At 41.7% G+C, this 115,343-nt stretch carries 92 protein-coding genes, 12 tRNA genes, 2 other RNA genes and 8 pseudogenes (1 of these 114 running past the window's edge); 82 read left to right on the top strand and 32 right to left on the bottom strand.

Going from position 1 to position 115,343, the window contains the following annotated elements:
* Positions 1 to 237: 237 nt before the first annotated feature.
* The 13 genes and pseudogenes from AACQ83_RS02265 to der all read left to right on the top strand — a co-directional run.
* Positions 238 to 621, top strand: a pseudogene (locus tag AACQ83_RS02265) (IS30 family transposase); the annotation flags it as partial.
* A gap of 658 nt (positions 622 to 1,279) precedes the next feature.
* On the top strand, positions 1,280 to 2,080 hold the full coding sequence (locus tag AACQ83_RS02270) for an MBL fold metallo-hydrolase (protein WP_112876252.1): 801 nt from the start codon (positions 1,280 to 1,282) through the stop codon (positions 2,078 to 2,080).
* An 873-nt stretch (positions 2,081 to 2,953) separates the two neighbouring features.
* Positions 2,954 to 7,984, top strand: coding sequence for an alpha-2-macroglobulin family protein (locus AACQ83_RS02275; RefSeq protein ID WP_112876251.1), 5,031 nt, complete (start codon positions 2,954 to 2,956; stop codon positions 7,982 to 7,984).
* Between the two features lie 56 nt (positions 7,985 to 8,040).
* Positions 8,041 to 10,362, top strand: a complete 2,322-nt coding sequence (gene pbpC, locus AACQ83_RS02280; protein WP_112876250.1) for a peptidoglycan glycosyltransferase PbpC — start codon at positions 8,041 to 8,043, stop codon at positions 10,360 to 10,362.
* Positions 10,363 to 10,580: 218 nt separating this feature from the next.
* Positions 10,581 to 11,006, top strand: a complete 426-nt coding sequence (gene ndk, locus AACQ83_RS02285) for a nucleoside-diphosphate kinase (RefSeq protein ID WP_112876258.1) — start codon at positions 10,581 to 10,583, stop codon at positions 11,004 to 11,006.
* Between the two features lie 181 nt (positions 11,007 to 11,187).
* Entirely contained in the window at positions 11,188 to 12,366 is a 1,179-nt protein-coding gene (locus AACQ83_RS02290; protein ID WP_112876249.1) for a bifunctional tRNA (adenosine(37)-C2)-methyltransferase TrmG/ribosomal RNA large subunit methyltransferase RlmN, read from the top strand.
* Positions 12,367 to 12,458: 92 nt separating this feature from the next.
* On the top strand, positions 12,459 to 12,872 hold the full coding sequence (locus tag AACQ83_RS02295) for a tetratricopeptide repeat protein (protein WP_240000678.1): 414 nt from the start codon (positions 12,459 to 12,461) through the stop codon (positions 12,870 to 12,872).
* A 121-nt stretch (positions 12,873 to 12,993) separates the two neighbouring features.
* Positions 12,994 to 14,028, top strand: a complete 1,035-nt coding sequence (gene rodZ / locus AACQ83_RS02300; protein ID WP_112876247.1) for a cytoskeleton protein RodZ — start codon at positions 12,994 to 12,996, stop codon at positions 14,026 to 14,028.
* Positions 14,029 to 14,102: 74 nt separating this feature from the next.
* Positions 14,103 to 15,224: a flavodoxin-dependent (E)-4-hydroxy-3-methylbut-2-enyl-diphosphate synthase gene (ispG, locus tag AACQ83_RS02305; RefSeq protein ID WP_112876246.1), complete on the top strand. Its 1,122-nt coding sequence runs from the start codon at positions 14,103 to 14,105 to the stop codon at positions 15,222 to 15,224.
* A gap of 245 nt (positions 15,225 to 15,469) precedes the next feature.
* Positions 15,470 to 16,747 carry a histidine--tRNA ligase gene (hisS, locus tag AACQ83_RS02310; protein ID WP_112876245.1) on the top strand — a complete coding sequence of 426 codons (1,278 nt, stop codon included), beginning with the start codon at positions 15,470 to 15,472 and terminating at the stop codon, positions 16,745 to 16,747.
* Between the two features lie 11 nt (positions 16,748 to 16,758).
* Complete coding sequence (locus AACQ83_RS02315; protein ID WP_112876244.1) at positions 16,759 to 17,379, top strand: YfgM family protein; 621 nt, start codon at positions 16,759 to 16,761, stop codon at positions 17,377 to 17,379.
* Positions 17,380 to 17,393: 14 nt separating this feature from the next.
* Complete coding sequence (bamB, locus tag AACQ83_RS02320) at positions 17,394 to 18,566, top strand: outer membrane protein assembly factor BamB (protein ID WP_112876243.1); 1,173 nt, start codon at positions 17,394 to 17,396, stop codon at positions 18,564 to 18,566.
* A 289-nt stretch (positions 18,567 to 18,855) separates the two neighbouring features.
* Positions 18,856 to 20,337, top strand: a complete 1,482-nt coding sequence (der, locus tag AACQ83_RS02325) for a ribosome biogenesis GTPase Der (RefSeq protein ID WP_112876242.1) — start codon at positions 18,856 to 18,858, stop codon at positions 20,335 to 20,337.
* Between the two features lie 23 nt (positions 20,338 to 20,360).
* Here the strand turns inward: der and AACQ83_RS02330 are convergent, their stop codons facing one another.
* From AACQ83_RS02330 to hemF, 3 genes are all read right to left on the bottom strand, one after another.
* Positions 20,361 to 20,678, bottom strand: coding sequence for a protealysin inhibitor emfourin (locus tag AACQ83_RS02330; RefSeq protein ID WP_112876241.1), 318 nt, complete (start codon positions 20,676 to 20,678; stop codon positions 20,361 to 20,363).
* Between the two features lie 159 nt (positions 20,679 to 20,837).
* Positions 20,838 to 21,995 carry a metalloprotease PrtS gene (prtS, locus tag AACQ83_RS02335; protein ID WP_112876240.1) on the bottom strand — a complete coding sequence of 386 codons (1,158 nt, stop codon included), beginning with the start codon at positions 21,993 to 21,995 and terminating at the stop codon, positions 20,838 to 20,840.
* A gap of 233 nt (positions 21,996 to 22,228) precedes the next feature.
* The gene (gene hemF, locus AACQ83_RS02340) at positions 22,229 to 23,137 is read right to left on the bottom strand and encodes an oxygen-dependent coproporphyrinogen oxidase (RefSeq protein WP_112876239.1); all 909 of its coding nucleotides are present in this window, start codon (positions 23,135 to 23,137) and stop codon (positions 22,229 to 22,231) included.
* Positions 23,138 to 23,274: 137 nt separating this feature from the next.
* Here hemF and AACQ83_RS02345 point away from each other — a divergent pair, with 137 nt between their 5' ends.
* Positions 23,275 to 23,706: a GNAT family acetyltransferase gene (locus tag AACQ83_RS02345; RefSeq protein ID WP_011145692.1), complete on the top strand. Its 432-nt coding sequence runs from the start codon at positions 23,275 to 23,277 to the stop codon at positions 23,704 to 23,706.
* A 45-nt stretch (positions 23,707 to 23,751) separates the two neighbouring features.
* Here the strand turns inward: AACQ83_RS02345 and AACQ83_RS02350 are convergent, their stop codons facing one another.
* A complete protein-coding gene (locus tag AACQ83_RS02350; RefSeq protein ID WP_192880968.1) occupies positions 23,752 to 24,168 on the bottom strand; it encodes a YgiW/YdeI family stress tolerance OB fold protein in 417 nt (138 codons plus the stop codon).
* Positions 24,169 to 24,341: 173 nt separating this feature from the next.
* Here AACQ83_RS02350 and AACQ83_RS02355 point away from each other — a divergent pair, with 173 nt between their 5' ends.
* The 6 genes from AACQ83_RS02355 (at position 24,342) to cysM (ending at position 30,016) form a co-directional block, all read left to right on the top strand.
* Complete coding sequence (locus AACQ83_RS02355; RefSeq protein WP_112876237.1) at positions 24,342 to 24,950, top strand: RpoE-regulated lipoprotein; 609 nt, start codon at positions 24,342 to 24,344, stop codon at positions 24,948 to 24,950.
* A gap of 242 nt (positions 24,951 to 25,192) precedes the next feature.
* A complete protein-coding gene (locus tag AACQ83_RS02360) occupies positions 25,193 to 26,215 on the top strand; it encodes a sulfate ABC transporter substrate-binding protein (RefSeq protein WP_112876236.1) in 1,023 nt (340 codons plus the stop codon).
* A complete protein-coding gene (gene cysT, locus AACQ83_RS02365; RefSeq protein WP_112876235.1) occupies positions 26,215 to 27,048 on the top strand; it encodes a sulfate/thiosulfate ABC transporter permease CysT in 834 nt (277 codons plus the stop codon). Before AACQ83_RS02360 ends, cysT begins: the two co-directional genes overlap by 1 nt.
* Positions 27,048 to 27,893 (top strand): sulfate/thiosulfate ABC transporter permease CysW, encoded by an 846-nt coding sequence (gene cysW / locus AACQ83_RS02370; protein WP_112876234.1) that lies wholly within the window; start codon positions 27,048 to 27,050, stop codon positions 27,891 to 27,893. The genes cysT and cysW overlap by 1 nt, the downstream gene beginning before the upstream one ends.
* Positions 27,894 to 27,907: 14 nt before the next feature.
* On the top strand, positions 27,908 to 28,996 hold the full coding sequence (gene cysA / locus AACQ83_RS02375) for a sulfate/thiosulfate ABC transporter ATP-binding protein CysA (protein ID WP_112876233.1): 1,089 nt from the start codon (positions 27,908 to 27,910) through the stop codon (positions 28,994 to 28,996).
* Between the two features lie 138 nt (positions 28,997 to 29,134).
* The gene (gene cysM / locus AACQ83_RS02380; protein ID WP_112876257.1) at positions 29,135 to 30,016 is read left to right on the top strand and encodes a cysteine synthase CysM; all 882 of its coding nucleotides are present in this window, start codon (positions 29,135 to 29,137) and stop codon (positions 30,014 to 30,016) included.
* Between the two features lie 295 nt (positions 30,017 to 30,311).
* Here cysM and crr read toward each other — a convergent pair whose 3' ends face one another.
* From crr to cysZ, 5 genes are all read right to left on the bottom strand, one after another.
* On the bottom strand, positions 30,312 to 30,821 hold the full coding sequence (crr, locus tag AACQ83_RS02385) for a PTS glucose transporter subunit IIA (protein ID WP_112876232.1): 510 nt from the start codon (positions 30,819 to 30,821) through the stop codon (positions 30,312 to 30,314).
* Positions 30,822 to 30,869: 48 nt separating this feature from the next.
* The gene (ptsI, locus tag AACQ83_RS02390; protein WP_112876231.1) at positions 30,870 to 32,597 is read right to left on the bottom strand and encodes a phosphoenolpyruvate-protein phosphotransferase PtsI; all 1,728 of its coding nucleotides are present in this window, start codon (positions 32,595 to 32,597) and stop codon (positions 30,870 to 30,872) included.
* A 172-nt stretch (positions 32,598 to 32,769) separates the two neighbouring features.
* The gene (gene ptsH / locus AACQ83_RS02395) at positions 32,770 to 33,027 is read right to left on the bottom strand and encodes a phosphocarrier protein Hpr (RefSeq protein ID WP_021323875.1); all 258 of its coding nucleotides are present in this window, start codon (positions 33,025 to 33,027) and stop codon (positions 32,770 to 32,772) included.
* Positions 33,028 to 33,573: 546 nt separating this feature from the next.
* A complete protein-coding gene (gene cysK / locus AACQ83_RS02400) occupies positions 33,574 to 34,527 on the bottom strand; it encodes a cysteine synthase A (RefSeq protein ID WP_112876230.1) in 954 nt (317 codons plus the stop codon).
* Between the two features lie 114 nt (positions 34,528 to 34,641).
* Positions 34,642 to 35,412: a sulfate transporter CysZ gene (gene cysZ / locus AACQ83_RS02405; RefSeq protein WP_112876229.1), complete on the bottom strand. Its 771-nt coding sequence runs from the start codon at positions 35,410 to 35,412 to the stop codon at positions 34,642 to 34,644.
* Between the two features lie 220 nt (positions 35,413 to 35,632).
* On the opposite strand from cysZ, the gene zipA reads away from it, so the two are divergent.
* From zipA to AACQ83_RS02425, 4 genes are all read left to right on the top strand, one after another.
* Entirely contained in the window at positions 35,633 to 36,544 is a 912-nt protein-coding gene (gene zipA, locus AACQ83_RS02410) for a cell division protein ZipA (RefSeq protein ID WP_112876228.1), read from the top strand.
* A 63-nt stretch (positions 36,545 to 36,607) separates the two neighbouring features.
* On the top strand, positions 36,608 to 38,626 hold the full coding sequence (gene ligA / locus AACQ83_RS02415; RefSeq protein ID WP_112876227.1) for an NAD-dependent DNA ligase LigA: 2,019 nt from the start codon (positions 36,608 to 36,610) through the stop codon (positions 38,624 to 38,626).
* A 235-nt stretch (positions 38,627 to 38,861) separates the two neighbouring features.
* A complete protein-coding gene (locus AACQ83_RS02420; protein WP_112876226.1) occupies positions 38,862 to 40,046 on the top strand; it encodes a NupC/NupG family nucleoside CNT transporter in 1,185 nt (394 codons plus the stop codon).
* An 83-nt stretch (positions 40,047 to 40,129) separates the two neighbouring features.
* Positions 40,130 to 40,345: a DUF3820 family protein gene (locus AACQ83_RS02425; protein ID WP_011145708.1), complete on the top strand. Its 216-nt coding sequence runs from the start codon at positions 40,130 to 40,132 to the stop codon at positions 40,343 to 40,345.
* Between the two features lie 95 nt (positions 40,346 to 40,440).
* Here the strand turns inward: AACQ83_RS02425 and AACQ83_RS02430 are convergent.
* The 3 genes from AACQ83_RS02430 to gltX all read right to left on the bottom strand — a co-directional run bounded on the left by AACQ83_RS02430 (position 40,441) and on the right by gltX (position 42,318).
* Positions 40,441 to 40,516: transfer RNA gene (locus AACQ83_RS02430), tRNA-Ala, on the bottom strand.
* Positions 40,517 to 40,573: 57 nt separating this feature from the next.
* Positions 40,574 to 40,649: transfer RNA gene (locus AACQ83_RS02435), tRNA-Ala, on the bottom strand.
* Positions 40,650 to 40,899: 250 nt separating this feature from the next.
* The gene (gene gltX / locus AACQ83_RS02440; RefSeq protein ID WP_112876225.1) at positions 40,900 to 42,318 is read right to left on the bottom strand and encodes a glutamate--tRNA ligase; all 1,419 of its coding nucleotides are present in this window, start codon (positions 42,316 to 42,318) and stop codon (positions 40,900 to 40,902) included.
* Between the two features lie 270 nt (positions 42,319 to 42,588).
* Between gltX and AACQ83_RS02445 the strand changes: the two genes are divergently transcribed.
* The 8 genes from AACQ83_RS02445 to AACQ83_RS02480 all read left to right on the top strand — a co-directional run bounded on the left by AACQ83_RS02445 (position 42,589) and on the right by AACQ83_RS02480 (position 43,658).
* Positions 42,589 to 42,664, top strand: a tRNA-Val gene (locus AACQ83_RS02445).
* A gap of 30 nt (positions 42,665 to 42,694) precedes the next feature.
* Positions 42,695 to 42,770: transfer RNA gene (locus AACQ83_RS02450), tRNA-Val, on the top strand.
* A gap of 45 nt (positions 42,771 to 42,815) precedes the next feature.
* Positions 42,816 to 42,891, top strand: a tRNA-Val gene (locus tag AACQ83_RS02455).
* Positions 42,892 to 42,934: 43 nt separating this feature from the next.
* A tRNA-Lys gene (locus tag AACQ83_RS02460) sits at positions 42,935 to 43,010 on the top strand.
* Between the two features lie 39 nt (positions 43,011 to 43,049).
* Positions 43,050 to 43,125, top strand: a tRNA-Lys gene (locus tag AACQ83_RS02465).
* A 39-nt stretch (positions 43,126 to 43,164) separates the two neighbouring features.
* Positions 43,165 to 43,304: transfer RNA gene (locus AACQ83_RS02470), tRNA-Lys, on the top strand.
* Between the two features lie 39 nt (positions 43,305 to 43,343).
* Positions 43,344 to 43,483, top strand: a tRNA-Lys gene (locus AACQ83_RS02475).
* 50 nt (positions 43,484 to 43,533) lie between these two features.
* Positions 43,534 to 43,658, top strand: a non-coding RNA gene (locus AACQ83_RS02480) — RtT sRNA.
* A 69-nt stretch (positions 43,659 to 43,727) separates the two neighbouring features.
* Here the strand turns inward: AACQ83_RS02480 and nadS are convergent.
* The 3 genes and pseudogenes from nadS to AACQ83_RS02495 all read right to left on the bottom strand — a co-directional run.
* Positions 43,728 to 44,012 (bottom strand): NadS family protein, encoded by a 285-nt coding sequence (gene nadS / locus AACQ83_RS02485; protein WP_112876224.1) that lies wholly within the window; start codon positions 44,010 to 44,012, stop codon positions 43,728 to 43,730.
* Position 44,013: 1 nt separating this feature from the next.
* Positions 44,014 to 44,312: pseudogene (locus AACQ83_RS24505) on the bottom strand (type II toxin-antitoxin system RelE/ParE family toxin).
* Positions 44,307 to 44,405, bottom strand: a pseudogene (locus tag AACQ83_RS02495) (type II toxin-antitoxin system RelE/ParE family toxin); the annotation flags it as partial. The pseudogenes AACQ83_RS24505 and AACQ83_RS02495, both read right to left, overlap by 6 nt.
* Before the next feature lie 186 nt (positions 44,406 to 44,591).
* On the opposite strand from AACQ83_RS02495, the gene AACQ83_RS02500 reads away from it, so the two are divergent.
* From AACQ83_RS02500 to pgm, 5 genes are all read left to right on the top strand, one after another.
* On the top strand, positions 44,592 to 44,864 hold the full coding sequence (locus AACQ83_RS02500) for a hypothetical protein (RefSeq protein ID WP_240000679.1): 273 nt from the start codon (positions 44,592 to 44,594) through the stop codon (positions 44,862 to 44,864).
* Complete coding sequence (locus AACQ83_RS02505; RefSeq protein ID WP_112876222.1) at positions 44,861 to 45,214, top strand: hypothetical protein; 354 nt, start codon at positions 44,861 to 44,863, stop codon at positions 45,212 to 45,214. Before AACQ83_RS02500 ends, AACQ83_RS02505 begins: the two co-directional genes overlap by 4 nt.
* 135 nt (positions 45,215 to 45,349) lie before the next feature.
* Entirely contained in the window at positions 45,350 to 46,315 is a 966-nt protein-coding gene (glk, locus tag AACQ83_RS02510; protein ID WP_112876221.1) for a glucokinase, read from the top strand.
* Positions 46,316 to 47,113: 798 nt separating this feature from the next.
* The gene (gene seqA, locus AACQ83_RS02515) at positions 47,114 to 47,638 is read left to right on the top strand and encodes a replication initiation negative regulator SeqA (RefSeq protein WP_112876220.1); all 525 of its coding nucleotides are present in this window, start codon (positions 47,114 to 47,116) and stop codon (positions 47,636 to 47,638) included.
* 61 nt (positions 47,639 to 47,699) lie between these two features.
* Positions 47,700 to 49,340, top strand: a complete 1,641-nt coding sequence (pgm, locus tag AACQ83_RS02520) for a phosphoglucomutase (alpha-D-glucose-1,6-bisphosphate-dependent) (protein ID WP_112876219.1) — start codon at positions 47,700 to 47,702, stop codon at positions 49,338 to 49,340.
* 63 nt (positions 49,341 to 49,403) lie between these two features.
* Here pgm and AACQ83_RS02525 read toward each other — a convergent pair whose 3' ends face one another.
* Positions 49,404 to 49,832, bottom strand: a complete 429-nt coding sequence (locus AACQ83_RS02525) for an EamA family transporter (protein WP_112876218.1) — start codon at positions 49,830 to 49,832, stop codon at positions 49,404 to 49,406.
* A gap of 975 nt (positions 49,833 to 50,807) precedes the next feature.
* Between AACQ83_RS02525 and AACQ83_RS02530 the strand changes: the two genes are divergently transcribed.
* The 6 genes from AACQ83_RS02530 to AACQ83_RS02555 all read left to right on the top strand — a co-directional run bounded on the left by AACQ83_RS02530 (position 50,808) and on the right by AACQ83_RS02555 (position 57,071).
* Positions 50,808 to 52,040 carry an MFS transporter gene (locus AACQ83_RS02530; protein WP_112876216.1) on the top strand — a complete coding sequence of 411 codons (1,233 nt, stop codon included), beginning with the start codon at positions 50,808 to 50,810 and terminating at the stop codon, positions 52,038 to 52,040.
* Positions 52,006 to 52,401: a ParB N-terminal domain-containing protein gene (locus tag AACQ83_RS02535; RefSeq protein WP_112876215.1), complete on the top strand. Its 396-nt coding sequence runs from the start codon at positions 52,006 to 52,008 to the stop codon at positions 52,399 to 52,401. Before AACQ83_RS02530 ends, AACQ83_RS02535 begins: the two co-directional genes overlap by 35 nt.
* Positions 52,394 to 53,590, top strand: coding sequence for a hypothetical protein (locus tag AACQ83_RS02540; protein ID WP_112876214.1), 1,197 nt, complete (start codon positions 52,394 to 52,396; stop codon positions 53,588 to 53,590). The genes AACQ83_RS02535 and AACQ83_RS02540 overlap by 8 nt, the downstream gene beginning before the upstream one ends.
* A 111-nt stretch (positions 53,591 to 53,701) precedes the next feature.
* Positions 53,702 to 55,558: an aminotransferase class I/II-fold pyridoxal phosphate-dependent enzyme gene (locus AACQ83_RS02545; protein ID WP_112876213.1), complete on the top strand. Its 1,857-nt coding sequence runs from the start codon at positions 53,702 to 53,704 to the stop codon at positions 55,556 to 55,558.
* Complete coding sequence (locus tag AACQ83_RS02550) at positions 55,555 to 56,229, top strand: formyltransferase family protein (protein WP_112876212.1); 675 nt, start codon at positions 55,555 to 55,557, stop codon at positions 56,227 to 56,229. Before AACQ83_RS02545 ends, AACQ83_RS02550 begins: the two co-directional genes overlap by 4 nt.
* A gap of 29 nt (positions 56,230 to 56,258) precedes the next feature.
* On the top strand, positions 56,259 to 57,071 hold the full coding sequence (locus AACQ83_RS02555) for a Cof-type HAD-IIB family hydrolase (RefSeq protein ID WP_112876211.1): 813 nt from the start codon (positions 56,259 to 56,261) through the stop codon (positions 57,069 to 57,071).
* Between the two features lie 70 nt (positions 57,072 to 57,141).
* Here AACQ83_RS02555 and kdpE read toward each other — a convergent pair whose 3' ends face one another.
* The 6 genes from kdpE to kdpF are packed head-to-tail and all read right to left on the bottom strand — an operon-like array spanning position 57,142 to position 65,009.
* Positions 57,142 to 57,834 (bottom strand): two-component system response regulator KdpE, encoded by a 693-nt coding sequence (gene kdpE, locus AACQ83_RS02560; protein ID WP_192880967.1) that lies wholly within the window; start codon positions 57,832 to 57,834, stop codon positions 57,142 to 57,144.
* Entirely contained in the window at positions 57,831 to 60,524 is a 2,694-nt protein-coding gene (kdpD, locus tag AACQ83_RS02565; protein WP_112876210.1) for a two-component system sensor histidine kinase KdpD, read from the bottom strand. Before kdpD ends, kdpE begins: the two co-directional genes overlap by 4 nt.
* An 8-nt stretch (positions 60,525 to 60,532) precedes the next feature.
* Positions 60,533 to 61,114: a potassium-transporting ATPase subunit KdpC gene (kdpC, locus tag AACQ83_RS02570; RefSeq protein ID WP_112876209.1), complete on the bottom strand. Its 582-nt coding sequence runs from the start codon at positions 61,112 to 61,114 to the stop codon at positions 60,533 to 60,535.
* Positions 61,115 to 61,125: 11 nt separating this feature from the next.
* Positions 61,126 to 63,192 (bottom strand): potassium-transporting ATPase subunit KdpB, encoded by a 2,067-nt coding sequence (kdpB, locus tag AACQ83_RS02575; protein WP_112876208.1) that lies wholly within the window; start codon positions 63,190 to 63,192, stop codon positions 61,126 to 61,128.
* 20 nt (positions 63,193 to 63,212) lie between these two features.
* A complete protein-coding gene (gene kdpA, locus AACQ83_RS02580) occupies positions 63,213 to 64,919 on the bottom strand; it encodes a potassium-transporting ATPase subunit KdpA (protein ID WP_112876207.1) in 1,707 nt (568 codons plus the stop codon).
* Entirely contained in the window at positions 64,920 to 65,009 is a 90-nt protein-coding gene (gene kdpF, locus AACQ83_RS02585; protein WP_041379999.1) for a K(+)-transporting ATPase subunit F, read from the bottom strand.
* A 790-nt stretch (positions 65,010 to 65,799) separates the two neighbouring features.
* On the opposite strand from kdpF, the gene AACQ83_RS02590 reads away from it, so the two are divergent.
* From AACQ83_RS02590 to AACQ83_RS02605, 4 genes are all read left to right on the top strand, one after another.
* On the top strand, positions 65,800 to 66,474 hold the full coding sequence (locus AACQ83_RS02590) for a helix-turn-helix transcriptional regulator (protein ID WP_112876206.1): 675 nt from the start codon (positions 65,800 to 65,802) through the stop codon (positions 66,472 to 66,474).
* 200 nt (positions 66,475 to 66,674) lie between these two features.
* Positions 66,675 to 67,676: a LacI family DNA-binding transcriptional regulator gene (locus tag AACQ83_RS02595; protein ID WP_112876205.1), complete on the top strand. Its 1,002-nt coding sequence runs from the start codon at positions 66,675 to 66,677 to the stop codon at positions 67,674 to 67,676.
* A gap of 159 nt (positions 67,677 to 67,835) precedes the next feature.
* Complete coding sequence (gene nhaC, locus AACQ83_RS02600) at positions 67,836 to 69,290, top strand: Na+/H+ antiporter NhaC (RefSeq protein WP_112876204.1); 1,455 nt, start codon at positions 67,836 to 67,838, stop codon at positions 69,288 to 69,290.
* The gene (locus tag AACQ83_RS02605; RefSeq protein WP_112876203.1) at positions 69,277 to 70,455 is read left to right on the top strand and encodes a MalY/PatB family protein; all 1,179 of its coding nucleotides are present in this window, start codon (positions 69,277 to 69,279) and stop codon (positions 70,453 to 70,455) included. Before nhaC ends, AACQ83_RS02605 begins: the two co-directional genes overlap by 14 nt.
* A 164-nt stretch (positions 70,456 to 70,619) precedes the next feature.
* Here the strand turns inward: AACQ83_RS02605 and AACQ83_RS02610 are convergent, their stop codons facing one another.
* Positions 70,620 to 70,802, bottom strand: a complete 183-nt coding sequence (locus AACQ83_RS02610; protein ID WP_112876202.1) for a helix-turn-helix domain-containing protein — start codon at positions 70,800 to 70,802, stop codon at positions 70,620 to 70,622.
* Between the two features lie 86 nt (positions 70,803 to 70,888).
* Between AACQ83_RS02610 and AACQ83_RS02615 the strand changes: the two are divergent.
* The 5 genes and pseudogenes from AACQ83_RS02615 to AACQ83_RS02635 form a co-directional block, all read left to right on the top strand.
* A pseudogene (locus AACQ83_RS02615) lies at positions 70,889 to 71,482 on the top strand (helix-turn-helix transcriptional regulator); the annotation flags it as partial.
* A 727-nt stretch (positions 71,483 to 72,209) separates the two neighbouring features.
* On the top strand, positions 72,210 to 72,419 hold the full coding sequence (locus AACQ83_RS02620; protein WP_112876201.1) for a YbfA family protein: 210 nt from the start codon (positions 72,210 to 72,212) through the stop codon (positions 72,417 to 72,419).
* A gap of 66 nt (positions 72,420 to 72,485) precedes the next feature.
* Positions 72,486 to 73,229 (top strand): type 2 GTP cyclohydrolase I, encoded by a 744-nt coding sequence (locus tag AACQ83_RS02625; RefSeq protein ID WP_112876200.1) that lies wholly within the window; start codon positions 72,486 to 72,488, stop codon positions 73,227 to 73,229.
* Positions 73,230 to 73,284: 55 nt separating this feature from the next.
* Positions 73,285 to 73,404 (top strand): annotated as a pseudogene (locus AACQ83_RS02630) (tail assembly protein); the annotation flags it as partial.
* A 163-nt stretch (positions 73,405 to 73,567) separates the two neighbouring features.
* Positions 73,568 to 73,966: a Panacea domain-containing protein gene (locus AACQ83_RS02635; protein WP_112876199.1), complete on the top strand. Its 399-nt coding sequence runs from the start codon at positions 73,568 to 73,570 to the stop codon at positions 73,964 to 73,966.
* Positions 73,967 to 74,392: 426 nt separating this feature from the next.
* On the opposite strand, the gene AACQ83_RS02640 is transcribed toward AACQ83_RS02635, so the two are convergent.
* Positions 74,393 to 75,676: a citrate synthase gene (locus AACQ83_RS02640; protein ID WP_112876198.1), complete on the bottom strand. Its 1,284-nt coding sequence runs from the start codon at positions 75,674 to 75,676 to the stop codon at positions 74,393 to 74,395.
* An 869-nt stretch (positions 75,677 to 76,545) separates the two neighbouring features.
* Between AACQ83_RS02640 and sdhC the strand changes: the two genes are divergently transcribed.
* The 8 genes from sdhC (at position 76,546) to sucD (ending at position 86,313) form a co-directional block, all read left to right on the top strand.
* Positions 76,546 to 76,935 carry a succinate dehydrogenase cytochrome b556 subunit gene (gene sdhC / locus AACQ83_RS02645; RefSeq protein WP_112876197.1) on the top strand — a complete coding sequence of 130 codons (390 nt, stop codon included), beginning with the start codon at positions 76,546 to 76,548 and terminating at the stop codon, positions 76,933 to 76,935.
* The gene (sdhD, locus tag AACQ83_RS02650; RefSeq protein WP_112876196.1) at positions 76,929 to 77,276 is read left to right on the top strand and encodes a succinate dehydrogenase membrane anchor subunit; all 348 of its coding nucleotides are present in this window, start codon (positions 76,929 to 76,931) and stop codon (positions 77,274 to 77,276) included. The genes sdhC and sdhD overlap by 7 nt, the downstream gene beginning before the upstream one ends.
* Complete coding sequence (sdhA, locus tag AACQ83_RS02655) at positions 77,277 to 79,043, top strand: succinate dehydrogenase flavoprotein subunit (protein WP_112876195.1); 1,767 nt, start codon at positions 77,277 to 77,279, stop codon at positions 79,041 to 79,043.
* A 36-nt stretch (positions 79,044 to 79,079) separates the two neighbouring features.
* The gene (locus tag AACQ83_RS02660; RefSeq protein WP_036780842.1) at positions 79,080 to 79,796 is read left to right on the top strand and encodes a succinate dehydrogenase iron-sulfur subunit; all 717 of its coding nucleotides are present in this window, start codon (positions 79,080 to 79,082) and stop codon (positions 79,794 to 79,796) included.
* Positions 79,797 to 80,062: 266 nt separating this feature from the next.
* Positions 80,063 to 82,870, top strand: a complete 2,808-nt coding sequence (gene sucA / locus AACQ83_RS02665; protein ID WP_112876194.1) for a 2-oxoglutarate dehydrogenase E1 component — start codon at positions 80,063 to 80,065, stop codon at positions 82,868 to 82,870.
* Between the two features lie 14 nt (positions 82,871 to 82,884).
* Entirely contained in the window at positions 82,885 to 84,105 is a 1,221-nt protein-coding gene (odhB, locus tag AACQ83_RS02670) for a 2-oxoglutarate dehydrogenase complex dihydrolipoyllysine-residue succinyltransferase (RefSeq protein WP_112876193.1), read from the top strand.
* A 162-nt stretch (positions 84,106 to 84,267) separates the two neighbouring features.
* Complete coding sequence (gene sucC / locus AACQ83_RS02675) at positions 84,268 to 85,434, top strand: ADP-forming succinate--CoA ligase subunit beta (RefSeq protein ID WP_112876192.1); 1,167 nt, start codon at positions 84,268 to 84,270, stop codon at positions 85,432 to 85,434.
* Between the two features lie 3 nt (positions 85,435 to 85,437).
* On the top strand, positions 85,438 to 86,313 hold the full coding sequence (gene sucD, locus AACQ83_RS02680; RefSeq protein WP_112876191.1) for a succinate--CoA ligase subunit alpha: 876 nt from the start codon (positions 85,438 to 85,440) through the stop codon (positions 86,311 to 86,313).
* 134 nt (positions 86,314 to 86,447) lie between these two features.
* Here sucD and AACQ83_RS02685 read toward each other — a convergent pair whose 3' ends face one another.
* From AACQ83_RS02685 to AACQ83_RS24510, 5 genes are all read right to left on the bottom strand, one after another.
* Complete coding sequence (locus tag AACQ83_RS02685) at positions 86,448 to 87,782, bottom strand: hypothetical protein (protein ID WP_192880966.1); 1,335 nt, start codon at positions 87,780 to 87,782, stop codon at positions 86,448 to 86,450.
* A gap of 368 nt (positions 87,783 to 88,150) precedes the next feature.
* On the bottom strand, positions 88,151 to 89,938 hold the full coding sequence (locus AACQ83_RS02690; RefSeq protein ID WP_112876190.1) for a Hint domain-containing protein: 1,788 nt from the start codon (positions 89,936 to 89,938) through the stop codon (positions 88,151 to 88,153).
* 584 nt (positions 89,939 to 90,522) lie between these two features.
* Entirely contained in the window at positions 90,523 to 92,280 is a 1,758-nt protein-coding gene (locus AACQ83_RS02695; RefSeq protein WP_112876189.1) for a Hint domain-containing protein, read from the bottom strand.
* Between the two features lie 557 nt (positions 92,281 to 92,837).
* Positions 92,838 to 94,586 (bottom strand): phage tail fiber protein, encoded by a 1,749-nt coding sequence (locus AACQ83_RS02700; protein WP_240000680.1) that lies wholly within the window; start codon positions 94,584 to 94,586, stop codon positions 92,838 to 92,840.
* Between the two features lie 302 nt (positions 94,587 to 94,888).
* Positions 94,889 to 95,059, bottom strand: coding sequence for a tail fiber assembly protein (locus AACQ83_RS24510; protein ID WP_112876188.1), 171 nt, complete (start codon positions 95,057 to 95,059; stop codon positions 94,889 to 94,891).
* Between the two features lie 695 nt (positions 95,060 to 95,754).
* Here AACQ83_RS24510 and cydA point away from each other — a divergent pair.
* The 15 genes from cydA to AACQ83_RS02775 all read left to right on the top strand — a co-directional run bounded on the left by cydA (position 95,755) and on the right by AACQ83_RS02775 (position 105,007).
* Positions 95,755 to 97,323 carry a cytochrome ubiquinol oxidase subunit I gene (gene cydA, locus AACQ83_RS02705; protein WP_112876187.1) on the top strand — a complete coding sequence of 523 codons (1,569 nt, stop codon included), beginning with the start codon at positions 95,755 to 95,757 and terminating at the stop codon, positions 97,321 to 97,323.
* A gap of 14 nt (positions 97,324 to 97,337) precedes the next feature.
* Entirely contained in the window at positions 97,338 to 98,477 is a 1,140-nt protein-coding gene (cydB, locus tag AACQ83_RS02710) for a cytochrome d ubiquinol oxidase subunit II (RefSeq protein WP_112876186.1), read from the top strand.
* Between the two features lie 12 nt (positions 98,478 to 98,489).
* Positions 98,490 to 98,612: a cytochrome bd-I oxidase subunit CydX gene (gene cydX / locus AACQ83_RS02715; RefSeq protein WP_112876185.1), complete on the top strand. Its 123-nt coding sequence runs from the start codon at positions 98,490 to 98,492 to the stop codon at positions 98,610 to 98,612.
* Positions 98,606 to 98,896 carry a cyd operon protein YbgE gene (ybgE, locus tag AACQ83_RS02720; protein WP_112876184.1) on the top strand — a complete coding sequence of 97 codons (291 nt, stop codon included), beginning with the start codon at positions 98,606 to 98,608 and terminating at the stop codon, positions 98,894 to 98,896. The genes cydX and ybgE overlap by 7 nt, the downstream gene beginning before the upstream one ends.
* 112 nt (positions 98,897 to 99,008) lie before the next feature.
* A complete protein-coding gene (gene ybgC, locus AACQ83_RS02725) occupies positions 99,009 to 99,413 on the top strand; it encodes a tol-pal system-associated acyl-CoA thioesterase (protein WP_112876183.1) in 405 nt (134 codons plus the stop codon).
* Positions 99,410 to 100,105, top strand: a complete 696-nt coding sequence (gene tolQ, locus AACQ83_RS02730) for a Tol-Pal system protein TolQ (RefSeq protein WP_036812848.1) — start codon at positions 99,410 to 99,412, stop codon at positions 100,103 to 100,105. The genes ybgC and tolQ overlap by 4 nt, the downstream gene beginning before the upstream one ends.
* Before the next feature lie 11 nt (positions 100,106 to 100,116).
* Positions 100,117 to 100,542: a colicin uptake protein TolR gene (tolR, locus tag AACQ83_RS02735; protein WP_112876182.1), complete on the top strand. Its 426-nt coding sequence runs from the start codon at positions 100,117 to 100,119 to the stop codon at positions 100,540 to 100,542.
* A 45-nt stretch (positions 100,543 to 100,587) separates the two neighbouring features.
* A complete protein-coding gene (gene tolA / locus AACQ83_RS02740) occupies positions 100,588 to 101,649 on the top strand; it encodes a cell envelope integrity protein TolA (protein ID WP_112876181.1) in 1,062 nt (353 codons plus the stop codon).
* Positions 101,650 to 101,781: 132 nt separating this feature from the next.
* The gene (gene tolB, locus AACQ83_RS02745) at positions 101,782 to 103,074 is read left to right on the top strand and encodes a Tol-Pal system beta propeller repeat protein TolB (RefSeq protein WP_112876180.1); all 1,293 of its coding nucleotides are present in this window, start codon (positions 101,782 to 101,784) and stop codon (positions 103,072 to 103,074) included.
* Positions 103,075 to 103,116: 42 nt separating this feature from the next.
* A complete protein-coding gene (gene pal / locus AACQ83_RS02750) occupies positions 103,117 to 103,617 on the top strand; it encodes a peptidoglycan-associated lipoprotein Pal (protein WP_112876179.1) in 501 nt (166 codons plus the stop codon).
* 9 nt (positions 103,618 to 103,626) lie between these two features.
* The gene (gene cpoB / locus AACQ83_RS02755; protein ID WP_112876178.1) at positions 103,627 to 104,397 is read left to right on the top strand and encodes a cell division protein CpoB; all 771 of its coding nucleotides are present in this window, start codon (positions 103,627 to 103,629) and stop codon (positions 104,395 to 104,397) included.
* 147 nt (positions 104,398 to 104,544) lie between these two features.
* Positions 104,545 to 104,620, top strand: a tRNA-Lys gene (locus AACQ83_RS02760).
* Positions 104,621 to 104,655: 35 nt separating this feature from the next.
* Positions 104,656 to 104,731 (top strand) — tRNA-Lys (locus tag AACQ83_RS02765).
* A gap of 42 nt (positions 104,732 to 104,773) precedes the next feature.
* Positions 104,774 to 104,906: non-coding RNA, RtT sRNA (locus AACQ83_RS02770), on the top strand.
* Between the two features lie 43 nt (positions 104,907 to 104,949).
* A tRNA-Lys gene (locus AACQ83_RS02775) sits at positions 104,950 to 105,007 on the top strand.
* 36 nt (positions 105,008 to 105,043) lie between these two features.
* Here the strand turns inward: AACQ83_RS02775 and AACQ83_RS02780 are convergent.
* Positions 105,044 to 105,451, bottom strand: a complete 408-nt coding sequence (locus AACQ83_RS02780) for a type II toxin-antitoxin system HicB family antitoxin (protein WP_112876177.1) — start codon at positions 105,449 to 105,451, stop codon at positions 105,044 to 105,046.
* A gap of 61 nt (positions 105,452 to 105,512) precedes the next feature.
* Positions 105,513 to 105,911, bottom strand: coding sequence for a type II toxin-antitoxin system HicA family toxin (locus AACQ83_RS24515; RefSeq protein ID WP_387440212.1), 399 nt, complete (start codon positions 105,909 to 105,911; stop codon positions 105,513 to 105,515).
* A gap of 472 nt (positions 105,912 to 106,383) precedes the next feature.
* On the opposite strand from AACQ83_RS24515, the gene AACQ83_RS02795 reads away from it, so the two are divergent.
* Positions 106,384 to 106,701: a hypothetical protein gene (locus tag AACQ83_RS02795; protein ID WP_112876176.1), complete on the top strand. Its 318-nt coding sequence runs from the start codon at positions 106,384 to 106,386 to the stop codon at positions 106,699 to 106,701.
* Positions 106,702 to 106,946: 245 nt separating this feature from the next.
* Here AACQ83_RS02795 and AACQ83_RS02800 read toward each other — a convergent pair.
* A pseudogene (locus tag AACQ83_RS02800) lies at positions 106,947 to 107,207 on the bottom strand (helix-turn-helix domain-containing protein); the annotation flags it as partial.
* Positions 107,208 to 107,666: 459 nt separating this feature from the next.
* Here AACQ83_RS02800 and AACQ83_RS02805 point away from each other — a divergent pair.
* The 6 genes and pseudogenes from AACQ83_RS02805 to aroG form a co-directional block, all read left to right on the top strand.
* Positions 107,667 to 108,662: pseudogene (locus AACQ83_RS02805) on the top strand (phage tail protein); the annotation flags it as partial.
* 282 nt (positions 108,663 to 108,944) lie between these two features.
* Positions 108,945 to 109,301 (top strand): annotated as a pseudogene (locus tag AACQ83_RS02810) (tail fiber assembly protein); the annotation flags it as partial.
* A 441-nt stretch (positions 109,302 to 109,742) separates the two neighbouring features.
* Entirely contained in the window at positions 109,743 to 110,615 is an 873-nt protein-coding gene (locus AACQ83_RS02815) for a phage tail protein (RefSeq protein WP_112876175.1), read from the top strand.
* Positions 110,616 to 112,883: 2,268 nt separating this feature from the next.
* Entirely contained in the window at positions 112,884 to 113,924 is a 1,041-nt protein-coding gene (nadA, locus tag AACQ83_RS02820; protein ID WP_112876174.1) for a quinolinate synthase NadA, read from the top strand.
* Between the two features lie 179 nt (positions 113,925 to 114,103).
* The gene (pnuC, locus tag AACQ83_RS02825) at positions 114,104 to 114,829 is read left to right on the top strand and encodes a nicotinamide riboside transporter PnuC (protein WP_112876173.1); all 726 of its coding nucleotides are present in this window, start codon (positions 114,104 to 114,106) and stop codon (positions 114,827 to 114,829) included.
* A 261-nt stretch (positions 114,830 to 115,090) separates the two neighbouring features.
* A protein-coding gene (gene aroG, locus AACQ83_RS02830; protein ID WP_112876172.1) for a 3-deoxy-7-phosphoheptulonate synthase AroG crosses the window boundary here: on the top strand, positions 115,091 to 115,343 show its 5' end (the start). Its footprint extends 800 nt past the window's final position; only the first 253 of its 1,053 coding nucleotides appear in the window; the start codon lies at positions 115,091 to 115,093; its stop codon lies off the right edge, out of view.

Consider the following 115,343-nt stretch of genomic DNA (forward strand, 5'->3'; position numbering starts at 1 on the left):
TTATTTTGTGACAACATTGTATAAAAAACAGATTAATATTAATCATTTAATAACCAATACTAATAATTTCAAATTAATTTCATTTTTTGTGTTAATTATGTGATATACATCACATTTATGATGTTTTATTTCAGGATGAAATCACTGGAAAAGTGATGATTATCGTAAATTGGTGATGAAATATTATCTTTTTTGATGAGGTTAGATGGTAACTTTTAGCTCAGTTGGCAGAAAAGTAAGACGCGGTATACCCTTATCGTTAAGCTCAATAGCAAACAGCATCAGAAGTCGTGCAAGCCGCCGTGAAAGTGTTATACGGGTTAAAACAAACGGTTAGGATTATCACATTCAACAACAGTTTGGTGTTTGCAGAGCATGAACTCATCAGTGAAAAATTAGAGGCACAAATTTACTTTTATCACACCTCTACTCACCTCAGGAAAAGAGGGGATCAATGGATTAATCAGGCAATACTTTCCAAAGGAACCAAACTGAATAAAGTCTCTGAGCAGGAAATAAATTTTGTGGTAAACCGATTAAGTAATCGCTCCCGAAAAACTAGGGGGTAAAACACCCAATGAATTATTTAAAGGAATGCGGATATGTTTACTTCCAGAGTAACGATATTGTACTTATTATATGAATATGCCAATTATTTTAAAATATATTAATTCTATTTTTACATGGAAATAATATATTTTTTTATTGTATTAATAAAGGTGTTAATAATGATTGGATATAAATGGATAGGTTATGTTTATAACGACATGTGATATTTCTATAATTATTGATTGTTATATTTGAATGTTTTCATATAATATAAAATCAAATTATATCTGATAAATATATTATGTTTTTATCTTATAATATAGATAAAATGAGAGTAGTTATGTAAGTCAATTACTGGCTTTATAGTGATATTGTAAATTAAGCATTGTCAATTATACTAGGTATTAGTATAGTAAGTTTGATTAAATTGTTTGAATAACCTATCGTTGGGTTTTATTATTTAATAATATATTTATCTCTACCTTTAAAAATATGTTGTACAGCAAGGGATAATATTCGTATGTGAATATTGCAAGACAATAAATATGATAGAGATATAATCATTTCATGTTGAAAAATTAACTGTCAGTAGAGGAGGGGTAATTTGTGATCTGCTTATAAAAATGTGACGATATAATGGCTTTTCATTATTTTATTGATGTACGTCAATGCTATTGTTACCTGTACCGTTTAATAGAAGCGTGACTTCAACAAAATTAATGGATAAGCTATGTCGTTAAAAATAACTGTACTACTGGAAAATAAAACATCTGATTCATATTTGATAGCTAAGCCTGGTTTGAGTCTTTTACTTGAAGATGGTGAAGAGAAGATAATTTTTGATACCGGCCCGGATGGTAGCTATATTGAGAATGCAAACAGGATGGGGATATCTATTGATGATATATCCAAAATTGTTATCTCTCATGGACATTCTGACCATATAGGTGGTGTTAATTATTTTCCCCATAATGCTAAATTAATATGTCATCCTGATGCATTAAATGAGAAATATTATGGTGTTATGTTCAGGAAAATGGCGTTAAAATTTAAAAAAATGTCGGGTAAAATTAATAAACGAGTTAAGAAGAGAGTTTTATTTCGTTTAACGAAATCGCATATGAAGATAAGTGAGCGATTTATTTTTTCAGGGGAAATAGCAAATGATCATCGAAAATCCTTTGGGTTAATTAGAAAGAGCTCTTGGGCCAATGATTATATATTGGATGATAGTGCGTTAATTTGGAAAAGCGATAATGGATTGGTGATTATCGTTGGCTGTGGTCATTCTGGTATTTGTGAAATTATTAACCACGCTAAAATGATTACCGGTGTGGATAAAGTATTCGCAGTAATAGGCGGATTGCATTTAAGGAGAGCGTTACCGACGGAGTTATTGAAGATCAGAGAATTTTTCATAAAAGAAAATATAAAAGAGGTCTATGGATGTCATTGTACTGGTAGCTGGGGAAGACTTTGGTTACCAAATGTCAAACAGCTAAAAACAGGACAGGTATTATTAGTCGAGTAACATAATGAAAGTCGTTGAGAAAATGGATGTTCATCAGGTTATTACCCCATTTGCGACAGCGTTGGGGTTAGCGTTTTTTTCTGTTTTAAATAATTGGGATTATAATAACGATAGGTTAATGTTTTTATTGCTATACCCGTCATCTTTCAAGTTGCCTCTTTGTTGGCTGCACTCACTCACCCCGGTCACATAGTTATTTATGCTCCCGGGGATTCGCTCCCTTGCCGTCGCGATGCATCTTGAAATCCATAGGGTATATAATCCTATTGCCGTATTTTTTAGGAAAAATAATAGTATATTGAAGATGACTGTATTTAATCTAATAATGATATTGATAACCGGTACGATAATGATAATTTCCTGTTTATTCAACTTGTTTTAATGATCGATTTTATATTGTTTTACTGCTTGTAAATTATCAAGCGGATGGTGCAGTAAAGGTCTATCTTCGGTCACTGAGAGAAATGACGAAAATTCGTTTTACAAGATATATGGAGTTCTTAATGAAAAATTGAATCGATAAATTTAGATTTACTTATCGTTTCTGTGATGTTTAATTCATTAAAATAACAGGCTATTATATGAACTTAATGTCTTTACGTTGCTTATATAAATAGGCGGTATAATAAGTTGATCATAGGTATATAGTTGATTCTATCTGTTTGATTTAAATTTAATATATTGATTTATACCCAATGGATTTCAAGATGTTTCGCGACGGCAAGGGAGCGAATCCCCGGGAGCATAGGTAACTATGTGACCGGGGTGAGTGAGTGCAGCCAACAAAGAGGCAACTTGAAAGATAATGGGTACATAGAGTTATTCATTAAATCCTGCCACCAGTTGGCCGGAGTTAAGACAGGGGTTATGATTATGAATCAAGGTCAATTCTGGCAACGGCCAAGAAGAAACAAACGTTATTTGGCGGTGATTTTAGCGTCTTTGCTGATGCTTTCTGGTTGTGACCAATCTGATAGCACTGATAATAAGCAAGCTGCCCAACCGCAGTCCACGGAAATTCAAAGCGAAAAAGCACCTCAACAATCAAATACTCCACCAAAATCAGTAAAACCGAAAGATGCAGCCTCACTGGCTGAATTAGTAAAACGTTATGCCGGTAAACCAGTGAAGATTCTGGATGCCTCGGAAGTTCAGCTTGATGGCGCTAGTGCAATGGTGGTGACATTTTCTGTTCCTTTAGATCCGAATCAGGATTTTGCGCAGAATGTCCGTTTGGTGGATGTCAAAGAGGGCAAACTTGATGGGGCGTGGGAACTGTCAGATAACATGATGGAACTGCGCTTGCGCCATTTGCCGCCCTCCCGTAAGTTGCAATTGACCGTAGATAAAGATGTTAAAGGTATCAATGATCGTCAACTCGAAACGGCTTATGAGAAAACGCTGACAACCGCGACGATTTCTCCGTCTGTCGGTTTTGCCAGCAAAGGCTCTTTGTTACCCAGTAAAGTTGCTGAAGGTTTGCCAGTATTGGCTCTGAATGTTAATCGTGTTGATGTTAATTTTTTCAGGATAAAAGAGGCGGCATTACCGGCTTTTATTGCACAGTGGCAATATCGCAATAATATGAATTCTTGGGAATCTGAAGAGATGCTCAAAGATGCGGAACTGGTTTATACCGGCCGTTTCGATCTGAATCCAACACTGAATACCCGCGAAAAATTACTGTTGCCATTAAGTAATATTAAAGATTTACAGCAAGATGGTGTTTATCTGGCGGTGATGCAACAAGCGGGTAAATACACAGACACCAATCCAGCAACAATGTTTACCTTAAGTGATATAGGTGTTTCTGTGCACAGCTATTTGGATAAGATGGATGTGTTTACCCAATCTTTGGCGCAAGGTAGCAGCCTGAAAGGGGTGGAAATACGGCTGTTGGATGATAAAGGGCTATTATTGTCAAAGGCAACAACGGACGATGATGGACACGTCAGCTTAGAAAAAAATGTAAAAGCGAAACTATTGCTTGCTACTCATGATCACCAAACCAGTATGATTGATTTGGTATCACCGGCGCTGGATCTGTCTGAATTTGATATCTCTGGCCCACAAGGGTATAGCAAACAATTTTTTGTTTTTGGACCTCGTGATCTCTATCGCCCGGGTGAAACGTTGATTGTCAATGGCCTGTTGCGTGATGGTGATGGCCGCGCAATGAAAAGTCAGCCAGTTAAAGTGGATGTACTGAAAACCGATGGTCAGGTTGTTCGTAGTTTTGTCTGGCAACCCGAAAATGGGTTGTATCAGTATCGTTATGCGATCCCCCAGTCAGCGGCTACTGGGCTCTGGTCGCTACGTTTTGATTTGGGCGATAACAAACCCCGTTATTACAAGTTTAATGTCGAAGATTTTATGCCGGAGCGCATGGCTCTGGAAATTAGTAGTGAGTCGCAACCCGTGATGAAAGACCACGATGTGGATTTCGCGATTAAAGGCCGTTATCTATATGGAGCGCCTGCCGCATATAATCGCTTGCAAGGGCAATTATTTCTGCGTCCAGCTCGGGATGCGGTAGCAAAATTGCCTGGCTATGAGTTTGGTGCGGTTACAGAAGACAATCTTAGTCGCACATTGGATGAGTTTGACTTGGTTTTAGGTAATGAGGGTAAAGCCGTAATTAATGTCAGTGCCGACAACTGGAGTTCGGTCTCTTCGCCAGTAAACGTCATTGTACAGGCAGGTTTGCTTGAATCTGGTGGCCGCCCGGTAACTCGTCGAGTTGAACAGGCCGTTTGGCCGGCAGAAAAGCTGGTTGGTATCCGTCCGTTGTTTAATCAGAAAGAGATTTATGACTATCGCGTAGGGCGTTACCAAAGTCGTTACAATGTGGATGAAAATTCACTGGCGCAATTTGCGGTGGTGTATGCCGATGCCAATGGAAAAAAATATGCTGCGAAAGATTTAACTGCCCGCTTGGTTTATGAACGCCGCGACTATTATTGGCGTTGGTCGGATAGCGAAGGTTGGCAATCAGGCTATGACCAGAAAGATTTGGTGATGGCGGATGAACATATCCAAATTGCTCAAGATGGTACGGCAAAGGTCAGTTTTCCGGTTGATTGGGGGGCGTACCGTATTGAAGTGGTTAATCCAGAAAATCAATTAGTGACCAGCGTTAATTTCTGGGCGGGTTACTCATGGCAGGACAATACCGGTGGTACAGGGGCTGTTCGTCCTGATCAGGTGAAGTTATCTCTGGATAAACCCGCTTATCAGGTAGGTGAGAAGATAAAACTGCATATGGTCGCGCCACAGGCCGGTAAAGGTTATCTGTTGGTGGAATCCAGTGAAGGGCCACTTTGGTGGCAAAAAATTGATGTGCCAGAACAAGGTTTGGATGTGGAAGTGCCGGTAAATAAAGAGTGGCATCGTCATGACCTTTATTTAACCGCTGTGGTGGTGCGTCCAGAGGATAAATCTCGTCAGGTGACACCGAAACGTGCCATTGGTGTGTTGCACCTGCCGTTGGTTGATGAAAATCGTAAGCTGGATTTGACATTATCCGCACCGGAAAAGATGCGTCCGAATCAGAATTTGACCGTTAAAATCAAGGCGACGCCACAACAAGGGCGGAAATTACCCAAGCAGGTTAATGTGCTGCTTTCTGCTGTCGATACGGGGGTGCTGAATGTCACGAATTTTAAAACTCCCGACCCCTATGAGGCCTTCTTTGGTCGTAAGCGTTACAGTGTCGATCAATATGATGTGTATGGTCAGTTGATTGAAGGTGAAGGCCGTCTGGCGAATCTGCGTTTTGGTGGTGATGGTGATGATAGCGCCCTTGATCGTGGCGGCAGAAAGCCACTAACCGAAGTTAAGATTATCGCTGAACAAGCACAGCCAGTGACGCTGGATGAAAGTGGCGAAGGGCAGATCGTTTTGCCAATCCCTGATTTCAATGGTGAATTGAGGTTGATGGTTCAAGCGTGGAGTGAAGATGAGTTCGGCCACGGTGAAAGTAAAGTTGTCATTGCTGCGCCGGTGGTTGCACAGATGGCATTACCTCGCTTTATGGCAGGTGGTGATAGCGCATTGTTGTCGTTAGATTTGACTAACTTAACTGAACAGACGCAAAACTTGACCTTGAACTTTGCGGCTAATGACCTGATTAAGTTGGAGGGGGATATTAGCAAAGAGATAACATTGGAAAAAGGCAAACGCACCACAGTAGAGATTCCGGTCACAGCGGATTTGGGGGTTGGTCAAGGAGAGGTTTCCTTGACGATTGATGGTCTGAATTTACCCGGTGAAAATCTGAAACCGTATAAAAATAGTTGGAAGATTGGTGTGCGTCAGGCACAGCCAGCGGAAACTGTTTTGTTCGCTAATGTTATTCATCCGGGAGAGGAGTGGCAGTTGCCGTTAAATACCTTATCGGGTTTATCACCAGAAGGAGCCGAGGGGCAGTTGTTACTGAGCAGCCGTCCACCGTTACAGATTTCACGCTATATTCGTGAATTGTACGCCTACCCATATGGCTGTCTTGAACAGACAATCAGTGGGCTTTATCCGTCACTCTATTCGAACAAATCAGAGCTGAATAGTTTGGGTATCATGGCGGAAGATGATAATAAACGCCGGGCAAGTATTGATGAGGGAATTATTCATCTGTTGAGTATGCAGCGTCATGACGGTAGCTTTGCTTTATGGGATAAAACCGGTGATGAAGAATATTGGTTAACGGCCTATGCCGCCGATTTTCTATTCCGTGCAAGTCAACGAGGTTACAGCGTACCTAAAGAGGTGTTGACTTCTGCCAATAACCGTCTGTTACGTTATTTACAGGATAAGAGTGTTATTAACTATCCCTATAGCCAGAATCAGGAAGCAATGCGATTCTCGGTTCAGTCTTATGCTGGTCTGGTGCTTGCCAATCAACAGAAAGCGCCATTGGGCGCTCTGAGACAAGTTTATGAACGCCGTCAGCAAGCAGGCAATGGCTTGTCACTGGTACAACTGGGAGTCGCACTGAAATTGATGGGGGATAACACCCGAGCAGATGAAGCGGTTCGTTTGGGGATCAGTAAAAACCGTCATGATGATGTAGATTTAGGTGATTACGGCAGTGACATCCGTGACAACGCAATGATTGTTGCTCTGTTGACTGAAAATAATATGCTAATAAAGGAACGTGATGAGAAATTGCTGGCTCTGTCTGATGAATTGACATCTCGCAATTATTTCTCAACTCAGGAGAGTAATTCACTCTACTTGGCGGGACGTTTCTTTATTGATACATCAGTGCAGCCGTGGAAAGCGGTGATTAATCAGCGGACTTCACCAATAAGTAGGGATAAGTCCTATAGTGAGATGTTGTATCCACAGGATATTCAGCAAGGTGTGAGTATCAGTAACCTTGGTGACAGCACGCTCTATTCACGAGTAAATGTGGTGGCCTACCCGCTGCGCTCTCCGAAACCTTACGCTAATGTGCTGAAAATTCAGCGTAGCTATCTGGATATGAAGGGTAATTCGGTTTCCATTGACCATCTGAAAAGCGGTGAAATGGTGGTTGTGAAGCTGGTGGTAAGCTCAGATAAATCCGTACAGGATGCTTTGGTTGTTGATTTATTGCCCGCCGGCTTGGAGCTGGAAAACCAGAACTTGGCTAACAGCAGTGCCAAGTTGAGTGAGAGTGCCGCTAATCTTCAGGAGTTGATTGGCGATATGCAACAGGCGACGATTCATCATATTGAATATCGTGATGATCGATATGTGGCGGCAGTCGCGGTTGATCCGTCTCAGCCAGTGACGTTGCTCTATCTGGCACGTGCTGTAACTCCGGGTGTTTACACCATTCCTGCACCACAGGTTGAATCTATGTATGTGCCTTACTGGCGTGCAGTCGGTTCTACACCTGAAAAACTGGAAGTTGTCCGCTAAATTTGTCAGCCCTTATGCTCTGGTGTAAGGGCTGATTTCTCTCTTGGTGTTCATAGATGAAGAAAACGCATCGCCTTATGTGGCTGATTGTACTGTTGTTGTTTTTGCTCCCGGCGGGTTTATGGCTGGCAGATAAAATTTGGCCTCTGCCACTGCGTGAAGTCAAAATGGCGCGTATTGTCGTGAGTGAGGATGGTACGCCGCTTTGGCGTTTTGCCGATGATGAAGGCGTTTGGCGTTATCCGGTAACATTGGATCAAGTATCACCGGAATATATTCAGGCATTGCTGACTTATGAAGATCGCTGGTTCTATAAACACCCGGGGATTAACCCGATTTCTCTGGTCAGGGCTGCCTGGCAAGATATACGAGCCGGTAAGATTTTGTCCGGTGGTAGTACGCTGTCAATGCAGGTCGCTCGGTTGATTGATCCCCATTCACGCACTTTCGGCGGGAAGCTGAAACAGATCTGGCGTACTTTGCAGCTTGAATGGCACTATTCCAAAAATGAAATTCTGGAGATGTATCTGAACCGCGCGCCGTTTGGTGGCACATTACAAGGTGTCGGTGCGGCGAGTTGGGCATATTTGGCTAAACCGCCCTCTGAACTCTCAGCGGGAGAAGCGGCTTTACTGGCTGTTCTGCCACAGGCTCCTAGCCGTTTAAGGCCAGATCGCTATCCTGAACGGGCACAGGCTGCTCGCGATAAGGTGTTGCAACGGTTGGCGCACTATAAAATCTGGCCGGAACAGACGATTGCTGATATTCGGCAAGAAACGTTGTGGTTGGCTCCTCGGCAGGTGCCACAGCTTGCCCCTTTGCTTGCCAGACGAATGGCGAAAGGTACTCGTCAGGAGATCATCAAAACAACCCTTGATGTGGGATTACAGCGTCAGCTTGAAGATATGGCGGTGAATTGGAAGTACCAGTTACCAGAAAAAACTTCGATTGGCGTGTTAGTGGTTGATCATACAGACATGGCGGTAAAAGCCTATATCGGCTCGCTGGATCTACGGGATGATAGCCGTTTTGGTCATGTCGATATGATAAGTTCATGGCGTTCGCCGGGATCAACCTTGAAGCCATTTTTGTATGCCATGGCGCTGGATGATGGGTTAATTCATGGGGAATCACTGTTACAGGATGTGCCTCGCCGCTTTGATTATTATCGCCCCGGAAATTTTGACAGTGGCTTTCATGGGCCGGTCAGTGCCAGTGAGGCGTTGGTTCGTTCACTGAATTTACCCGCTGTGCAACTGCTTGAAGCCTATGGCGCCAAGCGGTTTACCGCCAATATGCGTAATGTGGGAACCGTATTGCGTTTTCCTCCCGGCAGTGAACCCAATTTATCATTGATTCTTGGTGGTACGGCAACCCGGATGGATCAACTGGTGGCGGCTTACACGGCGTTTGCCCGTCAGGGGAAGGTTTCCCCCTTGAGATTCACTCCGCAGCAGAAATTGCGTGATCGGCAACTTTTTTCCCCCGGCGCTGCATGGATAGTGAGGCGAATTATGGCTGGAGAAGCTCTGCCGCAACCTGATGATGTTTTGCCGGCACAAGTGCCGCTGGCTTGGAAAACCGGTACCAGCTATGGCTACCGTGATGCTTGGGCCATTGGCTTAAATGCGCGTTATACCATTGGTGTTTGGGTTGGTCGGCCGGATGGCACGCCAGTTGTCGGGCAGTTCGGCTATGCTACGGCGGTTCCCATCATGAATCAGGTCAATAATCTGTTGTTCGCCAATATGCGAAATGGGGCTAAACGGATTCCTGTTGATCCGCGTCCAGCAAGTGTGAGTCGGGCAATTATCTGTTGGCCGGGAGGGCAGAGTTTACCGAAGGGAGAGGATAATTGCCGTCAGCGGCGTCTGAGCTGGATACTGAATAACACGATTCCGCCTACGCTGCCTGCGGTGGGGCAAGAGGCTATTTCAGGCATCAATGAACAGGTGTGGTTGGATAAAAACGGTTTGCGCGTGGCTCCTGATTGTCCCGGCGCTCGGGCTAAAAATATCGCTTTATGGCCGATTACCCTCGAATCATGGTTACCAACACAAGAGCGGCGGGCACAGCGTCTGCCGCCGGTTAATCCTCGATGTCCACCGTTGAAATCAGATGAAGCGCCCTTGTTGATCGTGGGGATTCGTAACGGAGATGTATTGAAACGGCTTCCTGGTTTTGGCAGCCTTGATTTACGTGTTACCACTCAGGGCGGTAGTGGTGGGCAACAATGGTGGTTTCTGAATGGAGAACAGGTAATGACCACAGAAAATAATCGGGGATTTGTTCAGACATTGACTCAGCTGGGTAAATATCAGCTTAGTGTTTTGGATTTGGGCGGGCAAATTGATTCTGTCAATTTTACCTTGAAGTAAACGATTCAGGTAAAAGTGTGATTTGTACGAAAAAATGGTAATTTTCGCTAAGGAAAATTTAATGGAATGTTATGTTTTCTGTAGGCAACTGCTATTCATGCCCCTATAATCAACGCCGTTTTTATCTCCGCTAAGGTTGCGGAATGAGTATTAACCGATTAACTTATCGGGAAAAATTAAAATTATCAGTTGCTGCAAGAAGAACCAAGAGGTTATCTATGACGGTTGAACGTACTTTTTCTATTGTTAAGCCTAACGCTGTGAAGAAAAATGCCATCGGGGCTATTTATGCTCGTTTTGAAAGTGCTGGGTTTAGAATTATTGCCGCGAAAATGCTTCACCTGACCCGTGAACAGGCTGAGGGCTTCTATGCGGAGCACAAAGGCCGCCCTTTCTTTGATGGTTTGGTGGAATTTATGACTTCTGGTCCGATTATGGTTCAGGTGTTGGAAGGCGAGAATGCAGTACAGCGTCACCGTGATCTGATGGGGGCAACTAATCCTGATAATGCATTGGCAGGTACTCTGCGCGCTGATTATGCAGATAGCTTCACTGAAAACGCGGTTCACGGCTCTGATGCGGTTGAATCTGCAAACCGTGAAATTGCGTATTTCTTCACAGAAGATGAAATTTGCCCACGTTAATTGATTTGCGTTACCCGTAGCATCATTGCATTAAAGTTTGTACAATGCGGCGCCCCGCTGTTAATTCAACGGGGCGCTTATTATTTGTTACTATACTAAACTGATAGTGACCTGAATTGAAACTTCGCGTTGAGTTCATTAACGCAGAGCCGAAAGTGTTACAACGAGGCGATATAAAAAGATGTCCCAACCAAATACTGCGGCACAATTTGCTGCTTCTGTCGTGTCTGAAACTCCAGAAAAGAAAGGCGGTAAAATTAACCTGCTTGATCTGAATCGCAAGCAAATGCGCCAGTTTTTCATTGACATGGGAGAAAAACCATTCCGTGCTGATCAAGTGATGAAATGGATATATCACTACTGTTATGACGATTTTGAGCAGATGACAGATATTAACAAAATTCTGCGAGCAAAATTGCAACAAGTTGCAGAGATCCGTGCACCTGAAGTCGCAGAAGAGCAACGTTCGGCCGATGGTACGATTAAATGGGCGATCACTGTTGGCGATCAGCAGGTTGAAACGGTTTATATCCCGGAAGATGATCGCGCAACTTTGTGTGTCTCTTCTCAGGTAGGTTGTGCACTGGAGTGTAAATTCTGTTCCACTGCTCAGCAAGGGTTTAACCGTAATTTGCGGGTTTCTGAAATTATTGGTCAAGTTTGGCGTGCCGCAAAAATTATTGGTTCACTGAAATCCAGTGGTCGTCGCCCGATTACCAATGTGGTGATGATGGGGATGGGAGAACCGCTGCTTAACCTAAATAACGTGGTGCCTGCCATGGAAATCATGATGGATGATTTTGGTTTCGGTTTGTCAAAGCGCCGTGTGACGTTATCCACATCTGGTGTAGTGCCAGCACTGGATAAACTTGGCGATATGATTGATGTTGCTTTGGCAATTTCCCTGCATGCACCGACAGATGATGTACGGGATGACATCGTTCCTATCAACCGTAAATATAATATCGAGCAGTTCCTTGCAGGTGTGCGCCGCTATTTGACTAAATCTAATGCTAATCAGGGGCGTGTGACGGTGGAATATGTCATGCTGGATCATATTAATGACAGCGTGGAACAGGCACATCAATTAGCTGAATGCTTGAAAGACACACCGAGTAAGATCAATCTGATCCCATGGAACCCGTTTCCGGGGGCGCCATATGGCCGCAGTTCCAACAGCCGGATTGATCGCTTTGCTAAAGTGTTGATGGGATATGGTTTCACCACTATTGTCCGCAAGACTCGCGGTGATGATATCGATGCCGCATGTGGTCAACTTGCCGGTGATGTAATTGATCGTACCAAACGTACATTGAAAAAACGTCAGGCCGGTGAACCTATTCAGATAAGAGCAGTCTGAATGGGAATGTTGGTATGTCCTGTCATGCAGTAACTGAAATGCATAAGTGAAATGATCGTTACAATGACATATCTTTGGTCGGTGGGGATGGAATGATAAGGAAATCGTTATCGGGAATGATGGTGGTTGCTATGTTGTTGGTAGGATGTTCCAATCAACCAACAAACGGCAATCAACAGCGAAAAGTCGCAGCAGAAACCCGGATTCAACTGGGAATGGCCTATCTGGCTAAAGGTAATTTACCTGCCGCCAGATATCACTTTGATAAGGTTTTACTGGCAAAGCCAGACCATTATCAGGCTCAATTAGGTATGGCGTTGTATGAGCAATATTCTGGTCAGCCGGAAGCCGCTCGTCAACGTTACAAAATGGCGATGCAGTACGCGCCAGGAAATGATACGGTATTGTATCATTACAGCGTTTTTCTCTGTGAGCAGGGGCAGTATGAAGAAGTCAAGACTCTGTTTACTGGGAGCCATGCTGACAGGCGTGTTTGTTATCAGTGATTTGCCGCTAGTAAAATAGCAAATCTATTTCGCCGCGCAGGCCATTGTGTAATTTAAAGATTATAGCAAGGCGCCGGCGCGAAGTTTTTCACAACCTGAACAGTACCGCGTCTTCTTGCTAATGAATACAGAAACGACTCCAGAACAAGCTTATTTAACCGCCGGCCAGCTCCTGCGTCAGGCTCGTGAACAGCACGGGCTAACCCAGCAGACTGTAGCTGATCGCTTGTGTTTAAAACTTTCTACAATACGTGATATTGAAGAGGACAATATTCCGGCCACTATGGTACCGACTTTCCTGCGTGGTTATGTTCGCTCTTATGCTAAGTTGGTACAAATTCCAGAAGCAGAAATTCTGGCAATTCTGGATAAGCATACCCCGGCAAAAACAGCGAAAGTTTCACCGATGCAGAGTTTTTCGTTGGGTAAAAAACGGAAAAAACGCGAAAGTTGGTTGATGTGGATTACGTGGTTGATTATTTTAGTCGTAATTAGTTTGACGGGAGCATGGTGGTGGCAAAATCACATAGCTCAACAGAAGGAATTGATTTCGATGGCTGATCATTCTGCGGCTAAGGTTGCTCAGAAAAAAGCCAGTTCAGAGGATTTACCCACTGAAAATCATGATCAGGTGACACAGTTACCAACCCGCGAACAGGCAACAAGTGAGCCATCATCATCTGCCGCTGTAACCGAAAATGCAGTGGCAGCGAATAATACTGGTGGTCTTGATGGTCATAGTGAGGAAGTGGCCCAATCTGCGGCATCAACGCAAAATCAAGTGGTGAAAACACCTGAAACTCAATTAGCAGGTAACGGGCCACAAACTCAGACTGCTCCATTGTCAGCCAATCAAGGGACAGCTCAAGTACCGAGTGTGTCTGAAAATAATTCAACGGCAGTCGCTGACAGTAATAATCTGATGATGAATTTTAAAGCATCCTGTTGGTTGCAAGTTGTTGATGCAAAAGGAAAGAAATTATTTAGTGGAACTAAACATAAAGGTGACCATCTGAGTCTCTCTGGCTCATTACCTTATGAGTTAACTATCGGTGTTCCGGCTGTTGTGGATGTACGGTTCCGCGGGCAACCTGTTGATTTAAGCCGCTTTATTAAAGAGAGTCGTATCGCGCGTCTTAAAGTACCGGCAGCATAATGAAAGGCCTGTTACAGTAGGGCATAGTTGTAATTTTATCAGTAAGCACATGGAAGTCTGGGAGAAACACCAGTATGCATAATGAATCGCCGATAAAAAGACGCAAATCTACGCGTATTTATGTAGGCAATGTGCCTGTCGGGGATGGTGCGCCCATTTCGGTGCAGTCAATGACAAACACACGTACTACAGATGTGGAAGCGACTGTTAAACAGATTAAATCGCTTGAGCGTGTTGGCGTTGATATTGTTCGCGTATCAATACCAACGATGGACGCCGCGGAAGCATTTAAGTTGATTAAGCAGCAAGCGAGTGTTCCTTTGGTTGCAGATATCCATTTTGATTACCGTATCGCGCTTAAAGTTGCAGAGTATGGTGTCGATTGTCTGCGGATTAACCCTGGAAATATCGGTAATGAAGCACGTATCCGTGAGGTTGTGGCTTCTGCCCGTGATAAAAATATCCCAATCCGCATTGGTGTAAATGGCGGATCATTGGAAAAGGATCTTCAGGAAAAATATGGTGAGCCCACCCCAGGAGCGTTGGTGGAATCGGCTATGCGCCATGTGGATATTCTTGATAGGCTTAATTTTGATCAGTTTAAAATCAGTGTAAAAGCGTCAGATGTCTTTCTGGCGGTTGGTGCCTATCGCTTGTTAGCTCAGAAGATTGATCAGCCATTGCATCTTGGTATTACTGAGGCGGGTGGCGCGCGTGCAGGTTCTGTAAAATCTGCCATTGGCTTGGGTATCCTCCTGTCAGAAGGTATCGGTGATACCATGCGTATTTCTTTGGCTGCCGATCCTGTCGAAGAAGTTAAAGTGGGTTTTGACATTCTGAAAGCATTACGTATTCGTTCCCGTGGTATAAATTTTATCGCTTGTCCAACCTGTTCCCGTCAGGAATTTGATGTTATTGGCACAGTTAATGCTTTGGAACAACGTTTGGAAGATTTACTCACACCGATGGATGTTTCTATTATTGGTTGTGTGGTTAACGGACCCGGCGAGGCGGAGGTTTCTACTTTGGGTGTCACCGGCGCCAGAACGAAAAGTGGTTTTTATGAAGATGGGATACGGCAGAAAGTGCGTCTCGATAATGCTGATATGATCGATCAGCTTGAGGCGAAGATCCGTGCTAAAGCATCAATGCTCGATGAAAATATGCGCATTGGCATAAGTCAACTGGACAAATAATGTATCTGATACTGGCTCATCGTGATGATGAGCCAGCGTTGTTTTGTTTGTTAATTGAAGCTCGCCGGTATTCGCTTCTATACCCTATGGATTTCGAGATGCATCGCGACGGCAAGGGAGCGAATCCCCGGGAGCATAGGTAACTATGTGACCGGGGTGAGCGAGTGCAGCCAACAAAGAGGCAACTTGAAAGATAACGGGTATATAATCAACATCATTTTTGAATCATTAACTAGAGATAAAACGTGGCAAAAAATATCCAAGCTATTCGAGGCATGAATGACTACTTGCCGGCAGATACGGTTATCTGGCAGCGTATCGAAACTATTTTGAAACGAGTACTGGCGGGTTATGGTTATAGCGAGATCCGCACACCGATTGTAGAGCAGACCCCGTTATTTAGACGGGCTATTGGGGAAGTCACTGATGTGGTTGAAAAGGAGATGTATACCTTTGATGATCGCAATGGTGAAAGTGTGACCCTACGCCCTGAAAATACCGCGGGTTGTGTGCGTGCCGGTATTGAACATGGTCTGCTGTACAATCAGGAACAGCGCGTATGGTATTTAGGGCCAATGTTCCGTTATGAACGTCCACAAAAAGGCCGTTACCGCCAATTTTATCAATTAGGTGCTGAAGTTTTTGGTCTTCAAGGGCCTGATATTGATGCCGAACTTATTTTATTGACTGCTCGCTGGTGGCGTGAACTCGGTATTTTTGAGCATGTGACGCTTGAACTGAATTCCATTGGTTCGTTGGCGGCACGCGCCAATTACCGCGAAGCGTTGGTGGCTTTTCTTGAGCAGCACAAAGATAAGCTGGATGAAGATTGCAAACGCCGTATGTACAGTAATCCATTACGTGTTCTGGATTCAAAAAATCCAGAGGTTCAGCAACTTCTTAATGATGCGCCGGAACTGTTTGATTATCTTGATGCCGAATCAAAGGAACATTTTGATAGCCTGTGTGCACTTCTTGATGGGGCGGGTATCAAGTATCGGATTAATCAGCGTTTGGTTCGTGGCTTGGATTATTATAACCGCACAGTATTTGAATGGGTGACAACGGCACTCGGGGCTCAAGGGACGGTCTGTGCCGGTGGTCGGTACGATGGGCTGGTTGAGCAACTGGGGGGCCGACCAACGCCTGCTGTGGGTTTTGCCATGGGGATGGAGCGTCTGATTTTGCTGGTGCAAGAAATTAATCCAGCATTTGTCGCGGAGCGGTCAGTTGCAGATGTTTATCTCGCTTCTTTTAGTGAAGGTAGTCAGCAAGCGGCATTGATTTTGGCTGAACAGGTACGTGATACGTTGCCCCAATTGCGTTTAATGATGAACCACGGGGGAGGGAACTTTAAGAAGCAACTGGGGCGTGCGGATAAACAAGGCGCCAAAATTGCGCTGATCCTCGGTGAGGATGAAATTCGTTCTGGTCAGGTAGCCATTAAAGATTTACGTACAGGTGAACAACAAACGTTGCCGCAAAGCGAAATTGCTGCTCGTTTGGTTGAACTGTTAGGTTAAGGAGAGACTCTGTGGAAGTCTATACCAATGAAAACGAACAGGTAGACGTGATTCGTCGCTTTTTTGCCAATAATGGTAAAGCCTTGGTTTTTGGGCTGGTGTTGGGTGCCGGGGCGCTGATTGGCTGGCGTTACTGGCAATCTCATCAGACAAATCAGTTGCAGGAAAGTGCAGAAGCTTTTGAACGAGTAGATCAAGGATTAATTACCAGTACAAAAGAGAGTCATGCTGCTGCCGAAAAATTTGCCAGTGAAATTAATGACAGTTATGGCGTGATGACGCATATGCATTTGGCTCAACTTGCTGTTGAAAAGAATGAATTAACTAAAGCAGATCAATTTTTATCTGCGGCTACCGATCAGGTAAAAAATGAGGATTTGCTGTCTCTGGTGAATATTCGCCTAGCTAGGGTTCAATTGGCGGAAGATAAAGCGGATGCCGCGCTGAAAACGTTGGAACAGGTTAAAGGTTCCGGTTGGGTTGCCGTTGCAGAGGATATCCGCGGTGATGCCCTGTTGAAAAAAGGTGATATTGCCGGTGCCCGTGCAGCGTATACCAAAGGTTTGAGCTCAAATTCACCACAGGCGATCAAATCGATGTTAAATCTTAAATTGAATAACTTATCCAGCTAAGGGGAATTCTTTCAATGCAACTGCGTAAAACACTCTTGGTTGGTTTAGTGGCTTCCGTTCTGTTAGCCGGTTGTTCAAGTGAGCAAGACACAGTAACGATGTCACCATTGCCACAGGTCGAAAATCAATTTAATCCAAGCGAAGTTTGGGATAAATCTGTAGGTGATGGTGTAGGCCGTTATTATTCTCATTTGACACCAACCTGGCAGGGCTCTGCTGTTTATGTTGCTGATCGTCATGGCATCGTTAAGGCGTTGGACATTGATAGTGGTAAAGAGATATGGTCGGTGAATCTGGCGGAAAAAGCGGGTTTCCTCTCTTCTCGTATACCTGCATTGCTCTCTGGTGGTCTGACCGTTGCTGGGGATCATCTATATGTAGGTACTGAACGTGCCAAAGTTATTGCATTGAATACCAAAGACGGGCAAGTTGCCTGGCAATCCGACGTTGCCGGTGAAGCGTTGTCGCGTCCTGTGGTGAGTGATGGTCTGGTGCTGATTCATACCAGTAATGGGATGTTGCAGGCATTAAGTGAGTCAGATGGTAAAGTGCAATGGTCCGTTAATTTGGATTCACCGTCATTATCATTGCGTGGTGAATCGGCGCCTGCCGTGGCTTACGGTGCTGCCATCGTAGGTGGGGATAATGGTCGTGTCAACGCCGTCTTGATTTCTCAGGGGCAGTTGATTTGGCAACAACGTATTTCTCAGGTAACCAGTTCTACAGAAATCGGTCGTCTTAATGATGTTGATACGACACCAGTTATTTCTGAGGGCGTGATATATGCAATAGCTTATAACGGTAATCTGGTGGCGCTTGATATGCGTTCAGGTCAGATCCTCTGGAAGCGTGATTTGGGTTCAGTGAACGAAATGGTTGTTTCTGGTGATAATATTTATATTGTTGACCAAAATGATCGTGTTATGGGTCTGCGTCAAAGTGATGGTGTCACTTTGTGGACTCAGACAAAATTGCAACACCGTAATTTAACCGCGCCTGAAATGTATAATGGTTATCTGGTTGTTGGTGACAGTGAAGGTTATCTGCACTGGCTGAATATGGATGATGGTAAGTTTGTTGCTCAACATAAAGTTGATAGTTCCGGTTTAATGAGCCGTCCGGTTGTCGCCAGTGACAAATTGATGGTGCAGGCGAAAGACGGTACGGTTTATCTGTTTACCCGTTGAGTTGTGCTTACTGTCTGTGTTGACCGGAAATATAGAGTAAAGCGTTAGTTATATACCCTATGGATTTCAAGATGCATCGCGACGGCAAGGGAGAGAATCCCCGGGAGCATAGGAAACTATGTGACCGGGGTGAGCGAGTGCAGCCAACAAAGAGGCAACTTGAAAGATAACGGGTATAGTCCTACGGCTCCTGGAGAGAAAGAGAACAGGAGCCGTTTCGTCTTTTTAGTGTTCTGTTGTGGTGAACAGCGGAGTACTAATTTCAAATTAAGTCATGAGGCATCAACAAATGATACCTGTCGTCGCTCTGGTAGGGCGCCCAAATGTGGGTAAGTCCACATTATTTAACCGTTTAACCCGTACAAGAGATGCGCTGGTAGCGGATTTTCCAGGTCTGACTCGCGACCGTAAATATGGTCGAGCTGAGGTTGAGGGGCAGGAATTTATCATCATTGATACCGGTGGTATTGATGGCATCGAAGAGGGTGTGGAAACTCATATGGCAGCTCAATCTTTGATGGCGATTGAAGAGGCCGATATTGTTCTGTTTATGGTAGATGCTCGTGCCGGGCTTATGCCAGCAGACCACACGATAGCAAAACATCTACGTGGTCGCGAAAAAGCTACTTTTTTGGTCGCGAATAAAACTGACGGTGTTGATATTGATACCGCTATTGCTGAATTTTATTCCCTCGGATTGGGGGATATCTATTCTATCGCTGCTTCTCATGGTCGTGGCGTCACCCAACTTATCGAACGAGTACTGTTACCTTTCTCCGGTAAAGGTGAAGAAGACGTGGTTGAGCTGACTGAGGAAGAGGCCAACGCAGCTTATTGGGCAGAGCAGGAACAGAATGAAATTGAGATGGTAGAAGGGGAGGAGGATTTTGATCCATCAACTCTGCCATTGAAATTAGCCATTGTCGGTAAGCCAAATGTGGGCAAGTCTACGTTGACTAACCGTATCTTGGGTGAAGAAAGGGTTGTGGTTTACGATATGCCAGGCACTACCCGTGACAGCATTTATATTCCAATGGAGCGCGATGGCCGTGAATATATCCTTATTGATACCGCGGGGGTACGTAAGCGGGGTAAGATCACTGAAACGGTTGAAAAATTTTCAGTCATAAAAACCCTTCAAGCGATTGAAGATGCTAACGTTGTATTACTGGTTATCGATGCGCGAGAAGGTATTTCCGATCAAGATTTGTCATTATTGGGTTTTATTCTTAATAGTGGGCGCTCATTGGTCATCGCGGTCAATAAATGGGATGGCATGTCACAGGAAGATAAAGAGCGTGTGAAAGAGATGCTGGATTATCGTCTTGGTTTTGTTGACTTTGCCAGAGTACATTTTATCTCTGCTTTGCATGGTAGTGGGGTGGGGAATCTGTTTGACTCGATTCTTGAGGCTTATGATTGCGCCACTCGTCGTGTTAATACTTCACTGCTAACCCGTATCATGCATATGGCCGAAGAAGATCATCAACCGCCGATGATCCGTGGTCGCAGGGTGAAAATGAAATATGCTCATGCTGGTGGTTATAATCCACCAATTGTTGTGATCCACGGTAATCAGGTAACAGATTTGCCTGATTCTTATAAGCGTTATCTGATGAACTATTTCCGCCGATCCCTAAAGGTGATGGGAACGCCCATTCGGATTCAGTTTAAAGAAGGGGCGAATCCCTATGCTGACAAACGTAATACGTTGACACCAAATCAAATGCGTAAACGTAAACGTCTAATGTCGCATCTGAAAAAGCGTTAATGCTAATAGGAAAAGGGGGGTGATTAACCACCCTTTTTGTCGGTGTCCCAGATCTGGGTAATGATTTCCGGTGCATCTGACTCAGGAAGGGTGAAGTGGTGTTCTTCATTTCCATTGATGATACTGAGCAGATAATACTGTTGATCAGGATATGGTGATGGTGGCATAGAATCAGAAAAGTCTTGTTCTATGGCTTGAAGAAATAAGTGCTGTTGGTGCGGAGACAATGATTTTAAATTCACTGTCTTATCTTGGTTAAGGCTAGGTGCGGTGGCAAATCCTCCTTGTAGAGAAATTGTGATTTTACTATCAGTTGTGAGTTTGAGAGTTTTATTATTCATGATATACCAAATTTTTACGGTTATTTTTTAGGTCTCTTTAGTATAGCGTGAAATTCGTCGTTAACAATTTTGGCATCTTCTGTTGGATATATTTTTTATAAGTCAGGTATTACAAATAATAAAATATCGCTGGCGTTAAACCAGCGATATGTTTATAGATTAATCTTCAGTTTTATCTTTAGTTTTGTCCTTATCGCCGCCTTTATCACCCTTATCGCCGCCTTTATCGTCTTTGTCACCGCCCTTATCATCTTTATCTTCTTTCACTTTAACGCCCACTTCTTTCCAGCTATCAATTGTCGCTTTTTCAACATCCTCATCAAATAACTCACGAGCGTGTTTAATTGTTAATTTAGCGAAGGATACGAAGTTAGCATCACGTGCAAGATCTTTATCCAACAATGTGTTGTACCATATTTTTCCTGCTTTCTCCCAGGAATATCCACCTAATTTTGTCGCCAGATTATAGAAGGCTTTATTAGGAATACCTGAATTAATATGCACTCCACCATTGTCTCTATAAATCGGCAGATCTTTATAATCATCCATATGACCAGGCTGCGGATCTTTACCGAGAGTTTCATCATCATATGCGCTGCCGGGGTTTTTCATTGAACGAATCCCTACACCTTTAATATCTTTGCCCAGTAACCCACTGCCTATAACCCAATCTGCTTCGTCAGCTTTTTGTTTCAGATAATGTTGTTTTACTAATGAGCCAAAAACATCCGCTATTGATTCATTTAATGCACCAGACTGAAAGAAATAGACCAGATCCGCTGTTTTCTCAATAACGCCATGAGATAATTCATGGCCGATCACATCAATAGATGTCGTGAAATCATTGAAGGTTTTGCCATCTCCGTCGCCAAATACCATTTGTCCGTTGCCCCAGAATGCATTCATATATTCTTCGCCATAATGCACGGTGGCAATCAATTTCATTCCTTTATCATCTAATGAGTTGCGATTAAATACTTCTTTATAGAAATTGTAAGTTGCTTCTAAATATTTATATGCGTTATCAACTGATTTATCTCCGTTATCTGGTTCTCCTTCATCTCGTACTAATTTTCCTGGCAACTTGCGTTTATTTTCTGCATCGTGAATAGAACGATGTATAGTTGTCTTAGTAACTTTATCATCATCGGAATCATCGGAATCATCGGAAGATTCTTTAATAACATTGTCCAACATTAAACTCTGAGTGTGATTTAATGTCATTAATACTTTCTTCTTTTCATTGTCATTATTATAAATATTTTGAAGAATGTACGGCGGTATTACGCCTCTGTAGTTATTGTTTTGTATTTGCATAAAATATCTCCTGGAATAAATTTTTAGTTATTAATTAGAGGTACTCTTTAGGTACGGATTCATATTAAACACGTTTCCAGCAGATAGTCATCAGGTCCAACCTGCTTCTTTTATGTTAAGGGGTTGTTAACAATATGTTAAGTTTTTTTGTGTGAGGGATTTTTGCATTGGCTGTAATAAAAATATAAATAGTTAGGAATAGTTTTTTATAATATTCCTAACATGATGGAAAATCATATCCAGTTTTTTGCTGGTAGAAAGTCGGTATATAAAGCGGCTTCTGTAGATTCTGGTTCAGGGTGATAATCATGTTCCCAGCGTACTAATGGTGGCATGGACATTAAGATAGATTCTGTTCGTCCCCCACTTTGTAATCCAAATAAGGTTCCTCTGTCCCAAACGAGGTTAAATTCTACATAGCGACCACGGCGATATAATTGAAATTGCCGTTCACGTTCACCCCATAATATTTCCTTCCTTTTTTCCACAATAGGTAGATAGGCAGAAAGGAAACCTTTACCTATATCTTGAGTAAAATTAAAACAATGTTTGAAGTCAGGTGTATTTAAATCGTCATAGAATAAGCCACCAATTCCACGGGCTTCGTTACGATGTTTAATATAGAAATAATTATCACACCATTCTTTATATTTTGGGTAAACATCTTCTCCATAGGGTCGACATATATTTCTGGCGGTGGTGTGCCAATGAATAGCATCTTCCTTAAAACCATAATAAGGTGTTAAATCAAAACCCCCACCGAACCACCACACTGGCGCTTCACCTTCTTTTTCTGCAATAAAGAACCGAACATTAGCATGGCTGGTTGGTATATAGGGGTTTAAAGGATGAATAACTAGAGAGACGCCTATTGCCTGATAACGGCGACCGACCAATTCAGGACGGTGAGCTGTTGCTGATAAAGGAAGCATATCTCCTGATACATGAGAAAAATTAGCGCCTGCTTGTTCGAATATCGTGCCTTCTTTCATAATTCGACTACGGCCTCCGCCACCTTCTTCTCGTTGCCAGCACTGCTCAGTAAATTTCTCTTTGCCATCTATTTGTTCCAGTTGTTGGCAAATTTCATCCTGTAATGAAAGGAAAAAAGATTTAATCTGATTAATGTTTGGTGTATTCATGGTTCTTTTCCCATTATGGTGTGGTGAGCGTTATATTATAGCTATTAGTGGAAGAGAACGCATTTTCGTATTGATTCCGGTGTTAAAGCGGAGATAATGAGAAAATAGTTATTTCAATAAAAACAGGTTGGTTAGGGATGGAAATTCGGGTATTTCGACAAGATGATTTTGAAGAAGTGATCACCTTATGGGAACGCTGCGATTTACTTAATCCTGGTGTTGATCCTGAAGTGGATATCGAGCGTAAATTGACGCATGATCCTGACCTGTTTTTAGTCGCGGAAGTGGTTGGTGAAGTGGTTGGGACGATTATGGGGGGTTATGATGGTCATCGTGGCTCAGCTTATTATTTGGGAGTTCATCCTGAATTTCGCGGTAGGGGAATTGCTAATGCATTAATTGCCCGATTGGAGAAGAAATTGATTGCCCGTGGTTGCCCAAAAATAGTTCTTATTGTTCCTGAAGATAATGATGCCACTATCTATATGTGTGAAAAACTGGAATATGAAGATCGTCATCAAGAGAGTGTTATTTTCAGTAAACGTTTGATTGTTGATCAGGAATATTGAGTTCAGATATGGCTGAGTGAAAGAATACCACTCAGCCATAAGGCATTAGTTCAATTTGGTGACTTTTTTCACATCAACAGTCATACCATTCCATTCTTTATCGACTTCACCTTCAAGACGGACTCTATCTTGAGGCGTTATCGTTTGGCCATTCCAGTATTTATGATCAACTTCGACTTCAACAATTCCTGCATTATCGCGGAATATGAAGTGATCGCTGTGGATACGGGATTCAATATGTCCTTCCAGCACGACCCAACTGTCATCTCTCATATTTTTAACTTGTTGGGTGGTGGAAACTCTTGCATTTTGATCGACAAAACCACCTTGTGGTGCTGCTTGGACGGGGGGCTGTGCTGAATCAGGACCAGAAAAACCACCAAATTGCGTCTGTGAGGTTTGAGCCAGTGATGGCATACTGAACAAAGCAATCAAAGCGGTGGTTATAAGTGTTTTTTTCATCATATTGACCTTACTGATAGTGATGATTTTTAGGGGGGATAATGATACCGCTAAGTGGTATTTTATCAATAAAATATTCATTTAAGGTGATTAATTTAAACATTCTCTGAAACTAACAATCAGATGTGATGTCTCAGTGCCTATCTCTGTATTGAGTCATAAGGGAACCAGTTATGCAGAAGTATACTTTAACTAACATGTTGTCAGGGTTACGTATTGTCACAATAAGTGGTGCATTGTTATTGGCCGGTTGTACAGGTTCATCGGGTTTTTCATGGTCGCATTTGTCTCCTTTTAGCTGGTTTGGCAGCTCTTTAAAAATCTCAGATCAGGGGGTGGGAGAAATAAATGGTCTGACTGCAATGAATAAAGATGCAATAGAGAAGGGGTTGGATAGAAAGTACCACTTACGCAGTGGCATGGAAACAAAGCATGGTCAATTGGTGACAGTATTTCAAGCAATGGATGGTGATCAATTGAAGATAGCGTTATTTGGTCAGGCCGATGAAAAGGTCAGTCGCATTGAAGTGCTAGATGAAGATATTGAAACCGTCTGGGGAACAAAGGTCGGCATGCCATTTTCGGCACTTTATAGCAAGGCATTTGATGTTTGCCGAAATACGGTGAGTGAGTTAGAGAAGAGCGCTATTGTCTGCGTATCCCCACAGAGCAAACATGTCAGTTATCTGTTTACAGGTCATTGGAATGGCCCTGAAGGATTGATTCCTTCTGATGATGTGCTGAAAAACTGGAAAGTGGAACGTATTATTTGGAAGCGATGAGAATTTCTGATTAAAAACATAAACTGAGTCGGTTTGATGAATTTGATGTTCCTCTTGCGGAGCCGTAATAGGCCCGCATTTTTCATTTAAGAACTTAATTCTTCCTGTCAGCTTATTGCGTTTCATACTTTCTAAGTGCAATTTGGTATATTAAACGGTGATAGTTATCTACCCTGTTATAAATAAACTGGATACATTAGTCACTGGCGCGTTATTTGATGAAATAACGGATAAGGTGAGAAATGAAAAAGTATTCAGTAAAAAATACAATACTAAACGGACTGGTAGTAGTAACTTTATTAGGCAGCAGTCACGCCTCTGCTGTAGAGCTATTAAACAGCTCTTATGATGTTGCGCGTGAGCTATTTTCTGCGCTGAATCCTGAATTTGAAAAACAGTGGAATGAGCAGTATCCACAAGATAAGTTGATAATCAAACAATCCCACGCCGGTTCCTCCAAACAAGCACTGGCAATTCTTCAAGGATTGCGGGCTGATGTGGTGACTTACAATCAGGTAACGGATGTACAAATTTTGCATGATCGTGGCAATCTGCTCTCGGCTGATTGGCAGAACCGCTTGCCAAATAGCAGTTCACCTTACTATTCCACGATGGCGTTTCTTGTGCGTAAAGGTAACCCCAAAAATATTCGTAATTGGGATGATTTAGTGCGTCAGGATGTCAAATTAGTCTTCCCAAACCCTAAAACCTCCGGTAATGGTCGTTATGCTTATTTGGCCGCCTGGGGAGCTATTCAACAGCAAAATGGTGGAGATCAAGGTAAAACTCGCGAATGGATGAAACATTTCCTGAAAAATGTCGCTGTGTTTGATACTGGTGGTCGCGGGGCAACAACTTCATTTATTGAACGTGGTTTGGGTGATGTACTGATCAGTTTCGAATCTGAAGTAAACAACATTCGCAAGCAGTATGATGGTGATAAGTATGAAGTAATCGTTCCACCGGTAGGTATTCTGGCAGAATTCCCTGTGGCTTGGATTGATCAGCATATTGCGAAAAATGGTACAGAGAAAGCGGCTAAAGCTTATCTGAATTATCTTTATAGCCCACAGGCACAGCAGATCATTACTCGCTTTAATTATCGTGTCAGTAATAAAAACGTGATGGCTCAACAGAGAGCCCGTTTTCCGGAAACTAAGCTGTTTCGATTGGAAGATCAATTTGGTGGTTGGTCACAAGTGATGAAAACTCACTTTAATACTGGCGGTATGCTGGATCAATTGCTGGCCGAGGGGCATAAGTAATGTTTTCGAGATCCAGTAAGCGAGTATTGCCTGGTTTTGGGTTGAGCTTAGGCAGTAGTTTGTTCTATACCTGCTTGATTTTATTGTTACCCTTGAGTGCATTAGTTGTGCAGCTTTCCAGTATGACCTGGGAACAGTATTGGCAGGTGATTGCTAATCCCCAAGTTGTAGCAGCTTATAAAGTGACATTGCTAGCAGCAGCGGTTGCCAGCTTGTTTAATGCGGTGTTTGGTATGTTGATGGCATGGGTTTTAACCCGCTATCGTTTCCTTGGCCGTAGCTTGTTGGATGGTTTGATGGATCTCCCTTTTGCGTTACCTACTGCGGTAGCGGGATTGACATTGGCAACGCTATTCTCTGTGAGTGGTTGGTATGGTTCTTTGCTTGGGCACTTTGATGTGAAAGTAGTGAATACTTGGTTGGGTATTGCGGTAGCGATGGTGTTTACAAGTCTGCCATTTGTAGTGCGAACGATTCAGCCGGTACTTGAAGAGTTAGGGCCAGAATATGAAGAAGCAGCTCAAACATTAGGCGCTAATCGTTGGCAAACTTTCTGGCGGGTTGTATTGCCAGAATTATCCCCGGCTTTAATTGCGGGCACCGCACTCTCTTTTACCCGCAGCTTGGGGGAGTTTGGTGCAGTGATCTTTATTGCCGGTAACATTGCATGGCAAACAGAAGTGGTATCGCTGATGATTTTCATCCGCTTACAGGAGTTTGATTACCCCGCAGCCAGTGCCATCGCATCAGTTATATTGGCAATATCCCTGATATTACTCTTTAGCATTAATACTCTGCAAAGCCGCTTTGGTCGGCGGATTGGAGGGCATTAATGGTTGAATTATCTGAATCTTATGTAGCGCAACGACCACCTGTAAATTGGGCGAAATGGACGTTGATCATAACAAGCGTATTGTTTTCAATCTTACTGTTAGTGATCCCCATTGTCTGGATATTTATGACTGCCTTTTCTAAAGGCGTTGAGATAGTCACTGAGAATCTTTTAGATCCTGATATGTTGCATGCCATCTGGTTAACGATACTGATCGCGTTAATTACCGTTCCGGTAAACCTAATTTTTGGCGTCATGATCGCTTGGCTGGTAACGCGCTTTCAGTTTCCAGGGCGGCAATGTTTATTGACATTGATCGACATTCCGTTTGCTGTTTCGCCGGTTGTAGCTGGTTTGATCTACCTATTGTTTTATGGTTCGAATGGTTGGGCTGGAAGTTTGTTGGAACCCTGTGATATCCAATTGATGTTTTCCTGGCCGGGAATGGCCTTAGTAACGATATTTGTGACTTGTCCTTTCGTTGTTCGAGAGCTGGTGCCGATGATGCTTAGTCAGGGGAGCCAGGAGGATGAAGCTGCAATTTTATTGGGGGCGTCTGGTTGGAAAATGTTTTGGCGGGTGACGTTACCTAATATCCGTTGGGCGTTGTTATATGGTGTGGTTTTGACTAATGCCCGGGCGATTGGTGAATTTGGTGCTGTCTCAGTAGTATCCGGTGCTATTCGTGGTGAAACTTACACATTGCCGTTGCAGGTTGAATTACTGCATCAAGATTACAACACCGTAGGGGCATTTACTGCGGCGGCATTGTTGGCATTGATGGCAATTATCACTTTGATTGTTAAAAGTGCTTTGCAGTGGCGGTTAAGTCGCCAACATGGTTAAGGTAGGAGCAGAATATGAGTATTGAAATTAACAATATCAGTAAATATTTTGGTCGGACTCAGGTTCTGAGCGATATCACTCTGAATGTTTTTTCTGGAGAAATGGTTGCTTTGCTTGGTCCGTCAGGCTCCGGTAAAACAACCTTGTTGAGGATTATTGCTGGTCTGGAACAGCAAACTGCGGGGAAGCTGAGTTTCCACGGGCAAGATGTTAGCCGTATGCATGCTAAAGATCGGCAAGTTGGATTTGTATTTCAGCATTATGCACTGTTTCGGCATATGACCGTGTTTGATAATGTTGCTTTTGGATTGACAGTCCTACCACGACGTAAGCGTCCGAATATGGCGGCTATCCGCCGTAAGGTTATGGAGTTGTTGGAGATGGTGCAATTGACGCATTTTGCTGAACGCTATCCATCACAACTTTCTGGTGGGCAGAGACAGCGGGTAGCGTTGGCAAGAGCATTGGCTGTTGAACCACAAATTCTATTACTCGATGAGCCATTTGGTGCATTGGATGCTCAGGTAAGAATGGAATTACGCCGTTGGCTACGTCAGCTCCATGAAGAACTTAAATTTACCAGTGTCTTTGTCACTCACGATCAGGAAGAGGCGATGGAAGTGGCTGACCGGGTTGTTGTTATGAGGCAAGGGAATATTGAACAGGTAGGTACGCCCCAAGATGTATGGCGTTATCCGGCAAGCCGTTTTGTGATGGAATTCTTGGGTGAGGTCAATCATTTTAGTGGGGAAATTAAAGGCTCTCAGCTGTTGATTGGCGGGCAGCACTTGCCTCTCAATGTGACGCCAATCCATCAGGGGAATGTTGATGTATTCTTGCGTCCGTGGGATATCATGATGAACTCGCAACCGACACTTTCTAGTCCATTGCCAGTACAGGTGACTGAGGTCAGTCCTAGAGGGCATTTCTGGCAGCTTTCGGTTCAGCCCCTAGGCTGGCATCATGAATCGGTTGCTATTATTTGGTTTGATGAAACTTCAGTACCCACAAGAGGAAACTGTTATTTTATTGGTGGCACTGAGGCGCGTTTATATGCGGGTGATAAACAATTGCAAACACTGAGTTTAGCCCAAACTGCCTGATAATTATTGAGATTTGGTTGGTACCATTTTGCTCATCGCCTTACCGCCAGGGATGGGCATTTTTTATTTAGGGTCTTGCGATATATGTCTGAATATGGTTATTTCGCATTTCTATTAAATAAAATTTGGGTAATAGCTGTGGCAAGTTTGGAACATTTTATAGGGAACACCCCACTAGTAAAATTACAACGAATGACCGATAGGCTAGGTGTAGAAATATGGGTGAAACTTGAAGGTAATAATCCGGCAGGCTCGATAAAAGACAGAACAGCGCTATCAATGATTCAGCAAGCTGAATTGCGGGGTGAGATTTCTCCCGGTGACGTATTAATTGAAGCCACTAGCGGAAATACGGGTATTGCGTTAGCAATGATTGCCGCAGTAAAAGGTTATCACCTTAAATTACTGATGCCTGATAATATGAGCCTTGAGCGTCAAGCTTCTATGCGAGCTTATGGTGCAGAACTGATTTTGGTGAGTAGCGCAATGGGCATGGAAGGCGCACGTGATTTAGCTCAGCAAATGGAGCGTAATGGTGAAGGTAAAGTACTTGATCAATTCAATAACCCGGATAATCCTTTAGCGCATTTTACGACGACAGGGCCGGAAATTTGGCAGCAGACGCAAGGGCGTATTACACATTTTGTTTCCAGTATGGGAACGACAGGAACTATTACCGGTGTTAGCCGCTATTTAAAAAGCCAGTCTAATAGTGTACAGATTATTGGCTTACAACCAGCGGCGGATAGCCATATTCCAGGTATTCGCCGTTGGTCGCCGGCTTATTTGCCTGGCATTTTTCGCAAGGAGTTAGTTGATCAAGTGTTGGATATCACTCAGAAAGAAGCTGAAGATACCATGCGTTTGTTAGCTCAGAAAGAAGGGATTTTCTGTGGGGTTAGTTCCGGCGGTGCTGTTGCCGGAGCATTAAGTGTTGCGGTACAAAATCCAGGTTCTGTCATTGTTGCCATTATCTGCGACCGTGGTGACAGATACCTTTCTACCGGGGTATTTAATTAATCTGGTTATATACCCGTCATCTTTCAAGTTGCCTCTTTGTTGGCTGCGCTCACTCACCCCGGTCACATAGTTATCTATGCTCCCGGGGATTCGCTCCCTTGCCGTCGCGATGCATCTTGAAATCCATTGGGTATACATTCATCGTGAGTAGAGCAAAAGAGGTGGGTAAGCTCTGCTCACACTAGCCAATTCCTAAATAGAAAACGATGTAAATTGAAAATAAGGGATAAAAAAACAGCCGCGATTGTCGGCCGTTTTTTAATATGAAAATGGTATTGTAACAGTTAAAGTGTTGCTACTTTTTAATACGCATAATGGGTGTTTCACCAACAGTGACAGAACCACTCAACTTGAATAACTCTTTAATCTCATCCATGTTGGAAATAACAACAGGTGTTAGGGTCGATTTTGCTCTCTCTTCAAGGAATTTAAGATCGAATTCCAAAACTAAATCACCTTTTTGTACACGCTGACCTTCTTCAGCAATACGTTTAAAGCCTTCGCCTTTAAGCTCAACCGTATCAATACCAAAATGGACAAATAGCTCAATACCGCTGTCCGATTCGATAGAAAATGCATGGTTGGTTTCAAATATTTTACCGATTGTTCCATCAACTGGTGCAACTATCTTGTTGCCGGCGGGTTTTATAGCGATACCATCGCCGACAATTTTCTCGGCGAAGACAACATCTGGAACATCTTCAATATTGACAATCTCACCAGATAAAGGCGCGATAATTTCAATAGTGCCGCTGTTTTTTTTATCATCTGAAACTAGAGATTTCAGTTTATCAAACAGACCCATGAATCTTCTCCTAATTGTTTATACTGGACCGCGTTTTAACCGATATTGTTAGCAAAGTGTTTTTTCTTTGATGAAGGTATCAACCAATTCTATCAACCCCTTAGCGGTAGACTGAGAAAGGGCTTGCTCAGCTAGCGCTTTTGCATCTTCGTAACGAGTATTACGAATGATTTTCTTGATGCGGGGAATAGAAATCGCACTCATACTAAACTCATCTAGCCCCATGCCTAATAGCAACAAGGTAGCACGTTCATCACCTGCAAGCTCGCCACACATCCCCGTCCATTTACCTTCAGCGTGTGAAGCATCGATGGTTTGCTTAATCAGGCTCAATACTGCTGGTAGCATCGGGTTATAAAGATGAGAAATCAACTCGTTACCGCGGTCTACAGCAAGAGTATACTGAGTTAGATCGTTTGTCCCAATACTGAAAAAGTCAACTTCTTTTGCCAGGTGATGAGCAATAACTGCTGAAGCTGGTGTTTCTATCATCACACCCACTTCGATTGCTTCATCGAATTTTTTACCTTCTTCGCGAAGCTGGCCTTTCAGCAATTCAAGTTCTACTTTCAGTTCCTGTACTTCTTCTACAGAAATAATCATTGGGAACATAATACGTAATTTACCGAAAGCAGATGCACGTAAGATAGCACGTAACTGAGAATGTAAGATCTCTTTTCGATCAAGGCAAATACGAATTGCACGCCAACCAAGGAATGGGTTCTCTTCTTTCGGTAGATTCATATAGGGCAGATTCTTATCACCACCGATATCCATCGTACGTATAATAACCGCCTGGCTGCCTATTGCCTCGGCAACGGCTTTATAAGCTTGGAACTGTTCTTCTTCTGTTGGCAGTGCATCACGATCCATAAACAGAAATTCTGTACGGTATAAACCGACACCTTCGGCACCATTGCGTTCAGCGCCGATCACATCACGGACGGTACCGATATTGGCACAGACTTCAACCTGATGACCATCAAGAGTCATTGCCGGGAGATCTTTCAACTTTGCAAGTTCAGCTTTTTCTGACAGATATTCGTTTTTGGTCTTTTTAAGCTGTTCAATTTCTGCGTCAGACGGGTTGATGTAAATATGGTTATTTACTGCGTCCAGGATTAGGTAATCACCATTCTGGATTGTCGCCGTCGCCTGGGTGGTACCCACGATCGCGGGCAGTTCAAGAGAGCGGGCCATGATTGACGTGTGAGAAGTTCGACCACCTAAATCGGTAATAAAACCGAGTACTTTTTCCAGATTGAGTTGTGCGGTTTCAGATGGAGTCAGGTCGTTGGCAACCAGAATGACTTCCTCTGAAATTGAGCCAAGATCAACAATGGGCATACCCAGAATGTTTTTCAGCAAGCGTTTACCGATATCACGTACGTCTGTGGCACGTTCTTTCAGGTATTCATCATCTAATTCTTCAAGGGCTTGGGCTTGGGTTTCAATAACGGAGTAGACCGCAGCATCCGCAGTTTTGAAATCGTTTTTGATTAACGTAATAATTTCTTGCTCAAGTTCTTCATCTTCCAATAGCATGATATGCCCTTCGAAGATTTCAGCTTTTTCTTCTCCGAGGTTTTTTGCTGCTATATTCTTGATGATTTCTAGCTGAGATGAGGCTTTTTCACGACCTTGCTTGAAATGGAAAATTTCTTGTTCGACTTGCTCTTGGCTGATTTTTTTCTGATTGATAATGATTGTGTCTTCTTTCAGTAATAGTGCCTTACCGAAAGCAATGCCTGGTGATACTAATATGCCTGAAATCATGATGTTACCTAACTACTAATAATTATTCTTTAAAGAGCCAGCCCGCAGATGGTTTGCTGTTTTAGGACATGCATTTAAACTGATATCCCCAGATAAAAGTTTATCCGGGGATGAGGAACGGCTAAGTGAATACCTGTTTATATCTTGGCTGGCTTTGCGGTTTAATGGAAAGTTATTCCAGTTCTGCCATCAACTTAACCAGATGCTCGATTGCTTTTTGCTCATCTTCACCTTCAGCAGAAATGGTCACTACAGTGCCTTGAGTGAGTCCCAAAGTTTGTAACTTAAACAGGCTTTTAGCACTGGCAGTTTTACCACCGGAAGTCAGTGTAATGTCGGAGGAGAAACTTTTGGCTTCTTTAACAAACTGTGCAGCGGGACGGGTGTGTAGGCCATTTGGCGCAGTAATAGTGACTTCTTGCTGGAACATAACGTTTCCTCAATAACTTAGATTTTTGCTATGTAAGTTAAGAACTTGTAATGGACAAATTTTAACTTGAGTGTTTATTCACTGCCTATCCCATTTAAGACGATTTTATTTACTTAAAGAACGAACTGAGTAATGTTCGGGTAAAAGCAATAATAGCTCTTGAACGTTCTTTAGTACGACTCGTAAGTTCCGGGTCATTGTGCTGTATTCACTTTTACGGGTAAGAATGAACAGCACTAACTACGTCTACTGAGATAGACTCTCAGGTTGATAATGTAATAAAAATTTTTATTCATTATCAAAAAAATTGTTCTTTCCGATGCTTCTAATTGATAGTTTGAAGTAAAGATAGATCGCGGAACTACTTAACTGAAACTACTACTCCTGTTAATTAATTTCGAGCATCGAAATAATTATTATTGGTTAAATACTAGACCCATTGTAAGAAATCATCTAGCAAAGTGTAAAAATTTGATCTACCACACAGAAAAAGCACCATTTAGGTGCTTTTTTATCAATAAATCTAAGTAAGTTACTTAAAAACTTTTATTCATCAGACAAGTCAGTAAACAGTACACTGCTTAAATAGCGTTCACCTGATGAAGCCAGAATAACGACGATATTTTTGTCTTTATATTCTGGTTCCTGAGAAAGCTTCACTGCTGCTGCAACGGTAGCACCCGAGGAAATACCTACCAGAATGCCTTCTTTCACCATGATTTCACGTGCGGTTTTGATCGCTTCCTCACTGCTGATTTTGAAAACGCGATCAACCAGTGTCAAATCAAGGTTATCTGGAATGAAACCTGCACCAATACCTTGAATCTTATGGGGACCCGGTTTCACTTCTTCACCGGCCAGAGTCTGGCTGATGACGGGTGATTCTTCAGGTTCTACGGCAACCGAGGTGATATTTTTACCTTTGGTGTTTTTCAGGTAACGGGTGACACCTGTTAATGTACCGCCAGTCCCTACACCGGTAACAAATACATCCACTTCACCGTCTGTGTCTTCCCAGATTTCCGGGCCTGTGGTTTTTTCATGGATTTCTGGGTTTGCCGGATTGCTAAATTGTTGCAGGATAATATAGCGGTCGGGATCGCTGTCTTTGATTTCATTGGCTTTCTCAATGGCACCTTTCATACCTTTAGCGCCTTCCGTCAGCACCAGTTGCGCGCCTAATGCTTTCAATAGCTTGCGGCGTTCAATACTCATGGTTTCTGGCATGGTCAGCGTTAATTTGTAGCCCCGAGCGGCGGCAACATAAGCAAGGGCGATCCCGGTATTACCGCTGGTAGGTTCTACCAACTCTTTCCCTGGTTGTAGGATACCGCGTTTTTCAGCATCCCAAATCATATTGGAACCAATGCGACATTTTACACTAAAACTTGGGTTACGGGATTCTACTTTTACCAGAATACGCCCATTGCCAAAGTGTTTTAGGCGAATTAACGGGGTACGACCAATAGTCAAAGAATTATCTTCGTAAATTTTACTCATACTCGTCTTTCAACTCCCTTTAGTGATATCCGGTCAACAATACGCCAACAACCGGTTAATGGAAATATAACTTAAATATATTTTTATTGTCTAAAAGAATAACTTAAATGAATATCACGGCATAATACGAGGAGCGTGTTGATCTCGATAGCGATCAACCCACATTGCTGTCGCTGCACATACGGCAATAGGCATAATCACCAAATTGACAATGGGTATCATGGTTAAAATACTCACTGTTGCGCCAAATTGCAGATTAATTATTTTGTTTTGGCGAAGGACCCTACGCATTGTTGGAAAACTGACTTTGTGGTTATCAAAGGGGTAATCACAATACTGAATTGATAGCATCCAGGCACTGAAAATAAACCAAAGCACAGGTGCAACAGTCTGTCCGATAACAGGAATAAAATAGAGTAGCAATAAGACCATAGAGCGTGGAATATAGTAGCACAGCTTGGCTAATTCCCGTTTCAGGATACGTGGAACATCTTTGAAAAGTGCTATAACGCCGGTATCCGGTGCGGGGGTTCCTGTTAAATCCGCTTCCAGTTTTTCTGCCAGCAAACCATTGAATGGCGCTGCGATAAAATTCGCTATGGTGCTGAAAAAGTAAGTAAAAATCAGCAAAACAGAGAGCACGGCCAGCGGCCATAAAATATAACTGAGCCACTGCATCCAATCCGGTATTTTGCTCACTATCCAATGGATCCAGTTCTCCAGTTTCTGATAGAACCACCAAAATGAACCGCCGAGAAACAAAATATTTGCCAACAAAGGCAATAGAACAAATCTTTTAATGCCTGAACGGGTAATTAATTTGCAACCTTGCATCAAATACTGAAAGCCGCTCAAATTTTTTGGCGATTTTGTCAAATTCAGCATACTTCCTATTCTCTCTTGTGTGATTGAAACGCTATCATATAGGCAGGATTTTCGACTGACTAGTATTGTTCTGTATAAAAAAAATGCAAAAGAGGCTTATTAGGCATTTTTCTGATAAGAAAAGTGTGTATAAGCTTGCACTTGTGTTATTTGACAAATACAGTTAATACAGAAAATATTCCGCCGTGGTGGCATACTTAATTAAACAACAGAGATAGCAATGATGCAGGATTTGCGTCTGATATTAATCATTGTTGGTGCGATAGCAATAATAGCTTTGCTGTTACATGGGTTGTGGACCAGCCGTAAAGAGCGTTCTTCGCTTTTTCGTAATCGCCCAGTTAAACGTCATAAACATGATCGTCAGAATAGTTTCGTCGATGACAGTGACGATGAAGCGTTCGACAATCAGCAAAAGCCTTATGCCCATAAGCAGGTGAAATCTCATCAGGAGTATAACGCTGAGTCAGCTATCGAACGCCGTCAGCAAAAGTTGACTGAAATTGATGCTGCAACGCCTGAAGAAAGCGATGATCCATTGCTGGCGAGCCGTCAGCCTGAAACGACAGCGAGAAAAGCCGTCGTAGAAGAGCAGGAACCCCAGCTCGGTCTGTTTGAATTTGAAGGGCAGAATGAGTCTGAAAGAAACGGATCTGTGATTGAAGGAAAATCTCAGGAAGCGGCTGGCGAAAAAGAAGCTCAGACTAAAGTGAAAGAAATTGTTTTGGTTCTTCACGTAGCAGCACACCACGGTCAGGAATTGAATGGTGAATCCTTGCTGCAAAGTATTCTACAATCTGGCTTCCAGTTTGGGAAAATGCAGATTTTTCATCGTCACGTGAACCCATCAGGTAGTGGCCCGGTCCTGTTTAGTCTGGCAAATATGGTGAAACCGGGTTCATTTAATCCTGAAACAATGGTTGATTTTACGACTCCAGGGGTTTCCATATTTATGGTGGTCCCTTCTTACGGAGAATCTAATCAGAATTTTAAACTGATGTTGCAGGCGGCCCAGCGTATTGCTTCTGATGTTGGGGGTGTGGTGCTTGACGATGAGCGAAAAATGCTGACACCGCAAAAAATCGAATTGTATAAGGCACGTATTCGCAGCACACTTGGTGTTCAGGTATAATCAATTTATCGAATGTTCAAGCCCCCGCGCCAGTCGGGGGCTTTTTATCGCTGGTTATAAATCATGAAATCAACTGCTCAACAAATAGAAAAGCTCAGAACAACACTGCGTCATCATGAATATCTGTATCACGTCATGGATGCACCAGAGATCCCTGATGCAGAATATGATCGGTTAATGCAGGAATTGGAGGATCTTGAAGAACAATACCCTGAGTTGATTACATCGGATTCACCAACGCAGCGGATTGGAGCTGCTCCTCTGACGGCTTTTGAACAAGTCCGCCATGAAATTCCTATGTTGTCACTGGATAACGTATTTGATGAAGAGAGTTATCTGGCGTTTGATAAGCGGGTACGTGACCGCCTGAAAGAAACTCAGGATTTAGAAGTGTGCTGTGAGCTGAAACTGGATGGTTTGGCTGTCAGCCTGTTGTATGAAAATGGTGAGTTGGTACGGGCTGCAACCCGTGGTGATGGTACAACAGGGGAAAATATTACATCAAATATACGGACTATCGGCGCAATTCCACTGCGTCTATTCGGCGAAAATATTCCAACTCGTATTGAAATTCGCGGTGAAGTTTTCATGCCGCAAAAAGGGTTTGAGAAACTGAATGAGGAAGCTCGCCGCACGGGTGCAAAAGTATTTGCTAACCCACGTAATGCGGCGGCTGGCTCTCTACGTCAGCTCGATCCTCGTATTACGGCCAAACGTCCATTGGCTTTCTTCTGTTATGGTGTTGGTATATTGGAGGGGGGCGAGTTACCAGCCAGTCACTACGAGCGATTGATACAGTTTAAGAAATGGGGATTGCCGGTCAGCGATAAAGTTAAAGTTTGTACTGATAGTCAACAGGTTATTGATTTTTATCATGATATTGTAAACCAGCGTTCCGCATTGGGGTTTGATATCGATGGTGTTGTTGTCAAAATCAATTCGCTGGAATTACAGGAAACATTAGGCTTTGTTGCCCGTGCGCCACGTTGGGCCACGGCATTCAAATTTCCTGCACAGGAGCAAATGACGATTGTTCGTGATGTTGAGTTTCAGGTTGGTCGTACTGGCGCAATCACACCGGTAGCACGTCTGGAGCCAGTGCAGGTCTCTGGTGTAATTGTCAGTAATGCAACATTGCACAATGCGGATGAGATTGAACGTTTAGGTTTGCGGATTGGCGATACGGTTATTATCCGCCGTGCTGGTGATGTGATTCCACAAGTTGTCGGTGTTTTGGAAGAGAGAAGGCCACAGGACAGTAATGAAGTTGTTTTCCCTGAACATTGCCCGGTATGTGGGGCAGATATTGAAAGGATTGAAGGGGAAGCTGTCGCGCGTTGTACGGGGGGATTGGTGTGTGGTGCTCAGCGTAAAGAAGCGCTTAGACATTTTGTTTCCCGTCGGGCGATGGATGTTGACGGCATGGGAGAAAAGATTATCGATCAGCTAGTGGATAAAGAGTATGTCAAAACCCCGGCAGATCTTTTCAGGCTGACGGCGGGCAAGTTGACTGGGCTTGATCGTATGGGGCCGAAATCTGCCCAGAATGTAGTAGATGCGTTGGAAAAAGCAAAAAGAACCACCTTTGCCCGTTTCCTTTATGCATTGGGTATCCGTGAAGTTGGGGAAGCGACAGCCGCTAATTTGGCAGCTCACTTTGGCGAGCTGGATAAATTACGTTCCGCTGATGAGGAAGCATTGAAAGAGGTTCAGGATGTTGGCGAAGTGGTGGCGAAACATGTCGTTAACTTCTTCATTGAACCTCATAACCAAACAGTCATTGACGATCTGATTGATAATATCGGTATCAATTGGGAACCGGTTGTCGTAACGAAAGCTGAGAAGATTGACAGCCCATTTTCGGGCAAAACAGTTGTGTTGACAGGTTCATTGCATCAGTTATCCAGGGATGAAGCCAAAGCTAAGCTTGCTGCTCTTGGGGCAAAAGTGACGGGCAGCGTTTCTAAAAAAACAGATTTGGTGATTGCGGGTGAAGCTGCCGGTTCAAAGTTAGCTAAAGCTAATGAGTTGAATATTCCGGTTATTGATGAAGAAGAAATGATTCGTTTATTGGGTGAATAACTTTTTATTTACATACTGATTATTGAGAGTTTTGCTCAATAATCAGCTATGCGCGATTAAGGTGTTTTAAAATCTGGCTTTGTACGATTCAGCTAAAAATGTGATCAGACACATTAAGTAAAGATTTACAGTAAGAATTATTTCAGTTTAATGTGATACTTATCCTCATTTACTCACCTTTTATTACATAGAATGCATTTATAAAAACTCGCTTTCTATCGTGTTTGGAGTAGATATGTCTCAAATCTTGCATTTCTTTTTAGCTTTAATTGTCATTGGCGGCCTTGCTATTTTGGCGAGTAGTGACCGTAAAAGTATTCGGCCTCGCTATGTTATTCAATTGCTTGTTATTGAACTTATCTTGGCTTGGTTTTTCCTGAATTCTGGTATTGGTCAGGAATTTGTCATGGGATTTGCTGGTTTGTTTGAGCATTTACTGAAATATGCGGGTGAAGGGACTGAATTCATTTTTGGCGGCATGATGGATGCAAAACTGGCATTCTTCTTTCTGAATGTATTGTGTCCGATTATCTTTATTTCCGCGTTGATTGGTATTTTGCAGCATATCAAACTATTGCCAATCATCATCCGGGTTATTGGTACCCTGCTGTCTAAAGTCAACGGCATGGGGAAACTGGAATCATTTAACGCAGTCAGCTCTCTGATACTTGGGCAGTCTGAAAACTTCATTGCTTATAAAGATGTATTGGGAAAAATGTCTGAGCGTCGCATGTACACGATGGCTGCGACAGCAATGTCAACGGTTTCTATGTCGATCGTTGGGGCTTACATGACAATTTTAGCGCCTAAATATGTTGTAGCGGCATTGGTGCTTAATATGTTTAGTACCTTTATCATCCTATCACTGATTAATCCGTATGCTGTTGACAGTGAAGAAGATATTCAGATGAGCAATCTTCACGAAGGCCAAAGTTTTTTCGAAATGCTAGGTGAATATATTTTGGCGGGTTTCAAGGTGGCCCTCATTGTCGCAGCTATGTTGATTGGTTTCATTGCCCTGATTGCGGCTGTTAATGCGTTGTTCAGCATGGTGTTTGAAAAGAGCTTCCAGGAAATGCTCGGTTACGTGTTTTATCCATTTGCTTGGGTGGTAGGGATCCCCACAGATGAAGCATTGAAGGTTGGTAGTGTCATGGCAACCAAATTAGTTGCTAACGAATTTGTGGCAATGCACAGCTTACAATCCATTGCGACAGAACTTTCTCCTCGTTCACAGGGTATTTTGTCGGTATTCTTGGTTTCTTTTGCTAACTTCTCTTCCATTGGGATTGTGGCAGGTGCGATTAAAGGCTTGAATGAGAAACAGGGTAATGTCGTTTCCCGCTTTGGTTTGAAACTACTGTTTGGTTCAACGCTTGTCAGTTTCTTGTCTGCGGCTATTGCAGGTTTGGTACTGTAAAAGATAACGTTTTATCATGGAATGTTGCATCATGGATGATGCAATTTCCCTTTCACCTATTTCTCCTTATAGACGTACAAATTATGGAAAAAGAGAACCTGATAGAAATTGCTAATACTGCAATGCCGTTCGGTAAATACAAAGGGCGTATGCTCATTGACTTACCGGAAGAGTATTTATTGTGGTTTGCTCGTAAGGGTGAATTTCCACAAGGTAAATTGGGTGCGCTGATGGAGATGACTTTAGCAATAAAACTAGAGGGACTAGATTCGTTGGTGAAGCCATTGAAAAAAGGTTAGCTAAGGTTGGCGTTTGTTTTTTAATCGATAATGGCGGTTAGACATGGTAATAACCAAAAGGCCCTGAAGGCATAGCTTTCAGGGCCTGATAATTTTGGTGGAGCTAAGCGGGATCGAACCGCTGACCTCTTGCATGCCATGCAAGCGCTCTCCCAGCTGAGCTATAGCCCCACGAGCGTGGTATTTCCTAATTTTAGTGCCAAATACCTTATTACAATATAAAGGATTTGGTGGAGCTAAGCGGGATCGAACCGCTGACCTCTTGCATGCCATGCAAGCGCTCTCCCAGCTGAGCTATAGCCCCAATCAAAATTAATGGAACGGGGCGCATAATATGAAACCTTGCAAATACTGTCAACGGCTAACTTATCATTCTCACAACAAGCGTTGAAAAAGCCATCAACTTTATAATCAATTAGCAAAATAGAGACTGAGCAATGGGTTGAAGTAAAATAGAAGGTGCTTGGGAAAGTGGTAAAAAGGTAGCAATTAAATGAGATTTTCTGAAAATAAAAAGGCATCACATGTGATAAGTGATGCCTTGGGTGCATTAATTAGGATTGAGTTTCACGTTGGGCAATGAATTCCAGCGCTTGATTGATACGGGATAGAGTACGGGTTTGCCCGATAGCGTGAATAGTGACATCCACACCTGGGGATTGACCTGCACTGGTAGCTGCAACCCGCAATGGCATACCGACTTTACCCATACCGACTTCTAGCTCATCAGCGGTGGATTGAATGGCATGGTGCACATTTTCTGGTGTCCAATCAGTAATTGAAGCCAGCTTTGCATGGACAACTTCAAGAGGCTGACGGGCAACTGGGCGCAAATGTTTCTTCGCCGCATCGGCATCAAATTCAGCAAAATCTTCATAAAAATAGCGGCAGGATTCCGCCATCTCTTTCAGAGTCTTACAACGTTCACCCAGTAATTTAATTAGATCAACCAACTGTGGACCATGACGGGTATCAATACCTTGTTGCTCAATATGCCATGCTAGATGAACGGCAACTTTCTCTGGCGGTAGGGTATTAATATAGTGATGGTTCAACCATTGCAATTTTTCGGTATTGAATGCACTGGCGGATTTATTGATGGCATCCAGGCTGAACAGCTCAGTCATTTCTTCAATGCTGAAAATTTCTTGATCGCCGTGCGACCAACCCAAACGAACCAGATAATTCAGCAGTGCTTCTGGCAGATAGCCATCATCACGGTATTGCATAACGCTCACTGCACCGTGACGTTTGGATAATTTTTTACCGTCATCACCTAGAATCATCGAAACGTGTGCATATTCTGGCACGGGAGCGCCTAGTGCTTTCAGGATATTGATTTGGCGAGGCGTATTATTGATATGGTCTTCACCGCGGATGACATGGGTGATCTCCATATCCCAGTCATCGATAACAACACAGAAATTATACGTTGGTGAGCCATCGGTACGACGGATAATCAGATCATCAAGTTCCTGATTACTGAACTCGATGGGGCCTCGGATACGATCATTAAAAACAACAGAACCTTCCTGTGGATTGCGGAAACGGACGACATGGGGTTGATCTGGGTTATGTTGACATAGATTATCACGGCAACGGCCGTCATAACGCGGTTTCTCGCCATTTGCCATTTGAGTTTCCCGCAATTCTTCCAGACGCACTTTAGAACAATAGCAGCGATAGGCACTCCCTTGTTCTAGCATTTGATCAATTGCCTGATGATAACGATCAAAACGTTTCGTCTGATAATAAGGGCCTTCATCCCAATTCAGATTTAACCAGTTCATACCGTCCATAATGGCATTGATAGCTTCCTGAGTTGAGCGTTCAAGGTCAGTATCTTCGATACGCAATACAAATTCGCCTTTGTTATGGCGGCTATATAACCAGGAATAAAGTGCGGTACGAGCACCGCCAACATGAAGATAGCCAGTTGGGCTTGGTGCGAAACGGGTTTTAATTTTACTCATCGGGGATTGCCTTAATTACGTTTCACTTTTCAATGAACGTTATTGGTGATTTAAAGTAATAAAAGTGGGGGTCATTTTATCACTGCACCTTAATTCCTCAATGCTGTTAACGGGAAGTTGTTGAGGAAAGTCAGTGTACTTGTCTAAACTGTACCCTATAGTGATGATAATTATCTCACCCTTGTTTAATTTTGAGACGAACGATATTTTTCTCTAGAAAAAGCGTTGACTCACTCTGAACTATCCCTATAATGCGACTCCATCACGACGGGGCGATTAGCTCAGTTGGTAGAGCATCTCCCTTACAAGGAGGGGGTCATCAGTTCGAATCTGGTATCGCCCACCATCTCGTTGTGATAAAAATGATTTTATGATTGGGCGATTAGCTCAGTTGGTAGAGCATCTCCCTTACAAGGAGGGGGTCATCAGTTCGAATCTGGTATCGCCCACCAATCATAAATTCAGTGGTATAGAAGCGGTAATAGTCATCATGAAGTGGGCGATTAGCTCAGTTGGTAGAGCATCTCCCTTACAAGGAGGGGGTCATCAGTTCGAATCTGGTATCGCCCACCACTTCATTAAGATTGTTTCAGGCGGTATCACATATCTTTGGTGTGGGTCGTTAGCTCAGTCGGTAGAGCAGTTGACTTTTAATCAATTGGTCGCAGGTTCGAATCCTGCACGACCCACCACTCCAAAAGGCACAATTAGAGTAATCTAATCATACAGATGGGTCGTTAGCTCAGTCGGTAGAGCAGTTGACTTTTAATCAATTGGTCGCAGGTTCGAATCCTGCACGACCCACCATATCGAAAGACACAATCAGAATAATCTAATCATACAGATGAGTCGTTAGCTCAGTCGGTAGAGTAGTTGACTTTTAATCAACTGGTTGCAGGCTCGAGCCGAGCGAAGCGAGACAACAGCGCGTGAGCGCTGGCCCGAAGGGCGAGGCCATAGGCCGAGTCATCCTGCACGACCCACCATATCGAAAGACACAATCAGAATAATCTAATCATACAGATGGGTCGTTAGCTCAGTCGGTAGAGTAGTTGACTTTTAATCAACTGGTTGCAGGCTCGAGCCGAGCGAAGCGAGACAACAGCGCGTGAGCGCTGGCCCGAAGGGCGAGGCCATAGGCCGAGTCATCCTGCACGACCCACCATCTCGAAAGACGCAATCAGAATAATCTAATCATACAGATGGGTCGTTAGTTCAGTCGGTAGAGCAGTTGACTTTTAATCAATGGGTCGCAGGTTCGAGCCGAGCGAAGCGAGACAACAGCGCGTGAGCGCTGGCCCGCAGCAAAAAAGTCACGAGCAATGCGAACACTCAAACTATGGCCTCTTGGAAACAGGTAGAGCCAAGATGTGGTAAGTAACTTTAGTACTTTATGGCACACCGGCTAATCAATGAGTCGCCAGAGCCTTATAGAAATTAGGGTTTTCTTGGATGATAGCTAACACCTTTGCCGCTAGTCTTGTCGGATTTCGACGCTTCTGCTCCCAGCTTTTAATTGTATCAAGGCTAGTGCTTAAAGCCTCCGCCATCTCTGCCTGTGAAATGTTAAGTTGAGCACGGATAGCTTTAACGTCGGCAACTTCGTATCGGGTCACACGCGCTGCGGCTTTATTACCTTGTTTAATTTCAACTGCTTCTTCGAGGGATGCTTTCAATTCGTCAAAAAAACTCATGTTACACCTCATCTTTTAGTAATTTTGTTAGTTTTTTCAGTTCTGCTTTCTCGGCATCCGTTAAGCTATCTTTTTTACTTTTCGGATAAGTCATCACCAGATAAATAATATCTTCAGTCGCTAGAAGATAAATAACTCTGGCACTACCGCTTTTTCCTTGTGAGTCTATACCCAATGGATTTCAAGATGGATCGCGACGGCAAGGGAGCGAATCCCCGGGAGCATAGATAACTATGTGACCGGGGTGAGTGAGTGCAGCCAACAAAGAGGCAACTTGAAAGATGACGGGTATATAGCCATTCTGATTTTACGTAACCCCCCAGTACCACGTATTAGATCACCTTTGTCTGGTGATTCGATAAGCTCTCGTTGCAGTTCTTTAAGCTTCATCATTATGTGTATATACAAATTTCACGCTAAAATAATATATCTTATCTATTAGTGATACAAAATCCATTGATATTTTGTGAGTCATTTTGAGTTGTTTAGATCTGTCTGGCGGGGTATTCTGTATATACAAATTAACCATGAGTTAAAAACGCCGAAGCACATGAAGCTCTTGATATCATCAACATCAGATTGAAATTAGCAGGCAAAAACCCGCCGGTTAATGAAGAGGATATACTCCAGTGTTTTTCTAATCGGGTTGGACGTTTTCTTGAGGATACAAGGGAAGATAACAGAACTGATCCTCCTACTAAATGGTTTATATCTGAAACAGATTATGGTGTTAAGTTAAAGATAGTCTTTATCTATTACCCTGAAAAAGGGGTTGCTATAAGGACAGCTTATACACCTAACGAAGATGAATTGAGAATTTACCGAAAATACGGCCTAGGAACAGAGAAATGAGCAAACAAACTGATAAGCGAGCAAATAACCTGATAGCTTCCACTGATGAAGCATGGGAGAACGGTGAGCTTGGTTGTAGTGAAGCTCACGTTAAAGTATCTGATGATGTAACAGAAGATCTGATTAACGAAGCGCTGGAGTTACAGCCCATTTCAATCAGATTAAATAGATCTCTGATTGAAGATTTGAAAATGATAGCTGACCTTAATGGCTTAGGCTACCAGCCATTGATCAGGCAAGTTTTAAATCGTTTTGCTAATAGTGAGAAAAAACGGGTACTCGCCGAAGCTCACAGCAAAGCAATGAGAAGTGAAAAAAGAAAATCCAATAAACGTCATAAAGCTGCTTAACTACATAGTCTTAGCTGCATAGTATATAAATGTAAAAAACCAACTGGTGAGGTTGGTTTAACGATCTATACCAATAATGCCAGATAGGATAAGCTTTACCTAATTGTTGTACTAGCTGATTATTAGGATATAAAAATGAATCTCTACGGACTTGTTGCTGATATTGGCGGCACCAATGCCAGATTAGCACTTTGCAATTTGGAAAATGGGGCTATTGAGTGGATCGAAACGTATAGTGCAAAACAACACACCGGATTAGAATCTATTATCAGTCACTATTTGGCTGCGCAAAAAACAGTGGTGACTTATGCATGTATTGCTATTGCTTGCCCGATAAATGGTGATTGGGTAGAAATGACCAATCACCAATGGGCATTTTCTATTAGTGAGCTGAAACAGACATTTGGGCTAGAAAAATTAGATGTGATTAATGACTTCACGGCTGTATCTATGGCGATTCCAATGTTAACAGAAGAACACAAGGTTCAATTAGGAGGAGGAGAAGCGGTTAAAGACAAACCGATAGCGGTTTACGGTGCAGGGACTGGCCTTGGTGTAGCTCATTTGATCAAAGCAGGCAAGCAATGGGTCAGTTTACCTGGTGAAGGTGGTCATGTAGATTTTGCAGCGAATAGTGAAGAACAAGATGCAATATTGGCTGTTTTACGTCGTAAACTTGGACATGTTTCGGTAGAAAGAATCTTGTCCGGTAGTGGGTTGGTAAACCTTTATCAGGCCATTGCCATTTTGTATCATCGTCAGCCGGAAGATTTAGAACCAGAAACCGTGACGCAACGAGCATTGGATGAAAGTTGCCAATATTGCCATCGTGCGCTGACACTATTTTGTGAAATTATGGGGCGATTTGGCGGGAATTTAGCGTTAAATATGGGGGCTTTTGGTGGTGTGTATATCGCTGGCGGTATAGTGCCGCGGTTTCTTGATTTCTTTAAGCAATCGAACTTTCTTCATGGATTTGAAGATAAAGGGCGCTTTAAACCGTTAGTACAACAGATTCCTGTTTATTTGATTACTCATCCACAACCAGGATTATTAGGTTCAGGTACCTATTTACGGCAACAGCTTTTACTTATTGATTAAATTATAAGGTCAGATATATACATTTCGAAATTAATGATAGTATATATCTGATTAGAATTTTTTATTGTAACTGTGTATTAATATTGAAAGCAATGAAAATCTATTTTATTTATATGAGATCTGGATTTCATAATAATCTTATGAGTTTTTAAGAATAAATTTAAAGAATATATATTATGATTTATACAATTAATGGATAAAATTGTTGTTTATATAATTAACATTGAAAATAGGATATGAAATTTCAGTTCAAGATATTAATTTTATAAAATTCAATAATAATGAAGTTGCTAATTTTTCCATATAATTTATATGGTTGCAATTTTTTCTGGTAAATCATGAACATTATATGTAAATAAAAGGTGTGTAATTTATTAAAGCGCATTTTCTGTCAAGATTTACTGGTAACAAACATACATCCCCATGAATTTAAACTGTTTTACTATCTATAATCAATCCTCCCATTCGCTGCTGAATCTCCCTTGATTGAATTGATTATCGGCAATGTTGAAACCAAGTTTTATCATTATTTGGGTATAATATCAGAATAAATTATTATGTGATTATCAACGCCTAAATAAGTGGTATTAAAAGATCGATATGACATTTGACAATGAGATTTATATTCACAATATTTATGTAACTGATTGATTTATTTTAGATGAAAAACGGATATTTTATTATGCTGTTTTTCATGTTTAAATACTTTTAACTTATTGAAATTTTAATTGTTTTGTTTTCTCTTTTTATACTTTATAATCTGTCAAAATTTTTTATTTAGAACAGTACTGGATAGAAATGAAAACGATAGAAGTTGATGAAGACCTTTACCGCTATATTGCCAGCCACACACAACATATTGGTGAAAGTGCATCTGATATTTTACGGCGAATGCTAAAATTTAACGCCGAGCAGCCAGTACAAAATGTACAGCCTCTCAGTGCTGTGGAGAAAGCGCCAGTAGCCCGCCAGCGTGATTCTGTCCGTGTGATACGCGAATTATTACTTTCAGATGACTATTCTGACAAGAAAAAATCTGTTGAGCGTTTTATGTTGATCCTATCTACATTATACAGCCTGAATAGTGAAATTTTTTCCCAGACGACTGATGCTATGCACGGTCGTACCCGTGTTTATTTTGCTGGTGATGAACAGACATTGCTCGCCAGTGGCAAACAAACCAAACCTCGTCACATTCCGGGCACGCCTTTTTGGGTCATTACTAACACTAACACTGACCGTAAGCGTAGTATGGTTGAGCAAATTATGCAGGATATGAAATTCTCAGCCAATTTTATCGACAAGGTGTGTGGCACAATTTAACTGATCAAGGCTGTGCTGACAGACAAAGTACAGTGCAGCTCTTGTCCAGGGGAGATTTAAAGTGGTAAATCATCCGCGCGCGGGGCAGATTGCCCGCCAAAGTGATCTGATAAATGTAGCGCAGCTTACATCACAGTATTACACATTGCATCCTCAGCCGGAAAACTCAGAGCATAAAGTTAAATTTGGTACATCCGGTCATCGTGGCAGTTCTCAGCGTCACAGTTTTAATGAGGCGCATATTCTGGCAATTACTCAAGCTGTTGCGGAAGTTCGCAAGCAACGGGGAATCAATGGCCCTTGTTATGTGGGTAAAGATACCCATGCTTTATCAGAAGCGGCATTTATTTCCGTACTGGAAGTCTTGACAGCTAACAGCGTGAATGTGATTGTGCAGGAAAATAATGGATTTACGCCAACACCTGCGATTTCTCATGCCATCCTCTGTTATAACCGCTTGGGGAAAGCGTTGGCTGATGGGATTGTTATTACCCCTTCCCATAATCCACCAGAAGACGGGGGGATTAAATATAATCCACCTGATGGTGGTCCCGCAGATACGGATTTGACAGCAATTATAGAACGTCGTGCTAATGAGTTGCTTACAGAAGGTCTAAAAGGCGTTAAACGTTTGCCATTTGTTCAGGTATTGAACAGCGAATATTTGTATCAGCAGGATTTAGTTGAACCATATGTTAGTGCGTTGGGTGATGTGGTTGATATGGCCGCTATCCAGCGGGCCGGGCTGAAAATCGGTATTGATCCTTTGGGAGGCTCTGGCATTGCGTTCTGGCAGCGTATCGGTGAGCGTTACAATTTGGATCTGACATTGGTTAATGATCAAGTTGATCAGACATTCCGTTTTATGCACTTGGATCATGATGGCGTCATTCGTATGGATTGCTCATCCCCTTGGGCAATGGCGGGTTTGTTAGCCATGCGTGATAAGTTTGATTTGGCTTTTGCAAACGATCCGGATTATGACCGCCACGGTATTGTCACTCCCGCTGGTTTGATGAATCCGAACCACTATCTGGCAACCGCGATAAATTACCTATTCCGCCATCGTCCGCAATGGTCAGAAAGTGTTGCGATAGGTAAAACATTGGTATCCAGTGCCATGATTGATCGGGTCGTTGCCGATCTTGGCCGTAAATTGGTAGAAGTACCGGTGGGTTTTAAGTGGTTTGTTGATGGGTTACATAAAGGTGAGTTGGGCTTTGGTGGAGAGGAGAGTGCGGGGGCTTCTTTCCTGCGTTTTGATGGTACGCCGTGGTCTACAGATAAAGATGGGATTATCTTGTGTTTGCTGGCGGCAGAGATGACTGCGGTAACAGGGGAAAATCCGCAGCAGCATTACAACAAGTTGGCAGCTCGCTTCGGTACGCCAAGCTATAGCCGCATCCAGGCATCGGCAACTTATCAGCAGAAAGCATTATTAGCCAAGTTATCACCAGAAATGGTGCAAGCGGATAAGCTTGCCGGTGATCCAATCACTGCCCGGTTGACAAAAGCTTCTGGTAACGGAGCGTCAATAGGTGGTCTAAAAGTGATAACAGAAAACGGCTGGTTTGCTGCTCGCCCATCGGGGACAGAAGAAGCCTACAAAATTTATTGTGAAAGCCTCCTTGGCCCTGAGCACCGGCAGAAAATTGAGCAGGAAGCACTGGATATCGTTAACCAGGTTTTTGCCGCCGGTTGATCTTTTTGGCCGATTAAAAAGAATCCGCAACAGTGATAACAACTTTTGCGGATTTTTTATTTTTCAGCCGAGAGCAACCATTAACGCACCGGCAGTAATCAGTGCAACACCACCTGCGGTCATCAGTGATATTTTTTCACCAAATAAGATAACGGCCAAGATAACAGCAAACACGACACTGAGTTTATCAATCGGGGTAACCTGAGAAACGTTACCGTTTTTAATTGCCAGAAAGTAAAACAACCATGAAAATGCCCCCGCCACACCGCTTAAAGCGATAAAAAGCAACGCCTTGTGGTTTGCCAGCACTTCACTAACCAGATTTAATTTTCCTTGTACTACAACGACACTGACAAGAAACAACGCCATAATGACTGCGCGTATTGCTGTTGCTGTATTGGCATCAAGATTTTGCAAACCGATTTTCCCGAAGATAGCGACTAAAGCGGCAGTAAACGCTGATAATAAGGCATAGATAAGCCAGGTACTCATCGCGAATAAATCCTGTTGTTATACCCGTTATCTTCCAAGTTGCCTCTTTGTTGGCTGCACTCGCTCACCCCGGTCACATAGTTCGCTATGCTCCCGGGGATTCGCTCTCTTGCCGTCGCGATGCATCTTGAAATCCATAGGGTATAGTATCAAATGAGTTGAGATGATAAGACAGTTCTCTTTGTTTGAATGTATCATTTATTTCATTAAGGAAATTAAAGAATAAACTCATTACTAATCCCCATTTTAGTTAGTGAATATTTTGGGCCTATGAGATAATTTCCAGTTTTAATCTCGGATGGCTTCATATAAATCTATAAATAATAATTATCTTGACCAGAATTTAGCTATTAAACTAACCGCCAATCCCAATAGGGCTATTTTATTTGCCATTTTGAACCTGGGCAGTGCTCAAAATCCTCACGTACTACGTGTACGCTCCGGTTTTTCCGCGCTGTCCGTGTTCAAACGGCCTGCAACAATTACGCCTATTGGGATAGGCTCTAAAATACAGTTTTATTTATTTATTTCACTTTGAATATAATATTACAGTTTATTTTGGGATTAGATTAAGCTGAGTTTTTCAGTTGATTGATTACTATTTGAATAGATAAAGATTGAATTGAAAGGTTTTTATCTGAGATTAAGAGCCATTTTTACCTGTGTTTTCCACTGTTAAAGTGTTAGGAATTTGTGTCATTATGTCCGGCATCAAAATCGCCAGGAATCGATCTATATTTAAACATGTAACAAAAATGTCATATTTTTATTTGCAATTCACATTTTGTTTGTTACTATATTAAAAGTTACTTATATATAAAATAGAATTTATTTTTAACGTGCAGATAATCCTAACACTTGCTTCTATTATTAAATTTTTGAGAGGCAGGTTGATTTTATGTACCTTCATGAACACTATAAAATAGATATCCTGGTATTAAAAAAATATTAATTTAATAATCTAAGAATATTAAAATGAAAAATTTTTCTCTCAATAGTTATACATCTATACCGGCATGTATATGGGGTCTATTTCTTGGGACTTTTGTAACAAGATCAACATCAATGATGGTATGGCCTTTTATATCCATCATACTATATTCAAAGTTCCATTTTACTGCATCGATGATTGGATTAGTTCTCTCTTTATCCATTGCGATTTCATCAATATTAAGTTTTTATGCTGGTTACTTCTCTGATAAAGTCGGCCGGGCTAAGATAATTATCATTGGATGTCTTATATCTGCATTGGCATATTTAATATTATGGTTATCTGAACATCAGTCTGGTTTTATTATTGGTACTTTATTGGCGAATATTTCCTGGGCGCTTGTGAATAATCCAATAAAAGCCGTTATCGGCGATATTATCGAGGAAAAGCAGGTAAGAGAGAATGCCATGTACTTAAGGTATTTATTTCTTAATGCGGGTGCGGTAGTCGGGCCTTATTTAGGTGTAAAATTAAGCCTGGATATTAATTCTATCTCTTTTCTGATTGTTTCGATATCCTATGTAATTTTTATGATCCCTGTTTATTTATTTGGTAAGAAAATAAAAATAAACTTAACAAATAATGATGACTTTAAAGGAACGATGAAGGTTTTATTAAATGACCGTGTGTTTTTAATGTTGGTCATCAATAATATTCTCATGATGTTTATTTTTGGCCATTTTGATTCAACTTTGCCACAGTTAATTACTTCATTAGGGTTTAATGGGTATGCTGAGTTTATTGCTTCGCTTATTATGTTACATGCGATAACCATTGTGGTTATGCAGTTACCGTTTTCCATGTTAACGCAAAAAATGGAGTTAGAAACTAAAATAAATATAGGGTCTGTGTTACTCATTTTATCTGAATTAATGTTCTTTATTTCATTCAAGTATTATGATGTTTATTTATTGTGGTATGTAGCTGCTTTTACCATGAGTATCAGTCAAACTATTTTATTTCCATGTGTGAATGTTTTTATTGATCGTTTGGCGCCAAATGATTTACGTGGCGCATATTTTGGTGCGGCGTCACTTTATAGTATCGGTTTTTCTATATCTCCATTAGTTGGTGGTGCTATTATCCAATTATTTGATGGTGGAGTGTTATTTCAATTATTAGCGATATTAAGTGTGTTGATGTTGGTAATTTTCTGTCGGATGTTTAAACTAAGGGATAAACATGAAATTAATATTAGAAGAAGTCTCAAATCTTAGACCAACTGAATTACATTGTTCTGTTCGTGTTGAGCAGTTAATAGATAAAGTTAAACTTGAAGGATTTTGGACCCAACCAATCTGGATTGATGCAGCAACGAATGTGGTTATTGATGGTCATCATAGACTTGAATTAGCCAAAACACTAAAATTAAGTTGTATTCCTTGTTTGGCATTTGATTATGAGAAGGAACTGTTGGTTTATTCCCGCAATGAGGATAAAAAGATTAGTCATAGTGATGTTATTAAAGCGGGTTTGGATGGGCAACCTCTTGGTTATAAACAGACTCGTCATGAGTTTTCCGGGAATGTTATTGAAACTCAAATTTCGTTAAAAATGTTAGGATTTGTCAATGAATAAGCCGTTTTATGATGTGGTAATGTGTGGTGCAGGTCCTGCAAATATTTCATTAATCCCAGATTTATTAAAAGATGAAGCCATAAAAAATGGTTTGATTTTAGAAAAAACAGAGATGGTGGGTTCTGGTTCATTAAAGAAATATAAAATTACCGCGAACTCTTTAGGTAGTGTATTTTTAGAGAAATTTGACGGTTGTGATGATGAGCTTAGTCAATATATAAGATCAACATCAGAGTGGGAATATTTTAGTGCCAATAAAGATAAGCCAGTTGAATTGAGGTTTGTCGGCCAATATTTGGAGAAAATTGCACGCTTTATTCAGGAAAACAAATATGGTGATCGGTTTAATATTTTGACTGATGCGGAAGTAAAAAAGATTAAACAGAATGAAGATGGTAACTATGATATAACTTATCATAAAAATAATGAAGATTATATTGTATCAGCGCGAAAAGTACTGTTTAATATAGGTGGAAATCCAAACGGATCCAGATTATTGCATAATAGTAATAATATTACCTCTGGTGATTTTATTAAAGGTTTTTATGATGAGGTTATAAATAAAGGTGATATAAAAAGTATATCAATATTGGGTTCGTCACACAGTTCAGTTTCTTGTTTAATTCGGTTGATAGAGCAATTAAAGTTTACCGGTAAGATAAACGTTCTGGTTAATAAAGATTTTAAATTGTTCTTTGATTCACCTGCAAGTGCAGAATCTTATGGCTATGATTTCACTCAGGAAGATATCTGTCCTTTAAGTGGACGGGTTAACCGATATTCAGGTTTGAGATATGATTCTTTTGCTTTTGCACAAGAAATTAAGGAAAGAAAATATGAAAATATTGCTATTTTGAATATTTCAGAAATTTCTGATGATGAAGTTATTAAACTCATTAACTGTGATGATTTGCTTATTCATTGTACTGGCTATCACTCTAAACTTATTGAAATAGTTAATGAGAATAATACGCCTATTGAATTTAAAAGTGATAAATACGGTTTGTTAACTAATGCAAAGTTAAATCCTATATCAACGTCAGGTGACGCGCTCAATAATTTTCATACATTTGGTCTGGGGTCTGGCGTAAAGACGGGTGGTGAAAATGGTGGTGAGGCAAGTTTCCACGGAAGAATTGATGGGGTTTGGGTGTATCAACATGTTATATATGACATCGTATTTAATTGATATTTAATTCAATATCAATTTTATATCATTAATGAACTATATTTTAGGTTAATTCTTATTTAAGAATAACAATAGCCTTTTAACATCCATTTAAAATAATTTATCAAGACTATGAATGAAAAAACAGTAATATTGCTTTGTGCAGGAAGAGGCAGCCGGTTATCTACCAGAACATCAAATAAACCAAAACCTTTGGTAGAAACAAATCAAACATCATTTATCGATAATGCGCTGAAAAATATCGAAGCTGTCGGTATTAAGAAAGTGATTATTGTGGTGGGTTATAAAAGTGATATTTTAATATCTCATATTAAACAAAAGACATATAATTTGGATATTGAATTTGTTAATAGTGAAAAGTGGGAATCAACCAATAATATCTATTCTTTATACCTTGCCAGAAATTGGATTAAGCAAGATACGCTGATCCTTGAAGGGGATATCTTCTTCACAAAGAAATGTTTGGAAACAGTGATGTTAAAAGCAGGAGATCTCAATGTCCTTGTTTCTCCTCTTAGTGGCAATATGGAAGGGACTTATGCAAAAATAGATAAAGATAATATTATTGCATTAAATTCTACTAAGGATAGTCATTATCAGGTTGAAGATGGTCAATATAAAACAGTAAATATTTATAATATTTGCACCGCTAATTTTGCTGAATATGTTACTAAAGAGTTAGAAAGTTACATTAATGGTGGATCGACTGGGTTATATTATGAGGATATATTTAAACAGTCTTTACTGAATAATGTAGCTGAATTTAAAGCAAGTATTGTTGATCATTCACAATGGTATGAGGTAGATAATACTTATGATCTTGCTATTTGTGACTTCATTTCAAGTAATAATAAATTAGATTTTATTCAAAATAGGCATGGTGGATACTGGCGTTATCCTATTATTGACTTTGGCTTAATTTACAATTTCAACTTTCCACCTAAAAAATTGAAAGATGAAATAAAGAATAATTTTGATGAAATATTGTTAAATTATCCTGGCGGGAATCGTTTAGTCGAGCATGCTTTATCTGAATTTATCGGGATAGAAAGAACGCAATTATGTATTTCAAATGGTGCTGCGGAGATAATTAAACGGCTTCCTGATGTTTATACAGGTAAAGTATTAGTTACTGTGCCATCATTTAATGAATATGCTAATTGCTTTGGAAAAGCAAGGACGATATATAGTTATACCAAAGAGCATCAGCAGTTTGAGATAGATATTGATGAACTATTAATGTTGGCGAAAGAAGAAAAGCCAAATGTGGTGGTGATTGAGTCACCAAATAATCCGACAGGTAAATTGGCACCTATTGATAGTCTGTTATATTTGGCTGGCGAATTGTTGGCATTAAATATCGACTTAATTATTGATGAATCTTTCTTAGATTTCTCTAAAATGCGTGATGAGACAATGTTAATGCATTTAGATAACTATAAGAATTTATCTGTTATTAGAAGCATGAGCAAAACCTTCGGGATTGGTGGTATTCGTATTGGGTATATTGCCACTGCAAATCAGGAATTACTTGGTAAAATAAGAGCTGTGTTACCCATTTGGAATATTAATGGTTTTGCTGAAGAGTTTTTATTGAGATTACCTCAATATAGAGAGAGTTACAAATTAAGCTGTGAAAAAGTGATTAATGATACGTTAAAATTACAGCAAGAATTAAACTCAATAGAGGGTATTACCGCATTTGAGACAGACTCTAATTTTGTTTACTGTAAATTACATATTTCTGATGCGAAGACGATATCGCGGTTACTTTTAGATATTCATGGGCTGTATGTGAAAGAGTGTTCTGGTAAAGGGAATGCAGGCTCTGATCTCTATTTACGTATTTCTTGCAGAACACCAAGCGATAATGAAATTTTAATAAATGCATTACGTACAATCATGCAATGGCAAATAAATATTAATGATATTAAAGCGATCAAGGAAGTTAAAGAGGTTTGCGAATGAATAATCCCAAAACAGTGGTAATTTGTGGTAAAGGAGAATTGGCAATTTTCATTTGTCAATATTTCTTAAATCATAAAGACTATAAAATATCGCATGTGGTAGCAGATAAATTCGAACCTGTAAGCACTGATCAGACGTTAATCGACTTCTGTTATCAAAATAATATTTCTGTTATTGAAGATAATAAGGTTGAAAATCTACCTGGCTATGAAAGTGGTGATTTCACTTGCGATTTATGTTTTGTTGTATTTCATAAGCGGATATTACCGTTAAAATTCATTAATTCGTGTAAGAAAATCTTGAATATCCATCTGTCCTATTTACCTAAATATCGCGGCGTAAGGCCGGTAAACTGGGCTTTGAAAAATGGAGAACAGTCCCACGGTGTGACGATCCATGAAATTAATGAGGGTATTGATGCCGGGCCAATTGTCAATCAGATCTCATTTTCTATTTACCCTGAATTTGAAGAGGTTATTGATACTTATACAAGGGCTATTAACTATTCCAGACAATTATTCCTTGACACGATGCCAATATTGGAAAAAATAACTCCAAGACCTCAGATTGATTCAGAGGCAACAATTTATTATGAAAAGGACAATCATAGTCTGGAAGAAAGGATGACATTTACCAAGCAGGCATCGCTCGAATTACTTAATAAAGCTTAAGTGATCGGCCCTTAACACTGGAACGCTCTATGTATAATCTCATTGCCACAGATCTCGATGGGACGCTTCTACTTCAAGGAGATACAATTGGTAAGTTTACCCGCAAGGTGCTTACTGATTTATCAAGTATGGGAAAGCAAATCGTATTTGCAACGGGTAGACATCATGCTGATGTAAATTCCATTATTGGTGATTTTGATATCCCTGTGCATTTGATTACGTCGAATGGCGCTAGATTAACCAGTGCTTGTAAGAACCTGGATATTAGCCGACATTTGCCAAGTCACGTAGTAAAAAGAGTGATTGAAGAAACTCAGGCGGATCAGGATTTAGTGATTAATATGTATTATGGTTCTCAATGGTTAACCAGTGAGCTACACCATAGTTTCAATGATTTTAATCAGAATGATAATTTTAATCCCGCGGTTAGGCAGGCTGATGAAATGTCTTGTGATGCGGTTGAGAAAATCTTTTTCATTCACAAGAAGAGAGATCATGATGCGTTGGTTAAATTAGAACGTCATTTAATTGATCTATTTTCTGATCATGTCAGTGTTGCTTTCTCATTTCCTTGGTGTCTGGAAGTGATGGACCGTGGTGTTTCGAAGGGGCAAGCTTTAATTCAGCTCGCCGGTTTTCTTGATATCCCAATTAATAAAACGATTGCATTTGGTGATGGTATGAATGATGTGGAAATGCTTTCAACCGTAGCTAAAGGTGTCATCATGGGAACGGCGCATAATAGGGTGAAACAAGCGCTTCCTTACGCTGATATTATTGGTTCTTGCTGTGAAGAGTCTGTCGCTTATTATTTATCTGAACATGTGTGTCAGGTGAAATAAGCGGATATTAGCTTTGCTGAGAGATATTAATTGCCTGAGACATGAAGTGATTCAATACGTGTCTCAGGCATTAAGGCATAAACCGATAGCCAATACCCGTTTCAGTCAATAAATGTTTTGGTCTGGTTGGATCGGTTTCTAATTTTTGTCGTAAATGCCCCATATAAATCCGTAAATAATGGTTGTGTTCAACATAATTAGGGCCCCAAACTTGGTTGAGTAATTGGCGTTGGGTGAGTACTTTGCCGCTATTCGCCAATAATTCACCTAGTAACCGGAATTCAATCGGGGTTAGATGCAGTTCTTCATCGTTTTTGGTGATTCGGCGGTTAACCAGATCAACAACGACATCAGAAAAATGAATGATCGATTCTTCTTTATTAGTTCTGGCAAAACGGCGTAAGGCAACCCGGACTCTTGCCAATAGTTCACTGATACCAAAAGGTTTACTCAGATAATCATCAGCGCCGGCATCTAGTGCAGCAACTTTATCCGCTTCTTTATCGCGGGCAGAGAGAACAATAACGGGAATTGCGCTCCATTGGCGCAGATCACGGATCAAGTTAATACCGTCACCATCCGGCAAGCCCAAATCAAGAATAATTAAGTCAGGCTTGCGGGTTCCCGCTTCAATTAGGCCCCATTTCAGCGTATCACTGTCAAATACGCGATAGCCTTTACCTTCCAACGCTAGTCGAACAAAGCGTCGGATCTCTTTTTCATCTTCAATAATCAAAATGGTGTTATTGTTGGTAATAATCACATCTCCTCAGTAATAATTTCAGGTGGTTTCTCTAACGGTAGAACAAAGTGAAAACTTGCTCCACCTTTTTCGTTATTGGTTGCCCAAATCTTTCCTTGGTGGATTTCAATAATTGCTCGGCAAATTGCTAATCCAAGGCCCACTCCTGGAATAGCAGACTCTTTACGAGTGCGGGAGAATTTATCGAAAATTAATTGTTCTTGTTCCGGCGGAATGCCTTTACCTGCATCCCAAACTTCAATATGAATTTGATTTTTTTCTGTTGTTGCTTTAATACCTAGTGGTATTTGCTCATCGGTATATTTGATTGCATTTTCCAACAGGTTGATAAATACCCGCTCCAGTAAACTGGCATCACAATGCAATAGTAAATCGGATGGCAGGGAAACTGCGACGGGATGACGGTTGAGTGCATATTCCAGCGAACGTAAGGTACTGCCGACGATCTCTTCCAGCGATTGCCATTCCAGATTGAGCTGAATGCCTCCCGATTGGATACGCGCCATGTCCAGTAAATTATTAACCAGACGGGAAGTGCTGAGAATTTGTTGACGAATCTGATTCACCTGTTTGGTATGTGGAGAGCCTTCGGCTGATAAATCCAACATCAGGATTTCCGCTTGTCCGAATAGGACGGTCAGCGGTGTGCGTAAATCGTGAGACAGGGCCGCCAGAAGCGAGTTACGTAACTGTTCTCGTTCTGTATCCAATTTAGCGGATTCTGCCCGGCGTGAGAGTTGCAATCTTTCCAGTGCATTGGCGATCAGGCCGGTAAATGTTTGCAGCAATCGCTGTTGTTCAGGGATCAGTAATTGGCGCAAATAGGATGGCTCAATAGCTAATACAGCCAGTGTCTGAGAAGGTGTAGCGATAGGCTGTAGTTGGTAAGGTACGCTAGGTAAGGTATCTGTTCCCGCTCCAGCCGGCAGATTTTTATCAAAACTCCATTTTGCAATGGCATCATCAATCAACATATGACCGCCATTATTGGTCGTGAGTTGACATAAATTACCATCCTCGTTGGGTAAAAAGAGGCCGGTTTTAGCCTGAAAACCATTGGCAAGGAAATGGTAGCTGGTACGGGCAATATCTTCTTCATTCAGCGCCCGGCTCAGTTCACGGGTCATTTCATAGAGATTGCGGGTTCGTTGTTCGCGGTAACGGGCAATTCGCGCCTGATATCTCATGCCCGCAGTGAGGTTTCCGACAACGACACCGACTATTAGCATGACAGTAAAGGTCAGCAGGTACTGCATATCGGTAACAGCAAGAGACCAATGAGGCTGTACAAAGAAGATATCGAAACTGATGACATTAATAAAAGCGGCAAATATTGATGGTTGGCGTCCGTAAAATAGCGCAATGATAACGACGCCAAGCAGATAAAGCGTGACAAGATTGGCTTTATCAAGGGTCAGCAAGAATGTTCGGGAGAACAGGGTAATAAGTGTACAGAGCGCAATAGCGATCAGGCAGCCCTGAATCTGTACCCGCCATTTTTCACTGACAGAGCGGTTGTCCTGTTCTTTATCCCATCGGCTGCGCTCTTCTAATGCGACAATCACTAGATCTAAGTCAGGTCCTAGTTTTCCCAGTCGGTCAGCAAAACCTGGGCGCCATTGCCAGCCAAACAGCTTCTGTTTGGAGGTACAGCGACGGCCTATCAGAATTTTGCCGAGGTTATGTTCTCTGGCATAACGTAATACCGCTTTTTCTTTGTTTGAATCGGAAAGTGTCGCAGTTTCAGCCCCCAATTCATGCGCTAATCTGAGTGCTTTTAAGATAGTGCGCCGTTTACCTTCGGGTAGTTGGTACAGTTTTGGGGTTTCAACGTAAATTGCATGCCAGATACAGCCTAATCGGGCTGCGAGGCGAGCGGCAGTGCGGATGAGCTTTTCATTGCCTGAGCTATTACCAATGCAGAGTAGAAGATTATCACGGGTATGCCAGACCGGTTCATGCCCTTGTGTGTCGCGGAAAGCACGCATTTGATCATCCACGCGATCAGCCGTCCGGCGCAAAGCGAGCTCTCGTAATGCAATTAAATTACCTTTGCGGAAAAAATGTTCAATGGCGCGTTCTGCCTGGCTAGGGATATAGACCTTACCTTCATGGAGCCGCTGGCGCAGATCATCTGGGGGCAGATCAACTAAGACAATTTCATTCGCCTGATCAAAGATATGATCAGGGACGGTTTCCCTGACCCGGATACCAGTAATATCCCCCACAACATCATTGAGGCTTTCTAGATGCTGAACGTTGATGGTAGTCAGTACATCTATGCCAGCTTCAAGTAATTCTTCAACGTCCTGCCAGCGTTTGGGATGACGGTTGGTGTGAGGATTACTGAATGCCAACTCATCCATCAAGATGATGGCTGGGTGGCGGGCAATGGCGGCATCAAGATCAAAGATGCTGATTCTGCGCCGTCGATATTGGATCTGTTTCAGGGGCAATTGTGGCAGACCATCAAGTAAAGCGGCGGTGTCTTGCCGCTCATGGGTTTCTACCACGCCGATAACCACATCCAGCCCTTGAGCACGCAATCTTTGCGCTTCCTGCAACATAGCATAGGTTTTTCCCACGCCAGCGCAGGCACCGAAAAATATTTTTAATTTACCGCGCTGTTTCTCATTAACCAGTGTCAGTAATTCATCCGGGTCAGGGCGCTGTGGTTCGTGTTGATCCATGTTCAGCCTTACTGTTTTTTCTTGTGCAAATTATCAAGGGCAAGATTAAGTTTTAACACATTAATCACTGGCTCACCGAGGAATTCCGATGGTGGTGGCTCAATATTATCCCTGATTAATCGCTTTATCACTTTAATCGGTAAATGGCGTGCATCAGCGACTCTCTGTGCTTGAAAGTCAGCGGCGGCGGGTGAGATGTGAGGATCAAGGCCGCTAGCGGATGCGGTGACCAAATCAACTGGCACAGGAATGTCTGGTTGGCGGTTAAATTGCCGCAGTTGCTCAACTCTGCGTTTGATTTCATCATCCAATATCGGGTTGGAAGCCGCTAAATTGCTGCCACCAGAGGACAGAGTGTTATAGGGATAATCTACGGTAGCAGAAGGGCGCCCCTGAAAATAGATCGCTTTAGTGAAGGGTTGACCAATCAGCTCAGAGCCAACGGCTTGACCATTTTGTTTTACCATGGAGCCTTGTGCTTGATAAGGGAACATCAGTTCTGACAAACCTGTTGCCAGCAATGGATAAGCTACGCCGGTAATCAATGTCAGGAATATCACCAACACAACAGAAGAACGTAACCAAATCATTTTCATCACCTTTATTTAAGTATCAGCAAAGTCAGCAACATATCTATCAGTTTGATGCCGATGAAAGGCGCTATCAGACCACCTAAACCATAAATCCACAGGTTGCGGCGTAAAAGTGACAATGCATTCATTGGGCGGTAGCTCACGCCTTTTAGAGCCAATGGGATCAAGAAAACAATAATCAGTGCATTAAAGATAACTGTCGATAAAACCGCCGAAGTAGGCGAGTGCAGATGCATGATATTTAAGACATTTAATTGTGGGTAGGTGACGGCAAACGCCGCCGGGATAATGGCAAAATATTTTGCGATATCATTGGCGATACTGAATGTGGTCAGAGAGCCCCGTGTCATCAACATCTGTTTACCAATATGGACAACTTCAATCAGTTTGGTTGGGTTGGAATCCAGATCCACCATATTGCCTGCTTCCTTGGCTGCCTGAGTGCCTGAATTCATAGCAACGGCAACATCGGCCTGAGCAAGTGCCGGGGCATCATTAGTGCCATCACCTGTCATGGCGACCAGACGGCCTTCGGATTGATATTGGCGGATCAGGGCTAGTTTGGCTTCGGGGGTAGCTTCCGCCAGAAAATCATCTACTCCGGCTTCTGCGGCAATCGCAGCCGCAGTCAGACGGTTATCGCCGGTAATCATAACGGTCTTGATTCCCATACGGCGCATCTCACTAAATCGCTCTTTAATACCGCCTTTTACGATGTCTTTTAGCGCGATAACTCCCAGTACCTGTTGATTTTCTGCGACAACCAGCGGGGTACCTCCTTTACGTGCCACTGTCTGTACCAAAATTTCCACTGCTTCTGGGAATTTTCCGTGATTGACTTCAATATGGCGGCGAATGGCATCGACAGCGCCTTTGCGGATCATGCGGTTTTCCACATTAACACCACTCATTCGAGTCATGGCAGAGAAAGGGACAAAAGTGGCGTTCAGTGAGTGTAAATCACGTTCACGCAGGTTGAATCGCTGTTTTGCCAGAATGACAATGCTGCGGCCTTCTGGTGTTTCATCGGCTAAAGAAGAGAGTTGGGCGGCATCTGCCAACCGCTGTTCTGTTATGCCAGGTACGGGCAGAAACTGAGAGGCTTGGCGATTTCCCAAAGTGATGGTGCCAGTTTTATCCAGTAACAGCACATCCACATCACCCGCTGCTTCAACGGCTCGTCCGCTGGTGGCGATAACATTGGCACCTAGCATGCGGCTCATGCCTGCGACACCAATGGCAGAAAGTAACCCCCCAATCGTGGTAGGAATAAGACAAACTAATAACGCTATCAATACCGTGACAGTGATAGGTTGGCCAGATTGGTTAGTCTCCACGCTGAATATTGAAAATGGCAGTAGAGTGACACACACCAATAGAAAGATGATTGTTAGAGCAGTCAACAAAATAGTCAGTGCAATCTCGTTTGGGGTTTTACGACGTTTAGCCCCTTCCACCATTGAAATCATGCGGTCAAGAAAAGTTTCACCGGGATTAACTGAACATTCGACCACCAGCCAGTCAGATAGCACATGTGTGCCACCTGTTACAGAGGAAAAATCACCGCCAGATTCGCGGATAACGGGGGCAGATTCTCCGGTGATTGCACTTTCGTCAACAGAAGCGCCACCTTCGATAACTTCACCATCGCAAGGGATCGTTTCACCGGCTTCAATAATGACGATATCCCCTTTGCGCAGGCTGTCAGAAGGGACTTTTTCTCTGGAACCATTACGATTGGTTGAAGTGAGTTTAGTTGCCCAACTGGTTTTTCTTACCCCTTTAAGGCTGGCCGCCTGAGCTTTGCTTCTGCCTTCTGCCAGTGCTTCGGCAAAGTTAGCGAATAGCACAGTAAACCACAGCCATAAGGCGATGTTACCGGTGAACAGCGCATTTCCCTTAAATTGACCCGCTAACATGGCAATCCATAAAATGGTGGTTAACCCACTGCCTAGATAGACGACAAACATCACTGGGTTACGCCATTGTGCAGCCGGATGACATTTTTTGACTGAATCAATCAGGGCATTACGAATCAAAGCAGGTTCGAATAATGTCTGTTGTTTGTTGGTCATGGTATTCCTCTCTTTGGCGCTTACCGGGACATTAGCCAGATTTGTAAATGTTCAATGACCGGGCCAAGGATCAGAGCCGGAATAAAAGTCAACGCACCAATTAGCATGATGGTCAAAATCAATAGACTGATAAACAGTGGGCCATAGGTGGGCAGTGTACCGTTGCTGGCAGGCTGGCGTTTTTTTACGACTAAAGAACCGGCAATAGCAAGTACTGGCAGGATCAGGCCGAAGCGCCCTAAAAATAGGATGATAGCTAGCAACAAGTTGTAGAACATGCTGTTGGTATTGAGGCCCGCGAAAGCACTACCATTATTGTTGGCAGCGGAGGAGAGGGCATAGAGCACTTCACTGAAACCGTGAGCGCCGGGGTTCAGAATACCGGCACGTCCACTGGCAGTGGATATGGTAAGTGCCGTTCCTAAAAGAGCCAGTGTAGGGGTAACCAAAATCGCCAGTGCCACCATTTTCATCTCGAATACTTCGATTTTTTTACCGAGATATTCAGGCGCACGGCCTATCATTAAACCGGCGATAAAAACGGTCAGCAGAACGAACAGTAACATACCATATAAACCAGAACCCACACCGCCAAACACGACTTCGCCAATTTGTATCAACCACATTGGGATCATGCCGCCAAGCGCAGTGAAAGAATCATGCATAGCATTGACGGCGCCACAGGAAGCGGCGGTGGTTACGACGGCATAAATTGAGGTTGCGAGGATGCCAAAGCGATTCTCTTTACCTTCCATATTGATATTACTGTTGGCGCCTAACAGACTGAAATGGGGATTCCCTTTCAGTTCGGCATACATGACTCCTACGGTGGCAATGACAAAGATGATGCTCATTGCCCACAATAGAGTGTGCCCTTGACGGTTATCACCAACCACTTGCCCAAAGGTAAAACAGAGTGCACAAGGGATCAAGAAGATAGACAGTATCTGAGTGAAATTGCTGATAGCAGTTGGATTTTCAAAGGGGTGTGATGAGCTACCCCCAAAGAATCCACCCCCATTGGTGCCCAATAATTTGATGGCTTCCTGTGAAGCGACGGGACCCATCGGGATCAATTGTGGTTGGCCTTCAATGGTATGGGCTAATTGATACGGTTCGAAATTCTGAATCACTCCTTGGCTGACAAAAACGAGCGTGATAACCATAGACAGCGGTAACAGCAGATAAAGTGTGATACGTGTGATATCAACCCAGGCGTTTCCTACGGTTTTGACGCCATGACGGGAAAATGCGCGTATCAGCGCAAATGCTACTGCAATACCGGTCGCCGCAGAAAGAAAGTTCTGCACGGTTAGACCTGTCATTTGGCTAAAGTAACTTAGTGTGTTTTCTCCACTGTATGCCTGCCAATCAGTATTGGTGATAAAGCTGATGGCTGTATTCAGCGCCAAGTCCCATTTGAGTCCTGGGAAATGTTCAGGATTAAGGGGAAGAGCTTGTTGTGTGATTAAAAGCGTGAATAGCAGTAATAGTCCAGTTAGATTAAAAATAGTAATAGCTAATGCATATTGCCACCAGTTCATTTCTTTGACTGTGCCGCCAGGTTTTTGTAAGCCACAGCAACGCCAAAGGCCAGATTCTGCTTTAGTCAGCCCGCGAAGAATATTACCGTCGATCATGTTGGCGATAACGTTTCCGAGTGGTTTTGCCAGCATCAGTAGAATCAGTAAAAAACTGGTGATCAATAAAAAAGCGGATGCGGCCATTTAAAAATCCTCCGCATGGAGTAACGCATAAATCAGATAAACCAGTAACAGGGCTACTAATAACGCGCCGGAAATGAAGAATATGCTCACTGCTTATCTCCTGAAAACTTGGATAGTAAAGATTAGGTAAGGAGATGCAAAGATGCTGATAAAAGAGTGAATGAATGTGTAAAAAAAGTGTAAAAATGATAATAAGTGAGGGTAAGAAGAACCGCCGTCAAAGGTTACTCGGTTTAGTATTACTGTCGTATTTCCTTTTTTCAGCAGAAGATACTTTTATAGAAAAGTTTAATATTATGGTAAAAGATCTATACCCAATAGATTTCAAGTTGCAGCGCGGCGGCAAGTGAACGCATCCCCAGGAGCATAGATAACTATGTGACTGGGGTAAGTGAAAGCAGCCAACAAAGCAGCAATTTGAAGGATGAAGGGTATAAACACTCTTAAGGCATTGAGTTCCTTTCTCATTGACTTTTCTTACTCTGAAATCTTTCAGTTGATAATTAATTGGATTTTGTTGCCTGAATTGTTAGAGGTATTAGATAATTTTAAATTAATAAATAATCCTGTGCATCAATATTCTGATTATTCATATAATATTGATAATTCGCTAAAGTAATCACAATATTAAAACTTGGTGTATAATATTCGTATTTTACTAATTGTAACGGCTCGTATTGGAAAATACCCGAACTTAAATTGATTGCGATTTTTATGCCATGGATACACCATGTACTAAATCAAAGTATCTAATCTAGGGAGTGGATATTAGAGAAAGAAGGCTGATACCACTTATTTATACCCTATAGAACGAATAGCTATTTTTGCTGATTGTTAAAATATTTTTCTATTTATATTCAATGATTATTGAAGGTCATATATGAGTCAAATCACCCCTCAGTTAACAAATATGTGGGATAAAAGTCATGAATCATGGTTTGTAAAAGATAAGAATCTTCTTTTTATGTATGCAAATAAAGAGTTTATTAAATTAAGTAAATTACCTGAACACTTTGATGTTATGGGATATTCTGCTAAAGAATTACCTACACCGTTTAATTGTCTTGTTCACCTTTTTGAAGAACATGACCGTAAGGTTTTACAGACTATGCAACGAATATCATCTATTGGGGCTCATCTTCAAAGCAATAGTCAACAACTTAAGCCCTATTTTTGTGAAAAATACCCGTTAATGGATGAAAATAATCAATGTATTGGAATAATTTGTCATATTAAAGAGATAAATCATTTTTCAGTACATCATTGTGTTAAAAATGATAAAATTACGTCTGTTAAGCTTAGACCGCCTAATAATATATTGACAGAAAAAGAATGGATAGTAATCTTTTTGTTCTGCCGCGGCCTCAGTAACCGATGTATTGCTGACGAAATAAAAATATCAGGTCGTACCTTGGAAGGGTATTTTCAAAGTATCTATGAGAAATTATCAATCAGCTCAATTATTGAATTGAAACTATTTTGTGAAAAGAATAATTATGATTTATATATTCCACCAAAATACTTTAAATCTATGAACCATTTTTTGCTGGATTAAGAATGATCCCTATGCTCCATATGTTCTGTTACTTAATAATCTGTGATGTAAATCAGCTTCATAGCTCATTTTCAAAGCCATATCGTAGACTGGGTTGTTAAGATCTTTATCGTCGGTATATTGAGAATCCAATTCATACTTCCAACCGCTTTTATTAGCTGGGATATGATTTATTTTACATACATCTCTGAGGTGAGAGCATGACCACTATGAAAGACGTAGCACATCAGGCTGGAGTATCCGTGGCCACTGTAAGCCGTGTCATTAATAATACTGCTTACGTCGAACCGGGTACTCGTGAGCGTGTAGAGAAAGCTATGCGAGAGTTCAACTACCATCGTAATTCTGCCGCACTTGCATTAGCGAAAAGGTGCGGGCATATGTTGGGTTTACTCACCGGCAATTTGGCTGATCCTTTTTTTTCCCTTTTGGCTCGTGGGGTTGAAAAAGTCGCCCGGCAAGAAGAAGTAAAGCTGATGGTTTGTAGTGGGGGATATCAAGCTGAACTTGAAAAATCTGCCTTAGATTTTTTAATTAATCAGGGATGCGAAGCAATTGTAGCACATGTCAGTAGGATGAGTGATGTGGATGTATTACGTTATGCAGCGCATACACCAGGATTAGTGATTATCAATCGATATTTCCCTGCTATCTCCAACCGGTGCATTTGGTTAGATAATGTCAGTGCTTCTCAGGCTGCTACCAACTATCTTCTTCAAAACGGTCATCGAAAAATTGCTTGTGTAACAGCAGATCTACCGATTGATAATAGAAGGCTCCGCCTGGAAGGATATCAGGCTGCAATGGCTAATGCGGGTATCACAGTACCTGGCAATTGGGTTATTAGCGTGCCATTCAACGAAAAAGGTGGGGAACTGGCAGCAGAAAAGCTCTTAGAAAGTGGCATTGGTTTTACCGCGGTAGTAACATTTAATGACGTCATGGCTGCCGGTATGATGCGATCCCTACATCAACGGAAAATCAAATTACCGGAACAACTGTCGATTGTTGGGTTTGATGATATTGTCCCGGCCCGATATCTTTATCCCCCTTTAACCACCGTACACAATCCAATAGAACGAATGGCTCAGTGGGCGGCTAATCTGGCATTGCAACTCAACGCCGGAAAAGAAATAACGCCACAAATGAATATGTTCTCAGCCGAACTTGTCATCAGAGATTCCGTTTTTGTAATCAAGTAGTAAAAAGTGTCGCACATAAGTGTAAAAGCGATATACAGATCACATTTCATATCTCATGAAACCAATTACATGAACAAGTAATCTCTGTCACATCTCATTCAAAATAAATTCATTATTCTATTCTGTTTCAACAACCCATCTGAAACTTGGGGTTTTAATATGGATGACAAGAAAAAGCTTAATCTGGGACTCGCTATGTTGCCAATCGCAGCAATGCTCTTATTGTTGGTTATTGGGTATGGTCAACTGAATTTACGCATCGAATCCTTATTGCTCATATCAGCAGGAATAGCAGCAGCCTTGGCATATTGGCAAGGTTATCGTTGGAATGACATCATCGATGCAATTGTGGCGAAGCTAGCCAAGGCGATGCCGGTGATGATGATACTGATTTGTGTCGGCGGGTTAATTGGGGCCTGGATGTTCAGCGGAACCATACCTTACATGATGTATTGGGGGTTAAAATTGATTAGCCCTCAATACATACTGATTGCTGCTTTCTTTATCACGAGTGTTATCTCGGTTTGTACTGGTACGTCATGGGGATCAGCCGGAACAGCGGGGGTTGCTCTCATGGGAGTCGCCGCTGGCCTTGATGTGTCTTTAGCCGCGGCAGCCGGAGCGGTTGTTTCAGGCGCGTATTTCGGTGATAAAATTTCACCGTTATCTGACTCAACTAACTTCGCTGCCATTGTTGCCGATACTGATCTTTACAGTCATGTTCAACATTTGATGTATACCACTATTCCCAGCTTTATTTTGGCCGCTATTGTTTATTTTATTGCTGGTCATACAAGCTTAACAGGTAATGTGGCAACACCTGAAAAAGTCACAGAAATCGTGCAATCTCTTGAAAGCCTGTATCAATTCAATTTATTGCTTATTTTGCCACCGATACTGGTTTTGTGGGGCGCAATAACAAAACGTCCGGTGATACCCGTCATGCTTGCTGCCTGTGTATTAGCTATTGTGCTTGGAATAGGTCTACAGGGGCTCACCCTGAAGCAGGGCCTTAATGCGTTGATAGATGGTTTCAATCTCTCAATGTTCTCTGACCAGGGACATAACATCACCGGAGTCGTTAACGATGTTTCCCGTCTGCTCAATCGGGGTGGCATGTTCTCGATGATGAGTACTATCCTGCTTGCATTTTGTGCATTCGCATTTGCCGGTGCTTTAGCACTCACTGGTGCTTTGACCATCATCATTAACCGGCTTCTACTAGTTGTTCGCACAACCGGGCAACTTATTGCTGCAACCTTGGCAACAACTATTCTGGTAACGGGCGCAACCTGCAACGGAAAGTTGGCTCTCCTCATCCCGGCGGAGCTGTTCAAAGGGGCTTATCGTCGCATGGGACTGGATAATAAAAATCTGTCACGAACAATAGAAGATGGCTGTACTGTCATAGAGCCGTTGATCCCCTGGACTGCTGCTGGTATTTACATGGCGACTACATTGGGTGTCAGTACGCTTGAGCTACTGCCCTGGGCTATCCAGTGCTATGCTGCCGTCTTCTTGGCTCTCATTTATGGCTTTACTGGTTTCGGTATCGCAAAAATCACGCCGGAAAACTCCCTGAATAAAAAGGAAATCCAAAGTGAAATTGCCTGATTTCAACCGGATAATCGATCGCCACAATACAAGCTCTGTTAAGTGGGATTTTTTAAATCGTCACTTGCACTTAAATAAGACTGACCTGCTGCCAATGTGGGTGTCTGATTTCGATTTTCAATGCCCGGAAGAGGTCTTACAAACACTCTATTCCCGAATTGACCACGGTATTTTTGGTTATAGCGAACGCGACGATTGCTATTACCAGGCGGCAATAGACTGGTTTTCAAGGCGCCATAAACTGACCTTGTACCGCGATTGGTTTACGTCGATAGAAGGCGTCATACCCGGATTAGCGTTATTGATACAAATGCTCAGTAAACCGGGGGAAGGTGTCATTGTACAAGGGCCGTACTATGCTTCATTCGCCAAAATTATTACTATGAATGGCAGGATGATGATTGAAAATCCGCTTCTTGAAAGTCTGGAAGGTTATAAAATTGATTATAATCATCTGGAACAGATGTTGGAGCGACACAGACCGCCTCTGCTATTGTTATGTAATCCACATAACCCTACTGGTAGGTGTTGGAATAGTGACGAACTACTCCAAATATTGATACTCTGCAAAAGATACGGTACGACGGTAATTTCCGACGAAATTTGGGCTGATTTAATTTTGCCTTGGGGAAAATTCACCTCAATACTGCATCTGGGGAGTGAATGGCATGGCAATGTCATTGCCGCTACCTCGACAAGTAAGGCATTTGGGCTTTCATCACTCCGTATATCAAACTTTCTCATTCCAGATCCCGAACTTCGACGTGCCTTTATCGATCGGTTGAATGCGCATGGGCTGGATGTCTTCAACGCGCTATCTATGGCTGCGGCAACAGCAGCATACCAGTATGGGGATGCTTGGCTTGATGAGCTACAATATTACCTGGCGGAAAATCGTTGCTGGTTCGAGCAAGCTTTAACGTCTGCCACTCCTTGGTGCCGAATGACAAAAGCGGAAGGTACATATCTGGCTTGGCTGGATTGTCGCAATTTAGGTCTGGATGATGACACTTTACAACGGGCCTTACTACAAAAAGCCAAAATAGTTGTTTCAATGGGATTGAGTTTTGGCAATCAGGGGAAAGGGTTTATTAGGATAAACTTGGGTTGTCCTCGTGCCTATCTTGAAAAGGCAATCGGCGGTTTAATTCAATTGGCGTTATAAAATAAGAAAGTATCCACGAAATTAGTAGAAATATTAGCACGATAACAAAGCAGGGCGTTAGTAGCCCTGTTTTAATTCGATGATCATACCTGAGGCTTTCCACAAGAAAAGTTTTAGGTATTTAATCTCTTCTCATTAACTTTTTTCGAGAAGTTTATTTTAATTCATTTAGAATATCTGCTTGGCCATATTTCGAAAGGCTCGCGATTCAAAGCAGTAGCAATGAGCTGTTCACCTTTAGGCCACGGACGATGCAAAGCATTTGATAAAGTGGATGATGCAAGCCCTGCTTCTCTTAAACTGGAAATCTGGTATCTTTCTGTTTCGGTCAGTTGTGTATAGGCCATAGTGCATTTTCCTTTGGCGAGAAAGATGCCTACTATAGCAACTGACCGCCCTTCTGAAAAATTGCACTTATTAGTCGAATCTGCCATGCTTTATTTATGGCAATCTGGCACTTAAACATCTTGAAAATCTTCCAGATTCATTTAATTATGAAGGACGGTATGATTATGAGCTTCCTTGGGATGGCGCTGAGTTTGCAAAAGAATTCGTTCTTCATGATCAAAGTGTAATGAAGAGCGAAACAACAGTATGTTCGCTTGAAACACATATGTATGGAAACAATAAATTCTTATCATCTTATATTTGTGAAAAATACCCACTATATAATGATGAAAACGAATGTGTCGGAGTCATTTTCCACGGATGGGAAGCTCAGGATTTCTCATTAACCCGTCTATTTTATGGAAAACTCCCGGCATCTATTATATTTCAACCATCTACTCATTTATTTACCCAACGGGAATGGGATGTCATTTTTCTCTCTTTACATAAATATACCAGTAAACAAATTGGCAGAATATTGAACATTTCTTATCGTACTGTTGAACACTATACGGCACAAATATACAGAAAGGTTGGTGTTAGATCTGCTCAGCAATTGGAGGAATACTGTCGCTTTAACAACTATGATCTTTATGTACCAAAAAAATTTTTACGCTCTGAAAGCAGCATTTTGTTTTGAGTCTCAACGACAGGAAGTGGCCGAACTGAGTTATCGTTATATACCGTATTTATCGGAAAAAGCGGGCATGACTTATTGCGCAACGACCTCATTTACTGCCTATTTTAAGGAAAAAACGGCAGTTTATTTAACGTTGAAAAGCTATCTATGATAATAATGAGATATAAAAATTTGACATATATCTCATAATAAAACAAAACTGTTTAGGTATTTTTTTTTCGCTCAAATATTAATCCATTAATAATAGTGTGTTTTTTGAATTATTTTTAACGACTTTATAGTGTTTAATCATTCGTGTCGCCCAACAGGGCGAAAATCATTGCCTCGGTGATAAAGGCATTAACCGGCTGATATTGTTATCCGTAGACATTTTTTTCAATTAGGATTATCTATTGAGTCTAATTCATTTCCTGAGCAAATGAGCAAAGTGAAACCGATGATGATAGGAATAGGATCAAGGATTGTGAAAAGATTGACTCTTATTATTATTAATAACATTCTTACCGATCGTTAATAAAATGTTCATAATTTGTTTGTAATATTACATCTTTACTCTATTTTGTGTAATAAAATTACATAAAATAGAAAATATAGCGATAATAACGGCTTAAAAGTGGTCGGATAAGTGGTAAATTTTCATTTTTTGCGATAAAATTTTAAACAATTTACAGATTGATTATTTTTAAGATTCTGCGGAAAAGTGGGATCATTTTAAAGGAGGGCTAATATGTCTTCATATCGTGAGTATCCTTGGTATCAGGTTCTCTTACGTCGTATTGGCGTTGTCACTTTCGGTATCCTGTCGTTTCCGGTTATGTTGTTTCGTCGTGATCGCGTCCGTTTTTACAGTTATTTGTATCGTGTATGGGTAAAAACCAGCGATAAGCCCGTATGGTTAAAACAGTCAGAGCAGGTTATGGCAGTCAGAAGTAGCTGACAACTGACAATTGGTGGCAGGTAACGGTATATTATTGCAATACAATCAATACACAGGACGAATATGATGCGTAATATTGAGCTGGAAAATGTGATTAACCGAGAACTGAAAATTGATGAGTTTCAGGATTATGCCCCCAATGGTTTACAAGTTGAAGGGCGTGCTCATATTCAGCGGGTTGTTACGGGTGTTACTGCTTGTCAGGCTTTATTGGATGAAGCGGTTCGTCATCAGGCTGATGCCATTATTGTTCATCATGGCTATTTTTGGAAAAATGAGCCAGCAGTGATCCGTGGTATGAAACGTAATCGCCTGAAAACTCTGCTCTGTAATGATATCAATTTATATGGTTATCATCTGCCCCTTGATGCTCATCCATCACTGGGAAATAACGCGCAATTGGCCCGCCTGATTAATGCGAAAGTTGTCGGGTTGATTGAGCCATTCGTGCCGCATGGGGAATTTGAACAGCCGATAACGCCGGTGGAGTTGGCTGCACGTATCGAACAGGCGCTGGGTCGCCAAGCGTTTTATTTGGGCGATAACGCACCGGCAGAGATTCGTAAGCTTGCTTGGTGTACCGGCGGTGGTCAGAGTTTTATTCAGGCAGTGGCCGAATTCGGTGTTGATGCTTTTATTACCGGTGAAGTGTCAGAGCAGACGGTTCATATCGCCCGCGAAATGGGATTGCATTTTTATGCTGCGGGTCATCATGCCACCGAGCGTTATGGTGTTAAGGCGTTGGGAGAGTGGCTGGCTGGTCATTATGGTCTGGATGTCACTTTTATCGATATTCCAAACCCGGTTTAATCACGTTTTCTTAAAACGGAACTCAACAACCACCGACTAAGGTCGGTGGAAGAATATCAACAAAGATGAACTTGATATGACAAAGGGCACTGAGGATATTCATTTTTTGCCTGTTATTGTTGGTAGTAAGCGTGCTGGATTATTTCAAACAATATTAGGGGCTGCGCTCATTGGGGCTGTGATGTTGCTGGGGTTGCGCATTTAGAGGTACATTATATGTGTAAATTGCCAGTCTGGTATTTCGAAAAAGTCTTGGAGGTTTCTATGTTTTGCGAAGAAAAAGTAGCTCAAATGGCTGCCTAACTGCTGCCTAACTGCTGCATAAGTGCGGCGGACGCATGGCATATCTGAAACTTATGAAGTTGCTTTATCTGGCAGATAGAGTATCTATGAATGACTACGGCTACTCTATCACTGGTGATCGAATGGTATCTATGCCTAAAGGGCCAGTTTTATCGCAAACCTTAAATTTAATTACTGGAGATTACGCCAGTGATGAATTTGGATGGGGGGCGTGGATTAAAAGTGAAAAGAATTATGAAATTTCACTCAAACGGAAAAAAGATGTAACAAGGGATGATTTTGAATCTCTTTCTGATGCTGAATTAGGGGTTCTGGATGCCATTTGGGAACAGTTCGGTCATATGAATTGCGGTAATGCCGGGTGGGATTTTAAAGAAAGGAAGTTTACTTATCCCATCCGGGTATACAGATCACTTATATATTATCTGCTGTGATCCAGTTTTTTACCCTAAAAAACTAAGACATGTTTTCTGGCTGTAAATATTAGCTCTTTAAAACCGGACATACCGTATGATCGAACATGTATATTGAATTGTGGCGATCATCCTTTTATTAGAAATTCGAGATTTCTATAAAAAATATTGTAACCCGAATTCTGGATAAAAAGTTGAAGAAGAGCCTGTTCCTAGAGCAAAGTTTTGGTGAACGCCAAAAACCGTTCCGGGGAGGAACAGGCAATGAACAAGTTAGTTTAAATTTTCTGCGGTATCGATGATTTCTGCCAAAAATTTATGCCTCATTTGGCATCAACAGTTAATTAAAAACGGATGACTCAAATATCACCGGCAGGGCTTCCCTCTTCCAATTAAATAAAGCCCTAACTATTAAGTTAGAGCTCTTATCGTAATTGGATTTTATTATTATTTTTCAAGCTGGCTGTCAAAATCACGTTTTGTGTAGCCGGTATAGAGTTGACGTGGGCGAGCGATTTTCACGCCAGCATCATGCATTTCATTCCAGTGAGCGATCCAGCCGATAGTACGGGCAATGGCGAAAATAACAGTGAACATAGTGGATGGAATACCCATTGCTTTCAGGATAATGCCTGAGTAGAAATCCACGTTCGGATACAGTTTCTTCTCAATAAAATAGGGGTCGTGTAGAGCAATACGTTCAAGCTCCATAGCAACTTCCAGCAGGCTATCATTCAGGCCAAGTTCATCTAGCACTTCATGGCAGGTTTCACGCATGACGGTTGCACGAGGATCATAGTTTTTGTAAACACGATGACCAAATCCCATCAGACGGAAAGCATCATTCTTATCTTTGGCACGTTTAATAAATTCCGGAATATGTTCAACCGACTGAATTTCTTCCAGCATACGCAGACAAGCTTCGTTTGCACCGCCATGAGCAGGCCCCCAAAGAGAAGCGATACCTGCGGCAATACAGGCAAATGGGTTGGCACCGGAAGAGCCCGCGGTTCGTACTGTTGAGGTAGACGCGTTTTGTTCATGGTCCGCATGTAGAATAAAGATGCGATCCATAGCACGTTCCAGTACTGGGTTCACTTTATATTCTTCACATGGCGTAGCGAACATCATGTTTAGAAAATTGCCTGCATAGGAGAGATCATTGCGTGGATAAACGAATGGCTGACCAATAGAGTATTTGTAGCACATGGCGGCCACTGTCGGCATTTTTGACAGCAGGCGGTATGCGGTAATGTCACGGTGACGTGGATTGTTCACGTCCAGAGCATCATGATAGAAAGCAGCTAGAGCGCCAGTAACGCCACACAGTACGGCCATAGGATGCGAATCACGGCGGAAACCATTGAACAGGCGATGGATCTGTTCGTGAATCATGGTGTGGCGAGTAATGGTTTTTTTGAATTTATCAAACTGTTCTTGTGTTGGTGTTTCACCATACAGCAGGATATAGCAGACTTCCAGATAAGTGGATTTTGTCGCTAGCTGGTCGATAGGGAAACCACGGTGCAGCAATACACCTTCGTTACCATCAATGTAAGTGATCTTGGATTCGCAAGATGCTGTGGAAGTAAAACCAGGATCGTAGGTATAGAAACCTTGGGAGCCGAGAGTACGAACGTCGATGACTTTAGACCCAAGGGTCGGTGTTAGCACGTCCAATTCAATAGCAACTGAACCATCTGGGGTTAGAGTTGCTTTGTTATCTGCCATTACAGTCTCCTTAGCGCTTTCATTTTTATAACTTTTAACAACCACGGCGGAAAGACACCGTATAGAATTTATCTTAATCAGGCTATTTTATCGACCATTCTTTGTCATCAAGAACGGGCTTGGACGGTGCTCTGACAAAAGCGGTCACTTTTGAATGCACTTTGGTGTGGCCCGCGCCGGTGAGCGATTTGTGAGTGAATCGTCTCTTACAGACTGTGCGCATACTCCGGTTGCTGTGCAATCTGTGTTCCCAATTTATTGACAAAAATGACCTACACCCATGATGCCTGGTGGAATTGGTTCTTATACTGTGTCCCCTGACACTGTACTACCGGGGAAAAGCTGAAATCAGGCCAATATCACATTTAAGGCTGAAATCTCACCCCGGACGACAATGGTTTTTAGGTTGTTAGCGAATTTTTGAGAGTTATGTTTTATGCATTGACTACAAAAATGATTATGATTCGTGTGGACTACACAGTTACATAACTTTAGCTTTTCTTGAGGTCTTTCCTCTTATCAAAAATCAATCTCAAAAGTGTTTTCAACCATATATGTAAGATAAATGTTTAAAGTTTGTCAAACAAGATAATTAATTTTGTGCAATATGTTTGAATCGTGATCTTAATCACTGTTCAGTGGAAATGTAGCTAATCATATTGTGTTGTAATTGTAATAATAATGTGAAGCACATATACTTCCGCCAGGTCTCCGGATTACCCTGCTGTAGGAGCACCCAGCGTAACTAAATCACAACATTTTTTAACATGAAGGATCTATCGTTTGATTAAATGTTGTGTCTTTGTATCCTCTTATCGCTGTCTGATTTCCGCCCAGGTCCGGAGGAAGGAAAATAATAAAAGAGCTGTGTGGGCAAAATTGTGAAAAAACAAAGACCTGTCAACCTTGATTTGCAGACGATACACTTTCCAGTCTCTGCAATAACCTCGATCTTGCACCGTGTCTCCGGCGTCATTACTTTCGTAGCAGTAGGAATTCTCCTCTGGTTGTTAGGAATGTCTCTCTCCTCGCAAGAAGGGTTTCAGCAAGCCGCCGATATTATGACGGGATTTTTCGCTAAGTTTATTGTGTGGGGCATTCTGACCGCACTGGCTTACCATATCTGTGGTGGTGTCCGTCATATGCTGATGGATTTCGGCTACTTGGAAGAAAACTTAGCGGTCGGTAGTCTCTCTGCCAAAGTGGCAATCGGGATTGCTGTTATTCTGTCGATTCTGGCTGGAGTACTGGTATGGTAAGTAACGCATCTGCATTGGGTCGCACGGGTATCCATGATTGGCTATTATTGCGCGCGTCCGCAATGATTATTGTTTTATATGTTCTTTATATGCTGGGCTTTGTCGTCACAACGCCGGATATCACTTATGAAGTTTGGCGGGGTTTCTTCGCCTCATCCATCACTAAAGTCTTCACTGTGTTGGCACTGTTTTCCATTCTGGCTCACGCTTGGATTGGTATGTGGCAAGTACTAACTGACTATGTAAAGCCGTTGGCACTGCGTTTAATGCTGCAATTGGCGATTATTGTTGCACTGATGGCTTACTTGATTTATGGAACAATTGTGGTGTGGGGGGTATAGATGAAGCTGCCAGTAAGAGAGTTTGATGCAGTCGTTATTGGTGCGGGTGGCGCTGGCATGCGCGCTGCACTACAAATTTCACAAATGGGATTATCTTGTGCTTTGATTTCCAAAGTATTCCCAACCCGTTCTCATACTGTATCTGCGCAGGGGGGGATCACCGTTGCGTTGGGTAATTCCCATGACGATAACTGGGAATGGCACATGTATGACACGGTGAAAGGCTCCGACTATATCGGTGATCAGGATGCGATTGAGCACATGTGTAAGACCGGGCCCGAGGCAATTCTGGAACTGGAACACATGGGGTTGCCATTTTCGCGTTTGGATGACGGTCGTATTTATCAACGTCCATTCGGTGGCCAGTCAAAAAACTTTGGTGGTGAACAGGCTGCACGTACCGCTGCTGCGGCAGACCGTACCGGGCATGCCCTGTTGCATACGTTGTATCAGCAAAACTTAAAAAATCACACCACTATTTTTTCTGAATGGTATTCGTTGGATCTGGTTAAAAATCAGGATGGCACTATTGTTGGTTGTACTGCTGTCTGTATTGAAACTGGTGAAGTGGTTTATTTCAAAGCGAAGGCAACTATTCTGGCAACAGGGGGGGCAGGTCGTATTTATCAATCAACAACTAACGCCCACATTAATACTGGTGATGGTGTCGGTATGGCATTGCGTGCGGGTGTACCTGTACAGGATATGGAAATGTGGCAATTCCACCCAACCGGTATTGCCGGGGCAGGTGTTCTGGTAACAGAAGGCTGCCGTGGTGAAGGTGGTTATTTGCTGAATAAAGATGGCGAGCGCTTTATGGAGCGTTACGCGCCAAATGCTAAAGATCTGGCTGGTCGTGATGTAGTGGCACGTTCCATTATGATCGAAATCCGCGAAGGCCGTGGTTGTGATGGTCCTTGGGGGCCGCATGCCAAGCTGAAACTGGATCATTTAGGCAAAGAGGTGCTGGAATCTCGTCTGCCGGGCATTCTTGAGTTATCCCGTACTTTCGCCCACGTTGATCCAGTAAAAGAACCTATTCCGGTGATTCCAACTTGCCACTATATGATGGGAGGAATCCCCACTAAAGTGACTGGTCAGGCACTGACTATTAACGAGAAAGGCGAAGATGTGGTTATTCCGGGCCTGTTTGCTGTCGGTGAAATTGCCTGTGTATCGGTTCATGGCGCAAACCGTTTGGGGGGTAACTCGCTGTTGGACTTAGTGGTGTTTGGCCGTTCTGCTGGTTTGCACCTGAAAGAATCGTTGATGGAGCAGGGGACTAGCCGTGAAGCCAGCGAATCGGATATTGAAATATCCTTGCAACGTCTGAACCGTTGGAATAGTACCCGTACGGGTGAAGATCCGGTTAAAATTCGTAAAGATTTGCAAGCGTGTATGCAGAACAACTTCTCGGTATTCCGTGAAGGTGATGCAATGGCGAAAGGGCTGGAAGAACTTAAAGTTATCCGTGAACGCCTGAAGAGTGCGCGTTTGGACGATACTTCCTTAGAGTTCAATACTCAGAGAATTGAGTGTCTGGAGCTTGATAACCTGATGGAAACAGCACTTTCCACTGCTGTTGCTGCTAATTTCCGCACTGAGAGCCGCGGTGCTCACAGCCGTTTCGACTATCCGGATCGTGATGATGCGAACTGGTTATGCCATACTCTCTATCTGCCGCAAACTGAGACCATGACTCGTCGTGATGTCAACATGCAGCCAAAACTGCGTGAAGCATTTCCGCCGAAAGCGCGTACTTACTAATGAGTTGCTGATAATCCAGTTGCGGAGGAATAGATTATGAAACTTGAATTTTCGATTTATCGTTACAACCCGGATGTTGACAGCGCTCCTCGTATGCAGGATTACACGCTGGAAGCAGAAGAAGGGCGTGACATGATGTTGCTGGATGCGTTGATCCAGCTTAAAGAGCAGGACCCAACACTCTCTTTCCGTCGTTCTTGCCGTGAAGGTGTTTGTGGTTCTGACGGCCTCAACATGAACGGTAAAAATGGTCTGGCCTGTATTACGCCTGTTTCGGCTTTACGGCGTGGTAGCAAGAAAATTGTTATCCGTCCGTTGCCAGGCTTGCCGGTTATTCGTGACCTGGTTGTAGATATGGGGCAATTCTATGCGCAATATGAGAAGATTCGCCCATATTTGCTAAATGACGGCAAAAACCCGCCGGCACGTGAACATTTACAATCGCCTGCACAAAGGGAAAAACTCGATGGTCTGTACGAGTGTATTCTGTGTGCTTGTTGTTCAACTTCTTGTCCGTCATTCTGGTGGAATCCTGATAAATTTATCGGACCTGCGGGCTTACTGGCAGCATATCGCTTCCTGATTGACAGCCGTGATACTGAAACGGCTTCACGATTAGACAAGCTGAATGATGCTTTCAGTGTTTTCCGTTGCCATAGCATCATGAATTGTGTCAGTGTGTGCCCCAAGGGGTTGAATCCAACAAAAGCTATTGGCCATATTAAGTCTATGTTGCTGAAACATAGTGCATAATAGGTCTGCCCTCCGCGAGATTTTCTCTGTGGAGGGCACAAAGAATTGAAGAATAATGAGTTGCCAACTGCTAATGATGACAAAAGCTTGAAGTGAGGAACCTTTAAAAACAGCCTAACCGTTTTTAAAGGTTCCTTGAAGGGTTCTGAAACCCAAAAGAGAACATGCATAAAGCACGTCCAAATGAACCTTTTATCGATACCGTATTTAAACGGTAATAGTTAACCACGGCGAAAACTAAAGCTTTTAAAGCTTAAGGGATCACAATGCAGAACGGCGCAATGAAGGACTGGCTGGATTCAAGCTTCCTGGCTGGTTCAAACCAGTCTTACGTAGAGCAGATCTATGAAGACTATATAACCGATCCAAACTCCGTTGATGCAAGTTGGAGAGAGATTTTCCAACAATTGCCGAATGCGGGACTCAGCGGTGAACAACTCCACTCGCAGACGCGTGATTACTTCCGCCGTCTTGCGAAAGATACTACGCGTTATCATTCCTCTGTCAGCGATCCGGCAATGGATGCAAAACAAGTTAAAGTTTTGCAGCTCATCAATGCATTCCGCTTCCGCGGTCATCAAAATGCGAACCTTGACCCGTTGGGATTATGGAAACAGGATAGTGTTCCTGATTTAGATCCTGCTTTCCATAATCTGACGGAAGCTGATTTTGCAGAGACATTTAACGTAGGTTCTTTTGCTATCGGTAAAGAGACGATGAAATTGGCTGATTTGTATGAAGCACTGAAACGCACTTATTGCGGTTCTATTGGTGCTGAATACATGCATATCACCAATACGGAAGAAAAACGTTGGATTCAGCAGCGTCTGGAATCTGTTACTGTCAATTCTCAGTTTAGCGTAGAGGAAAAGCAGCGTTTTCTGGCGGAACTGACGGCAGCCGAAGGTTTGGAGCGTTATCTGGGAGCGAAGTTTCCGGGAGCGAAACGTTTCTCTCTTGAGGGTGGTGATGCGCTTATCCCGATGTTGAAGGATCTTATCCGTCATGCGGGTAAACATGACACACGAGAAGTCGTACTAGGAATGGCTCACCGTGGTCGCCTCAACGTCTTGGTTAATATCTTAGGTAAAAAACCGGCAGATCTGTTTGATGAGTTTGCCGGTAAGCATAAAGAGCATCTTGGTACCGGTGACGTGAAATATCATCAAGGTTTCTCGTCTGATTTTGCTACTGAGGGTGCTAAGGTTCATTTGGCGTTAGCATTTAACCCATCTCACCTTGAGATTGTCAGCCCTGTGGTTATTGGTTCAGTACGCGCCCGCCGTGACCGTCTGGATGAAGGCCGCAGTAATATGGTATTGCCAATCACTATCCACGGTGATGCTGCTGTTACCGGCCAGGGAGTGGTGCAGGAAACCCTGAACATGTCTCAAGCTCGTGGTTATGAAGTGGGGGGTACAATTCGTATCATCATCAATAACCAGATCGGTTTCACAACGTCTAACCCGAAAGATGCCCGTTCAACACAATACTGTACTGATATTATCAAAATGGTACAGGCGCCGATTTTCCATGTTAATGCAGATGATCCAGAAGCGGTGGCATTTGTTACCCGTTTGGCGTTGGATTTCCGTAATACCTTCAAATGCGATGTGATGATCGATCTGGTCTGCTATCGCCGTCATGGTCATAACGAAGCTGATGAGCCAAGTGCCACTCAGCCAATGATGTATCAGAAAATTAAGAAACACCCAACGCCACGTAAAATCTATGGTGACAAGCTGGTGGCGGAAAAGCTGATATCAGTCGATGATGTGACTGAGATGGTTAACCTGTATCGTGATGCGCTCGACCGTGGTGATTGCGTCGTTGATGAATGGCGCTCAATGGGGCTGCATTCATTTACTTGGGAACCTTATCTTAATCACGAATGGGATGAAGAGTACCTGCATAAAGTTGATGTTAAGCGTTTACAAGATCTGGGCAGACGCATCAGTTCTGTCCCGGAAGAAGTGACAATGCACTCCCGTGTAGCGAAAATTTATAACGACCGTGCAGAGATGGCGAACGGTGATAAATTGTTCGATTGGGGTGCCGCAGAAACATTGGCCTATGCCACTTTGGTGGATGAAGGGGTTCCGGTACGTTTGTCTGGTGAAGATGCCGGCCGTGGTACTTTCTTCCATCGTCATGCAGTTATCCATAATCAGGCTAACGGTTCTGTTTATGTTCCTCTGGCGAACGTTCATAACGGTCAGGGAGCATTTAATGTTTGGGATTCTGTTCTGTCTGAAGAGGCGGTGTTGGCGTTTGAGTATGGTTATGCAACAACAGAACCTCGTGCTCTGACAATCTGGGAAGCTCAATTTGGTGATTTTGCCAACGGTGCACAGGTTGTTATTGACCAATTCATCAGCTCTGGTGAGCAAAAATGGGGCCGTATGTGCGGTCTGGTGATGTTATTGCCGCATGGTTATGAAGGGCAGGGGCCTGAACACTCATCAGCCCGTTTGGAGCGTTATCTTCAACTATGCGCAGAACAGAACATGCAGGTTTGTGTACCATCAACGCCAGCTCAGGTCTACCACATGCTTCGCCGTCAGGCTTTGCGCGGTATGCGTCGTCCGTTGATCGTTATGTCGCCAAAATCGCTGTTGCGTCATCCATTAGCCGTTTCCAGCCTGGATGAACTGGCTAATGGTAAATTCCAGACGGTTATTGGTGAAATTGATGAGTTTGATCCGAAAGGTGTTAAACGGGTTGTACTCTGCTCAGGTAAAGTCTACTACGACCTGTTAGAGCAACGCCGTAAAAATGAACAAACTGATGTCGCTATTGTGCGTATTGAGCAACTATATCCGTTCCCTCATCAGGATGTTCAGTCAACACTGGAACAGTATGCTCATGTACATGATTTTGTCTGGTGCCAGGAAGAGCCATTAAATCAGGGGGCCTGGTATTGCAGTCAGCACAACTTCCGTGAAGTGATCCCGTTCGGGGCTTCTTTACGTTATGCAGGTCGTCCTGCGTCTGCTTCCCCGGCAGTTGGATATACGTCAGTTCACCAGCAACAACAACAAGAGCTGGTTAATGACGCACTGAACGTTGAATAAATAAAGGATATAAAATGAGTAGCGTAGATATTCTGGTTCCGGATCTGCCTGAGTCTGTTGCTGATGCCACTGTGGCAGTTTGGCACAAAAAAGAGGGTGACCGTGTTGAGCGTGATGAAGTGCTGGTTGAAATCGAAACAGATAAAGTTGTGCTGGAAGTACCTGCCAGTGAAGCGGGTGTTTTAGAAGCTATTTTGGAAGTGAAAGATGCCACCGTTCTATCCCGTCAGCTTCTTGGTCGTATCCGTCTGGGCGATAGCACTGGCAAGCCGACAGAAATAAAAGAAAAAACAGAAGCAACTTTGGCGAAACGCCAGACTGCCGGTTTAGAAGAAGAGAGCAATGATGCGCTCAGCCCGGCGGTCCGCCGTTTGATTGCAGAGCATAATCTTGATGCTAAAGCGATTAAAGGCAGTGGTGTTGGTGGACGTATCGTCCGTGAAGACGTGGAAAAATACATGGCTGATAACGAAAAAGTGGCTAGCAAGCCAGCAGAAGCCCCTGTTTCTTCTGTCCAGGATTCTCTGTTGCCACACCGCAGTGAAAAACGTGTTCCAATGACTCGTCTGCGTAAACGTGTGGCTGAACGTCTGCTGGAAGCGAAAAACAACACGGCGATGTTGACAACATTTAACGAAGTTAACATGAAGCCAATTCAGGAAATGCGTAAGCAGTACGGTGAAGCGTTTGAAAAACGCCACGGTGTGCGTCTGGGCTTTATGTCTTTCTATGTGAAAGCCGTGGTTGAAGCACTGAAACGCTATCCAGAAGTGAATGCTTCTATTGATGGCGCTGATGTGGTTTACCACAACTATTTCGATATCAGTATTGCGGTATCGACACCACGTGGTCTGGTAACGCCAGTACTGCGTGATGCGGATGCGTTGAGCATGGCTGATCTCGAAAAACGCATTAAAGAGCTGGCTATCAAAGGCCGCGACGGCAAATTGACCGTTGAAGAGCTAACGGGTGGTAATTTTACCATTACCAATGGCGGTGTATTCGGCTCCTTAATGTCTACACCAATCATTAACCCACCACAGAGTGCGATTCTTGGCATGCATGCTATTAAAGATCGGCCAATGGCGGTTAATGGTCAGGTGGAGATCCTTCCAATGATGTACCTGGCACTGTCTTATGACCACCGTCTGATTGACGGGCGTGAGTCTGTAGGCTTCCTGGTGACCATCAAAGAAATGCTGGAAGATCCTGCACGTTTGCTGCTGGACGTATAGCAACATAATCAGGGCAGATATGCGCTAATATCTGCCCAGTCTGAAGTAAACAAATGTATATGAACAGCCAATCTTTAGAGATTGGCTATATCCAGAGCAACAAAAAAATAAGGGAGCAATTTGCTAATTTGCTCTTATCAGACTAACTATGGATAGAACATCATGAATTTACACGAGTATCAGGCAAAACAGCTTTTTGCACGGTATGGTTTACCCGCTCCGGCTGGTTATGCCTGCACGACACCGCGTGAAGCAGAAGAAGCTGCATCTAAAATCGGCGCTGGCCCTTGGGTGGTGAAGTGTCAGGTTCACGCTGGCGGTCGCGGTAAAGCGGGCGGCGTGAAAGTGGTTAACAGTAAGGAAGAAATTCGCGCTTTCGCTGAACAATGGCTGGGCAAACGTCTGGTCACTTACCAAACAGATGCGCAAGGGCAGCCTGTTCGTCAGATTTTAGTGGAAGCGGCAACTGATATTGCGAAGGAGCTGTATCTTGGTGCTGTGGTTGATCGTGGTACACGTCGTGTAGTGTTCATGGCTTCTACTGAAGGTGGTGTTGAAATTGAAAAAGTTGCGGAAGAGACCCCGGAGCTGATTCATAAAGCGATTATCGACCCACTAATTGGCCCTATGTCTTATCAGGGGCGTGAACTGGCATTTAAATTGGGTTTAACCGGTAAACAAGTCAGCCAGTTCACTAAAATTTTCTTAGGGTTGGCAAATCTGTTCCTGGAGCGCGATCTGGCTCTGGTTGAAATTAACCCATTGGTTATTACGACTCAAGGTGATTTGATTTGTCTGGATGGCAAATTAGGCGCTGATGGTAACGCACTGTTCCGTCAGGCTGAACTGCGTGAAATGCATGACCCATCTCAGGAAGATCCGCGTGAAGCTCAGGCGGCACAGTGGGAACTGAACTATGTCGCACTGGATGGCAATATTGGCTGCATGGTAAACGGTGCGGGCCTGGCAATGGGAACGATGGATATCGTTAAATTGCATGGTGGTGCGCCCGCTAACTTCCTTGATGTCGGTGGTGGCGCAACCAAAGAGCGCGTTACAGAAGCGTTTAAGATCATCCTGTCAGATGAAAATGTGAAAGCCGTATTGGTTAACATCTTTGGTGGTATTGTCCGTTGTGACCTGATTGCTGACGGTATTATTGGTGCGGTGGAAGAAGTGGGTGTTCACGTACCGGTTGTTGTTCGTTTGGAAGGGAACAATGCTGAGTTGGGAGCAAAAAAACTGGCTGACAGTGGTTTGAATATCATTGCTGCAACCAGCTTGACAGACGCAGCTAAGCAAGCAGTAGCAGCAGTGGGGGCAAAATAAATAATGTCTATTTTAATTGATAAAAACACCAAAGTTATCTGTCAGGGTTTCACTGGCAGCCAAGGTACTTTCCATTCAGAACAAGCGATTGCTTATGGTACCCAAATGGTTGGTGGGGTAACGCCGGGTAAAGGTGGTACTGAACATCTAGGGTTACCTGTTTTCAATACCGTTCGTGAAGCGGTAGACACAACAGGGGCAACGGCTTCTGTTATCTATGTTCCTGCGCCATTCTGTAAAGATTCTATTCTGGAAGCGATCGACGCTGGTATTAAACTGATCATCACGATTACTGAAGGTATCCCAACGCTGGATATGCTGGCGGTTAAAGTGAAATTGGATGAAGCAGGTGTGCGTATGATCGGCCCTAACTGTCCGGGAGTCATTACGCCAGATGAATGTAAGATCGGTATTATGCCGGGACACATTCATCAAGCAGGTAAAGTTGGCATTGTTTCCCGCTCAGGAACACTGACTTATGAAGCGGTAAAACAGACAACGGATGCCGGTTTAGGGCAATCTACCTGTGTTGGTATCGGTGGCGACCCAATTCCAGGTTCTAACTTCATTGATATTCTGAAACTGTTCCAGGAAGATCCGCAAACAGAAGCCATCGTAATGATTGGTGAAATTGGTGGAACGGCAGAAGAAGAAGCGGCGGCTTATATTAAAGAACACGTCACTAAGCCGGTTGTTGCTTACATCGCGGGTGTGACTGCACCAAAAGGTAAGCGTATGGGGCATGCTGGCGCCATCATTGCAGGTGGTAAAGGAACGGCGGACGAAAAATTCGCTGCTCTGGAAGCGGCTGGTGTGAAGACAGTTCGCAGTCTGGCAGACATCGGTGATGCAGTGAAGGATTTACTCGCTGGCAAGTAAGCATTGATAAGAGGTGCTTATCTATGAGGCCACTGTGAAGTGGCCTCAGACCGTTAAAAAGCTGGTTAAAAATAGTTTTTTAGCATCGAAAATTTCATAATTCATCTTTGCCGATTGATTTTTTCCATTGGATTTCAATATTGGATTTTAATGGGTGGATAAATGAATTGTGCAGCGTCCTCTTTACTACCGGGGATATTGGTATAAGAAAACATGACAGGAAATATGTTATCACCTTGCATTGTTACAATAGTAGCCTGTAGGTCTAGTATATATCTTTCGTTATTTTTCCAGCATACTGGTCCAAAATCAGCGTAACCTGTGTTTTTAGAAAAATCCCATGATAAATTTGTATTATTACCTTTGGCAGGATCATAATTGACCTTTGTATGTTTCCAAAATATATCTTTATCTATTCCTCTTGCTTTACATGCCCCCCCAGTATTAAGACCAATTAGTGTCAGATTTACCTCTGGTTTTACTTCCTGAACCGCTGTAGGCTTCCCTTTTTCATCAATCGCGATAGGGTTATTGAATGTGATATCACCTATTATTTCCAGCTTTATTGTTGGATTACCGGGTGATGTTGGACCATAATCGCATTCATTAGGAGTTCCTGGTTCAGGGTTTGCTCTATTCAAGCAGACGATTACCGGTTTCGTTAATGGATTCTTTACATGAGTTGGTGCTGTGTTGTTCATCTTATAAGGTTGAAAGTATTTAAGAGGAGGATCGTCAAAGCCTGTCAGTGTATTTGACTTAATTAATATAGGTCCTTGAGGAGTGAGAGATATCCCGTTTTTTTTCCCCTGGAAACTAGCAACAGCCTGAATAGAATCAAATTGCTTCAAGTTAGAAAAATTATATTTGTTAGTGGATATTAGAAAGTACCGTAAATCTGTGCCGCTTATATTTCTGTCTGTGTATGCGATTTTTTTAGTATTCCCATTTTTATCTTTTCCAAAAATTGAGAGAGAAATTTGTAGCGATTTTTGGCTTAAAGTATTGGAATCAAGAAGATATAGGGAGCCAAAAGATTCAGCTGAAATTGATTTGGAATCTTCAGAGAATACTATTCTAGGATTACCAAAATAATTTGTTGGCTCTGTAGGCGATTTTGGTATTTCAAGTGATTCCCCTTGCTTAAATATTGCCTTTTGGTTCGCTTTCATAGTCTCGATATCTTTAAAAATATCAGGATGTTTTTGTTTTGTAACACCATGGGAATGTAATAATGCGATATATCCTTTCTCATTTTCCGGTTTAGTTAAATTGATCACTGTAGGTTTATTAGGTTCAATCTTCTCTAATAGCTGAGATATAGCCTGATTGTCCTCGGCAGATAACTTAATTTCGGTATCCGCAAAGCTGGATATTATCGGGGAAAACATCATGATGAAAAAAATAAATATTTTGTTATATAGAGTCATAATTTTATTCCATGAAATAATAGAGGGTTTGTAAGCCATGAATAATACATGTTTTATATGATATCCATGGTATACCAATATAATATTGAAGCTTCACTATACATTGAGTCTTAAACAGAAGTGTGATAATACCGTAAGTTCATCTTGAATGTTATGAGCCAGCATAATAATTCCTCCGGTTAGATAAATGGCTGTAAGAATATATATATAATATTCTGGTATTATAGGAAAAAACGAACACTAAAGATAGTATTATAGTTAATAGTTATTTGTGAAAAATTGTCAAACTTCTTATGTCAAATTTTCATTGACTGGATTTCATTCTCAGAGATAAAAATAACACAAATGCGCTACTTAGAAATTAGTGCTGACTAAAAAAGCCAGCACTTTGTCATTAATCTGAGATATTAATTTGATATCGACACTTTTCTTTGCAGGTTATTATCACCGACCAAAATGCCACCGGCAAAAAGCACAGCATCTTCAGGTAATAATTCATTTTGGCTATCTGTATTTTCTAAGACAAAATTATACACGTTTGATGGTTCTGATTTTCTCTGTTTAACTGAGGTAAGGGTAGTCTGACCCTCACGTGTATGTATTGTATCACCGTCCTTAAGGTCTTCGGCTTTGACTATTCCTCGTAATGTTGAGACAGGATGTGTTGGCGTCAGTGAAACCTGTTCACCGTTATTGTAAATTAAATCAATAAATTCAGTATCGTGACCGACAATACGGCTTTTTACTTGCAAGATACCTCCTTGTTTTGTTAAAACTTTATCGCCAGGGCGTATATTTTCAACTTGCCATTTTGAGCCGTCAGCCATATCTATTAATGTGCCTTCAGCAATACAACCATATTGGATTTGAATGGGTGGATAAATGAGTTGTGACGCGCTCTTCTCACTACCGGGGTTATTGGTATAAGAAAACAGGACAGGAAATACGTTATCACCTTGCACTGTTATAATAGTAGCCTGTAGGTCTAGTATATATCTTTCGTTATTTTTCCAGCATATTGGTCCAAAATCAGCGTAACCTGTGTTTTTAGAAAATTCCCATGATAAATTTGTATTATTGCCTTTAATACGATCATTATTGACTTTTTTATGTTTCCAAAATATATCTTCATTTATATCTCTTGCTAATTTACATGCGCCGCCAGTATCGAGACCGACCAGTGTCAGATCTATCGCTGGTGAAATCCCTTGAGCTGCTATAGGTTTCCTATTTTTATCAATGGCGATAGGGTTCTTGAATGTAACATTACCTATTATTTCCAGCTTGATGGTTGACTGATCATTTGGTTTACCTGGCGACGTAGGACCGTAATCACATTCACTAGGAGCTCCTGGTTCAGGGTTTGCTCTATTTAAGCAAACGATTATCGGTTTCTCGTTCTCTGGTGAATTATTTACATAAACTGGCGCATTGTTTTCCATACTTTGAGGGAAAAAGTTGCTAAAAGAATCTTCAAGGTCTTGCAGCGGCAGTGACTTCTCTACTATTGGCGCGTTATTGAGTGGTATCCCATTTATTTCCCCTTGGAAAAAGGAAATAGCTTGATACGTATTACCATGTTGTCCAGAGGTAGCAAAATTATATTCTGGGGTGGATAGTACAAAGTTCCGTACCCCATTATTCTTTGTACTTTCTCGTACGGATACATGTAGTGTTTTAACATCCTGGTTGTCAGAGCTAATAATTGAGAGGCCGCCCTGTAACTTTGCCTTTCCAGCGTTAGTTTCAATTGTATTGCTGTTTGAAATATTATAACCAGGGAAATATAGGGAAGCAAAAACAGTAGCTGAAATTGATTTGTTATTCTCGTAGAATACTATTCTAGGATGACTAATGTAATTTTTTGGCTTTATAACCGAATCTTGTATTTCAAGTCGTTGTCCATTTTTAAGTAATGCATTTTGGTGTGCTTTCATAGTTTCGATGTCTTCAAAAATATCAGGATGTGTCTGTTCTGTAATATTATGGGATTTTAATAATGCGATATATCTTTTCTCGTTTTGCGGTTGAGTTAAATCGATCAATGTGGGTTGATTAGGTTCAAGACTATTTAATAACTGAGACATAGCCTGGCTTTCTTCGGCAGATAGCTTAATTTTGGTATCAGCAAAGCATGATATTATAGGGGAAAATAGCATGATGAAAAAAACAAGTGCTCTGTTGTATAGAGTCATAATTTTATCCTGTGAAATAATATAGTTTTGTAAGTAATTAATTACATATGCTTTATTTTTTAGTCAATATAATATTAATGCATTACTTCTTTAAACTGATAATTTGCAATTTTTTTAATTTATTTTTGAAATTATGAGTAAGATGAGTAGTAAAGATTCTTACTATAGCAACTGACTGCCTTCTGAAAAATTACACTTATTAGTTGAATCCGCCATATATAATATTTTAAAAGCATAGGAAGAATAGATACTAAAGGTGGTGCTATAATCGTTTATATAATTAATAGTTCTTTATAAAAGATTGTCAAGTTTCTCATATCAGATTGTTAACAAATACCACTATTTTTCTCGTGGGACTTTTATTAAGTGCTATTGCAGTATTCTTCTAGCTTTCATTCTAGAGAAAACCGGTTGACATTGTAGGGAGAAAAGAAGTACGCCCGGTAAAGGAGACGATAGAACAGAGTCTTATGGCTGTTTTTCGTTGGCTGGATTTCATTCTCAACTATAAAAATAATACAAATGCGTTACTTAGAAATTAGTGCTGACTAAAGAAGCCAGCACTTTGTTATTAATCTGAGATATTAATTTGATATCGACACTTTTCTTTGCAGGTTATTATCACCAACCAAAATGCCACCGGCAGAAAGCACAGCATCTTCAGGTAATAATTCACTTTGGCTATCTGTCTTTTCTAAGACAAAATTATACACGTTTGATGGTTCTGATTTTCTCTGTTTAACTGAGGTAAGGGTAATTTGGCCATCAAGTGTATGTATTGTATCACCGGCCTTAAGGTCTTCGGCTTTGACTATTCCCTGTGATGTTGAGACAGGATGAGTTGGCGTCAGTGAGATCTGCTCACCATTATTGTAAATTAAATCAATAAATTCAGTATCGTGACCGACAATACGGCTTTTTACTTGTAAGATACCTCCTTGTTTAGTTAAAACTTTATCGCCTGGGCGTATATTTTCAACTTTCCATTTTGAGCCGTCAGCCATATCTATTAATGTGCCTTCTGCAATGCAACCATATTGGATTTGAATGGGTGGATAAATGAATTGTGAAGCGTCCGCTTTACTACTGGGGTTATTGGTATAAGAAAATAGGACAGGAAATGCGTTATCACCTTGCATTGTTACAATAGTAGCCTGTAGGTCTAGTATATATCTTTCGTTATTTTTCCAGCATACTGGTCCAAAATCAGCGTAACCTGTGTTTTTAGAAAAATCCCATGATAAATTTGTATTATTACCTGTGGCAGGGTCACTAGTGACTTTTGTATGTTTCCAAAATATGCCTTCATCTATTCCTCTTACTTTACATGCCCCTCCAGTATTAAGACCAATTAGTGTCAGATCTGCTTTTGGTTCGATTCCCTGAACTGCTGTAGGCTTCCCTTTTTCATCAACTACGATAGGGTTATTGAATGTAACATTACCTGCTATTTTCAGATTGATATTTGGATTACCGGGTGATGTTGGACCATAATCGCATTGACGAGGAGTTCCTGGTTCAGGGTTTGCTCTATTTAAGCAAACGATTACCGATTGCGTTAATGGATTCTTTACATGAGTCGGCGCGTGGTTATTCATTGTGTGAGGCTGAAAGAGTTTAAAAGGATTTTCTAAGTCTGTCAGTGTATTTGACTTAATTAACATTGGTTTAGGAGGGTTAGATATCCCGTTTTTTTTCCCTTGGTAACGGACAACAGCATAAATAGAATCAAGTTGCTTCAAGGCAGTAAGATTATATTCCTCGGTACTTATTAAAGAGTCCCGTACTTCTGTGTCGATTGCCGTTTTATGTGCGTACATGTGGGTTGCTTTGAACTTCCCCTTTTTGTCTATGCCAACAACTGTGATGCCACTTTGTGACGATGTCTCTTGAGCGTCAGTTTTAATGGTATCTTTGCTTAAAGTAGTAACAGGAGGAAAATATATGGAACTAAAAGCTTGAGCTGAAATTGATTTGGAATCTTCGGAGAATACTATTCTGGGAGTACCAAAATAATTTTCTGGCTCTGTAGGCGAGTTCTCTAATTCAAGCGATTTTCCACTCTCACGTGTTAGCTTCTTCATAAGCTCGATATCTTCAAAAATCTCAGGATGTGTCTGTTTTGTAACACCTTGGGATTTTAATAATGCGATATATCCGTTCTCATTTTCCGATTTAGTTAAATCTATCAATGTCGGTTTATTAGGTTCAATTTTCTCTAATAGCTGAGATATAGCTTGAAGTTCCTTGTCAGATAACTTAATTTCGGTATCCGCATAGCTGGATATTATCGGGGAAAACATCATGATGAAAAGAATAAATATTTTTCTGTATAGAGTCATAATTTTATTCCATGAAGTAATAGAGGATTTGTAAGCAATAACTCACATATATCTTGTGTGCGAGTCACGGCATATCAATAATAATATTAAAATATTACTATTCACTGAATCTTAAACTGATAGTGATAGTGATAGTGATAGTGATAGTATGTTAATATTGTAATTTCATTTGTAAGTTATGATTAAGGCAAATAGTAGATATGCATAAGAATCTCTCCAGTTAAATAAACAGTTGCAAGAATATATATATCATTCTGGTATTACAGAGTAAAAGGAATACTAAATAAAGATGGTATTATAACTAATAGCCCTTTGTAGAAAATTGTCAAGTTTCCCATGTCAAGTTGTTAACAAACTCCACTATTTTTCTTGTAGAGATTTTTTTAACTTCATATTGTTTCGCATCGGCAAAGCTTCATTTCTATCCACAGGAATCTGCGATAAGCTGGATGTCTCACTCACTACAGGCATAAAAAAACATGGAGTGATGCTGAATCTCAGTTACCAATCTTGAAGTTTAAATAAAATAAGATACGGGGCCATACGGCCCCGTGTTACTACAATGTATCGTCAGAAACGCGGGTACTCTCTATTTCTTCCTGTAACTTGTTTCGTTTCAAGTTCCAGAGTGAATCTTCTGACATTTGGACACGAATATCTAAACGACAATATTCGGGAATATCACAGGGTTCCCCGTCTTGGTAGAACACCTGTTTGCCATCATCATCAACAGATTTGAGCCGCCAGTTCTGAAATTTCTCAGGTAAATGCGAATGTTGGCGGTGACAGACTTCAATGATAATAGAACCATCAGGTTGGATATGATCGTCAACGAAAATCAATTCAAGATTATTATTGTTTTGGGGAACAGAAATACCGCCATGCACACCCCAGGCGCCATCAGTGTTATAGCCTGAGATATTTGATATACGGTATATTCCTGTTTCTTCTTTCCTTACTTCTGCACCTTCTGATTCTTCGTTAGTTGAAAATGTGCCATCAGGATAGATTTCTATTATCGGAGAGGATATTTTTAGGTATCCATTAAAATCTGGTTTGGCATTAAGATTGTCCCAAAATTTACGTGTCAGTTTATAATATTCATTTATATGATCTGTACGATATGTATCGCCAAAATGGGTAAAAATCAGCCTGTGGCTCCATACATCGTCTTCCTCTTCGCTTGATTTACCATTTATATTGCTAATTCTTAATTGAACGCCACCATTGCCACGTGGCAGCCCATATTTAGTCAGGAACAACGCGGAGGGGTTAAACCCGGAACAACCATTATGTAGATTTTCCAATCCATCTAGATCACCGTGTTTCATTGAATGTATTACATTATCTGTTGATATCGCTCTTACATCCTCAGCATCAATAGTAATATCCCCGGTTAATGCTTTCCCATTTATTGTTCGGGTGTTGGGTACTTTTTCATTAATATTTTCACGCAATGAATTTATTTCTTTCTGAACAAGCTTTTGCGTTGCTGCCAGCGTGTCATTATCGCCAGGATCATTTGTTAGTTGAACAACACCTTTTTGTGTTAACGAAGCACTGGGAAGATCTGTATCTGTTGATATCGCTCCTACATCCTTAGCATTAATAGTAATATCCTCGGTTAATGCTTTCCCATTTATTGTTCGGGTGTTGGGTACTTTTTCATTAATATTTTCACGCAATGAATTTATTTCTTTCTGAACAAGCTTTTGCGTCGCTGCCAGCGTGTCATTATCGCCAGGATCATTTGTTAGTTGAACAACACCTTTTTGTGTTAACGAAGCACTGGGAAGATCTGTATCTGTTGATATCGCTCCTACATCCTTAGCATTAATAGTAATATCCCCGGTTAATGCTTTCCCATTTATTGTTCGGGTGTTGGGTACTTTTTCATTAATATTTTCACGCAATGAATTTATTTCTTTCTGAACAAGCTTTTGCGTCGCTGCCAGCGTGTCATTATCGCCAATTTCATTTGTTAGTTGGACAATTCCTTTTTGTGTTAATGAGGCATTGGGAATATCTGTTGTGATTTTTTTTTCTAATGCTTTATTTAATTGGTTAATAAGTTTAGCTATATTTCCATCATCCAGAACATCATCACCAGATTGTGTTGCAATAAAATCAGCCACCACTGATGATATGGTTGACGATTGACGTAATGCTTTATTTAAATCATGAGTGATAATTTTTTCATTTTCAAAACCACGATCTAAATTGTTACTTGTTTCATACATTTGTTGGCTCAACACATTAGCATTATTGCCGATAGAAAAAGCTTTAAAATCATTTTTTATATTCATATTCATTCCTTAAATCAAATAACATTATTTTATAGTCAACATATTGAATTATTGAAAAATACTTCAATAATTCATATCAATTACAGTCTAGTTCAGTTAATTAATAATTAAATTCTCTTATGCCTTAAAGGATTAACTATTTTTAGTTAATTGGTGAAAATGAAAAATTCAACATCTGAAAGCTATTGTTTTCTCTCTCAATTTCTTATTGTAAGCCATCCTCAATAATATCCGTGTTATCTAATAATTAATTTACAGTGAAAAGTTTGATTTTATATTAAATGACCAGAAAAAATAATTATTCATTTAATGTTTGATGCCAAAGAAACATCAGCCCGACTTGGTAATACCAAATACCTTTTCCAGTACAGTAACTTTTTTTCAGCTTCCGACAGCATCTCAGTTATGGTGGTGAATAGCACGAGCCTGGAAGAGCCAGTCTGTGGGAGCCGGAAAAAAGGCATTTTGGTCATTACCTGCTGGTACGCGCAGTTTTTCTGTTATGTAAAATATTTTTACACAATTATTGTTGGACTGTGTAACTTAAGATACTAAGTCGTTTAGCTGAGTTTGAAGAGATTTATTGTTAAGAGGGAAGTTTAGTTCTCTAGCTGCGTGTCATTATGCTATCTGAATGACAGCTAAATGGTGGTGATCTCACTGTTAATGCAAAGTTAATAATAATATTTTCTTAAGGATCAAAATAAGAAGCTAATTTTAAAAGCCATTTCACAGCAATATAGAAATCAATATTTATCTAAATAAACAAATAATTAACAATATATCAACCAAAATGAAATAATAGACAAAGTAATTAACACTAACCAGAAAAAGATACCTAAAATCAAGTTATTACTATAGCATTATTGTTTTAATTTGCTTAAATTGACTTGGATCAAGTTAATTCCCATTAAACAATGACCGCAATTCTTGACCTATATTCAGAATTCTAATCTGAATCACGTAAAACCTATTTATTGTATGGGAATATAAGCGTACTATACTATTAGTCTAATTAGTTTTTAATTTACTTGGTTATGAGTTGTTATTTTAAAGGCATTTATTGCTGGTAGTTACGAGGCTTCCACATGAGTACTTTGAGAAAAGTGCTTATATGAAGTCAGGTTGCCGCAAGTCGGTGTCTTCCTGCTAGGAGCAAGGAGTCAAGATGTTTGATATTGTCGAACTGTCACGATTACAGTTTGCCTTAACTGCAATGTATCACTTTCTATTCGTTCCACTAACGCTTGGTATGGCGTTTTTGCTGGCGATCATGGAAACGGTATATGTGCTCTCTGGTAAACAAATTTATAAAGATATGACAAAATTCTGGGGCAAGTTATTTGGTATTAACTTTGCTCTGGGGGTTGCAACAGGGTTGACTATGGAGTTCCAGTTCGGGACTAACTGGTCATATTTCTCTCACTATGTCGGTGACATTTTCGGTGCGCCTCTGGCGATTGAAGGCCTGATGGCGTTCTTCCTGGAGTCTACATTCGTAGGCTTGTTCTTCTTCGGTTGGGATCGTCTCAGTAAGACACAACATCTGGCGGTAACTTGGTTGGTCGCATTAGGATCTAACTTCTCTGCACTTTGGATTTTGGTTGCTAACGGTTGGATGCAAAACCCAATTGCTTCTGATTTCAACTTTGAAACCATGCGTATGGAGATGGTAAGTTTCTCTGAACTGGTGCTGAACCCGGTTGCTCAGGTGAAATTTGTTCATACCGTTGCCGCGGGTTATGTGACCGGGGCGATCTTCGTTCTCGGTATCAGCTCTTACTACCTGCTTAAAGGCCGTGATATTCCATTTGCCAAACGTTCATTTGCGATTGCTTCAAGCTTTGGTATCGCGGCTGTGCTGTCTGTTATTATATTGGGCGATGAATCTGGTTACGAAATGGGCGATGTACAGAAGACTAAGCTGGCCGCCATCGAAGCTGAATGGGAAACCCAACCACCGCCGGCCGCTTTTACACTGATAGGTATCCCGGATCAGGATAAAATGGAAAACAAATATGCCATTCAGATCCCTTATCTTATGGGGCTGATTGCTACCCGTTCTGTTGATACTCCGGTCATTGGTCTGCGTGATTTGATGGACCAGCACGAGCAGCGTATTCGTAATGGTATAAAGGCTTATCATCTGTTGGAAGAGTTGCGTGCAGGTAACACCGACCCGACTGTTCGTATTGCATTCAATGAGAATAAACAAGATCTGGGTTATGGCATGTTGCTGAAACGTTATACCAGCAAAGTGACTGATGCCAGTGAAGAACAAATCAAAGCAGCCGCAAAAGATTCTATTCCTCGTGTTGCGCCGCTCTATTTTGCATTCCGTATCATGGTTGCGGCCGGCTTCCTGATGTTATTGTTGATCGGTCTGGCGTTTTGGAGTGTTATCCGTGGCCGCATTGGTAAACAAAAATGGTTACTGCGCGCCGCCCTGTACAGTATTCCATTGCCGTGGATTGCCATAGAATCAGGTTGGTTTGTGGCGGAATATGGTCGTCAACCGTGGGCGATTGGTGAAGTTCTGCCAACGGCGGTGGCGAGTTCCAATTTAACTGCCGGCGATATCTTGTTCTCTATGGCGCTGATTTGTGGCCTTTATACCTTATTCCTGATTGCAGAAATGTTTTTGATGTTCAAATTTGCCCGCCTTGGCCCAAGTAGCCTGAAAACGGGTCGTTACCATTTTGAACAGAAAACAACTTCAGCACCCGATGCTCAGTAAACAGGAGTCCACTTATGTTTGATTATGAAGTACTACGATTTATATGGTGGCTACTGATTGGTGTATTGCTAATCGGTTTTGCGGTAACTGATGGTTTTGATATGGGAGTCGGTATCCTATTACGTATCATCGGCAAAAACGATACTGAGCGTCGCATCATGATTAACTCAGTGGCGCCGCATTGGGATGGTAACCAGGTTTGGCTGATTACTGCCGGTGGAGCGCTGTTCGCCGCATGGCCGATGGTTTATGCCGCGGCATTCTCTGGCTTCTATGTTGCTATGATCTTGGTGTTATCTGCGTTGTTCTTTCGTCCGGTTGGTTTTGATTACCGCTCCAAACTGGAAAGCCGCAAGTGGCGTAACATGTGGGATTGGGGAATATTTGTCGGTAGCTTTGTTCCACCATTAGTTATCGGTGTGGCATTCGGTAATTTATTACAGGGGGTGCCGTTTAACGTTGATTCCCAACTCCGTCTGTTCTATACCGGCTCCTTTTTTGGATTGCTCAACCCGTACGGTTTATTGGCGGGAATTATCAGCTTGATGATGATTGTGACTCAGGGGGCAACTTATCTGCAAATGCGTACTACGGGTGAGCTACGTCTGCGTTCTCGTGTCGCAACTTATCTCTGTGCGCTGGTGACAATGGTGGCTTTCCTGTTGGCAGGTGTATGGCTGATTTATGGTATTGATGGCTATGTTGTGACTGGCGGTTTGGATACAATGGCTCAGTCTAATCCGTTACATAAAGAAGTCGCTCATCAGGCGGGTGCCTGGTTGACTAACTTTAACAACTATCCGTGGTTGTGGGTACTACCGGCACTGGGTGTGGCTTCGCCTTTGCTGACGATGCTGATGACGCGTATGAATAAAGCTGGGTGGGCGTTCCTGTTCTCTTCACTGACAATTGCTGGCATCATTCTGGCCTGCGGTGTAACGATGTTCCCATTTGTGATGCCTTCAATCACTGATCCTAACGTCAGCCTGACGATGTGGGATGCCACTTCAAGCCTGATGACGCTGCGTGTCATGTCTGTAGTTGCATTGATTTTTGTCCCAATTGTTCTAGGATATACCATTTGGTGTTACTACAAAATGTTTGGGCGTTTGGATAAAAGCTTTATTGAAGATAACAAACATTCACTGTACTAAGGAGCATAAAGCATGTGGTATTTTGCTTGGATTCTCGGAACGCTCTTGGCGTGTAGTTTCGCTATAATCGCAGCCTTGGCGCTTGAGCATAATGAAGAAGAAAAAGCCGCTAAAAATGGCGAGAAGTCGTGTTGATAGATAAATATTATCGGCTAATGGATAAAGGTCCTGTACGGGGCCTTATCCTTATTATGGCATTAGTGTTTGCGGCTTGTGTATTCTGGGACCCTACTCGTTTTGCGGCTAACACCAGTTCATTGCAGATTTGGCAAAGTATTTTGCTAATATGGTCTGTATGTACAGGTGTGACTTTCGGGGTGGGTTTTCAGCCAAGAAATATTGTCTGGCGTATCTTTTTCTCTCCTCTGCCGGCATTCTTGATTTTGATTTGGGGTTTGTATCATTTCTTTGTGCGTTAATTTTGCATGTTATGGGGCTTTTAACCCATAAATTTTTTATTTGCACATTATTCCAAAGCCGCATTGTCTTAAGTATAGTGGCAGCGTTAATTCGCCTTATGTAGGATTGAAAGTGAGTAATACGTTGTTCCGGTGGCCCATTCGTATTTATTACGAAGATACAGATGTGAGTGGGATAGTTTATAATGGCCGTTATGTTGTCTTTTATGAAAGAGCACGTACTGAGATGTTACGTCAGCATGGAATTCATCAACAGCGTTTACTTGATGAACAAATTGCCTTTGTTGTTCGGCGTATGATGGTTGATTACCGAGCCCCGGCCCGGCTTGATGATATGTTGGAGGTGCAGAGTGAAATTACGGATATTCGTAGAGCGTCTTTGACATTTATTCAACGCATTGTTGATGGAAATGGAACAATTATTAACAGCGCAGAAGTTTTAGTCGCCTGCGTGAATACATCTCAAATGAAGCCAATTGCGCTTCCAAAGTCTATTGTCGCGGAGTTTAAGCAGTGACTGACATGAACATTCTAGATTTATTCCTGAAAGCGGGCCTTTTGGTGCAGCTGATCATGCTTATTTTGATCTGCTTTTCCGTTGCTTCATGGGCGATCATTATTCAAAGGACCAAAATTCTCAATGCAGCAACTCGAGAAGCGGAAGCGTTTGAAGATAAATTCTGGTCGGGTATTGAATTATCACGCTTATATAAGGAAAGTCAGTCGCGTCGAGATTCTTTAGGTGGAACAGAACAAATTTTTTATTCTGGATTTAAAGAATTTGCCCGTCTGCGCCATGCAAATAATCATGCTCCAGAAGCGGTAGTAACAGGGGCTTCGCGTGCAATGCGTATCTCAATGAATCGTGAATTGGAATCGCTGGAAAGTCATATTCCATTCTTGGGGACAGTTGGCTCAATTAGTCCATATATCGGTCTATTTGGTACAGTTTGGGGGATCATGCATGCATTTATCGCGTTAGGTGCGGTAAAACAGGCCACTCTCCAAATGGTAGCGCCGGGTATTGCAGAAGCGTTGATTGCAACGGCGATTGGTCTGTTTGCGGCGATTCCGGCAGTTATGGCATACAACCGCTTGAATCAGCGTGTTAATAAGCTGGAGCAAAATTACGATAACTTTATGGAAGAGTTTTTGGCTATTTTGCATCGTCAGGCTTTCGCTGCTGAAAATAAAGCAGAGAACAAATAGTAGGAGAGGCTATGGCACGCACTCGTAGTCGCAAGCGTGAGCTGAAATCCGAAATCAATATCGTTCCCTTACTGGACGTATTGCTGGTTCTGTTGCTTATTTTTATGGCAACAGCGCCGATTATCACTCAAAGCGTAGAGGTTGATCTGCCGGATGCGGTAGATTCTAAAACGGTTTCTAACTCTGATAATCCACCGGTAATCGTGGAGGTTTCTGGTGTTGGTCAGTACACCATGATAGTTAACCATGAACGATTGGAATTATTGCCTGAGCCGCAGATTATTGCGGAAGCGCAGGCACGAATAAAAGAGAATCCAAAAACCGTTTTCTTGATCGGTGGTTCGAAAGAAGTGCCTTACGATGAGATTATTAAGGCACTCAACATGCTGCATCAGGCAGGTGTGAAATCCGTTGGCTTAATGACTCAGCCTATCTGAGTTTGGCCGGCAGTTGCTGTTATTTGAAGATCTTGGATATCGAGCGTGGGAAAGACAAACGGGCAAAACAATAAATTAAATCGCGCTGTTATCGTTTCGGTTGTGTTGCATATTATTTTGATTGGGTTACTTATTTGGGGTTCCCTGACACGAAAAACTGAAATGGGTGGTGGTGGTCAGGAAGGTTCTGTTATTGATGCTGTTATGGTCGATTCGAATGCGGTAGTACAACAGTACAATCAACAGCAACAACAACAGGCTGATGCTAAGCGTGCAGAACAGTTACGAAAGAAGAAAGCCGAACAGCAGAGCGCTGAATTAAGGGAAAAACAGGCTGAAGAACAGGAACGTTTAAAAGCGGTAGAAGAAGAGCGAATTAAAGCGCAACAGGCAGCGGAAGAACAGAAAAAGCAGGCTGTAGAGGCAGCAAACAAAGCCCGTGAAGAGCAAAAACAGGCAGAAGAAGCTGCGGCAAAGGCTAAGGCTGAAAAAGAAAAACTGATTAAAGAGCAGGCTGAGGCACAGAAGAAAGCCGAAGCTGAAGCTAAGAAAGCGGCTGCTGCTAAACAAAAAGCTGTGGAAGAAGCGAAAACCAAAGCAGAAGCTGAGGCTAAAGCAGAAGCCAAGGCTGAAGCGGATGCTAAAGCCAAAGCTGAGGCAGATGCAAAGGCTAAAGCCAAGGCCGAAGCTGACGCTAAGAAAAAAGCTGCTGCGCAAGCCGCTAAACAGGAAAGTGAAGTTGATGACTTACTGGGTGGCTTAACTTCCAATGCACCGAAACAGCAGGGAGGGGCTTCTGCCGCCGGTAAAGGTGGCGGTAAGAAAAGTGGCGCTTCAAATGCTGACATTAATAACTATCTGGGGCAGATCCAGATAGCGATACAGAATAAGTTTTACGATCCAAGCATGTATCGTGGGCGTACCTGTGCATTACGGATTAAACTTGCTCCTGATGGCTTGTTAATTGATGTAAAGTCAGAGGGGGGAGACCAGGCGTTGTGCCAAGCGGCGGTAGCGGCGGCTAAACAAGCGAAAATTCCGAAACCGCCAAGCAAGGAGGTTTATGAAGCGTTTAAAAACGCGCTGCTTGATTTCAAACCTCAATAAAGTTGTTATTTAGAAGTTGTTAATAACAAACAAAACCATTCAATGTTATTAAGCTATCTGGTTTTGTTTGTTGACGTTTGTTAATATTCTGCGAATTATTGCGACTATTCCATCGTGATAAGGGAGAGATTAATGAGGCAGGCTTTTAAAGTAGTACTAGGCATTTTAATGTTGTGGGCCACGGTTGCTTACGCAGAAGTTCGTATCGAGATCACCCAAGGTGTCGATTCTGCACGTCCTATTGGCGTTGTCCCCTTTAAATGGACTGGAGCGGGTAATGCACCGGAAGAGATAGGGGTGATCGTTGGCGCTGATCTTCGCAACAGCGGTAAATTTAACCCTATTGATATTGGCCGTATGCCACAGCAACCAACGACGGCATCTGAGGTAACACCTGCTGCATGGTCGGCGTTGGGGATTGACGCTGTTGTTGTTGGGCAGATTCAACCAAGCGCAGATGGTGGTTTTTTGATCTCTTATCAGTTGGTTGATACTTCGAGTGCTCCGGGTACAGTACTTGCTCAGGATCAGTTTAAAGTGACCAAACAATGGTTGCGTTATGCTGCGCATACAGCCAGTGATCAAGTATTTGAAAAACTGACGGGCATCAAAGGCGCATTCCGTACTCGTCTGGCTTACATTGTAAAGACTAATGGCGGTAAATATCCGTATGAACTGCGTGTATCTGATTACGATGGTTACAACCAGTTCACTGTTCACCGTTCGCCAGAACCGTTGATGTCGCCGGCATGGTCTCCTGATGGCGCCAAACTGGCTTATGTGACATTTGAAAGTGGCCATTCTGCCTTGGTTATTCAAACTTTGGCGAGTGGTGAAGTACGTCAGGTTGCTTCCTTCCCGCGTCATAACGGTGCACCTGCATTTTCCCCTGATGGCAGTAAATTGGCATTTGCTCTGTCTAAATCGGGTAGTTTGAATCTTTACGTGATGGATTTGAGTTCGTCTCAGATTCGTCAGGTTACAGATGGCCGCAGTAACAATACTGAGCCAAGTTGGATGCCGGATAGCCAGACTTTGGTTTATACCTCTGATCAGGGTGGCCGTCCACAGTTATACAAAATCGATATTAATGGCGGTGCTCCGCAACGCCTCACTTGGGAAGGCACACAAAACCAGGATGCTGATGTAAGCGCGGATGGTAATTTTGTGGTGATGGTCAGCTCAGAGAGTGGTAAGCAGCACATAGCTAAACAAGATCTGGCAACGGGAGCCGTTCAAATTTTGACGGACACGTTCCTGGATGAAACGCCGAGTATCGCACCTAACGGCACTATGGTGATTTATAGCTCCACCCAAGGGTTGGGGACTGTATTGCAGCTAGTTTCGACTGACGGGCGTTTCAAAGCGCGTCTTCCGGCAACCGATGGACAGGTAAAATTTCCTGCCTGGTCGCCGTATCTGTGATGCATAATAATATGTATGGCAAATTTTAAAAGGATCAAAGAGATGCAACTGAACAAAGTGCTAAAAGGGCTGATGTTAGCTTTACCAGTTATGGCCGTAGCAGCGTGTAGTTCTAACAAGAATGCTGATAACGATCAGACTGGTGTAGGCACTGTTAACGAAACTAATGCGGGTCTGTCAGCAGAGGAATTAGCTCGTCAGCAAATGCAAGAGCTACAAAACAACAACATCGTATATTTCGGTTTTGACAAATACGACATCAACTCAGATTTTACTCAGCTGCTAGACGCTCACGCGGCATTCCTGCGCAACAACCCATCTTACAAAGTTGTTGTAGAAGGTCATGCTGACGAACGTGGTACTCCTGAGTACAACATCGCATTAGGTGAACGCCGTGCTAATGCAGTGAAAATGTACCTGCAAGGCAAAGGTGTTTCCGGTGAGCAAATCTCTATCGTCTCTTACGGTAAAGAAAAACCTGCTGTACTGGGTCACGACGAAGCCGCCTATGCTAAAAACCGTCGCGCAGTACTGGCATATTAAGAGTAGTTCATGAACAGTAACTTCAGACATCATTTTTTGGGTCTGTCGTTATTGGTTGGCGTAGCGGTTCCTTGGGCCGCTATTGCCCAAGCGCCAATCAGTAATGTCGGATCGGGTTCTACCGATGAGCGCCTTACCCAACTAGAGCGTATTTCCAATGCTCACAGTCAGCTATTAACGCAGCTCCAGCAACAACTGGCTGATTCTCAACGTGATATTGACATGCTTCGAGGGCAGATTCAGGAGAATCAGTATCAGCTCAATCAGATTATAGAGCGGCAGAAGGATATCTATCAGCAACTGGAAGGGGCTACCAGTTCTGAGGGGAGTAAACCTACTGCAAATACAGCTTCTTCAACGGCAAGTAATAATAGTAGCAATCAGGCATCATCATCTGTCGGCACGGGCAGTGAGAAGGGTGATTATGATGCTGCTGTTCATTTGGCGGTGAATACCAAAGAGTACGATAAAGCGATTATAGCCTTTCAGCGTTTCGTGAAGAGTTATCCAAAATCGAGTTATATGCCCAATGCTAATTACTGGTTAGGGCAACTTCATTATAACAAGGGTAAGAAAGACGAAGCCGCTTATTACTTTGCTACGGTAGTAAAAGAGTATCCAAAGTCGCAGAAGAGTGGTGAATCGCTTTATAAGGTTGGTTTAATCATGCAGGACAAGGGCCAGAAGGATAAAGCAAGATCGGTTTATCAACAGGTCATGAAACAATATCCTGGTTCGAACGCAGCTAAACTGGCGGAGAAAAAGCTTTCTACGCTGTAATTATTGGCCCCGGAAGGGTGTAGTAATACATTTTCGGGGTTGGTTGAGCATTTAATAAGCATTTAAACGTAATTTTTAAAAATAATCATTGCGTGGCGTGGAGAAATCAGTAATATATGCCGCCGTTGCCGAGAGAAGTCACAAGATGGGTCGTTAGCTCAGTCGGTAGAGCAGTTGACTTTTAATCAATTGGTCGCAGGTTCGAATCCTGCACGACCCACCATCTTAAGGCTTCATTCAAAAACAAATCTCCTAGATGGGTCGTTAGCTCAGTCGGTAGAGCAGTTGACTTTTAATCAATTGGTCGCAGGTTCGAATCCTGCACGACCCACCATCTTAAAGCTTCATTCAAAAACAAATCTCCTAGATGGGTCGTTAGCGCAATCGGTAGAACAGGTGACTTTTAATCAATGGGTTGCAGGTTCGAGCCGAGCGAAGCGAGACAACAGCGCGTGAGCGCTGGCCCGAAGGGCGAGGCCACAGGCCGAGTCATCCTGCACGACCCACCATCTTAAAGCTTCATTCAAAAACAAATCTCCTAGATGGGTCGTTAGCGCAATCGGTAGAGCCGTTGACTTTTAATCAATGGGTTGCAGGTTCGAGCCGAGCAGAATTTTGTTTAGGGCAGTTTCCTACCCTAAATCTGTTAGTGGTGAGCTATTTCTTTTCTGGCTAACTCAGCTAGAAAAGCAGATCGGTTTTTATAGTGTCTGTTTTTCTCAATGTAGCGATCTATAGCAGTTAATAGATTGCCAGGCATGGTTAAATTGAATTTGATGGCTTTTGACTCATATTTTGCTGGATCTAACTCGATAAGAGCAATAACCCCTCCATCCTCAGACAAACGAGGATCACCAATGTAATCGGATGAGTCTTTAGGGGCAGGGACATAGCCGCCGTGTTCGGTTAAAACATTCATGTGTTGCCCAAATGCTTTTTCTGCATCACGGATAGCATCTTCTAAAGTGTTGCCAGCAAAAAAACAGCCTTCGACATCGGGGAAGTAACCGTCAAACCCATCTTCTGTTTTAAATATAAAGAGTGGATAAATCATAGTATTACCTCTAATCAGCTTTGCAAATAAAGGGCGGTATAACTGCGCCTGTTATGCCTTATCATAGTAATTTCAGCCCTGAAATATTTTGCGCCTGCCGGATGACACCTTTTGATGAGTCTTTTCTTGGATGTGGTATTGTGATTATTTTCGCAACACCGGGTTTAGTTAGAGTGATATGGCTACCGTCTTGTCTAGCTTTAACCCATCCGTCAGCTATTAGGAGTTTTATTAGCTCTGCACTACCCATCAATCCTCCTTTGGTTAATGTATGGGTATAATACCCATACATTAATTCCGCTATCAATATGTTTGTAGGTGTTGTGCCTGCTTTTTTATAGGAGCGAAACATGACAAATGTAAACCCGTTTATCCAGTGATTGGTTGAAGCGCGGGCGGCGCAAGGGGTTCTGGCGACATGAGAAACTGATATTCCCTGATGTAGCATCAACATGGCCATCAACCCGCGTGCATAGTCTTTATCGCTGGTTTTTTATGGGTAATTTTTTTCATCTGGCGGCGTTTATTTCTAGATATTGGAGTAATGACGGCATTACTCAACTGGTTAGTGATTTGTTTTGATTTGACGACTAATCAGATCGCAAAAATCGGACTTAGTTCCTTTCAAGGGATCTGCAATTTTGAAATTTTATTTAGACAATATTCATCATTATTTTATTTTCCAAATTATACCAATGTATAGATCATAATTAACCTGATTGATTTTAATGCTGAGATTTAATGTATTCCAGAAAAAATTCTGCCTACTAATCATTTAATACTGATATAACCATGAGGTTATCTTATTATTTTTACATCACTGATAAAGTTCAATATTTAACTACTCAGAGTAAATGCTAAGTTAAATTTCACCGATAAGATCACCTGCTATATAGACAGTCAAATAACCGTAATAATAAGGAAACAATAAAATGGCACGAGTATATATAAACCCTAATCAGACTCTTGATATTTATAAGAATGGCAGTATATTAGTTCCTGCTCACCAACCTCATATAACTATAAAAAACGTTAGTTTAGCGCTAGTTAAAGTGAGTAGCTACTGGGCATCCTTAGTTGGAGATTATACTCTGTATAATTCTATAGAGATCTATCCCGGCAGAACTGAAATACTTGTACCGCCTCCTAATCTTATTTACTACTATAAAGTTACAGCTACTAATCTCGCCAGTTATTTAAACGCAGAAATTGAAGTGGAGGTTGGGTCGAATAATAATCCTCTCTTTTAACATGAGCCTTTCCCGAGAAAATGTCCAAGGTTGGTCAACGTCAGTGGTGCACCTCTGAACATCATTACAGTGGCATTAATCAGGGCATTCTGTCGATATTTGTGAAATAGCGCTAAGGCGTACGGGAAAAAGATCTGACATACATTACGAACAGGCATAGAGGTGATTCCATTGAATTGGTTGAGCAATCGGTGGATCACAAACACTCTATGCCTGTCTCATTTTCTGGGGACTTCTCAGTGTCCTCGATTTATTTTGCCAACTGCAGTCTCTAAGTCTTTGACCATCAATCCAGATTGTTCCATTCTGAATTTGATAGCTTCGATTGGATCTGGCGGCGGGTCGATAGGGTAGTGTTCTGCTTCATAGACTTCAATCAGTAGAACCATAACTTCCATATGGGCGAATTCAGGTGTGCCGATTTCAGGTTGATTATCAAACAGAGAGGCAACAGTTTTTAATGCTTCTTGATAGTCTTGTTCTGTTCTAATGGGTTTAATGCTCATTGTTCACTCCACAGCTCTACTTTGTCGATAACCGCGTTAACCCGGTAGCTCCATCATATTATTGAAATCTTCCAGTGTCAGCACTCTCATTTACCGACACATTTTCAGAACTGGCAACTTAAGTGCATCGATGATAACAACAAGCGTGTCTTCTACAAAGATGGAAAATCCTATGATATTCCTGAACATTGCCGCTTAGATATTTTTGTTCAAATGCTAGAATATTCAGTTTGGAATTTAAAATAGAAAAAATTACAGGATGAAATAGAAAGAATAAAATAAAAATAATTTCCAGATGTTAAATATAAATTTGTAAGGTATATTTTGATTCAAAAATATTGAACCACATTCTTTTTCTGGACTAGACTTTAATTAGTGTGAATTGCAATGAAGACTATTTTTATAATAATTTAATATATTGATTATAAGATAATATTGTTTAATTTAAGGAGAAAGTGCATGAGTCACAAGAATGATTTTAAGGCTTTTTCTATTAGTGATAATGCAAATGTAGTCAGTCAGGAAGGATATGAAGAAAGTAAGGTGTTGATGACTGGGTTTCCACCGGATAATGTTCCCACTCACTTGTTAAATAAGGTATTACGTCAATCGTCAACAATATCATCAGTCATTGCTGATTTTATCGCGACACAATCTGGTGATGACATTCTGGATGATGGTGATATAGCCAAACTTACCACTCAATTAAATAAAGCGTTAGAACAAAAATTCGCAACAGAAATTCCTGGTGCTTCATTAATACAAAAAGGTGTTGTTCAACTGACTAATGAGGTCGGTAACAGTGATACATTGGCCGTGACGCAAAAATTGGCTCAGGAAATAGTAAGCTCACTGTATGAAAATATTAATGGCAGAGTGCCTAATAGTCGAAAAGTCAATGGTAAAGTGTTGACTGAGGATATCAATTTGAATGCGGCGGATGTGGGAACGTATTCTAGGGAAGAAATAGATAGACAAAATAAAGAAGCTAGTAATATTCCTGTTGGTGTTCCAATTCCGTGGCCGTTGCCCTATCCACCTATCGGCTATCTCAATTGTAATGGTGCATTTTTTAATAAATTACAGTATCCGAAGTTAGCGGAAGTTTATCCTGACGGCAGATTACCTGATTTAAGAGGAGAATTTATCCGAGGATGGGATGATAGTCGAGGAGTTGATAGTGGACGTGAGATTTTGTCTTGGCAAGGAGATGCAATCAGAAACATTACAGGTGCAACTCACGCTATACATGCTCAGATGTTCGGTGCTCCCCAGACGCCTGTTTTGAATGGTGTCATGGAGTCGTCACTATTTGCTATGTCAGAAACACGTTCAGCAAATATCGGTAGTAGTACTAATCTTACAATTTTTGACATTGATGCATCTCGCACTGTGCCAACTGCGAATGAAAACCGTCCCCGTAACATAGCATTTAATTATGTAGTGAGAGCAGCATGCAGCATAATGGCCGAACAAAAAGATTCTTTAGAATCTGAAGTGGCAGTATTAGGTAAAGATGGGTTAGCAGAAAAGGCCGGCTGGCTGACAATTTATCATGTTGCACCATATTCCCGTGAGTTTATTTTCGCTCGCCCGGAATATCTAATGGAGGGAGTAGGGCTACCAGCTAGTTCCTATACTGATGCGCCAGAATTTCCAGATTATGATGACAAAGCGGTTTGTCGCAGTGAAGATGGTAAATATTGGGAAATTGTACCTGATTACCGAGGGAAAACAGCTTACAACACGCAAACTCGTTTGCCTGTTGAGGTAACAGAAATCGGTGAATTATCAGATACGCTAACATTCAAGAAACCTGCTACTCATTTTGATAAGTGGACCGGAAAAGAATGGGTCACTGATGAAGCTGCAATAAAAGCCAGTCAGATTGAACAGGCAGAACAACAGCGAGATACATTGCGTCAACATGCAAATGAAGTAGTTACATTATTGCAACATACTGTTGATGTTGAAATGGCAACAGAAGCAGAGAAAATAGCATTGATGGCTTGGAAAAAGTATTTTGTATTATTGAGCCGTGTCGATATTCTGCAAGCTCCAGATATTGAGTGGCCGGAACAGCCAAGTAATTGAAGCCGGATAACCGGCTTTATTTTTTACGTTTTTTATGACTAACGATTTAAATGTGTCAATGAAAACAACGAACGTGTGTTTTATTAATATGGAAAACCTGATGACATTTCAGAACACGGTTGCTTAGATATTTTTATTCAGATGCCAAAAGGTTCATCTTGGAACTTAAAACAGAAGAAGTCATTGGAAGGGATAGAAGAAATAAAAGAGAAATAATTTCCAAATGTTAAATATAAATTTGAGGGTATATTTTAGATTTTAAAATGCTGAACTACTTATTACTGCCAATGATACAAAAACGGTTAAACTTATAAGTAATAAGAACACTGTGTTATTTTTTTCCTGAACTAGACTTTGATTAGCATGAATTACAGGAGATTATTTTTACAATAATTCAATATGTTGATTATAAAATAACATTATTTAATTTAAGGAAAATATATGAGTCACAAGAATGATTTTAAGGCTTTTTCTATTAGTAATAATGCAAATGTCATTAGTCAAGAAAAATATGAAGAAAACCAGAGTTTACAGACAGGATTTTCTCCGGAGAATGTTCCCACGCACTTATTAAATAAGGTGTTACGTCAGTCGTCAACCATATCATCTGTCGTCGCTGATTTTATCGCGACACAGTCTGGTAATGATGTTCTGGATGATGGAAATGTAGCCAAACTTACCGCTCAATTAAATAAAGCGATAGAACAAAAAATTACAACAGATATTCCCAGTGCCTCATTGACACAAAAAGGTGTTGTTCAGCTTACAAATGTGATTGGTAATAGCGACACATTGGCGGCCACACAAAAGCTTGTTCAGGAAGTAATAAATTCATTACGTGAAGAGATTAATATACCTGTGGGTTCTCCTATTCCTTGGCCGTTACCCCATCCACCTTTTGGTTATTTTATTTGTAATGGTTCACCTTTTAATAAATTACAGTATCCGAAGTTGGCGGAAGCTTATCCTGGCGGTAGATTACCTGATTTAAGAGGAGAATTTATCCGCGGATGGGATGATAATCGAGGTGTTGATGGTGGTCGTGGTCTTTTGTCTTGGCAGGGAGATGCAATCAGAAATATTACAGGGTCAACTCAAGTTATACATGCTCAGATGGGCGGTGCTCCCCAGACGCCTATTGTGTATGGTGTTATGGCATCGTCGCGATATGCTACGGCAGATACACGTTCAGCAAATGGCGGCAGTAGTACTGATCTTACATATTTTGACATTGATGCATCAAGACAAGTTCCAACCGCTAACGAAAATAGGCCCCGCAACGTAGCATTTAACTACATCGTAAGGGCAGCATAATTCTAGTGGCTGTAGCCGTTTGCAGTAAGAATAAAGCCGGTTATTCCGGCTTTATTGAGGCTGATCGAGCGGATATTGACACTAGCAATGCTGGCTTATGCACTAATTCGTTATCACTGCATAATAAAAGTAAATTTTTTAGTTTTGGTGGAACCATTCTTCCCATTCAGGAACTACAATAATAAAAGCATCAGCATTCATCAAAGATTCTGGTATTAAACTCCATTCATGCCATTTAGGATCTTTTACTTCATTCCAAATTGACTCATCCCATATTGGTATGTTTAAATGTTTTTTTATTTATTTCAAGTGAATCTAAGAAATCACCGACTTTATCTGAATTAGAATGCGATCTATGGCTTTCTGAAATAATTCCCAATTTCATTATGTTTCCTCACGTTATATATTTTGAATACCTTTTAACACCAATATTAAAAACCAATTTTGCTATAAAAATTAAAATCAATGTGACCAGAGTTTGAATAAAAAGCCATTTCATACTCATTATTCCACTTGCTACTGAAGCTGGAATACCAGTTATATACCCGTTATCTTTCAAGTTGCCTCTTTGTTGGCTGCACTCGCTCACCCCGGTCATATAGTTTGCTATGCTCCCGGGGATTCACTCCCTTGCCGTCGCGATGCATCTTGAAATCCATAGGGTATATAAACAATAGATTATTTTAATATTACTTATCGCTGTGCGATTTTAAAGGGAGAGGAATATTATTACGTACTTGTTTTTGCATTTTCATATTTTATTTCCAATTTAGATAAGTTTATTTTTAAATTACAGGATAACATGATGTTAATTATCCACCACATAATTTGTATTAAAATTAGCATTTATTGTCAAATTAGAAAACATGTTTGTTAACAAAAATTTTGAACTACATAACAGAACGGACTCCTTATTAGATGTTATACTTACTTTTTTATGTAAAAGGTTAAAACCATCAGCTTCAAAAATATAATGTGCCGTATTTATGCCATTAAATGCCATTTTTTAGCTTTATGAATGCTGAATGCTGAATGCTGAATGCTGAATGCTGAATGCTGAATGCTGAATGCTGAATGCTGAATGCTGAATGCTGAATGCTGAATGCTGAATGCTGATTGCTGAATGCTGAATGCTGAATGCTGATTGATATTATATTAAATAATTTATTTTAGGGCTTTATTATTCATGTTTTTTATGTTTTTTATGTTTATAAAAAATTTATTCCTTGGTTGAAAATGTTATTAAAGCTAGTTATTTATGGAAAATAGATTATCTGATTAACTATTCATATTTTTATCTATCTTTTTCTGGATATATAAGCATTAACAAAGTCAATTTTCATTTCTCATTTCTCATTTCTCACTGATGGTTTTATGATGGATGGGTTTTAAACGATGGTTAAAAGTCATAGTTTTAACTCTTGGATTTAATCGGTATAAAAGGTTTTAATAGTTTTTTTACCATTTTTCACGTCTACTTTTTATTAATTTTAATCATTATGGTATATCGTATTTTATGTTTAAAAAACATTAATCATACCTGATTTTTATCTTTATTAATGAAGTATTACTGGCAATCTTGAGTAGTTTTCATCAGTCGCTACCCTTTATGTTTTTTCGGGCAATCAAGCTTTTTTCAGGGCTTAAATCTTGCCACATTAACCGTTTTGTCCATTTTTTTATTTTGCTACCTTTTATGTCTTTCTTCATAAAATAATGGCGATAAAACGCTTAAATACCAGTTGGTTGGATAATATTTCTTTTGTGTTCTAATTTCTTTTTAACTCACTACTAATGGCTAATAGACCTCGATTTAATTCAATTAACTATCTTTCTAAAAAACGCAATTATTATTGATTTGAATTCGCTGTTAAAAAGATGATAAACCCGTAAAACGACTCTCATTCTGAGGATTTTCCTATTTTTAAAATTGAAAAATAATTTAATAAAAAGCTTTAATAGAACATCTTTTACAAATATAATAATGTTTTCTGTTTTCTGTTTTCTGTTTTCTGTTTTCTGTTTTCTGTTTTCTGTTTTCTGTTTTCTGTTTTCTGTTTTCTGTTTTCTGTTTTCTGTTTTCTGTTTTCTGTTTTCTGTTTTCTGTTTTCTGTTTTCTGTTTAGCTATCACAGACAAAATATTTCGTAATAAATTACTATAAATTGGTTATTTTGTTTAGTATGTTAAACAAGTGCGGGCAAATTTTCGGGATAAAAACCAAAATTTTCGCTTTTTAGAACCATATACTAAACAGAGAGCCAGAGCAATGAACCAGTATATTGATTTTAATTCAACTATTTATCCGTTCCCACCCAAACCTGCTTTTCTCAGTAAGGATGAAAAAAAACATTGCCGTGAAAAAATTAAACGCCTTCTGAAACAGCAGGATGCTGTTATGGTTGCACATTATTACACCGATCCTGAGATCCAAGCTTTAGCTGAAGAGACAGGAGGGTGTGTTGCAGATTCATTGGAAATGGCACGTTTTGGCAATAATCATCCGGCCTCTACTTTGTTAGTTGCCGGTGTGCGATTTATGGGAGAAACCGCTAAAATCCTTAACCCTGAAAAGCGTGTTTTAATGCCAACGTTGGAAGCTGAGTGTTCTCTAGATCTTGGTTGCCCTGAAAAAGAGTTCACCCAGTTTTGTGATAACAATCCTGATCGTACCGTAGTGGTTTATGCAAATACATCAGCAGCCGTTAAAGCACGAGCGGATTGGGTTGTGACTTCAAGTATTGCTGTTGAACTGATCGATTATCTGGATAATCAGGGAAAGAAGATAATTTGGGCACCCGATCGCCACTTGGGGAATTATGTCCGTAAACAAACAGGAGCCGATATTCTTTGTTGGCAGGGGGCTTGTATTGTTCATGATGAATTTAAAACTCAGGCTTTGCTAAGGATGAAAGGTCTGCATCCCGATGCTGCGGTATTGGTTCATCCTGAGTCACCGCACGCTGTTATTGATCTGGCTGATGCTATTGGTTCGACCAGCCAATTAATCAAAGCAGCGCAATCTTTGTCGCATCAGAAACTGATTGTGGCAACAGATAAAGGCATTTTTTATAAAATGCAGCAAGCGTGTCCTGAGAAGCAGTTATTTGCAGCACCTACGGCTGGAGAAGGCGCGAGTTGCCGTAGCTGTGCTCATTGTCCATGGATGGCAATGAATGGTTTACAAGCCATCGTTCAGGGGTTGGAACAGGGAGGGGTTCAGCATGAGATATTGGTTGAAAAAGAATTACGGGAAAAGGCACTTATTCCTTTAAATAGGATGCTTGATTTTGCAACTCAGTTAAAATAGAAAATTGAATAATGAGAGTAATATTTTATTGTATACCCTATAGATTTCAAGATGCACCGCGACGGCAAGGGAGCGAGTCCCCGGGAGCATAGATAACTATGTGACCGGGGTGAGTGAGTGCAGCCAACAAAGAGGCAACTTGAAAGATGACGGATATAGATAATAATAGGATATAACAGATGGATTTTTTCAGTATTAACAACATATTAGTAAATATACCTCTGGGAAAAGGAGGGTATGATTTATCGTGGATTGAAGCGGTAGGTACGATTGCTGGCTTGTTATGTATTTGGTTTGCCAGTCAGGAGAAGATAATTAACTATTTGTTTGGGCTAATTAATGTCACATTATTTGCGGTGATTTTCTTCCAAATTCAACTTTATGCCAGTTTATTGCTGCAATTATTCTTCTTTGCGGCAAATATTTATGGTTGGTATGCTTGGAGTAGGGTTAATGATCAGCAGCAGATTGAACTTAAAATACGTTGGTTAAGTTTGAATAAGGCGGTAATAATTAGTCTAATTTCTGTGCTATTGATTGCCATTATGACTTTTAATATTGATCGAGTCTTTGGCTATCTGACTCAGATTGCCGTTACGATTATGCAAAAATTTGGCTTTAATGTTCAGATGCCGATATTGGAGCCCGATGCATTCCCATTCTGGGATTCGACAATGACAGTGCTATCTATTGTGGCAATGATTCTGATGACCCGCAAATATGTCGAAAACTGGCTGGTGTGGATAGTTATCAATGTGATAAGCGTTGTTATCTATTTCCATCAAGGTGTGCTGGCAATGTCGTTGCAGTATGTGATTCTCTTGGGCATTGCATTTAATGGCTCCCGTTTATGGATTCAGGCAGCTAAGGAAAACCATTCTTTGCCATTATCTCATATGAAATAGTTTCCTGATTATGCCAGAGAATTGTTTTGTCGATTTCTGGCATATTTTTAGGTATTTACTTTGATAATTCTCATTTCTAAAGATATTTCAACCATAAGAATAGAGCTAACCACATATTGACAATATCTTGCTATGTTTTGAGTTAAGCATTGATTTATTTATTCTCTGCAAAGAATATTTACAGTTTGGCTTCTAACAGTTAGATTAAAATCACAAGATTGCTTTAATTAAATATGCAAAGATGTTAGATGAGAGAGGGTTATGAATTATCAGAATGATGATATAAGAATTAAAGAGATAAAAGAATTATTACCTCCTGTGGCACTACTTGAAAAATTTCCAGCGACTGAAAAGGCTGCATTTACAGTACGTAAGGCTCGCAAAACGATTCATCAAATTCTGACGGGGGAGGATGATCGTCTGTTGGTTGTGATTGGGCCATGTTCTATTCATGATCCTAAAGCAGCAATGGAATATGCCGGGCGGCTGAATGAATTGCGTGAGGAGCTGAAAG

It is taken from the genome of Photorhabdus sp. S10-54 (assembly GCF_963878145.1).
GTDB classification, from domain to species: Bacteria; Pseudomonadota; Gammaproteobacteria; order Enterobacterales; family Enterobacteriaceae; genus Photorhabdus; species Photorhabdus kayaii.

Coding starts and splice junctions, on each gene's coding strand:
- AACQ83_RS02330 (WP_112876241.1), bottom strand. CDS start 20,678: ATGAATAATAAAACTCTCAAACTCACAACTGATAGTAAAATCACAATT.
- nadA (WP_112876174.1), top strand. CDS start 112,884: ATGAACCAGTATATTGATTTTAATTCAACTATTTATCCGTTCCCACCC.
- AACQ83_RS02685 (WP_192880966.1), bottom strand. CDS start 87,782: ATGGCTTACAAACCCTCTATTATTTCATGGAATAAAATTATGACTCTA.
- AACQ83_RS02290 (WP_112876249.1), top strand. CDS start 11,188: ATGTCCCAACCAAATACTGCGGCACAATTTGCTGCTTCTGTCGTGTCT.
- pal (WP_112876179.1), top strand. CDS start 103,117: ATGCAACTGAACAAAGTGCTAAAAGGGCTGATGTTAGCTTTACCAGTT.
- AACQ83_RS02550 (WP_112876212.1), top strand. CDS start 55,555: ATGAATAATCCCAAAACAGTGGTAATTTGTGGTAAAGGAGAATTGGCA.
- zipA (WP_112876228.1), top strand. CDS start 35,633: ATGATGCAGGATTTGCGTCTGATATTAATCATTGTTGGTGCGATAGCA.
- AACQ83_RS02555 (WP_112876211.1), top strand. CDS start 56,259: ATGTATAATCTCATTGCCACAGATCTCGATGGGACGCTTCTACTTCAA.
- AACQ83_RS02360 (WP_112876236.1), top strand. CDS start 25,193: ATGAAAAAGTATTCAGTAAAAAATACAATACTAAACGGACTGGTAGTA.
- AACQ83_RS02690 (WP_112876190.1), bottom strand. CDS start 89,938: ATGACTCTATACAACAGAGCACTTGTTTTTTTCATCATGCTATTTTCC.
- AACQ83_RS02590 (WP_112876206.1), top strand. CDS start 65,800: ATGAGTCAAATCACCCCTCAGTTAACAAATATGTGGGATAAAAGTCAT.
- der (WP_112876242.1), top strand. CDS start 18,856: ATGATACCTGTCGTCGCTCTGGTAGGGCGCCCAAATGTGGGTAAGTCC.
- seqA (WP_112876220.1), top strand. CDS start 47,114: ATGAAAACGATAGAAGTTGATGAAGACCTTTACCGCTATATTGCCAGC.
- AACQ83_RS02635 (WP_112876199.1), top strand. CDS start 73,568: ATGGCATATCTGAAACTTATGAAGTTGCTTTATCTGGCAGATAGAGTA.
- AACQ83_RS02640 (WP_112876198.1), bottom strand. CDS start 75,676: ATGGCAGATAACAAAGCAACTCTAACCCCAGATGGTTCAGTTGCTATT.
- AACQ83_RS02620 (WP_112876201.1), top strand. CDS start 72,210: ATGTCTTCATATCGTGAGTATCCTTGGTATCAGGTTCTCTTACGTCGT.
- AACQ83_RS02530 (WP_112876216.1), top strand. CDS start 50,808: ATGAAAAATTTTTCTCTCAATAGTTATACATCTATACCGGCATGTATA.
- cysA (WP_112876233.1), top strand. CDS start 27,908: ATGAGTATTGAAATTAACAATATCAGTAAATATTTTGGTCGGACTCAG.
- bamB (WP_112876243.1), top strand. CDS start 17,394: ATGCAACTGCGTAAAACACTCTTGGTTGGTTTAGTGGCTTCCGTTCTG.
- nhaC (WP_112876204.1), top strand. CDS start 67,836: ATGGATGACAAGAAAAAGCTTAATCTGGGACTCGCTATGTTGCCAATC.
- sdhA (WP_112876195.1), top strand. CDS start 77,277: ATGAAGCTGCCAGTAAGAGAGTTTGATGCAGTCGTTATTGGTGCGGGT.
- AACQ83_RS02275 (WP_112876251.1), top strand. CDS start 2,954: ATGAATCAAGGTCAATTCTGGCAACGGCCAAGAAGAAACAAACGTTAT.
- AACQ83_RS02625 (WP_112876200.1), top strand. CDS start 72,486: ATGCGTAATATTGAGCTGGAAAATGTGATTAACCGAGAACTGAAAATT.
- ptsH (WP_021323875.1), bottom strand. CDS start 33,027: ATGTTCCAGCAAGAAGTCACTATTACTGCGCCAAATGGCCTACACACC.
- ndk (WP_112876258.1), top strand. CDS start 10,581: ATGACGGTTGAACGTACTTTTTCTATTGTTAAGCCTAACGCTGTGAAG.
- AACQ83_RS02795 (WP_112876176.1), top strand. CDS start 106,384: ATGGCACGAGTATATATAAACCCTAATCAGACTCTTGATATTTATAAG.
- cydA (WP_112876187.1), top strand. CDS start 95,755: ATGTTTGATATTGTCGAACTGTCACGATTACAGTTTGCCTTAACTGCA.
- cysK (WP_112876230.1), bottom strand. CDS start 34,527: ATGAGTAAAATTTACGAAGATAATTCTTTGACTATTGGTCGTACCCCG.
- cydB (WP_112876186.1), top strand. CDS start 97,338: ATGTTTGATTATGAAGTACTACGATTTATATGGTGGCTACTGATTGGT.
- tolB (WP_112876180.1), top strand. CDS start 101,782: ATGAGGCAGGCTTTTAAAGTAGTACTAGGCATTTTAATGTTGTGGGCC.
- AACQ83_RS02535 (WP_112876215.1), top strand. CDS start 52,006: ATGAAATTAATATTAGAAGAAGTCTCAAATCTTAGACCAACTGAATTA.
- AACQ83_RS02540 (WP_112876214.1), top strand. CDS start 52,394: ATGAATAAGCCGTTTTATGATGTGGTAATGTGTGGTGCAGGTCCTGCA.
- AACQ83_RS24510 (WP_112876188.1), bottom strand. CDS start 95,059: ATGACCAAAATGCCTTTTTTCCGGCTCCCACAGACTGGCTCTTCCAGG.
- ptsI (WP_112876231.1), bottom strand. CDS start 32,597: ATGATTTCAGGCATATTAGTATCACCAGGCATTGCTTTCGGTAAGGCA.
- tolR (WP_112876182.1), top strand. CDS start 100,117: ATGGCACGCACTCGTAGTCGCAAGCGTGAGCTGAAATCCGAAATCAAT.
- hemF (WP_112876239.1), bottom strand. CDS start 23,137: ATGAATACACCAAACATTAATCAGATTAAATCTTTTTTCCTTTCATTA.
- AACQ83_RS02695 (WP_112876189.1), bottom strand. CDS start 92,280: ATGACTCTATACAGAAAAATATTTATTCTTTTCATCATGATGTTTTCC.
- AACQ83_RS02780 (WP_112876177.1), bottom strand. CDS start 105,451: ATGATTTATCCACTCTTTATATTTAAAACAGAAGATGGGTTTGACGGT.
- gltX (WP_112876225.1), bottom strand. CDS start 42,318: ATGAGTAAAATTAAAACCCGTTTCGCACCAAGCCCAACTGGCTATCTT.
- rodZ (WP_112876247.1), top strand. CDS start 12,994: ATGAATACAGAAACGACTCCAGAACAAGCTTATTTAACCGCCGGCCAG.
- AACQ83_RS02545 (WP_112876213.1), top strand. CDS start 53,702: ATGAATGAAAAAACAGTAATATTGCTTTGTGCAGGAAGAGGCAGCCGG.
- cysW (WP_112876234.1), top strand. CDS start 27,048: ATGGTTGAATTATCTGAATCTTATGTAGCGCAACGACCACCTGTAAAT.
- cysT (WP_112876235.1), top strand. CDS start 26,215: ATGTTTTCGAGATCCAGTAAGCGAGTATTGCCTGGTTTTGGGTTGAGC.
- sucA (WP_112876194.1), top strand. CDS start 80,063: ATGCAGAACGGCGCAATGAAGGACTGGCTGGATTCAAGCTTCCTGGCT.
- AACQ83_RS02270 (WP_112876252.1), top strand. CDS start 1,280: ATGTCGTTAAAAATAACTGTACTACTGGAAAATAAAACATCTGATTCA.
- pnuC (WP_112876173.1), top strand. CDS start 114,104: ATGGATTTTTTCAGTATTAACAACATATTAGTAAATATACCTCTGGGA.
- AACQ83_RS02525 (WP_112876218.1), bottom strand. CDS start 49,832: ATGAGTACCTGGCTTATCTATGCCTTATTATCAGCGTTTACTGCCGCT.
- AACQ83_RS02425 (WP_011145708.1), top strand. CDS start 40,130: ATGGAAAAAGAGAACCTGATAGAAATTGCTAATACTGCAATGCCGTTC.
- ispG (WP_112876246.1), top strand. CDS start 14,103: ATGCATAATGAATCGCCGATAAAAAGACGCAAATCTACGCGTATTTAT.
- odhB (WP_112876193.1), top strand. CDS start 82,885: ATGAGTAGCGTAGATATTCTGGTTCCGGATCTGCCTGAGTCTGTTGCT.
- kdpD (WP_112876210.1), bottom strand. CDS start 60,524: ATGGATCAACACGAACCACAGCGCCCTGACCCGGATGAATTACTGACA.
- AACQ83_RS02295 (WP_240000678.1), top strand. CDS start 12,459: ATGATAAGGAAATCGTTATCGGGAATGATGGTGGTTGCTATGTTGTTG.
- AACQ83_RS02420 (WP_112876226.1), top strand. CDS start 38,862: ATGTCTCAAATCTTGCATTTCTTTTTAGCTTTAATTGTCATTGGCGGC.
- pbpC (WP_112876250.1), top strand. CDS start 8,041: ATGAAGAAAACGCATCGCCTTATGTGGCTGATTGTACTGTTGTTGTTT.
- sucD (WP_112876191.1), top strand. CDS start 85,438: ATGTCTATTTTAATTGATAAAAACACCAAAGTTATCTGTCAGGGTTTC.
- AACQ83_RS02350 (WP_192880968.1), bottom strand. CDS start 24,168: ATGAAAAAAACACTTATAACCACCGCTTTGATTGCTTTGTTCAGTATG.
- AACQ83_RS24515 (WP_387440212.1), bottom strand. CDS start 105,911: ATGGCCATGTTGATGCTACATCAGGGAATATCAGTTTCTCATGTCGCC.
- kdpB (WP_112876208.1), bottom strand. CDS start 63,192: ATGACCAACAAACAACAGACATTATTCGAACCTGCTTTGATTCGTAAT.
- AACQ83_RS02815 (WP_112876175.1), top strand. CDS start 109,743: ATGAGTCACAAGAATGATTTTAAGGCTTTTTCTATTAGTAATAATGCA.
- cysZ (WP_112876229.1), bottom strand. CDS start 35,412: ATGCTGAATTTGACAAAATCGCCAAAAAATTTGAGCGGCTTTCAGTAT.
- nadS (WP_112876224.1), bottom strand. CDS start 44,012: ATGAGTTTTTTTGACGAATTGAAAGCATCCCTCGAAGAAGCAGTTGAA.
- cydX (WP_112876185.1), top strand. CDS start 98,490: ATGTGGTATTTTGCTTGGATTCTCGGAACGCTCTTGGCGTGTAGTTTC.
- glk (WP_112876221.1), top strand. CDS start 45,350: ATGAATCTCTACGGACTTGTTGCTGATATTGGCGGCACCAATGCCAGA.
- AACQ83_RS02595 (WP_112876205.1), top strand. CDS start 66,675: ATGACCACTATGAAAGACGTAGCACATCAGGCTGGAGTATCCGTGGCC.
- AACQ83_RS02345 (WP_011145692.1), top strand. CDS start 23,275: ATGGAAATTCGGGTATTTCGACAAGATGATTTTGAAGAAGTGATCACC.
- AACQ83_RS02505 (WP_112876222.1), top strand. CDS start 44,861: ATGAGCAAACAAACTGATAAGCGAGCAAATAACCTGATAGCTTCCACT.
- crr (WP_112876232.1), bottom strand. CDS start 30,821: ATGGGTCTGTTTGATAAACTGAAATCTCTAGTTTCAGATGATAAAAAA.
- prtS (WP_112876240.1), bottom strand. CDS start 21,995: ATGCAAATACAAAACAATAACTACAGAGGCGTAATACCGCCGTACATT.
- ligA (WP_112876227.1), top strand. CDS start 36,608: ATGAAATCAACTGCTCAACAAATAGAAAAGCTCAGAACAACACTGCGT.
- kdpC (WP_112876209.1), bottom strand. CDS start 61,114: ATGATTTGGTTACGTTCTTCTGTTGTGTTGGTGATATTCCTGACATTG.
- cpoB (WP_112876178.1), top strand. CDS start 103,627: ATGAACAGTAACTTCAGACATCATTTTTTGGGTCTGTCGTTATTGGTT.
- sucC (WP_112876192.1), top strand. CDS start 84,268: ATGAATTTACACGAGTATCAGGCAAAACAGCTTTTTGCACGGTATGGT.
- kdpA (WP_112876207.1), bottom strand. CDS start 64,919: ATGGCCGCATCCGCTTTTTTATTGATCACCAGTTTTTTACTGATTCTA.
- AACQ83_RS02700 (WP_240000680.1), bottom strand. CDS start 94,586: ATGAATATAAAAAATGATTTTAAAGCTTTTTCTATCGGCAATAATGCT.
- AACQ83_RS02660 (WP_036780842.1), top strand. CDS start 79,080: ATGAAACTTGAATTTTCGATTTATCGTTACAACCCGGATGTTGACAGC.
- AACQ83_RS02610 (WP_112876202.1), bottom strand. CDS start 70,802: ATGGCCTATACACAACTGACCGAAACAGAAAGATACCAGATTTCCAGT.
- sdhD (WP_112876196.1), top strand. CDS start 76,929: ATGGTAAGTAACGCATCTGCATTGGGTCGCACGGGTATCCATGATTGG.
- AACQ83_RS02355 (WP_112876237.1), top strand. CDS start 24,342: ATGCAGAAGTATACTTTAACTAACATGTTGTCAGGGTTACGTATTGTC.